87 protein-coding genes, 2 pseudogenes and 1 riboswitch (2 of these 90 only partly in view) are annotated in these 115,343 nt (G+C 63.9%); of the genes and pseudogenes, 33 read left to right on the forward strand and 56 right to left on the reverse strand.

Annotated elements, in window-relative coordinates:
* From tolA to HLH45_RS19945, 11 genes are all read right to left on the reverse strand, one after another.
* Window positions 1-347 carry the start of a cell envelope integrity protein TolA gene (gene tolA / locus HLH45_RS19895; protein WP_008578062.1) on the reverse strand. 694 nt of this gene lie to the left of the window's left edge, so only the first 347 of its 1,041 coding nucleotides appear in the window; the start codon lies at window positions 345-347; the stop codon falls past the left edge of the window.
* Entirely contained in the window at window positions 337-786 is a 450-nt protein-coding gene (gene tolR, locus HLH45_RS19900; protein ID WP_005913652.1) for a protein TolR, read from the reverse strand. Before tolR ends, tolA begins: the two co-directional genes overlap by 11 nt.
* A 157-nt stretch (window positions 787-943) precedes the next feature.
* Window positions 944-1,723: a protein TolQ gene (gene tolQ / locus HLH45_RS19905; protein ID WP_008578063.1), complete on the reverse strand. Its 780-nt coding sequence runs from the start codon at window positions 1,721-1,723 to the stop codon at window positions 944-946.
* An 11-nt stretch (window positions 1,724-1,734) separates the two neighbouring features.
* Window positions 1,735-2,193, reverse strand: coding sequence for a tol-pal system-associated acyl-CoA thioesterase (ybgC, locus tag HLH45_RS19910; protein WP_008578064.1), 459 nt, complete (start codon window positions 2,191-2,193; stop codon window positions 1,735-1,737).
* Window positions 2,194-2,245: 52 nt separating this feature from the next.
* Window positions 2,246-3,286, reverse strand: a complete 1,041-nt coding sequence (gene ruvB / locus HLH45_RS19915; RefSeq protein WP_008578065.1) for a Holliday junction branch migration DNA helicase RuvB — start codon at window positions 3,284-3,286, stop codon at window positions 2,246-2,248.
* A gap of 39 nt (window positions 3,287-3,325) precedes the next feature.
* Window positions 3,326-4,444 (reverse strand): SMI1/KNR4 family protein, encoded by a 1,119-nt coding sequence (locus tag HLH45_RS19920; RefSeq protein WP_011348274.1) that lies wholly within the window; start codon window positions 4,442-4,444, stop codon window positions 3,326-3,328.
* A gap of 2 nt (window positions 4,445-4,446) precedes the next feature.
* Entirely contained in the window at window positions 4,447-6,351 is a 1,905-nt protein-coding gene (locus tag HLH45_RS19925) for a potassium transporter Kup (RefSeq protein WP_008578069.1), read from the reverse strand.
* Between the two features lie 196 nt (window positions 6,352-6,547).
* Window positions 6,548-7,132, reverse strand: coding sequence for a Holliday junction branch migration protein RuvA (ruvA, locus tag HLH45_RS19930; RefSeq protein WP_008578070.1), 585 nt, complete (start codon window positions 7,130-7,132; stop codon window positions 6,548-6,550).
* Window positions 7,133-7,289: 157 nt separating this feature from the next.
* Window positions 7,290-7,814 carry a crossover junction endodeoxyribonuclease RuvC gene (ruvC, locus tag HLH45_RS19935; protein WP_008578071.1) on the reverse strand — a complete coding sequence of 175 codons (525 nt, stop codon included), beginning with the start codon at window positions 7,812-7,814 and terminating at the stop codon, window positions 7,290-7,292.
* A gap of 130 nt (window positions 7,815-7,944) precedes the next feature.
* Window positions 7,945-8,673 carry a YebC/PmpR family DNA-binding transcriptional regulator gene (locus tag HLH45_RS19940; RefSeq protein WP_008578072.1) on the reverse strand — a complete coding sequence of 243 codons (729 nt, stop codon included), beginning with the start codon at window positions 8,671-8,673 and terminating at the stop codon, window positions 7,945-7,947.
* 89 nt (window positions 8,674-8,762) lie between these two features.
* Window positions 8,763-9,431 carry an alpha/beta hydrolase gene (locus tag HLH45_RS19945; protein ID WP_235800874.1) on the reverse strand — a complete coding sequence of 223 codons (669 nt, stop codon included), beginning with the start codon at window positions 9,429-9,431 and terminating at the stop codon, window positions 8,763-8,765.
* Window positions 9,432-9,660: 229 nt separating this feature from the next.
* Between HLH45_RS19945 and HLH45_RS19950 the strand changes: the two genes are divergently transcribed.
* Window positions 9,661-9,927: a transposase gene (locus HLH45_RS19950; protein ID WP_033479515.1), complete on the forward strand. Its 267-nt coding sequence runs from the start codon at window positions 9,661-9,663 to the stop codon at window positions 9,925-9,927.
* A 927-nt stretch (window positions 9,928-10,854) separates the two neighbouring features.
* Here the strand turns inward: HLH45_RS19950 and HLH45_RS19955 are convergent.
* The 3 genes from HLH45_RS19955 to aspS form a co-directional block, all read right to left on the reverse strand.
* On the reverse strand, window positions 10,855-13,041 hold the full coding sequence (locus HLH45_RS19955; RefSeq protein ID WP_074053374.1) for a ricin-type beta-trefoil lectin domain protein: 2,187 nt from the start codon (window positions 13,039-13,041) through the stop codon (window positions 10,855-10,857).
* A 456-nt stretch (window positions 13,042-13,497) separates the two neighbouring features.
* A complete protein-coding gene (locus HLH45_RS19960; RefSeq protein ID WP_008578076.1) occupies window positions 13,498-14,031 on the reverse strand; it encodes a GNAT family N-acetyltransferase in 534 nt (177 codons plus the stop codon).
* A gap of 463 nt (window positions 14,032-14,494) precedes the next feature.
* The gene (gene aspS, locus HLH45_RS19965; protein WP_008578077.1) at window positions 14,495-16,261 is read right to left on the reverse strand and encodes an aspartate--tRNA ligase; all 1,767 of its coding nucleotides are present in this window, start codon (window positions 16,259-16,261) and stop codon (window positions 14,495-14,497) included.
* A gap of 157 nt (window positions 16,262-16,418) precedes the next feature.
* On the opposite strand from aspS, the gene HLH45_RS19970 reads away from it, so the two are divergent.
* Complete coding sequence (locus HLH45_RS19970; protein ID WP_008578078.1) at window positions 16,419-17,186, forward strand: DUF3011 domain-containing protein; 768 nt, start codon at window positions 16,419-16,421, stop codon at window positions 17,184-17,186.
* A gap of 469 nt (window positions 17,187-17,655) precedes the next feature.
* Here the strand turns inward: HLH45_RS19970 and HLH45_RS19975 are convergent, their stop codons facing one another.
* Complete coding sequence (locus tag HLH45_RS19975; RefSeq protein WP_008578079.1) at window positions 17,656-17,949, reverse strand: FmdB family zinc ribbon protein; 294 nt, start codon at window positions 17,947-17,949, stop codon at window positions 17,656-17,658.
* 475 nt (window positions 17,950-18,424) lie between these two features.
* On the opposite strand from HLH45_RS19975, the gene HLH45_RS19980 reads away from it, so the two are divergent.
* The 3 genes from HLH45_RS19980 (at window position 18,425) to HLH45_RS19990 (ending at window position 24,756) form a co-directional block, all read left to right on the forward strand.
* Window positions 18,425-19,663, forward strand: coding sequence for an MFS transporter (locus tag HLH45_RS19980; RefSeq protein WP_008578080.1), 1,239 nt, complete (start codon window positions 18,425-18,427; stop codon window positions 19,661-19,663).
* A gap of 414 nt (window positions 19,664-20,077) precedes the next feature.
* Window positions 20,078-22,534 carry a TonB-dependent receptor domain-containing protein gene (locus HLH45_RS19985; protein ID WP_033479508.1) on the forward strand — a complete coding sequence of 819 codons (2,457 nt, stop codon included), beginning with the start codon at window positions 20,078-20,080 and terminating at the stop codon, window positions 22,532-22,534.
* Window positions 22,535-22,608: 74 nt separating this feature from the next.
* A complete protein-coding gene (locus HLH45_RS19990; protein WP_008578082.1) occupies window positions 22,609-24,756 on the forward strand; it encodes a phosphocholine-specific phospholipase C in 2,148 nt (715 codons plus the stop codon).
* Window positions 24,757-24,972: 216 nt separating this feature from the next.
* On the opposite strand, the pseudogene HLH45_RS19995 reads toward HLH45_RS19990, so the two are convergent.
* Both HLH45_RS19995 and bla read right to left on the reverse strand, forming a co-directional pair.
* A pseudogene (locus tag HLH45_RS19995) lies at window positions 24,973-25,920 on the reverse strand (alpha/beta hydrolase).
* 113 nt (window positions 25,921-26,033) lie between these two features.
* Window positions 26,034-26,927, reverse strand: a complete 894-nt coding sequence (gene bla, locus HLH45_RS20000) for a class A beta-lactamase (protein ID WP_033479511.1) — start codon at window positions 26,925-26,927, stop codon at window positions 26,034-26,036.
* 100 nt (window positions 26,928-27,027) lie between these two features.
* On the opposite strand from bla, the gene ampR reads away from it, so the two are divergent.
* On the forward strand, window positions 27,028-27,903 hold the full coding sequence (gene ampR / locus HLH45_RS20005; RefSeq protein WP_008578086.1) for a LysR family transcriptional regulator AmpR: 876 nt from the start codon (window positions 27,028-27,030) through the stop codon (window positions 27,901-27,903).
* Between the two features lie 15 nt (window positions 27,904-27,918).
* Here the strand turns inward: ampR and HLH45_RS20010 are convergent, their stop codons facing one another.
* Window positions 27,919-28,419: a YcxB family protein gene (locus HLH45_RS20010; protein ID WP_008578087.1), complete on the reverse strand. Its 501-nt coding sequence runs from the start codon at window positions 28,417-28,419 to the stop codon at window positions 27,919-27,921.
* A gap of 192 nt (window positions 28,420-28,611) precedes the next feature.
* Window positions 28,612-30,528 carry an ABC-F family ATP-binding cassette domain-containing protein gene (locus tag HLH45_RS20015; protein ID WP_033478388.1) on the reverse strand — a complete coding sequence of 639 codons (1,917 nt, stop codon included), beginning with the start codon at window positions 30,526-30,528 and terminating at the stop codon, window positions 28,612-28,614.
* A gap of 179 nt (window positions 30,529-30,707) precedes the next feature.
* Between HLH45_RS20015 and HLH45_RS20020 the strand changes: the two genes are divergently transcribed.
* The 4 genes from HLH45_RS20020 to HLH45_RS20035 all read left to right on the forward strand — a co-directional run bounded on the left by HLH45_RS20020 (window position 30,708) and on the right by HLH45_RS20035 (window position 39,331).
* Complete coding sequence (locus HLH45_RS20020) at window positions 30,708-33,080, forward strand: TonB-dependent receptor plug domain-containing protein (RefSeq protein ID WP_008571082.1); 2,373 nt, start codon at window positions 30,708-30,710, stop codon at window positions 33,078-33,080.
* Between the two features lie 423 nt (window positions 33,081-33,503).
* Entirely contained in the window at window positions 33,504-33,929 is a 426-nt protein-coding gene (locus HLH45_RS20025) for a VOC family protein (RefSeq protein ID WP_008571081.1), read from the forward strand.
* 273 nt (window positions 33,930-34,202) lie between these two features.
* Window positions 34,203-36,590, forward strand: a complete 2,388-nt coding sequence (locus HLH45_RS20030) for a TonB-dependent receptor plug domain-containing protein (protein ID WP_008571080.1) — start codon at window positions 34,203-34,205, stop codon at window positions 36,588-36,590.
* Between the two features lie 341 nt (window positions 36,591-36,931).
* Entirely contained in the window at window positions 36,932-39,331 is a 2,400-nt protein-coding gene (locus HLH45_RS20035; protein ID WP_008571079.1) for a TonB-dependent receptor plug domain-containing protein, read from the forward strand.
* Window positions 39,332-39,530: 199 nt separating this feature from the next.
* Here HLH45_RS20035 and HLH45_RS20040 read toward each other — a convergent pair whose 3' ends face one another.
* Window positions 39,531-40,724: a cytochrome P450 gene (locus tag HLH45_RS20040; RefSeq protein WP_033478390.1), complete on the reverse strand. Its 1,194-nt coding sequence runs from the start codon at window positions 40,722-40,724 to the stop codon at window positions 39,531-39,533.
* 431 nt (window positions 40,725-41,155) lie between these two features.
* Between HLH45_RS20040 and ybaL the strand changes: the two genes are divergently transcribed.
* The gene (ybaL, locus tag HLH45_RS20045; RefSeq protein WP_008571076.1) at window positions 41,156-42,853 is read left to right on the forward strand and encodes a YbaL family putative K(+) efflux transporter; all 1,698 of its coding nucleotides are present in this window, start codon (window positions 41,156-41,158) and stop codon (window positions 42,851-42,853) included.
* Window positions 42,854-42,988: 135 nt separating this feature from the next.
* On the opposite strand, the gene HLH45_RS20050 is transcribed toward ybaL, so the two are convergent.
* The 3 genes from HLH45_RS20050 to HLH45_RS20060 are packed head-to-tail and all read right to left on the reverse strand — an operon-like array spanning window position 42,989 to window position 45,487.
* Window positions 42,989-43,558 (reverse strand): hypothetical protein, encoded by a 570-nt coding sequence (locus HLH45_RS20050; protein WP_008571075.1) that lies wholly within the window; start codon window positions 43,556-43,558, stop codon window positions 42,989-42,991.
* A 29-nt stretch (window positions 43,559-43,587) separates the two neighbouring features.
* Complete coding sequence (locus HLH45_RS20055) at window positions 43,588-44,913, reverse strand: DUF6792 domain-containing protein (RefSeq protein WP_033478387.1); 1,326 nt, start codon at window positions 44,911-44,913, stop codon at window positions 43,588-43,590.
* Entirely contained in the window at window positions 44,855-45,487 is a 633-nt protein-coding gene (locus HLH45_RS20060) for a hypothetical protein (protein ID WP_046931919.1), read from the reverse strand. The genes HLH45_RS20055 and HLH45_RS20060 overlap by 59 nt, the downstream gene beginning before the upstream one ends.
* A 343-nt stretch (window positions 45,488-45,830) precedes the next feature.
* Here HLH45_RS20060 and HLH45_RS20065 point away from each other — a divergent pair, with 343 nt between their 5' ends.
* The 8 genes from HLH45_RS20065 (at window position 45,831) to HLH45_RS20100 (ending at window position 57,496) form a co-directional block, all read left to right on the forward strand.
* The gene (locus HLH45_RS20065) at window positions 45,831-46,592 is read left to right on the forward strand and encodes an HpcH/HpaI aldolase family protein (protein WP_008571072.1); all 762 of its coding nucleotides are present in this window, start codon (window positions 45,831-45,833) and stop codon (window positions 46,590-46,592) included.
* The gene (locus tag HLH45_RS20070; protein ID WP_008571070.1) at window positions 46,593-48,734 is read left to right on the forward strand and encodes a TonB-dependent receptor family protein; all 2,142 of its coding nucleotides are present in this window, start codon (window positions 46,593-46,595) and stop codon (window positions 48,732-48,734) included.
* Window positions 48,735-48,970: 236 nt separating this feature from the next.
* On the forward strand, window positions 48,971-50,197 hold the full coding sequence (locus HLH45_RS20075) for an ATP-grasp domain-containing protein (RefSeq protein WP_008571068.1): 1,227 nt from the start codon (window positions 48,971-48,973) through the stop codon (window positions 50,195-50,197).
* Window positions 50,194-51,996: an IucA/IucC family siderophore biosynthesis protein gene (locus HLH45_RS20080; protein WP_008571067.1), complete on the forward strand. Its 1,803-nt coding sequence runs from the start codon at window positions 50,194-50,196 to the stop codon at window positions 51,994-51,996. Before HLH45_RS20075 ends, HLH45_RS20080 begins: the two co-directional genes overlap by 4 nt.
* Window positions 51,993-53,189: an MFS transporter gene (locus tag HLH45_RS20085; RefSeq protein WP_008571066.1), complete on the forward strand. Its 1,197-nt coding sequence runs from the start codon at window positions 51,993-51,995 to the stop codon at window positions 53,187-53,189. Before HLH45_RS20080 ends, HLH45_RS20085 begins: the two co-directional genes overlap by 4 nt.
* Window positions 53,167-54,936 carry an IucA/IucC family protein gene (locus HLH45_RS20090; RefSeq protein ID WP_008571065.1) on the forward strand — a complete coding sequence of 590 codons (1,770 nt, stop codon included), beginning with the start codon at window positions 53,167-53,169 and terminating at the stop codon, window positions 54,934-54,936. Before HLH45_RS20085 ends, HLH45_RS20090 begins: the two co-directional genes overlap by 23 nt.
* A complete protein-coding gene (locus tag HLH45_RS20095) occupies window positions 54,933-56,129 on the forward strand; it encodes a type III PLP-dependent enzyme (RefSeq protein ID WP_008571064.1) in 1,197 nt (398 codons plus the stop codon). Before HLH45_RS20090 ends, HLH45_RS20095 begins: the two co-directional genes overlap by 4 nt.
* 800 nt (window positions 56,130-56,929) lie before the next feature.
* Window positions 56,930-57,496, forward strand: a complete 567-nt coding sequence (locus HLH45_RS20100) for a hypothetical protein (RefSeq protein ID WP_008571062.1) — start codon at window positions 56,930-56,932, stop codon at window positions 57,494-57,496.
* 9 nt (window positions 57,497-57,505) lie between these two features.
* On the opposite strand, the gene HLH45_RS20105 is transcribed toward HLH45_RS20100, so the two are convergent.
* The 14 genes and pseudogenes from HLH45_RS20105 to HLH45_RS22025 form a co-directional block, all read right to left on the reverse strand.
* On the reverse strand, window positions 57,506-58,642 hold the full coding sequence (locus HLH45_RS20105; RefSeq protein ID WP_008571061.1) for a hypothetical protein: 1,137 nt from the start codon (window positions 58,640-58,642) through the stop codon (window positions 57,506-57,508).
* Window positions 58,643-59,071: 429 nt separating this feature from the next.
* Entirely contained in the window at window positions 59,072-59,806 is a 735-nt protein-coding gene (locus tag HLH45_RS20110; protein WP_008571060.1) for an adenosylcobinamide-GDP ribazoletransferase, read from the reverse strand.
* Window positions 59,803-60,417 carry a histidine phosphatase family protein gene (locus HLH45_RS20115; RefSeq protein ID WP_008571059.1) on the reverse strand — a complete coding sequence of 205 codons (615 nt, stop codon included), beginning with the start codon at window positions 60,415-60,417 and terminating at the stop codon, window positions 59,803-59,805. Before HLH45_RS20115 ends, HLH45_RS20110 begins: the two co-directional genes overlap by 4 nt.
* Window positions 60,414-61,460 (reverse strand): nicotinate-nucleotide--dimethylbenzimidazole phosphoribosyltransferase, encoded by a 1,047-nt coding sequence (cobT, locus tag HLH45_RS20120; RefSeq protein ID WP_014090830.1) that lies wholly within the window; start codon window positions 61,458-61,460, stop codon window positions 60,414-60,416. The genes HLH45_RS20115 and cobT overlap by 4 nt, the downstream gene beginning before the upstream one ends.
* The gene (gene cobU, locus HLH45_RS20125) at window positions 61,453-61,977 is read right to left on the reverse strand and encodes a bifunctional adenosylcobinamide kinase/adenosylcobinamide-phosphate guanylyltransferase (protein WP_008571057.1); all 525 of its coding nucleotides are present in this window, start codon (window positions 61,975-61,977) and stop codon (window positions 61,453-61,455) included. Before cobU ends, cobT begins: the two co-directional genes overlap by 8 nt.
* A complete protein-coding gene (locus HLH45_RS20130) occupies window positions 61,965-63,437 on the reverse strand; it encodes a cobyric acid synthase (protein ID WP_008571055.1) in 1,473 nt (490 codons plus the stop codon). The genes cobU and HLH45_RS20130 overlap by 13 nt, the downstream gene beginning before the upstream one ends.
* Window positions 63,434-64,417: a threonine-phosphate decarboxylase CobD gene (cobD, locus tag HLH45_RS20135; RefSeq protein ID WP_008571053.1), complete on the reverse strand. Its 984-nt coding sequence runs from the start codon at window positions 64,415-64,417 to the stop codon at window positions 63,434-63,436. Before cobD ends, HLH45_RS20130 begins: the two co-directional genes overlap by 4 nt.
* Window positions 64,418-64,510: 93 nt before the next feature.
* The gene (cbiB, locus tag HLH45_RS20140; RefSeq protein ID WP_008571052.1) at window positions 64,511-65,425 is read right to left on the reverse strand and encodes an adenosylcobinamide-phosphate synthase CbiB; all 915 of its coding nucleotides are present in this window, start codon (window positions 65,423-65,425) and stop codon (window positions 64,511-64,513) included.
* A 70-nt stretch (window positions 65,426-65,495) separates the two neighbouring features.
* Window positions 65,496-66,107: a cob(I)yrinic acid a,c-diamide adenosyltransferase gene (cobO, locus tag HLH45_RS20145; protein WP_008571051.1), complete on the reverse strand. Its 612-nt coding sequence runs from the start codon at window positions 66,105-66,107 to the stop codon at window positions 65,496-65,498.
* Window positions 66,104-66,715: a hypothetical protein gene (locus HLH45_RS20150; RefSeq protein WP_008571050.1), complete on the reverse strand. Its 612-nt coding sequence runs from the start codon at window positions 66,713-66,715 to the stop codon at window positions 66,104-66,106. Before HLH45_RS20150 ends, cobO begins: the two co-directional genes overlap by 4 nt.
* Window positions 66,715-67,308 carry a hypothetical protein gene (locus tag HLH45_RS20155; RefSeq protein WP_033478385.1) on the reverse strand — a complete coding sequence of 198 codons (594 nt, stop codon included), beginning with the start codon at window positions 67,306-67,308 and terminating at the stop codon, window positions 66,715-66,717. Before HLH45_RS20155 ends, HLH45_RS20150 begins: the two co-directional genes overlap by 1 nt.
* Before the next feature lie 279 nt (window positions 67,309-67,587).
* Window positions 67,588-69,465, reverse strand: a complete 1,878-nt coding sequence (btuB, locus tag HLH45_RS20160) for a TonB-dependent vitamin B12 receptor (protein ID WP_046931920.1) — start codon at window positions 69,463-69,465, stop codon at window positions 67,588-67,590.
* Window positions 69,466-69,579: 114 nt separating this feature from the next.
* Window positions 69,580-69,803, reverse strand: a riboswitch (cobalamin riboswitch).
* A gap of 145 nt (window positions 69,804-69,948) precedes the next feature.
* Window positions 69,949-72,534 (reverse strand): ATP-dependent chaperone ClpB, encoded by a 2,586-nt coding sequence (gene clpB, locus HLH45_RS20165; protein ID WP_008571047.1) that lies wholly within the window; start codon window positions 72,532-72,534, stop codon window positions 69,949-69,951.
* A 282-nt stretch (window positions 72,535-72,816) separates the two neighbouring features.
* Window positions 72,817-73,342, reverse strand: a pseudogene (locus tag HLH45_RS22025) (ATP-binding cassette domain-containing protein); the annotation flags it as partial.
* A 179-nt stretch (window positions 73,343-73,521) separates the two neighbouring features.
* Here HLH45_RS22025 and HLH45_RS20175 point away from each other — a divergent pair.
* Together HLH45_RS20175 and HLH45_RS20180 are read left to right on the forward strand one after the other, a co-directional pair.
* Window positions 73,522-73,848 (forward strand): GIY-YIG nuclease family protein, encoded by a 327-nt coding sequence (locus HLH45_RS20175; RefSeq protein WP_033479402.1) that lies wholly within the window; start codon window positions 73,522-73,524, stop codon window positions 73,846-73,848.
* 44 nt (window positions 73,849-73,892) lie between these two features.
* Window positions 73,893-74,600 (forward strand): glutathione S-transferase, encoded by a 708-nt coding sequence (locus HLH45_RS20180; RefSeq protein ID WP_008577808.1) that lies wholly within the window; start codon window positions 73,893-73,895, stop codon window positions 74,598-74,600.
* Between the two features lie 226 nt (window positions 74,601-74,826).
* On the opposite strand, the gene HLH45_RS20185 is transcribed toward HLH45_RS20180, so the two are convergent.
* The 5 genes from HLH45_RS20185 to HLH45_RS20205 all read right to left on the reverse strand — a co-directional run bounded on the left by HLH45_RS20185 (window position 74,827) and on the right by HLH45_RS20205 (window position 80,349).
* Window positions 74,827-75,645, reverse strand: coding sequence for a DUF3014 domain-containing protein (locus HLH45_RS20185; RefSeq protein WP_008577807.1), 819 nt, complete (start codon window positions 75,643-75,645; stop codon window positions 74,827-74,829).
* Window positions 75,646-75,939: 294 nt separating this feature from the next.
* A complete protein-coding gene (locus HLH45_RS20190; protein WP_008577806.1) occupies window positions 75,940-77,097 on the reverse strand; it encodes a lysozyme inhibitor LprI family protein in 1,158 nt (385 codons plus the stop codon).
* A gap of 8 nt (window positions 77,098-77,105) precedes the next feature.
* Window positions 77,106-78,707 (reverse strand): SulP family inorganic anion transporter, encoded by a 1,602-nt coding sequence (locus HLH45_RS20195; protein ID WP_033479398.1) that lies wholly within the window; start codon window positions 78,705-78,707, stop codon window positions 77,106-77,108.
* Between the two features lie 137 nt (window positions 78,708-78,844).
* Window positions 78,845-79,909 carry an XAC2610-related protein gene (locus HLH45_RS20200; RefSeq protein WP_033479396.1) on the reverse strand — a complete coding sequence of 355 codons (1,065 nt, stop codon included), beginning with the start codon at window positions 79,907-79,909 and terminating at the stop codon, window positions 78,845-78,847.
* Window positions 79,876-80,349: a DUF3574 domain-containing protein gene (locus tag HLH45_RS20205; RefSeq protein ID WP_011348323.1), complete on the reverse strand. Its 474-nt coding sequence runs from the start codon at window positions 80,347-80,349 to the stop codon at window positions 79,876-79,878. Before HLH45_RS20205 ends, HLH45_RS20200 begins: the two co-directional genes overlap by 34 nt.
* Window positions 80,350-80,571: 222 nt before the next feature.
* Here HLH45_RS20205 and HLH45_RS20210 point away from each other — a divergent pair, with 222 nt between their 5' ends.
* From HLH45_RS20210 to HLH45_RS20235, 6 genes are all read left to right on the forward strand, one after another.
* The gene (locus HLH45_RS20210) at window positions 80,572-83,007 is read left to right on the forward strand and encodes a TonB-dependent receptor plug domain-containing protein (protein ID WP_008577802.1); all 2,436 of its coding nucleotides are present in this window, start codon (window positions 80,572-80,574) and stop codon (window positions 83,005-83,007) included.
* A gap of 148 nt (window positions 83,008-83,155) precedes the next feature.
* Entirely contained in the window at window positions 83,156-83,914 is a 759-nt protein-coding gene (gene otsB / locus HLH45_RS20215) for a trehalose-phosphatase (protein WP_033479394.1), read from the forward strand.
* Between the two features lie 48 nt (window positions 83,915-83,962).
* Window positions 83,963-85,741, forward strand: a complete 1,779-nt coding sequence (locus tag HLH45_RS20220; protein ID WP_008577800.1) for a glycoside hydrolase family 15 protein — start codon at window positions 83,963-83,965, stop codon at window positions 85,739-85,741.
* Window positions 85,738-87,105: an alpha,alpha-trehalose-phosphate synthase (UDP-forming) gene (gene otsA / locus HLH45_RS20225; RefSeq protein ID WP_008577799.1), complete on the forward strand. Its 1,368-nt coding sequence runs from the start codon at window positions 85,738-85,740 to the stop codon at window positions 87,103-87,105. The genes HLH45_RS20220 and otsA overlap by 4 nt, the downstream gene beginning before the upstream one ends.
* 630 nt (window positions 87,106-87,735) lie before the next feature.
* A complete protein-coding gene (locus tag HLH45_RS20230) occupies window positions 87,736-90,174 on the forward strand; it encodes a glucose/quinate/shikimate family membrane-bound PQQ-dependent dehydrogenase (RefSeq protein ID WP_008577797.1) in 2,439 nt (812 codons plus the stop codon).
* A gap of 714 nt (window positions 90,175-90,888) precedes the next feature.
* A complete protein-coding gene (locus tag HLH45_RS20235; RefSeq protein ID WP_008577796.1) occupies window positions 90,889-92,757 on the forward strand; it encodes a methyl-accepting chemotaxis protein in 1,869 nt (622 codons plus the stop codon).
* A 202-nt stretch (window positions 92,758-92,959) separates the two neighbouring features.
* Here the strand turns inward: HLH45_RS20235 and HLH45_RS20240 are convergent, their stop codons facing one another.
* From HLH45_RS20240 to rluD, 4 genes are read right to left on the reverse strand one after another with little or no spacing between them, the layout of a single operon-like run.
* On the reverse strand, window positions 92,960-93,394 hold the full coding sequence (locus HLH45_RS20240; RefSeq protein WP_033479391.1) for a thiol-disulfide oxidoreductase DCC family protein: 435 nt from the start codon (window positions 93,392-93,394) through the stop codon (window positions 92,960-92,962).
* Window positions 93,381-93,905: a DUF4166 domain-containing protein gene (locus HLH45_RS20245; RefSeq protein WP_008577794.1), complete on the reverse strand. Its 525-nt coding sequence runs from the start codon at window positions 93,903-93,905 to the stop codon at window positions 93,381-93,383. The genes HLH45_RS20240 and HLH45_RS20245 overlap by 14 nt, the downstream gene beginning before the upstream one ends.
* A gap of 2 nt (window positions 93,906-93,907) precedes the next feature.
* Entirely contained in the window at window positions 93,908-94,720 is an 813-nt protein-coding gene (gene pgeF, locus HLH45_RS20250) for a peptidoglycan editing factor PgeF (protein WP_008577793.1), read from the reverse strand.
* Between the two features lies 1 nt (window position 94,721).
* A complete protein-coding gene (rluD, locus tag HLH45_RS20255; RefSeq protein ID WP_008577792.1) occupies window positions 94,722-95,717 on the reverse strand; it encodes a 23S rRNA pseudouridine(1911/1915/1917) synthase RluD in 996 nt (331 codons plus the stop codon).
* Between the two features lie 121 nt (window positions 95,718-95,838).
* Between rluD and HLH45_RS20260 the strand changes: the two genes are divergently transcribed.
* Together HLH45_RS20260 and HLH45_RS21890 are read left to right on the forward strand one after the other, a co-directional pair.
* Window positions 95,839-96,720 carry an outer membrane protein assembly factor BamD gene (locus HLH45_RS20260; RefSeq protein WP_005915798.1) on the forward strand — a complete coding sequence of 294 codons (882 nt, stop codon included), beginning with the start codon at window positions 95,839-95,841 and terminating at the stop codon, window positions 96,718-96,720.
* A 280-nt stretch (window positions 96,721-97,000) separates the two neighbouring features.
* A complete protein-coding gene (locus HLH45_RS21890; RefSeq protein WP_008577791.1) occupies window positions 97,001-97,978 on the forward strand; it encodes a hypothetical protein in 978 nt (325 codons plus the stop codon).
* 18 nt (window positions 97,979-97,996) lie between these two features.
* Here HLH45_RS21890 and HLH45_RS20270 read toward each other — a convergent pair whose 3' ends face one another.
* The 5 genes from HLH45_RS20270 to sucC all read right to left on the reverse strand — a co-directional run bounded on the left by HLH45_RS20270 (window position 97,997) and on the right by sucC (window position 102,542).
* Window positions 97,997-99,652 (reverse strand): NAD+ synthase, encoded by a 1,656-nt coding sequence (locus tag HLH45_RS20270; protein WP_008577790.1) that lies wholly within the window; start codon window positions 99,650-99,652, stop codon window positions 97,997-97,999.
* The gene (locus HLH45_RS20275) at window positions 99,652-99,954 is read right to left on the reverse strand and encodes a type II toxin-antitoxin system RelE/ParE family toxin (protein ID WP_008577789.1); all 303 of its coding nucleotides are present in this window, start codon (window positions 99,952-99,954) and stop codon (window positions 99,652-99,654) included. The genes HLH45_RS20270 and HLH45_RS20275 overlap by 1 nt, the downstream gene beginning before the upstream one ends.
* Before the next feature lie 3 nt (window positions 99,955-99,957).
* Entirely contained in the window at window positions 99,958-100,302 is a 345-nt protein-coding gene (locus HLH45_RS20280) for a YlcI/YnfO family protein (RefSeq protein WP_008577787.1), read from the reverse strand.
* 170 nt (window positions 100,303-100,472) lie between these two features.
* A complete protein-coding gene (gene sucD, locus HLH45_RS20285) occupies window positions 100,473-101,348 on the reverse strand; it encodes a succinate--CoA ligase subunit alpha (RefSeq protein WP_029820064.1) in 876 nt (291 codons plus the stop codon).
* A gap of 24 nt (window positions 101,349-101,372) precedes the next feature.
* Window positions 101,373-102,542, reverse strand: a complete 1,170-nt coding sequence (gene sucC / locus HLH45_RS20290) for an ADP-forming succinate--CoA ligase subunit beta (RefSeq protein ID WP_007965356.1) — start codon at window positions 102,540-102,542, stop codon at window positions 101,373-101,375.
* Window positions 102,543-102,773: 231 nt separating this feature from the next.
* On the opposite strand from sucC, the gene HLH45_RS20295 reads away from it, so the two are divergent.
* Together HLH45_RS20295 and HLH45_RS20300 are read left to right on the forward strand one after the other, a co-directional pair.
* Window positions 102,774-104,387 (forward strand): sensor histidine kinase, encoded by a 1,614-nt coding sequence (locus tag HLH45_RS20295; protein WP_033478933.1) that lies wholly within the window; start codon window positions 102,774-102,776, stop codon window positions 104,385-104,387.
* A 327-nt stretch (window positions 104,388-104,714) separates the two neighbouring features.
* Window positions 104,715-106,109, forward strand: a complete 1,395-nt coding sequence (locus HLH45_RS20300) for a sigma-54-dependent transcriptional regulator (protein ID WP_008575092.1) — start codon at window positions 104,715-104,717, stop codon at window positions 106,107-106,109.
* Between the two features lie 1,304 nt (window positions 106,110-107,413).
* Here HLH45_RS20300 and pilB read toward each other — a convergent pair.
* Window positions 107,414-109,150, reverse strand: a complete 1,737-nt coding sequence (gene pilB / locus HLH45_RS20305; protein ID WP_008575094.1) for a type IV-A pilus assembly ATPase PilB — start codon at window positions 109,148-109,150, stop codon at window positions 107,414-107,416.
* A 256-nt stretch (window positions 109,151-109,406) separates the two neighbouring features.
* Here pilB and HLH45_RS20310 point away from each other — a divergent pair, with 256 nt between their 5' ends.
* Window positions 109,407-110,264, forward strand: coding sequence for a glycosyltransferase family 2 protein (locus HLH45_RS20310; RefSeq protein ID WP_074053368.1), 858 nt, complete (start codon window positions 109,407-109,409; stop codon window positions 110,262-110,264).
* On the forward strand, window positions 110,257-111,423 hold the full coding sequence (locus HLH45_RS20315; protein ID WP_077708931.1) for a glycosyltransferase: 1,167 nt from the start codon (window positions 110,257-110,259) through the stop codon (window positions 111,421-111,423). Before HLH45_RS20310 ends, HLH45_RS20315 begins: the two co-directional genes overlap by 8 nt.
* Here the strand turns inward: HLH45_RS20315 and HLH45_RS20320 are convergent.
* The 4 genes in view from HLH45_RS20320 to HLH45_RS20335 are tightly spaced (at most 44 nt apart) and all read right to left on the reverse strand, a layout consistent with a single transcriptional unit that may run on beyond the window.
* On the reverse strand, window positions 111,415-112,329 hold the full coding sequence (locus tag HLH45_RS20320) for a lysylphosphatidylglycerol synthase domain-containing protein (protein ID WP_126952614.1): 915 nt from the start codon (window positions 112,327-112,329) through the stop codon (window positions 111,415-111,417). The genes HLH45_RS20315 and HLH45_RS20320 overlap by 9 nt on opposite strands.
* Window positions 112,326-113,162: a class I SAM-dependent methyltransferase gene (locus HLH45_RS20325; RefSeq protein WP_074053365.1), complete on the reverse strand. Its 837-nt coding sequence runs from the start codon at window positions 113,160-113,162 to the stop codon at window positions 112,326-112,328. The genes HLH45_RS20320 and HLH45_RS20325 overlap by 4 nt, the downstream gene beginning before the upstream one ends.
* On the reverse strand, window positions 113,146-114,978 hold the full coding sequence (locus HLH45_RS20330) for a hypothetical protein (protein ID WP_008576878.1): 1,833 nt from the start codon (window positions 114,976-114,978) through the stop codon (window positions 113,146-113,148). The genes HLH45_RS20325 and HLH45_RS20330 overlap by 17 nt, the downstream gene beginning before the upstream one ends.
* Before the next feature lie 44 nt (window positions 114,979-115,022).
* Window positions 115,023-115,343, reverse strand: partial view of a pilin gene (locus HLH45_RS20335; RefSeq protein ID WP_033479197.1) — the 3' portion only. Its footprint extends 99 nt past the window's final position; only the last 321 of its 420 coding nucleotides appear in the window; its start codon lies beyond the right edge, outside the window; it ends in the stop codon at window positions 115,023-115,025.

A 115,343-nucleotide genomic window follows, 5' to 3' on the forward strand; every position in this document is an offset into this window, starting at 1 on the left:
GCCTGCTGCGGCGTGGGCGCATCCTGCGGGCGCGGCTCGGGGATCGGCTGCGGCGGTGGCACGCTGTCTTCCGGCGCGGGTTCGGGCAACGGCGCAGGCGGGGGCGGCGTTTCGACCGGCGTGGCCTTCAGTGCCTGGCGCGCAACCCGCGCCTCGGCAGCCGACACGTCCAGCGAGGCCTCCATGCTGGGGTCGCCGGCCGCCGGCTCCACCGAGCGTTCGGGCGACCACAGCCAGCCGGCGATAAACACCAGCGCGACCAGGACGTGCACGACCAATGCCAGGACGACCGGTCGAAACCAGCCGTCATCGCGCGCCGTCTGCGTGGGGAGTGCGTCAGCGTGCATCGCTGCCTGCGGTGCCGCCGGAGTCGGAAATCAGGCCCACTTTCTCGACCTTGGCCTGCTTGAGCACGTCGATGGCATCCATGATCTTCTGGTACGGCGCGGCGCGATCGCCGGCCACCACCACACGTGCGTCCTTGTCCTGCGCCACGATGGCAGCCAGCTGTGCCTGCAGAGCAGCCACGTCCATCGCCTGCGGCTTGCCCTTGGGCAGCTGCAGCGCCAATTTGCCATCGGCAGCGACCACCACCACCACCGGGTCCTGCTTGCTTTCCAGCGCCTTGGCGCGCGAGCTGGGCAGGCTGACGTCGGTACTCAGGGTCAGCAACGGTGCGGTGACCATGAAGATGATCAGCAGCACCAGCATCACGTCGATATACGGCACGACGTTGATGTCGGATTTGAGCTTGCGCTTCTTACGACGGGAAATACCGGAGATCATCGCGAAACGTTCCTAATTAGTCCTCGGCGCCGGCTGGCAGTGCGCTTGCACGGTGCCCCGAAAAGGGACACCTGCACGTGGCACTGCGCACCGACGCGGCTGGCCCTGCCGGACACTTCCCGCGTCACGCCATGCGGGGGCATGCCGGCAGCGCGCATCACTCGTCCGCGCCGGCCTGGCGCTGCAGGATGGAGCTGAACTCGTCGGCGAAGGTCTCATAGCGCACCGACAGCCGTTCCACGCGGGTGGTGAAGCGGTTGTAGGCCCACACGGCCGGAATCGCCACGAACAGACCGATGGCGGTGGCGAACAACGCTTCGGAGATACCCGGCGCCACCGCGGCGATACCGGCCTGCTCGCCGCTGCTGACCATGTCGTGCATGGTCACCATGATGCCGAACACGGTGCCGACCAGGCCGACGTACGGCGCAGTGGAGCCGATGTTGGCCAGCAGTTCGAGGTTGCGCTCGAGCTGGTCGACTTCGCGCGTGAACGCGGTGCGCATGGCACGCTGCGCGCCTTCCAGCTGCACGCGCGCATCCAGACGGCGGCGGTCGCGTAGACGCGAGAACTCGCGGAAGCCGCTTTCGAACATCGATTCCAGACCGCCCACGGTGCGGTTGCGGTCGGTGGCCGAGGCGTACAGCTTGGCCAGGTCCGCACCGGACCAGAAACGGTTCTCGAACTCGTCGGCCTCGCGATTGGCCAGCTTGAACGCACGCGCCTTGCGGAAAATGATCACCCAGCTGATGAACGAGCCGATCAGCAGCAGCAGCACGATGATCTTGACCGGGATACTGGCGCGCAGGATCAGGTCTACATAGTTGATGCTGCTGTTGTGCGCCACGCTGGCGGTCTGCGCCGCAGCAGCGGCGACGTCCTGCGGCAGTGCTTCCACTACCGTGTCCTGCAGGGCCAGGAGCAATGCAATCGACATCCGTTCGTTCCTCAGTAATCGGATTCTGGGGTTTCTAGAGCTTTCAACACGTCATACAGCGCATCGTCCATGCCACGCGGACGGAAGTCGCTGGTACCGAGCGCGGCAATACGCACCTCGGCGGTCAGCAGCACTTCGCCTTCGCGACGGACCGATTGCGCGAACAGCAGGCTGGCCCGTCTGCATCGCAGCAATACCGCCGACACTGACAGCGCGTCGTCGAGCCGGGCCGGCTTGAGGAAATCCAGTTGCATCGCGCGGACCGCAAACACCAGGTCGTGCTCCTGGCGCATACGCTCCTGCCCGTAGCCGAGCGCACGCATCCACTCCGTGCGCGCGCGTTCCATGAAGGCCACGTAGCGCGCGTGGTAGACCACCCCGCCGGCGTCGGTATCTTCCCAGTAGACGCGTGTCGGCCAACTGAATACCGGCAGGGATTGGGGATTGGAGAATGGGGATTCGATGGTCATGGGCACGGAATTTCGGTCGTGACGACCCAGGTTGGCGACCAGCAGAGCGTCGTCAAAACAGATCTCCCGGTTCGCCGATGCCCGGGGTGCGCTCGCGCGGCACCTTCAGGCCCAGATGCAGATAGGCCTTGGGCGTGACCATGCGGCCGCGCGCCGTGCGGATCAGAAAGCCCTGCTGGATCAGATACGGCTCGATGACGTCTTCCAGCGTGCCGCGCTCCTCCGACAACGAGGCGGCCAGCGATTCCACGCCGACCGGGCCGCCATCGAAGTGTTCGACGATGGTGCGCAACATGCGACGGTCGAGCTCGTCAAAGCCTTCCGGATCCACTTTCAGCATCTGCATGGCCGCCTGCGCCACCGGCAGATCGATATGCCCGGCCGCCTTGACCTGGGCGTAGTCGCGCACGCGACGCAGCAGCCGGTTGCCGATACGCGGGGTGCCGCGCGCGCGGCGTGCGATTTCCGCCGCGCCTTCGGGCGTGCAGTCGATGCCCAGGATGGCCGCCGAGCGAATCACGATGCGGGTCAATTCCTGCGGGGAATAGAATTCCAGCCGCTGCACGATGCCGAAGCGGTCGCGCAAGGGCGCGGTGAGCAGGCCGGCACGGGTGGTGGCACCGATCAGGGTGAACGGCGGCAGGTCGATCTTGATCGAGCGCGCGGCCGGGCCGTCGCCGATCATGATGTCGATCTGGAAATCTTCCATCGCCGGATACAGCACTTCTTCCACCACCGGCGAGAGGCGATGGATTTCGTCGATGAACAACACATCGTGCGGCTGCAGGTTGGTGAGCAACGCCGCCAGATCGCCGGCCTTTTCGATCACCGGGCCAGAGGTCACGCGCAGGCTCACGCCCAGCTCGTTGGCGATGACGTGACTCAGCGTGGTCTTGCCGAGCCCGGGCGGCCCGAAGATCAGCACATGATCCATCGCCTCGCCACGCGCCTTGGCCGCCTGGATGTAGATCTCCATCTGCTCGCGCACCGGCTGCTGACCGAGATAATCGGCCAGGCGCTTGGGACGAATGCTCGCATCGGCGGCGTCGTCTTCGCGGGTGGAGCTGCTGGCGATGATGCGCTGCTCAGTCATCCGGCCATCTTCTCATGCCGCGCGCGGATGGCCCAACATCTAGACATCAAGCTCGGCCTGGCGCAGCACTGCGAAGAAGGCATCGAAGCGCGCGGCGCGCCAGGTCGGCACCAGCCCTTCCCAGTTTTCGAAATAGACGACCTCCGGCTCGCATTGCGGGCCGCGCGCGCGGTAGTCCAGGCACAGCAGGCTATCGACGTTATGGCAAGACAGCACCAGAACCTGATCCAGGCCGGCGTGCAGGCAGGCCGCAGCGCGGAAGTCACTCCGGTCTTCGAAGGCATCGGCAAAATCCAGCACGCTGCGGATCTGCGCCAGCGGCGATAGATCGCGATCAACCAGCACGCATTCCCAATCCACGTAGTGATCGGACGGAAAACGGGTACGCGGCACCCAGCACCAGCCGGTATCGCCCCCGTCCTGGACACTGTAGAGACGCTTGAACAATGCCGGCAGGCGCACGCCCAGGCGTGCTTCGGCCTCAGCGAAGGCATCGGCGTCCGCTGCGGCTCCGCCGTCGTTCCGCCCATCGGCGCCGCTCCAGAACGTGGTCAATGCCGGCGGCTGCGGCTGCCACTGCACCACATCTGCGTCGTGCTTGGCCTGCAACGCGGGGGACCAATAGTGGACATCGACCAACTGCGCCAGCAGGTCCTCCACGTTGGCGAACACCGCCAACCGGCGCTTGTCGCCTGCATCGACGTAGACCAGTGTGGGCTCGGCACCGAATGCGGAGTAGTCCAGGCACAGCGCCCGGCTCGGCGAACGGTCATCGGCCGCGATGACGATCAGATGGCGATCATCGCCACCGGCAGCAAGCCCGGCAAACGCGTCGTCGCGGTACTCCTCGCGGGCACGCACTTGCGCAAAGGAAAACAGCTCCGCACTGCCGAGCAGGCGCGCGCGCGGGAACAGCCATTCGGCCTTGAGCCAGTTGTCCGGCTCCTCCAGGGACTGACCACGCGCCATCTGCACCGCGCCGCCGTCGTAGCGTGCGTACAACTCACGCAGCCAGGCCGGCAGGCGGACACCGAGCCGCGCTTGCGCCGCCGCGATCGCGGCCTCGGTGGCCGGCACGCGCCCGAGGTTGAGTGCGTCATCCCAGAAGGTGTCCAGGCTCGGTGAGCGCCCGTAGACCATCCACTTGAGCGCGGCCACGCTCAGATCTCCACTTGCGCGCCCAACTCCACCAGGCGGTTACCGGGGATGCGGAAGAATCCGGTGGCCGGGGCGGCATTGCGATGCATCAGGGCGAACAGCTTGTCGCGCCAGATCGGCATGCCGCGATTGGCGCTGGCCACGATGGTTTCGCGGCTGGCGAAATAGGTGGTGTCCATCGGATCGAAATAGATCCCGCCCTGATCGCAGGAGCGCATCAGCGCCAGCGGCACGTCCGGGGTCTCCATGAAACCGAAGCGCACATGCACGCGGTAGAACTCGTCGCCGATCGCGTCGATCTTGAGCCGTTTCCCGGCGGCCGCGTACGGCACCTGCAGGGTTTCCACGGTCAGGAACACGTTGCGCTCGTGCAGCACCTTGTTGTGCTTGAGGTTATGCATCAGCGCGTGCGGCACCACCATCGGGTCGGCGGTCAGGAACACGGCCGTGCCGGGCACGCGCACCGGCGGCGCCAGCATCAACCCGGGCAGGAAGGTGTCCAGCTTGATACCGTCCTTGCGGATCTCGTCGTGCAGCAGCTTGCGGCCGCGGCGCCAGGTACGCATCAGGGTGAACAGGATCAGACCCAGCAACAACGGGAACCAGGCGCCGTCCAGGAACTTGATGATGTTGGCGTAGAAGAACGCGCAGTCCACGGCCAGGAACACCAGCGCGAACAACCACAGCAGCGGCGCCGGCACGCGCGGGTTGGCACGCGCGTAGATGATCATCAACACGGTGGTGATCAGCATGGTGCCGGTCACCGAAACGCCGTACGCGGTGGCCAACGAGGCCGAGTCGCCGAAACCGATCACGGCCACCGCCACCAGCGCCAGCAGGCACCAGTTCACCGCCGGCACATAGATCTGGCCGATGGTGGAGTGCGAGGTATGGCGAATGTGCATGCGCGGGATGTAGCCGAGCTGCATGGCCTGGCTGGCCACCGAATAGGCGCCGGTGATCAGCGCCTGCGAGGCGATCACCGTGGCTGCAGTGGCGAGCACGATCATGGGGTACAGCGCCCACTCGGGCACCGCCTCGTAGAACGGGTTGCTGACCGCGGCCGGGTTGCGCAGCATCAGCGCGCCCTGCCCCAGGTAGGTCAAGGTCAGCATCGGCAGGACCACGAACTGCCACGAGCGGCGGATCGCCTTGGCGCCGAAATGGCCCATGTCCGCGTACAGCGCTTCGCCACCGGTCACCGCCAGCACCACTGCGCCCAGCACGAACACCGCATGCCAGTTGTGTTGCGCGAAGAAGCGCACGCCCCACCACGGATTCAGCGCATGCAGCACTTCCGGTGCGCGGGCCATGTTGTAGACGCCGATCGCGCCCAACGCGAAGAACCAGAGCAGCGTGATCGGCCCGAATGCCTTGCCGACACGTTCGGTACCGAAGCGCTGCGCCAGGAACAGCATGCCCAGCACCACCAAGGTGATCGGCACCACGAACGGCTCCAGCCTGGGCGCAGCCACCTCCAGGCCCTCCACCGCCGACAGCACCGAAATCGCCGGGGTGATGACGCCGTCGCCAAAGAACAGCGAGGCACCGAAGATGCCGAGGATGCCGACCACGTACATCGAGCGCGAACCGCCCGGCAGGGTGCGTTGCGCCAACGCGGTCAGCGCCATGATGCCGCCCTCGCCGTCGTTGTCGGCGCGCATGATCACGGTGACGTACTTGAGCGTGACCACCAGCATCAGCGCCCAGAACACCAGCGACAGGATGCCCAGCACGGTGTCGTGGTCCGGGGTCAGCCCGTAGTGCGGCGAAAACGCTTCCTTAAGCGTATACAGCGGGCTGGTACCGATATCGCCGAAGACGACGCCGATCGCGCCGATGACCAGGGCGGTCTGGCTGTTGGCGGGCGCGTGGCTGGAGCCGGCTGATTTGGGGGTGTGGGACATGAGGTGGGCAGTTTTCGCCAGACAGCGTGAAGATGATGAGGGAGCCAGCACCTGTCGAAGGTGCCTGCACTGACGTCACAGACACCCAAGGTACGGGCTGGCCGCGGGCAAGGATGCGCAGTGTACGGGCCGCCCCTGTCGATGCCGAGTGCCGGCCGCGCCCGCTTTGCGGCCAGGCGATGGTTCGTGGCCGCGCTCAGCGCAGCGCGGCTTGCAGTGCCTTGCGGATGACCGTGGCGACCTCGTCGCCTTCTGCACCGGCGTCGCGCGCCATGCGGGCGGCCTCGGCCGGCTTGTAGCCCAGCTGTTGCAAGGCCACGGTGGCTTCGGAAACGGCGTCGGGCCCCAACTGGCCGGTGATCGGGGCGCCGCTGCTGAAATCGGCCGCGCGGTCGCGCAGTTCCACCACCATGCGCTCGGCGGTCTTCTTGCCGATGCCGGGAATGCGCGTCAGCGCGGTGATGTCGCCACTGGTGATCAGGCGGGCGAACTCGTCCACGCTGACCCCGGACAACACCGCCAGCGCAATCTTGGCGCCGATACCGGTGACCTTCTGCACATCGCGGAACAACCGCCGCTCGCCTTCGCGCAGGAAACCGTACAGCGCGACGCTGTCTTCCTTCTGCGCGTAATGGGTGAACAGGATCACGTCGCGACCGACATCGGGCAGATCGTAGAAGGTGCTCATCGGCGCCTCCAGCTCATACCCCACCCCGCCCACGTCGATCACCAGCCACGGCGGCTGCTTGTAGGCCAGGATCCCGCGCAGACGGCCGATCATTGGGCACCGCCGTTGTGGTGCCGGGATTGGGGATTCGAGATTGGGGATTGGCAAGAACCCTCGCTGCCGTCAACAACGGTCCCAGCCCGACGAAGCGGCACAGCGCGCGCGGACTCGCGGTTGCGAATCCCCAATCCCAAATCCCGAATCCCGATTATCATTTCTTGCGGCTCCAGGCCTGTTGGGTATTGACGCCCAGGCGTTGCGCGGTGGCGCGCACGTGGGCGTGAGTGATGGCGACCGCCAATGCGTCGGCGGCGTCGGGCTGCAGCTTGCCTTTCAGGTTGAGCATGATGCCGACCATGTGCTGGACCTGCACCTTGTCCGCGCCGCCCTTGCCGACCAGCGCCAGCTTGACTTCGGTGGCAGCGTACTCGTGCACCGGCAAGTCGCGCATGACCACCGCGCAGATCGCCGCGCCGCGCGCGTGGCCGAGCTTGAGGGCGGAGGCGGCGCTCTTGCCCATGAACACCCTTTCGATCGCCACCTCATCCGGCCGGTAGGCCTCGATCAGCTCGCCCAGCCCCTGCAGCAGCCGCTTGAGCCGTTGGGAGAAATCACCCTCCCCCAGCAGCATCAGCGGCGCGTGGTGCACATGCCGGCTGCGACCGCCCTCGTCGATATCGATGATGCCGATGCCGGTGCGCTGCGAACCGGGATCGATGCCCAGGATGCGGGTCATTGAGCGGCCAGCAATTGGGAGTCGGGAATCGGGAATGGGTAAAGCGGCCTACTGGCGTGCTCGACATTGCCGAGCGATGCAGGATGCTGCTGTTTCGATTCCCGATTCTCCATTCCCGATTCCCGGCGCCTCAGGCGCCAAGCGCCGCTTGATCGACGTTCGAATACACGTCCTGTACGTCGTCCAGGTCTTCGAGCATGTCCAGCAGCTTGCGGACCTGCACGGCGGTCTCGCCGTCCACGGCGATGTCGTTGTCGGCGCGGAAGGTGATTTCGGCGTGCGCCGGTTCCAGCCCGGCAGCGACCAGGGCGTCCCTGACCTGGGCGAAGGCGTCCGGGGCGGTCAGCACATCGATGGCGCCGTCTTCCGGGTACACCACCACATCGTCGGCGCCGGCTTCGATGGCGGCATCGGTGAGGGTGTCCTCATCGATGCCGGCGGCGAAGCTCAGCACGCCCAGGCGCTTGAACATGAAGGCCACCGAGCCCTCGGTGCCCATGTTGCCGCCGCATTTGCTGAAGGCATGGCGCACGTCGGCCACGGTGCGCACGCGGTTGTCGGTCAGGCAGTCCACGATCACCGCCACGCCGCCGGGCGCGTAGCCCTCGTAGCGCACTTCTTCGTATTCCACCCCTTCCAGCTCGCCGGTGGACTTCTTGATGGCGCGCTCCATCACGTCCTTGGACATGTTCGACGACAGGCCCTTGTCCATGGCCGTCCGCAGACGCGGATTATTGGACGGGTCGCCGCCGCCGGCGCGGGCCGCCACGCTGATCTCGCGGATGATCTTGGTAAACATCTTGCCGCGCTTGGCGTCGGAGGCGTTCTTGCGGCCTTCGATCGAGGGACCTCTACCCATGGGTGGTTCCAGACTGGCTTCAATGACAGGGCGCGGATTTTACCTGATTGCCCGCCCTCACCGGGGCAGCGACATCCGCCTGCGCATGTTCACCGCTGGAAGCGGCCGGTGCGCAGAAAGGCCAGCGCCTGTGCGGCGGCCTCGGGCGAGCGCAACAGGCCGCTGTGGCTTGCCTGCACCACGCAATGATCGCGCAGCCCGGGCAGGCGGGTTTCGGCCAGCCCCACGGTGCCGTCCGAGCCGCCGTCGAGCGGGGCGAGCCAGCGGCCGATCCCACGTGCCACGTTGCCGGCCACCTGACCGATCTCGGCCTGGCCGTCCCAGCGCACAAAGCCCTGTTGCAAGATCGCGGCGCTGCGGCCCAGCGCCCATAGCCCGCCACGTTGCGCCAGCCCGCGCGCGGCGGCGCTGCCGCACAACGGCGAGCCCAGGCAGACCACGCGACGCACCGGCAGGTCGGGGGCATCCTGCAATGCCTGCAGGGCCATCAGCCCACCCAGGCTATGACAGATCACCAGCTGCGCGCGGCTGGCGCGCAGGCGTTCGATCAGACGCGGCACCGCATGCGCGGGGCCGCCGAGCACGCTGGCGTAACCGAACAGCGCAGGCGCCAGCCCGTAGGCACGCATCCGCCGCGCCAATGGCAGCAGCCAGTGCGCGGTGTTCCAGATGCCGTGCACCAGCAGCACGTCCGTGTGGCCGATTTCCTCCCCCCGGAAAGCGTCGCGCTCGTCCGAGGAGCTTGCTCTCGTCTGCATTGGAGCCCCTGGTTTGGGACCTAACACTTGGAGCCTATAGCTAACTAATCACTCACTTCCTCTACAGCTACCGCGCCTCGGCACATGAGCATGGCGCTCGAACTGTACTCACAGCAGGTATATCGCCCGCATTCCAACGACAGACTGGCCGGGTTGCCGGCAGTAGGGTTAAAGCGTCCTCGTTAATTGAATCCACTTGGAACTAGAGTTCCAACCCACGAAGCTCTGCGTGAATAAGTCCACGTTCATCGAAGAACAGATGGTTCGGAGCCTCGAAGAGGTCGAGGCCGTTGCAAAGGTCGGCGAGACCTGTCGCAAACATGGATCAGCGAGCCGACCTAATTACGTCCGGAAGTCCAAACTCGCCGGCATGGAGGTGTGGCAGTTGCGCCACTTGAAGGGCGTGGAAGCCGAGCTGGCCCGGATCAAGCGCATGTATGCCAAGCTGGCCTTGGATCATCACGCGCTAAAGGACGTCGTGTCGCGAGAAGATTGAGCCAACCTCGTCGACCACAATTTGGTCTGGCCATGCAAACCGCTCACGGCCTCAGTGCCCATCAAGCTAATCGGATGTCGCAGCTGTCCCGATCTGCACGGCATTACTATTGTCTGCACCAGCGCGACGATGGCCCGTTTTGGGTATTGCAGCGGCGAGCTGGGGCAAGATCCGTGCCTGGCGGTTCTACACTGCGCTAAAACTCAACCTTCTATGTAGCGGGAAAGCGACGGCTACCTTAGCGCATCCTCGCGGCACTAGAGATTCCGCAAGTGGTGAACCATACCTGGTCAGCAGACTTCATCTCCGACGCCCCTTGGGCTGGCAGTCGCCTCCCAAGCTTCAACATCAACGATGACCTCGACAGCGGATCGATGAAGATTGAAATCGACGCCAGCCTGCCCTCGGCACGAATCATCCGTGCACTGGACGAGTTGATCGAGTTGCGTGGTGCCCCACGGGAGTGCGCCTAGACAACGGCCGGACTTCATCAGCGCAGCACTCAGGCAGTGGGCACAGCAGCACGGCGTCCCCCTGATCCACATCCAGCCTGGTAAACCCAACCAGAACATCTAGATCGAACGCTACAGCCGCACCCTCCTTATTCGAGTGCTGGACCGCTTCGTGTTCATTATGCTCGAAGAGGTTGGGCGCATGGCAGAAGAATGGCGTCACCGATATACCATCAACGGCCACATCGATCACTCGTCGGCTTGGCGCCCATCCGCTTCGCAATGACACATTCACCACCTGCCTGTACTTCTGAGTGACTCAAACAAACGAAGACGCTTCACCTAGCATCAAATTACGAAGGCTCAATAACATATCAAGCTTACGGATACTGTCCTTGCCACCTGCAGGGCAAGGACAGCTTGAACGGCTACAGAATAGAGCTGGGCTGCCATTTGGGCGTTCTCTGCCCTCGTGTCAACTCGGCTGGACTTCCCACGTCTGATTGGCGTTGCCAATACAGTCCCACATCTGTACACGCGCTCCATTGGTGGTACCTCCAGCAGAATCGTCCAGGCACCTGTTGTTCAGGTCACTACGAATTTGCCCACGAATGCGCCATGTCTGTGCTTGAGTGCCGTTACAAGTAGCCATCACGATCGAGCGGCCATTTGCACCAAAATCTCCAGCTGCTTCCAAGCAGTTGCCGCCGTAGCCGATGATCGAGCCGTTCTTTCCAAGCGACCACTTTTGGTTCTTGTTGCCTGAGCAGTCCCAGATCTGCACAGGTGTACCGCTTGTAACCCCAGATCCTGCAACATCCAGACACCTGCCAGTGGAGACCTGGATTGCTCCAGTGGTTGGATTGAAGTTCCAAATTTGATTGGAGCCCCCGAGGTTGTCCCAAGTCTGCAGACGCGCCCCGTTTCCAGTGCCTCGATTGGCGACGTCAAGAACCTTGCCTCCGCTAGCAATGATTGACGACGTTCTGAAGTTCCAGCGTTGATTAGGAGAACTACTCAGCTGATAAAGCTGGAGCCGTGCGGCATTGTTGGAATTCCTTCCTTCGATATCCAGCACCTTGTCGGTGCCATTGCTTCGAAGAGAGCGACTCTGGCTCTGCCAATGCCATTTTTGCTGCCGCAGTCCATTGCAGCCCCAGACTTGAATGGGAGCCGTATCGGCAGTCCAGCCACCTGTCACATCTAAGCACTTTCCGGACGGACCGACGATTTGGCCAGGAGAACTTGAGTCGTCGAACGGGACCACAGTGGGGCGAAATTGAACAATATTGGGGATGGTCATCACAAACGCCGTGGCATTATCGGCTTGGCCAATCACGCCACATGACTGCCCATAGCACCCTTGGATAAAGGGCGACGAATACACATTGACTTCGCGCTGGCCGTTGATACTGTAAGCCATCAAGGTATGAAAGCTGCCTACGTCGCTGCGATGTCCATAGTTAAAGCCGGTCTCCTGTCCAGTTTCCCTCTGATGATATGAGCCAAGCAAATGCCCTAGTTCGTGCCCAAGTGTGGTCGGCGGGCAGTAGTAGTTTCCGTCTACGCCTTCAGAAACGACTGCATAGGCATAGCGCGAGTCAGTTTGCCCATTTACCCACGCTACACCACAGTTATTTTGGCTAACATCATTATAACGGCGAACTAACGCAACAAGGTCAGCACCGTAGTTTTCACGTATTTGGCGTATCGGACGGAACGCATCATTGGAGGCGCGAACCCAGGTAACCTCTTCCAGCGCCTGACTGTTATCATTGTTGTTTGTATAGGCAACCTCTATGGTTCCCACCAAGCGATATCGCGCCTGCACGTTTGCATTAGCGAAGGCTTGATTAGCAATCTCAACCAAATTTGTCATAACAGTGTCAATCACCGACTCTCCGCCTCGATAGGCTTTGTAATCAGGTGTGTAACCAAGAACGATGTCAATCGTGTTGGTCGATGTTGTGCCAGCTGCTGCGTTGACTTGGGCCAGACTGGTGTAATAAGGAATCGCACCAGCCCGGTTAGTCGACGTGCCTGCAGCAGCTCGCGGAGGCATAAGTGCATCGCTACGTTTGCTCGGAGTTGCTGCCTGCAATTGGACCTGAGACGCGGCCATCACATATGGTTGGCCGTTGATTGTAGATATCCGATAAACTTTGCCTCCGCTGCTACCGAGCGATCCGAACACCGCATTTTTGCCAAAAGTCACGATCGATTCCTCACCGATCTGTGCGCCAGGCAGGCGACCTACCCATGTCCAATTGCCATTTTTCCCCTCGACGTGGCGGACATAATCCATTTTCAAGCGACTGCCGTCTGGAGCGACAACTGTCATTTGGCCTTCTATAGTCGCTCGCAATGCATAGCTTTCACTGATACGAGCAGGGTAGAGGTCGAATGGACCTTCTTTGATCGGCGGTTTTTTTTCGTATGCAACCAGGGTACCGTTGTCTGGCGCGTCAAAGTAGGCCGACAAAGCCCTAGCCGAGCCAGAACCACTGATTTGGTCAACTGCACCAGCAGGAGATCCGGAACGCGCGATACCTTGGGCTTTTTGAGGCACAAAATGAGTTACGTCAACCTTTGCGGCGCCCGCATACCAAGCACCCGTCGCTACTGCGACGCATGATGCCAGTATGATGCTCTTCTTATACATTTCAGTAAATCTCCTTGTTTACTGCGGGTGCGCAGTGATTTTGTTGCGGATGGCCTGCCAACTTTCAACTTCATAGAACGCACATAGCCACTGGCTACACAAAGGCTAAGGCCTCACGTTTGGGGTGAGTCAACCTTTCGATGGTCAGCTAGCAAATAGTCCTTGCGATCTAGTCCTGAGGACTATTGCACTGCCCACCCACTAGGGTAGCGGCCTGAAGAATGAAATCTTTAGGGTTTCTTTAACTGCAAAAAGATGGAGAATCTGAGATCTGATACGGCAGCCACACCCAAATTAATTAAGCCGGAGACAATCCATGATAGAACTAAGTGTGTAAATTGTGATATGAATCAAATTCTGTGGCTTCTTTTAAGGGTAGACAGGGAGGGGATAGATCGTATTAAATTGCGCCAACTACCCCCAAATAAATTAACAACCTGCTCTTTTTTAGTAATCTCATTCAATAAATTTTGTTAGTTGCGCAAGCCGCCGCAGGATGTATTCGCGGTCGACGATCTTGCCCACCGGAAAAGCGTATTCGCCCACCTTTTCGAAGCCATAGCGGGCGTAAAAGCGTTGCGCGCCGAAATTCTCCGACCACACGCCGATCCACAAGGTGCGTGGGCCATCGCGCTCCAACCATTGCAGCGCAGTTTCGAACAATCGGCTGCCCCAGCCGCTGTTCTGATAGTCCTTCAGCAGATACAACCGCTTCAGCTCCCCATCGCCGGGACGCACCTGATCGTGCGGCAGCCCGCAGGGGCCGGCGGCCGCATGGCCGACCAGCAGGTTGTCCATCTCCAGCAGCCAGATCGCGTAATCCGGATGCGACAGCACGGTGCGCGCGCGCTCCACGGCATAGGTCTCTTCCAGAAAACCGCGCAGGTCCTCTTCCGGATACAGATGCCCGAAGGTTTCGGTAAAGGTCTGCGCGGCCAGAAGCGACAGCGCTTCGGCATCGTCCGGCGTGGCGCGGCGAATGCGGGTCATGCGGGCCCCTCTGGCAAGTCGACGCGGCAGCTTCTCGCATGCTGCGGCGTTGCTGCAAGTGGGGAATCGGGAATCGGGAATCGGGAGTGGGGAATGGGGAATGGGAATTGCCGAGCGCCCTGCGGGTCGGGCATCAGATGCGTCTGCCCGGCTGGTGGTCTTACCACCCAGAGGCCTGGTTGCCGCGTGCGTTGGAATTGCCGCGCGTATCGGAGCGGCATGCAAAAAACGCGCTGCGTCACCTGCTAGAGCTTGGGTGCAGTTGCTGACAAGCACTCAGGGTTACGGAAAGTCGCGGTGCGCGATTGCTTGGCAGTTAGTTACGCACGCCGCGCTGCGCGTGCAGCTGTTCGATACGCGCGTTGCGTCAGCGCAGATCGGCCAGCAACGCCTTGCGCCAGCTGCCCGCTGCGCATGAACAGCACGGCCACGCAATGGGCGTGGCCGTGTGTTCGATGACGGGTCAGACCTGCTTCGGGCGCACCTGCACGTGCACTTCGGCGAGCTGGTCGGCAGCGATCGGTGACGGGGCGTCGGTCATCAGATCCTGCGCGCCGGTGGTCTTGGGGAACGGGATCACGTCGCGGATGGACTCGGTACCGGCCATCAGCGCGGCGATGCGGTCGATACCGAAGGCAATGCCGCCATGCGGCGGCGCGCCGTAGTTCAACGCGTCCAGCAGGAAGCCGAACTTGGCGCGCGCTTCTTCGGCGCCGATGCCGAGCAGTTCGAACACGGCGCTCTGCATGTCCGGGCGGTGGATACGGATCGAGCCGCCGCCGATTTCGTTGCCGTTGAGCACCATGTCGTAACCGCGCGAGACCGCGGTGCGGGCGTTGGCGCGCAGGTCGGCAATATCGTCCACCGCCGGTGCGGTGAAGGGGTGATGCAACGCGACGTAACGCTGCGCCTCCTCGTCCCATTCGAACATCGGGAAGTCGGTGACCCACAGCGGCGCCCAGCCGTCGGCGACCAGGTTGAAGTCCTTGCCGGCCTTCAGGCGCAGCGCGCCCATGAAGTCGGACACCTTGGTGTAGCCGCCGGCACCGAAAAACACGATGTCGCCATTGCCGGCGCCGACATGCTTGAGCAGCGCGGCGAAGGATTCTTCGCTGAAGAACTTGGCGATCGGCGAACTGACCTCGCCGGTCTCCGACAGCTTGATGTAGGCCAGACCCTTGGCGCCGTATTTGGCGGCGTGCGCTGCGTATTCGTCGATCTGCTTGCGCGACAGGCTGGCGCCACCGGGAATGCGCAGCGCGGCAACGCGGCCATCGGCATCGTCGGCGGCAGCGGTGAACACCGGGAATTGGCTGGCCTTGACCAGCTCGGCCACGTCGACCAGTTCCAGCGCGATACGCAGGTCCGGCTTGTCCGACCCAAAGCGGCGCATCGCCTCGGCCCAGGTCATGCGTGGGAACTGCGCCGCTAGGTCGACATCCACCACTTCCTTGAAAATGGCGCGGATCATGTCTTCGACGAAATCCTGCACGTCGCGCTCGCGCACGAAGGCGAATTCCATGTCGAGCTGGGTGAATTCCAGCTGGCGGTCGGCACGCAGCGCTTCGTCGCGGAAGCAGCGCGCGATCTGGTAGTAACGGTCGAAGCCGGCCACCATCAGGATCTGCTTGAACAGCTGCGGGCTCTGCGGCAAGGCGTAGAACTCGCCCGGATGCATGCGCGCAGGCACCAGGAAGTCGCGCGCGCCTTCCGGGGTGGCCTTGGTCAGGATCGGGGTTTCGATGTCCTGGAAATCGCGCGCATCCAGATGCCGGCGCAGCGCCTGCACCAGCTTGATGCGGGTGCGCTGCATGCGCTGCATTTCCGGCCGGCGCAGGTCCAGGTAGCGGTACTTCAGGCGGGTTTCTTCGCCCGGGTTTTCGTGCGCGTGGAACGGCAGTGGCGCGGCCTTGTTGAGGATGCTGATGCGCGTGGCGATCACTTCCACCTTGCCGCTGCGCAGCTTGTCGTTGACCGCATGACGCGCGCGCACCACACCTTCCACCTGCAACACGTCCTCGTAGCCCAGGCTGGCGGCCACCTTGAACAGCTCTGCGCTGGCGTCGTCGCCGGCCACCGGCTCCACCGTCACCTGCACGATGCCTTCGTGGTCGCGCAGGTCGATGAAGCACACCCCGCCCAGGTTGCGGGCCACGTCGGTCCAGCCGGCGAGAGTGACGGTTTGGCCGATCAAGGTCTCGTCGACCAGGCCGCAGAAGTGGGTACGCATCGAAAGCTCCGCTGAAAACCCGACGCAGGACAGCGCCGGAAAGCCGGATATTCTGGGGCCGGCGAGCGGCAGGAGCAAATGCGCGGGCGCTCATGGGCGCTTAAGTCGGTGCCCGGCTGAATAGGCGCCACGCCCCTCCTGCACCAAGGACGACACGATGCTGCGCACTGCCCTGCTGCTCTCCGGCTTCGGCCTGATCACCCTCACCGGCGCATTTGCCAGCGTCACTGCCAGCGCCCAGGAGCGTGGCTGGAATGGCCCCAGCATCACCTGTTCCAGCAACGACAACCGCCGCCGCGAGTGCGATACGCCGTTCCGCGGCCGCGCGGTGCTGGTGGAAAACATCTCCGGCACGCGCTGCATCGAAGGCCGCAACTGGGGCAGCGAGCGCGGCCGGATCTGGGTGGACAATGGCTGTCGCGGCCGTTTCGTCGACGCCCGCAGCGGTGGCGGCTGGGGCGGCGGCTATGGCCCCGGCGGCGTTGGCGGGATCGCTGGAACGGTGCGCTGCGAGAGCAACGATCAGCGCCAGAACATCTGCGATACCGGCTGGCGCCGCGCCAATTTGGTGCGCCAACTCTCCAACACGCCCTGCGTGGAAGGCCGCAACTGGCGCCAGGAACGCGGCCGGATCTGGGTGGACGACGGCTGCCGGGGCGAATTCGCGCAGGCCCGCGGTGGCGGTGGCTGGGACGGCGGCTATGGCGGCCGGGATGACCGCCCCGGCAACGGCTATGCGATCACCTGCGCCAGCGACGACCGGCGCCTGCGCACCTGCGCCTGGGATGGCCGCTATGGCCGCCCGGTGCTGACCCGCCAGCTGTCGGACACCCGCTGTGCGGAAGGTCGCACCTGGGGCTACGACGATCGTCGCGCCACGGTGTGGGTCAACGACGGCTGCCGGGCGCGTTTCGAGGCGCGTTGATGCACTGGCCGCGCAGGCTGGCTGGGTGAGATAGGCCTGCGCGCGTCGGCGAGACACCGGCGCCAGCGTTCTGGACCACGGCACGCATCCAGGCGGATGCGGCTGTAAACCTCAGTCGGGGCGATCCATAGAAGGGCGGCAAACCGCACGCGCAACGCGTGCGTCAGAGCCTTGCAGCCTCGCGGCTACCCGCCATGCTTCACCACAGTTTGCCGGGACTGCACTTGGCCCGGCTGACGTGGGTGTATCGACACCGGCCCGGCCAGCAAGATCGTCCACCGCGCATGCCGGGCGCTACCGGGAAACGCAGTCCTGGCCGCGGCGAACGGCGGTGGGATGGCACAGCCGTCCGGGTTGGCGGCAAGCACCCATGCAATCCTCCGCGACACAGCCGGCAGCACGGTGCTCGACGTGGAGTCATTGCAACGCGCAACCGCGCTGTGCGGCGCAACCTGCACGCCGCGGCCACTTATGCCGGATCGGACGCGGGCTTGGCGGCCGGCTTGCTCTCCGCGGTTGCCGCCGGTTTGGCATCGCCGCCGGCGCTGCTGCTTTCGGTGAGGTTCTTCTTTTTCTCGCCGGCCGATTTGAAGTCGGTCTCGTACCAGCCGCTGCCGGACAGGCGGAACGACGGCGCGGTGACCTGGCGCTTGATCGTGGCAGCGGCGCAGGCCGGGCAGGTTTGCGGATCGGGGTCGGCCATTTTCTGCAGGCGGTCGAATGCGTGGCCGCAGGTAGTGCACTGGAAACCGTAGATGGGCATGGCAGGGATCAGCTGAAGACGTTGCAAGGGGCGCAAATTCTAGACGCATGCGGGCTGGCAAGGGCAGCGCCGCCTGCGCGGGCAGCAGGCAGCCGGTGATGCGTCTACTTGGCCGGCGCTAGGCGACGGCGGCAATGTGCAGTGGCCGCTTCGACGCCCCGCACACGCCGATGGGCTGCGCGCACCGACGCAATGCCGCCCCACCCTGCGCGCAGGCGTGGCTGGCGGCAGCGTGGGGCGAGCGCAGCGCACAACACCTCTGCGTGCACGCCATGCGATCGACACATGCATGGGTTGCGTATCCAAGCAACGCAACGCACGAGCAATCGCAAAACACGACCTGCGGCAATCACATCCTCACGCACAATCGCCGAAAAACGCGCACGCGCCAACGGCGCCGATCGAGCCGCACCGACCAGGCTGTTACACTCGAACACGTGATCGACGCGCCTTTTCCCCCACGAGGGCCGCATCCATGTTGCGGTTGATTGCCTTATTGCTGGGCGTTGCCCTGCTACTCACCGGTAGCGGGTTGCTCGGCACGCTGCTCGCCGTGCGTGGCGATCAGGCCGGCTTCGATGCGCGGGCGTTGGGGTTGATCATGTCCGGCTACTTCGCCGGCTTCTTTCTGGGCACCTTCTTTGCACCGCCGCTGATTCGCCGCATCGGGCATATCCGCGCGTTTGCGTTTTATGCGGCGCTGGCAGCCATTGCGGTGTTGCTGCATCCGATCTGGTTGAACGCCTGGGGCTGGGGCGTGCTGCGCCTGGTGACCGGCGTGGCGTTGGTCGGCCTGTACACCGTGATCGAAAGCTGGCTCAACGCCGAGCCCGACGCGCGCCGGCGCAGCCGGGTGTTTTCGGTCTACATGGCGATCAATCTGTCGGCGCTGGCACTGGGCCAGGTCCTGCTCACCATCGGCGATGCAGGCGCACCGGCGATGTTCACGCTGACGGCGATCCTGTTCTGTGCAGCGGTGATGCCGGTGATGACCACGCGGCTGATCCCGCCCGAGGTGCCGCATGTATCGCGCCTGCGGTTGGTGACGCTGTATGCCCTGGCGCCGGTGGCCACGATTGGCGCCGGCCTTTCCGGCCTGGCGATGGGTGCGTTCTGGGGCTTGCTGCCGGTATACGCCAACCGGATCGGGCTGGATTCCGACGGCGTGGCGATGTTCATGCTCACCGCCATCGTGGGCGGTGCGGTGCTGCAGTGGCCGATCGGGCGCATCAGCGACGGGCATGACCGCCGTATCGGCCTGGTGACCGTGAGCGTGCTGGCCGCCGGCATCGCGATCGCTGCCGCGTTGCCGATGGTGCAGACACAGACCACCGTGTTGTTCGCGCTGTTCTTCGTCTATGGCGGGTTGGCGTTTTCGCTATACCCGTTCGCGGTGGCGCACATGCTCGATTACCTGCCGCGCGAAGACCTGCTTTCCGGCAGCAGCAGCTTGTTGCTGGTGCATGGCGTGGGTGCGGCGATCGGCCCTGCATTGGCCGGCGGCGCGATGCAGAAGTTCGGCCCGGCCGCGTTGCCTGTGTACTTCGCGGTGATGTTGTTGGCCCTGGCGGGCTTCACGTTGTCGCGGCTGCTGCGCTTCACCCGCCGCCGCCCCCATCCGATCGCCTTCCGCCCGATGCTGCGCACCACGCCGTCGGCACTGGAGTTGATGCCGGAAACACAGCAGACCGAAACGCCACCGCGAACCAAGTAACGCTGACCGTGCTCTCTCGCGCTGGCTTTAGGATGGTCGAACAATTCGATCAGCGGACTGCACACCTGCCACTGCGGCCGGCGCGGTTGTGCTGGATCTCGAAACTTCGCTCGCTGTCTGGTGCGGTGGCCTCGCCGATTGCGGGACCGTTGGCGGCATGGATGCCGCCATCGAGTCCCCAAGGAATCGGCTCACGGCGTGTCCAAAAGCGGTGAGGCATCGCGCTATCGACCGACTCCGCGTTTGACCCAGCCCGTTCACCAACCCACATCCCGCTTGGCCCAAGATTTCGTCAGCTCGGCTGGAAGCATCCGAACGCCGCTAACCACGCTAACCACGCTAACCAAGTCTTCGCTCTGGCTATGAGGTTGCATACATCCGGCGCGTGATCGCGACCTCGCCTGTAGCGCGGTCATGATCACGCAACGCAAGCGCGGCAGTCTTTCCAGACCCCCTACCCCGCTGTGGATTTCAATGGATTCGATGTCCTCCTTGCGCGTGCGCCGTCCTGCCACGCTGGCGTTACTGCTGGTTTCGCTCACCCTACCGGCGTATGCACAGCAGGTTCCCGACGGCGCAACGTCCGACCCGGCCGTCACCGATGAGCAAGTATCGACGCTGGATCAGGTGCAGGTGGTCGGCCAGGCAATGACCTATTCCAAGACCACCGTCAGCAAGGAAATGCTGGACCGCCAGTTCGTGCTCGGCAGCGTCAACGATGCGCTCAACGAACTGCCCGGCGTGGTGGTGACCGAAGCCGATGCCTTTGGCTCCTCGGATTGGGGCACGCAGATCAGCATGCGCGGCTTCGTCAGCAATCGCGATACGCAACAGATCGGCACCACCATCGACGGCGTACCCAATGGCGGCTCGGCGTACGGCGGTGGCTCCAAGGCCAATCGCTTTATCGACATGCCGGATCTGGAAACGGTGGAAGTGAGCCAGGGCACCGCCGACATCGCCTCGCGCTCCAACGAAGCCCTGGGCGGCACCTTGAACTACCTCACCAGCGAACCGCTGGAAACGCAGCGTGTGCGCGTGATCGGCGGCATTGGCGATAACCAGGCGCGCAAGTACTACGCGCGCTACGACACTGGCCTGATCGGCGGCACTACGCGTGCCTGGGTCAGTGGCTCGTCGGCACGCAATGACGACTGGATCGACGGCAGCGGGCACACCAGCCGCGATCACCTGGCCGGCAAATTCGTCAGCGTGCTGAATCAGTGGACGCTCAGCGGATACGCATCCTACGACGATGCCGACGAATCCGAATACACCAGCGTGACCCCGGAGCAATTCGCGCGCGACCCGGAGCACGACCTGTTGACCGGCACGCTCACCGGCATTCCGTACCTGGACCAGAACTACCGCTCCGGCTCGCGTGCCTTGCGCAAGAATACGTTCGGCTACCTGCGTGGCGCCTTGGATGGCGGCAATGGTTTCAAGACCACGCTGACCGGCTATGCGCACCGCATGCAGGGGCGCGGCGACTGGATTCCGCCGTATCTGGTGGATGTCAGCAACGATGGCGCCGGCGCACCCGAATCCGAAGCGCGTGGCGGCAATACCGTGTATGGCGGCAGCGATCTGGGCAAACTGTATTACCTCACCCCCGGGGGCGCGGCTGCCGCCATGCTGGCCGGTTGCGCCGGCAGCGACGCGGTGCCGGCCGAATCCAATCCGGCCTGCTATCCGGCCGGTTCGGTGCCGGTGCAATCGTATCGACATAGCCACTACGACAATCACCGCGCCGGCGCGATGGCCGATGTGGAATGGCGCACCGATCTCGGCGCCATCGACAACACCGTGCGTGCCGGTGCCTGGCTGGAACGCGTTGAACGCAGCGTCACCCGCGACTGGCACCGCCTGCTCAACGTCGGCACCAACATCAGCTTCGATCATCAGGCGTACTGGGTGCAGTTCAAGGACAACTACCAGACCGACGAGCAGATGTATTACGTCGAAGACGTGATGCGTTACGGTGCATTCGCATGGCGCGTGGGCGTCAAGCAGTTCTTTGTCGACCAGACCCGCGACCGCCGCATCGGCGATGCGCAGCATGTGCAATCGGATTCGCGGTCCGACCCGCTGCTGTCGGCCGGCCTGACCTGGACCACACCGGTGCAGGGCCTGGAGGCCTTTGCCGGCTACTCGCAGAACTTCGCCGCGATTGCGTCCGGCGTGCTGGGCGAAACCGACCCGGTGGCGCTGAGTCGGGTGAAACCGGAAACCGCCGACAACATCGAACTCGGCCTGCGTGTCAGCCGCTGGCCGTTGACCGGCAGCGTCACGCTGTACGACATCCGCTTCGACAACCGCATCGTGTACGTGCCGGCCAACTTCGTCACCGGTATCGACTACCTGGGCGAAACCGATGGCGTGTACGAAAACTTCGGCGGTGTGCATGCGCGCGGCGTGGAAGCAGCGCTGGGCTACGGCTGGGACAACGGCTGGCGCATCAATGGCGCCTACACCTACAACAAGGCCGATTATCTCGGCAGCGGCGATGCCGCGCGCGATACCGCCTTGGAGATCACGCCCGGTGCGCAGGTGATCGGCCAACCGCGCAATACGCTGGTGGTGTCGGCCGACTGGCGCGGCCAGGCATGGCGCTTCGGTGTGTCCGGACGCTACCTGGGCAAGCGCTACCTAGACGCATCCAACCGCGCCGCACTCGATGGCGTGACCACCTTCGATGCCAATCTGGGTGTGGAACTTTCGCAACTGACCTCGCAGCTCAAAGGCCTGCAGCTCGCGCTCAACGTCAGCAACCTCACCGACAAGCGCTATCTGGAAGGTGTGGACGGTAGCGACAGTGCCTTCATTGCCGCCCCGCGCACCGTCGGCCTGACCCTGACGCTGGACCTGTAACGGCGAACTGCCATGCTATGCGATGCCCGCACCAGGCACCGGCGCGGGCAGTCCTTCCGATGCGATGAGCCCACATGATCGATCTGCCCCGACGCCGCCTGCTGCAAGCCGGCCTCACCAGCGGCGCGGCCGCGTTGCTGCCCAGCATCGCGCGCGCCGCAGCCATCGCGCCGGACCGGCGCAGCGGCACGCTGGAGGACCTTCGGCATGTGGTGATCCTGATGCAGGAAAACCGCGCGTTCGATCATTACTTCGGCGCGCTGCCCGGCGTGCGCGGGTTCGGCGACCGTTTCCCGATCCCTGCGCCGCCCTTGCCGGGCGCACCGGCGCGCACGGTGTGGCTGCAACCCAGCGAGGACGGCCGCCAGTGGCTGACGCCGTTCGCGTTGGACACGGCCGCGCAGTTCGGCTTCATGCGTGTCAAGGGCACCCCGCATAGCTGGCCGGATGCACAACAGGCCTGGGACCATGGACGGCTCGGGCACTGGGCTGCCGCCAAGCACAATCATGCACTGGGCTATTACACGCGCGCGGACATTCCGTTTCAGTACGCGCTGGCCGACGCCTTCACCATCTGCGATGCGTACCACGCTGCGATCCAGACCGGCACCAATTCCAATCGCGTGTTCCTGTGGACCGGCGGCAACGATCCGCAGGCGCGCGCAGGCGGCCCGGTGATCGGCAATTCGCACGACAACTTTGCGGAACTGGGCGGCTTTGCCGAGCCGTATCGTTGGGGCACCTACGTGCAAGCCCTGCAGAACGCCGGTGTGTCCTGGCAGATCTATCAGGACATGGCAGACAACTTCACCGACAACCCGCTGGCCGGCTTTGCGGCATTTCGACAGGCGTACAGCGCCGCGCCCGGACATGATCCGCAATTGCGCGCGCGTGGCGTGAGCACGCGCGGTCTCGCGCAGTTGCGCCAGGACGTACTGGGCGGGCGCCTGCCTGCAGTGAGCTACATCATTGCCGACGCGGCCGGCAGCGAGCATCCGGATCCGTCCAGCCCCGCCCAGGGCGCGGCCTACACCGCACGCGTGCTGGATGCGCTCACTGCCGATCCGGCGGTGTGGAGTCGCACCGCCTTGCTGGTGATGTTCGACGAGAACGACGGCTTCTTCGACCATCTGCCGCCGCCCGCACCGCCGTCGCCGGATGCACGCGCAACGGGCGGGTTTGCCGGCGCATCGACGCTGGCCACCGACGACGACTATCACCGCCACCCGGCGCCGGGCGAGCAGAACGTGGATCTTCCCGAGCTACGCGGGCGGCCCTATGGGCTTGGCCCGCGCGTGCCGATGTATGTGGTCTCGCCATGGAGCCGCGGCGGCTGGGTGGATTCGCAGGTGTACGACCACACCTCGGTGCTGCGCCTGCTCGAACGCCGCTTCGGCGTGCCCGCGCCGGAAATCACGCCCTGGCGGCGTGCAGTGTGCGGCGATTTGACCAATGCCTTCGATTTCCGCCAGGCCGATACGCGCGCGTTCGTCGCCGCGCTGCCGGATGTCGGTGCAACCGCTACGCGCGCGGCCGCCTTGCGCGAACACGCACTGCCGCCGTTGCCGGCCACGTTGCAGCCGCCCGAACAACCGTTCGGCGTGCGCCGCTCGCGTGGGCTGCCATATCGTCCCAGCGTGGAGCTGGCCCACCTGACCGAGCGCGGCGAAGTTAAGCTCCGCATGTCCAATGCGGGCGCGGCGGCGGTGCTGCATGTCTACGACCGCTTCGATCTAGCGGCAATTCCACGCCGCTACACAGTGGGAAGCGACGCCATCGTGGACGGCACGTGGACCACCTACGACGGCCGCTACGATCTGTGGCTGCTCGGTCCCAACGGCTTCCATCGCCATTACCGCGGCGACCTCGATGCAGCGCCGCTGCTGGCCGAGATCGCGCAGGATCCGAACGATTGCACTTGCGTGCTGCTATCGCTACGTCATAGCGGCAACACTGCCGTGCAGATTGAGCTGCAGCCAGGTGCATATACCGCCGCACAGCCGCGCGAGCGCCTGAGTCTTGCACCCGACACCACCGTGCAGCGGCGCTGGAAGGCGGCAGCAACCGGCGGCTGGTACGACCTATGGGTGCGCCACGACAGCGCGGCCCAGCATCTGGCCGGGCGCATCGAAACCGGTGCAGACAGCGTCAGCGACCCGGCCATGGGTGGGCCGGCGCGATTGCAGCAGGACATGCCTGTCTCGATCGGCGCACTCGGCTAAGCGTGGCTAACAAGACCACAGCGCTCACCGCCGGATGGGCGCGGCCGATACTCGACGCGGAATCTCCCACTCTTACACCGCAGTTTTAAGCGCGCTGCCTCAGACCCTCCTGGCGACTGTTCGCTCGGTTTTTGATGGCCGTCCCAAGTCTTGCAGCGCGGTATGCGCTGCGTACACATGGGGATGCCTGATCAGCAGGCTTGCGCACAGTCACACTCAGCGCGCGCCAGTCGCATCAAGCACGCCGATCGTGTGCAACCAGGTTTCCACCAACTGCGGCCACTGCGCGATCGGCAGCCCCTTGGCGCGCAGACCGAAGGCATGGCCACCCTGGGCGTACACATGCATTTCCACCGGCACGTCCGCCTAGTTGAGCGCGACGTAGTAGGCCAGCACCTGCGAAACGCCGTCCACGTGATCGTCCTGCGCCTGCAACAGGAAGGTCGGCGGGGTATCGGCGACGACGCGAATGTCCGGACGCAGGTCCAGATGGGTGGGATCGCGGGTGGCGTCATCCTCGTCCTCGTGCGCCCACAAATGGCCCGGATACACGGCAATGGCGAAATCCGGGCGACAGCTCACGCGATCGGCGGCATCCACCGGCAGATACGTGCGCGCTGCAAAATGCGTACTGATCGCGGCCACCAGGTGACCACCGGCAGAAAAGCCGAGCACACCGATCTTGTGCGGATCCACGGCCAACTGGTCCGCCTGCGCGCGCACCATCCCCAACGCCCGTTGGGCATCCTGCAGGGCTGTTTGCACCTTCGGGTAATAGCGGCGGTCGTTGACCCAGGTCGGCCCCGAGTTCGGTACACGGTATTTCAACAGCACACAGGTGATACCGCGCGCGGTCAGCCAGTCGCAGATTTCGGTCCCTTCCAGATCCATGGCCAGGACTTGATAGCCACCGCCGGGAAACACCAGCACCGCCGCGCCGGTGTTGTGAGCCTTGGGCTTGTATACCGTCATCGTCGGGCGGCTGACATCGCTGAGCTTGGTCCATGGGTAACGCCCCTCGCCGGTGCCCACCGATTCGGGCTTCGGGTGGCGCACCGCATCAGGCACCGCGCGCGGCCAAAGCGGTATTTCGACCTGACCAGGCGCTGGCTGCCAGGCGCGCGCCGGTGCGAGCCCATGCACAAGCAGCAGCGCAACTGCCATCCACCCATGACACGACCTGATTTGCACGATTGGACCTTGAAGGGTTGAAGAAACAGAAAGCACGTCGTGAACTCATGCGCGAATGACGCGCGTGAGACACCGGAGCCTTGCACTCACGCCGCGATGCTCTCGCGCACCGCGACCGCCACCGCCTTCAACGCCGCATCGCGTGCCGCGTCGTCGACCTTGGCACCGTTCAAGTACGTGGTCAGCAACAGGGGCGCGCTTCCCTTCGGTGGCCAGAGGATGGCGATGTCGTTGCGCGTGTCGGTGCCGTTGCTGCCAGTCTTGTCGCCGATCTTCCAGCCGGCCGTGAGCCCCGCACGCAGGCAATCGTCGCCGGTGCGGTTGTCGATCATCCAGTCGGTCAGCTGCTTGCGCGAGGCTGGATGCAGCGCGTCGCCAAGCAGCAGCGTGCGCAGCGTGGCGGCCATTGCCGCAGGCGTGGTGGTGTCGCGGGGGTCGTCGTCGGCGAACCGGTTCATCTGCGGCTCGTAGCGGTCGGTGCGGGTCTGGGCATCGCCGATACCGCGCAGGAACGCAGTCACCCCGGCCGGTTCGCCGACCAGCGGGAACAGCAGATTGGCAGCCGGGTTGTCGCTATAAATCATCGTGGCCCGGCAGAGCTCGCCAACACTGAGCGAACCGCCGACATGGCGTTCGGTCACCGGGGCATGCTCCAGCATGTCGGAGGCATGGATCCTGACCTGCTGCGCCAGCGTCAACTTGCCCTGGTCCACCCGCCGCAGCACCGCGGCAGCCAATACAAATTTGAAGGTGCTGCACATCGGAAAGCGCTCGTCCTCGCGCTGCCCGAGGCGCTTGCCGGTGGCGCTGTCGAGCAGGCAGATGCCCAGCCGGCCGCCGGTGCCACGTTCGATCTGCGCCCACTGTGCCCGCAGCATGTCGTCCACGTTTACCGCGGGGGTGAGTGCCCATGCGGGTCTGGACGCTGCAAGCAGCACGCCAGCGCCGGTTGCGTGCAGGAACTGTCGCCGATTCAACATGCGGTTGCCTCCTTGAGAGAGCCCGCAGTATCGATGCGCAGGATGCAGCCGACCATCGCGATGTTTCGATCTCAGGCATGAATTGAACTAATCTCTACCCATGCCCCGCCCCCGCCTGCCGCTCAATGCCCTGCGCGCGTTCGAAGCCGCCGCGCGCCATCAGAATCTGACCCGCGCGGCCAACGAGCTATGCGTCAGCCAGGCCGCGCTGAGTCACCAGATCAAGGCGCTGGAGCAGCAGTTGGGCACCAGCCTGTTCCACCGCCTGCCGCGCGGTGTAGCGCTAACCGACGAAGGCGCCGCGCTGGCGCCGGTGCTCGGCGAGGCCTTCGACCGCATCGCCGCCACCTTGGAACGCTTTGCCGATGGCCGTTACCGCGAGGTGCTCAGCGTGGGCGTGGTCGGCACCTTCGCCACCGGCTGGCTGTTGCCACGGCTGGCGGCATTTCATGCAACGCACGCGGATATCGAACTGCGCCTGTCCACCCACAACAACCGCGTCGACCTGGCCGGAGAGGGCCTGGATCTGGCCATCCGCTTCGGCGATGGCGATTGGCAGGGCCAGGTTGCCGAAGCCGTGATGGAAGCGCCCTTCGCGCCGGTGTGCGCGCCGGCAATGGCGCGCGGCTTGCGCGTGCCGGAGGATCTGGCGCGTGTGCCGCTATTGCGCTCGTATCGCCTGGATGAGTGGCCGCAGTGGTTCCGCGCGGCGCGTGCGACGGAGGTGCCTGCGCGCGGCAGCATGTTCGATTCGTCGCTTACCCTGGCCAGCGCAGCGGCAGCCGGCGCCGGCGTGGCGTTGTTGCCGTTGCCGATGTTTCGCCAGGACCTGGATGCCGGGCGCCTGGTCTGCCCGTTCCCGATCACCATCGACGCCGGGCGCTACTGGCTGACGCGGCTACGGTCGCGGCCGCAAAGCGATGCCGGGCGCCGGTTGCGCGATTGGCTACTGGCCCAACAGCACGTCAGCAGCTGAGCAGCGCTGCCACTCTCAGAGCGCCTTGGATGTCTTTCCCACCCGCAAGGCCAACTGGCGAAACGCCTCGAACTGCGCCCTGTCGGCGAACCAGTGCGGGCAGAACAGCTCGAACAGCCGGTCGTTGTGGTACAGCAACAGCACCCGGTCGTTTTCGCGGATGCGCATGTAATCGGACCAGGGGCGACGCAGATGGCCGTCCGTCCAGGTGATTTCCAGCCCGTTCTCGTCCCATGCGTAGGTGTAGGTATGCCGCAGCGAGGCCTGCTGCGCATGCAGGCGTTTGATCCGCCGCGGCAGGCCCCACACGTGCAACGCCACCAGGCCGAGCAACCCACCGCCACCGCCGCCGATCAGCACCGGGCCGATAATCTCGCTCGCGCCGCGCAGGTGCAGCAGCCCCGCTCCGATCAACAGCAGGACTGCCAGAAACACGAGCAGGCGTTTCGCATCGTGACGCGCATGCAAGCGCTGCGCGGCCAGATGGTCTTCCAGACTGATGGTGACGCTGATCATGCGCGCGACATCCGTGTGTGGCTCAACGCGCAGCGTAACCCACGCGCTTTCATCGTGGCCAACACGACGCAGCGCGCAGGCAGCCGCTAGGTGTAGACCAGGCGCGGCAACCGCGATGTACGCCTGGTACATCCCGCAACGACCATCTGACACGCCATCGTACGGTTGCGCAGGCGTTTTTGTCAGTGACGCTTACGCACCGTCGATCAACTCCATCCATGCGGTCTCGGCTTCAGCCAGCTGCTGCGCGGTTGCTTCGCGGTCGCGTCCGAGCACCGCCATCTTTTCGCTGTCGGCGTAGTTGCCGGGATTGGCCAGCTCGCGATCCAGCGCAGCGAGCGCCGCTTCCAGCTCGCCGACGCGCTTTTCGGCACTGGCCAGCTTGTGCGGGTTGACGGCTTTTTTCGGCGGCAGCGGCTTGGTCGGCGGTGGCGGGGTCGGTGCCGCCTCGGCCATCTTCTGCTTGGTCCCCTGCGCAGCCGGGCGGCTCCGCAACCAGGCGGCGTATTCGTCCAGGTCGCCGGCGAACGGCTCGACCACGCCATCGGCCACGCGCCAGAAACTGTCGCAGACCAGGCCGATCAGATGGCGATCGTGCGAGACCATCACGATGGCGCCTTCGAAATCGCTCAACGCCTCGGCCAGCGCTTCGCGCATTTCCAGGTCCAAGTGGTTGGTCGGTTCGTCCAGCAGCAGCACGTTCGGCTGCTGCCAGGCGATCAACGCCAGCGCCAGGCGCGCGCGCTCGCCGCCGGAGAAACCATCCACCACTTCGAAGGCGCGGTCACCGGCAAAATTCCATTTCCCCAAAAAGTCGCGGAACGCCTGGTTGGAACCATCCGGCGACAACTCACGGAAATGGTCCATCGGCGATTGGCCTTCGTGCAGCGACTCCACCGTGTGCTGGGCGAAGTAGCCGATGCGCAAATCCGGATGTGCGCTGCGCTCGCCTGCCAGCGGCGCCAGTTCGCCCACCAAGGTCTTGACCAGGGTGGACTTACCCGCGCCATTGGGCCCAAGCAAACCAATCCGGTCACCCGCCTCTAGCCCGAATCCAACATCATGCAGCACGGTAATGGCATCGCTGGAACCACGCTTTTGCGATTCCCCATTCCCGATTCCCGATTCCCGCGGCACAGCGGCATAGCCGGCTTCCACGTGATTGAGCCGGATCAGCGAGAACGGCAGCCGGCTGGGCTGCGCGAACTGGATGCGGAACTCGCGCTCGGCGCGCACCGCCTCGGTGCCGGCCATCTTGGCCAGCCGCTTCATGCGGCTCTGCGCCTGGGTCGCCTTGCTGGCCTGCGCCTTGAAGCGGTCGATGAAGCTCTGCAGATGCGCGCGCTCGGCCTGTTCCTTCTCGTGCGCGATCTGCTGCTGGCGCAAATGCTCGATGCGCTGGCGTTCGAAATCGGTATAGCCGCCGACATACAGCTTGGCGGTGCCGCCATGCAGGTGCAGGGTGTGGGTGGCCACGTTGTCGAGAAATTCGCGGTCGTGCGAAATCAGCAGCAGCGTGCCCGGGTACTTGAGCAACCACTGCTCCAGCCACAGCACCGCATCCATGTCCAGGTGGTTGGTCGGCTCGTCGAGCAGCAGCAGGTCGCTGGGCATCATCAGCGCGCGCGCCAGATTCAGCCGCACCCGCCAGCCGCCGGAGAACGACGACACCGCGCGATGGTGCGTGTCGGCCGGAAACCCAAGGCCGTGCAGCAACTTGCCGGCGCGCGCTTCGGCGTCGTAGGCGCCGATCTCGGCCATCTTCTGGTGTGCATTGGCCACTGCCTCCCAGTCCTCGCGCGCGGTAGCTGCGGCTTCTTCCTGCAGTACCGCAGACACCTCGATGTCCCCGCCCAGTACGAACGACAGCGCCGGGTCGGGCAGCGAGGGAGTTTCCTGCGACACGCTGGCCGTGCGCACCTTGCCGGGCAGATCGACATCGCCCTTGTCGGCCTCCAGCTCGCCCTTCACCGCAGCGAACAGGCTGGACTTGCCGGTGCCGTTACGGCCCACCACACCGACGCGGTAGCCGGCGTGCATGGTCAGGTCGACGTTGGAGAGCAGCAGACGCTCGCCGCGTCGCATGGAGAAGTTACGCAGGGAAATCATTGATGGACAGTCCGATAGAACGAAAAGGAATGAGCAGATGAGCAGCATTCCTGCGACGCCATTCTAGCGTTAACGAATAATTAGCGCCTTCAGCGTGGCCGCCGTCTTGTTCGCCCTCCCGCGACCGCCGCCTGCCTAGCCTTGCCTGGTCCTGCCTGGACCCACGTTTCGGAGTTGTCATGAACGCCCCCCTTTCCGCGCTTGCGACCGCCGTGGTCGCTGCACTGCTTGCTTCCCCCGCCCTGGCCCAGACCGCCGCCCCGGCCAACACCCTGGATACGGTCATCGTCACCGGTACCCGCGTATCGGACCGCACCGTGGCCGAGTCGCAGTCGCCGATCGACATCATCAGCGCCGAATCGCTGCAAGCCACCGGCACCCCGGAACTGGCCACCGCACTGGCGCGCGCCCTGCCATCGCTGAACTTCCCGCGCCCTGCCCTGAGCGACGGCACCAGCGCGATCCGTCCCGCGCAGCTGCGCGGCCTGTCGCCCGACCAAGTGCTGGTGCTGGTCAATGGCAAGCGTCGCCACACCTCCTCGCTGCTCAACCTCAACGGCACCATCGGTCGTGGCGCGGCGGCGGTGGATCTGAACACCATCCCGGTCGCGGCCATCGCGCGGGTGGAAGTGCTGCGCGACGGCGCCTCGGCGCAGTACGGCTCCGACGCCATTGCCGGCGTGGTCAACATCGTGCTCAAGGGCGCAGAAAAGGGCGGCAGCCTGCAAGCCGGCTTCGGCCAGTATTCGGCTGGCGACGGCAACAACTACGAGCTCTCCGGCGACACCGGCGTGGCCTATGGCGGCGACCGCGGCTGGCTGCACGTGGCCGCCCAGCTCAACCAGCAGGACCCGACCGACCGTGCACGCGCCTACGCCGGCGCGCCCAGCGTCTCGCAGCCGGCAGTCGGCCAGAAGGCGTTCAAGATCGGCGACCCGGAGGTCAATGCGCAGGCGGTCTCGGCCAATACCGAATTCGCCTTCAGCGACAGCATCACCGGCTATGCGTTCGCCACCGCCAGTAACCGCGACATCACCTCGTTCGCGTTCTTCCGCGCGCCGGGCAGCAGCCAGAACATCCTGTCGGTGTATCCGCAGGGCTTCCTGCCGGAAATCCAGACCTACGCCAAGGACCGCTCGCTGGTGGCCGGCGTGCGCGGCTCCACTGCCAGCGGTTGGGACTGGGACGCCAGCTACAACTACGGCTACAACCGCATCGATTTCCACACCCGCAATACGCTCAATGTCAGCCTGGGGCCGACCTCGCCCACGGCGTTCTACGACGGCGCACTGGAAACTACGCAGAACATCGTCAACCTGGACGTCAAGCGCGGCTTCGATTGGGGCCTGGCCTATCCGGTGACAGTGGCCTTCGGCGCCGAATACCGCAACGAAAAGTGGAACCAGTCGCCGGGCGAAGTGGGCTCGTATTTCCAGGCCGGCACGCTGGCCGGTGGCGCGCAGGGCTTCGGTGGATTCGCGCCCAGCGTCTCGGGCCAGTACTCGCGCGACAGCTACGCGCTGTATGCGGATCTGGAAGCCGACTTCACCGACAAGTTCTCTGCCGGCCTGGCCGGGCGGTACGAGGACTTCAGCGATTTCGGCAGCCAGGCCTCGGGCAAGTTGTCGGCGCGCTACGCCTTCACCGACAGGATCGCGTTGCGCGGCACGGTGTCGTCGGGCTTCCGCGCGCCGTCGCTGGCGCAGCAGTATTTCCAGTCCACCAGCACCACCTTCCTGGCCGGCAACCCGAATCCGTTCGAGATTCGCACCTTCCCCGCCGACAGCACCGTGGCGCGCGCGCTCGGCGCCGAGCCGCTGGATGCGGAAACCTCGCTGTCCTACAGCCTGGGCCTTGTGCTGCAGCCCACCGATGCGCTCTACCTCACCGTGGATGCGTACCAGATCGATGTGGACGACCGTATCGTGCTGTCGTCCAACCTGACCGGCGCAGGCGTGCGCAGTCTGTTGGAGTCGCAGGGCATCTTCGGCATCAATGGCGGGCGTTACTTCACCAATGCGGTGGATACGCGTACGCGCGGCGTGGACGTGGTGGGCAGCTACCGCTGGCAGCTGGCCGCCAGCAGCGTGGACCTGACTGCCGGCTATAACTATTCGGAAACCGAAGTGCGCAGCGTGGCCGCCAACCCGGCCGCGTTGTCGGCCAACGGGCTGAGCCTGGAGCGCATCGACCGCACCGAGCGTGGCCGCATCGAAGCAGGCTTCCCGCGCGACAAGTTCCTGATCAACGGCAGCTGGAACTCCGAACACTGGACGCTGGCCCTGGGGGCCACGCGCTATGGCAAGTACAGCACCCGCCCAGCGGACGCGAGCAACGACCAGACCTTCGGCGCCAAGTGGGTGGTGGATGCATCGGCCAGCTACAAGATCGATCGCTGGACGCTGACCCTGGGCGCAGACAATGTGCTGGATCAATACCCGGACGAAAACAACTTCGCCAATTCCACCAGCGGACAATTCCCGTACAGCAATCTGTCGCCGTTCGGCTTCAATGGTGCGTACGTGTATGGGCGCATCAACTACCGCTGGTAAGCGCTGCGCTTGAGCAGCCGAGGTTGTCTTTGTGATCGTGAGGCGGGCGATGCGATCGGCCATCTCGCGATCAGCGCGAGACATTGCTGTGATCGGCAAATGCAACGTCGCTGCATGCATGGCGTGTCGCCATTGCATCCTTCGACATCCAGGGTCGACCACGCGCCCCGGCCAGCCTGGGGCGTGTGCGCATCTGCCTAAGGTCTTTTTGGAACGGCACACAAACTCACTGCCGGCACCAGGCGGACGCGGCCGCGCCATCGACCCTGCGTGCGCTGCGGTTGGTGTCGCCGTCGGCGCGCACCTGAGGACTGCGCGCGACGCGTTGGTCGCCACTGTGCGCCCCGTATCGCTGCGAGGTGAAGACCTGACGGCAGCTGCGGTGGTATCAACGGTGCTCCCGTCATTGCCGGAGCACGCTCCATGGAAACATCGCAGCTGTCGCGCGGACGCTTGATCGACCATCTGCACCTGGTGGTGCAGGACCTGCCGGCCAGCCGGCGCTTCTACCAGGCCGTGCTGGACGTTCTTGGGATTCCGGTCGGCGGCGAAGGCGATGGGTTCTTCTGGGCCGACGAATTGTTCGTTTCCGACCGCGACACGGTGGCACAGGGCGTGCTCACCGGCCGTCACCACCTGGCATTTCAGGCACGCGATGTGGCAATGGTGCATGCCTTCCATCAAGCGGCGCTCGCCCACGGTGGTCGCGACAATGGTGCGCCCGGCCTGCGCCCCTATCACCCGCAGTACTACGCCGCGTTCGTGCTCGATCCGGACGGCAACAACATCGAAGCGGTCTTCCATGGTGTTGCGCAACGCAGTGCTGATGCGGTGCAGATCACATTCTGATGCACAAGTTTCATAACTGGTATTGCCGTCCACTATGGTGCAAGCGAGCGCCTGCCCCAGCAGGTTTGGTGCAGGCGTCGCATCACTTTGGTGCACGATGACAACGTTGCCAGTAGCACGTCAGAGATGACAGTTGCTTGCGCAACGTAACCAAAATTTGACATGCGGTTACACGTGGTTAATGGTTGAGAACGCACCGCAGCTGCCGCGCTGGACGCGGCCCGGGAGGGGGCCCCTGCGATGCATCCGTTCCCCACTCGGAGTTGTCACCGCATGAATTGCAAGACCAGTCCACTCGCAGTCGCCGTTGTTCTTGCACTGTCGTTTTCCGCTTCAACCGCGTCTGCGCAATCGCAGGCGCCGGCCCAGAAAACACTGGACACCCTGATCGTGACCGGCACGCGTGTGGCCGATCGCACGGTCGCCGAATCGGCATCGCCGATCGACATCATCTCGCCGCAGGCACTGGAATCGACCGGCACCACCGAATTGGCGACCGCGCTCTCACGCGCGATTCCCTCGCTCAATTTTCCGCGCCCGGCCATCTCCGACGGCTCCGACGCGGTGCGCCCGGCACAGTTGCGCGGCCTGTCGCCCGATCAGGTGCTGGTGCTGGTCAACGGCAAGCGCTATCACAGCACGGCGTTGATCAATCTCAACGATACCCAGGGGCGTGGCTCTTCGCCGGCAGACCTCAACACCATCCCGATCGCCGCGGTGGAGCGCATCGAAGTGCTACGCGATGGTGCGTCTGCGCAATACGGCTCGGACGCCATCGCCGGCGTGATCAATGTCGTGCTCAAGGGCAGCGGCGAAGGCGGCAGCATCAATGGCCGCTACGGCAAGTACAGCGCTGGCGACGGCGAGCAGTACCAACTGTCCGGCGATGCCGGTTTCAGCTTCGCCGGCACCGGCAAGGTGCACCTGGCCGCACAGGCCGGGCACTCGGATCAGACCAACCGCGCGTTGCCGTTCCAGGGCCGTGTGGAGCAGCGTTATGGCGACCCCGACATCGACCAGGGCGCGCTCTCGTTCAACGGCGAATACAGCCCCACCGATTACCTCACGTTCTATTCGTTCGGCATGGTGAGCCGGCGCGAAGTGCTGTCCAACGGCTATTTCCGCTTTGCCGGTGATAATCGCAACCGCCCGGAAATCTATCCGGACGGCTTCCTGCCGCAGATCTACAACGTCAGCAAGGACGTCTCGTGGGTAGGCGGCTTGAAGACCTCCACCGAAGGTGGCTTGAACATCGATCTGAGCTACAACTACGGCCAGAACAATCTCACCTTCGATGTGCGCAACAGCTTGAACAACAGCTTGGGGCTGGCCAGCCCGACCGACTTCCACGCCGGTACGCTGGAAGTGACGCAGAACGTACTCAATGCCGATTTCACCAAGACGCTGGATTGGGGCCTGGCCTATCCGGTGACGCTGGCCTTCGGTGCCGAATGGCGCGGCGAGAAATTCAACGAATCGCCTGGCGATGCGGCTTCCTCGGCCAACGGCGGTATTCCCTCGGCCAACGGATCGTTGATTCCCGGCGCGCAGGTGTTTCCGGGCTTCAAGCCCTCCGATGCCGGTTACTACAACCGCAACAGTCATTCGTTCTACGCCGACCTGGAAACCGATTTGACCGAGAAGTTCTCGGCCGGGCTGGCCGGGCGCTACGAGAAGTACAGCGACTTCGGCGACACCGCCACCGGCAAGCTGTCGCTGCGCTATGCCTTTACCGACAAGGTGGCGGTACGTGCGACTGCATCCACCGGCTTCCGCGCGCCGTCGCTGCAGCAGCAGAACTTCCAGTCGATCGCCACCCAGTTCCTCAACGTGGCGCAGCCCAACGGCACGGTGACCGCGATTCCGTTCGAGATCGGCACCTTCCGTACCGACAACCCTGCCGCGATCGCGCTCGGTGCCGAACCGCTCAAGGCCGAAGAATCCAAGAATTACGGCCTGGGCGTGGTGTTGCAGCCGGTGGAGAATCTGTACATCACGGTGGATGCATATCGCATCGATATCGACGATCGCATCGTGCTGTCTGAAAACCTCACCTCCAATGCGGTCCGCAACTACCTGCAGGCCAATGGCTTCCCGGGCATCGGTGGCGGGCGCTACTTCACCAATGCGGTAGACACCAAGACCCAAGGCGTGGATGCGGTCGGCACCTATCGCTGGAACCTGGATGGCGGCAGCGTAGAGCTGACCTCGGGCTACAACTACAACAAGACCGAAATCAAACGCATCGCCGACAACCCGGCAGCGCTGATGGCGATCGACCCGAGTGCGGTGCGCATCGGCCGCGCCGAAATCGGCCGTATCACCGAAGGCACGCCGCGCGACAAGTTCTTCCTCGGCGGGACCTGGTCGCCGGGCAACTGGTCGTTCACCGGCACCGCCACGCGCTGGGGCGAGTTCAGTACGTTCGGCACCAACGCCGGCAGCGACCAGACCTACGCGGCCAAGTGGACGCTGGATCTGGCCGCGTCCTACAAGTTGGGCGCGTGGAATTTCACCATTGGTGGCGACAACGTGCTCAACGAATATCCTGACCGCCAGCAAGCCGGCTTGGGCACGCGCACTTACCTGCCCTACAGCAGCGCCTCGCCGTTCGGTTTCAACGGCGCGCTGGTCTATGCAAACGTGAACTACAAGTGGTAACTCCCAAATGCCGGTCGGTCACGGCCGGCATTTGAGTCGCGCGGCACTGCATGTCTGACGTGTCGCCGACGTCACCGTCCCTGGCCACCCTCGCACACATGAGGTGGCCAGGTTAGACGCTCTCCGCTGCACGTTGCACCGCTTCAGCAAGGATGCGCGCAGCAAAGTGCGCAAGGCGCCACACCGCGCATTGCCGGTTGCTGCCCTCTTCGCGCGCACTGCTCCGTCCTGCGGACGCATGCGGCGCGCAGGCATGGCCGATTACCCGTTCGCAGTTGCATTCCCCGGTATTTACGGTGCTTCGTCGCTACGTCCATCACTCCTTTCGAGCCTTGACTCCCATGCACAACTCCAACGCACTTTCGCTGGCGATTTCAGTCGCACTCACCGTCTGTTCCTTCGCTGCCAGTGCGCAGTCGCAATCGACCCAGCCGCAGAAAACCCTCGACACCCTGATCGTCACCGGTACGCGCGTCAGCGACAGGACCGTGGCCGAATCCGAATCGCCGATCGACATCATCTCCGAGGAGTCCCTGCAGGCCACCGGCGCCACCGATGTCGCCACCGCGCTCGGCAAGCTGTTGCCGTCGCTGAACTTCCCGCGCCCGGCCATCGCCGACGGCAACGACGCCGCCCGTCCCGCCACGCTGCGCGGGCTGTCGCCGGACAACGTGCTGGTGCTGGTCGACGGCAAGCGCTATCACACCTCCTCGCTGGTGAACTACAACCCCTATGTCGGTCGTGGTTCAGCGCCGGCCGATCTCAACTCGCTGCCGATGTCTGCGATCGCCCGCATCGAGGTGCTGCGCGATGGCGCGTCGGCGCAATACGGCTCCGACGCGATCGCCGGCGTGGTCAACATCGTGCTCAAGCATGGCGCCGCGGCCGGCAGCAACAGCATTTCGGTCAATGGCGGCATCATGGACAAGGGCGACGGCGCACAGAACGGCGTCGACGGCTCGGTCGGCCTGCCGTTCGGCGCCACCAGCGGCGACACCGCGCCTGGCTGGGTGCGGCTGTCGTGGAATTACCAGAATTCGATGGACACCAACCGCAGCGAGAACACCAATCGCGCCACCACGCTTGCCGGCGCCGCCAATCCCAGCGGCGTGCCCTACCAGCGCCATGGCGATCCGGATGCCAGGTTCTACCAGGGCCTGGTCGCGTTCGGTTATGACTTCACGCCCAACGTCGAGCTGTATGGCCATCTGAGCCTCAGCCGCCGCGAAGTGACCTCCAACGGCTACTACCGTGCCTACGACAACACCGACCGCAACGTGCAGGCGGTGTATCCCAACGGCTTCCTGCCGCAGATCTACAACCCGATCAACGACCGCTCGGCGGTGCTCGGCGTCAAGGGCACCACGGCCAGCGACTGGCATTGGGACGTGTCGGCCACCTATGGCAAGAACGACATGACCTTCAACATCCTCAACAGCATCAACACCAATCTGTACTGGAGCACGGGCAGCTCGCCGACGAACTTCAATTCCGGCGGTTTCGAAACCGAACAAGGCACGCTCAACGCCGACTTCAACAAGTCCTTCGATTGGGGCCTGGCCTATCCGGTCAATCTGGCCTTCGGTGTGGAACATCGCCAGGACCGCTACGAGATCGTCGCCGGCTCGCCGGCGTCGTATTTCTTCGACCCCGACACCATCAACCCGGAGACCGGAACCCCGTACCCCGGCGGTGCGCAGGTGTTCTCCGGTCTGGAGCCCTCGGTAGCGGGCAAGTTCGGCCGTCACAGCAACGCGGCCTACGCAGCGCTGGAAGCGGACCTGACCGACAAGCTGTCCGGTGGCATCGCCGGGCGTTACGAGAACTACAGCGATGCCGGTTCCACCCGCTCGGGCAAGCTGTCGGCACGCTATGCATTCACCGATACGTTCTCCATGCGTGCCACGGTTTCCAACGGCTTCCGTGCGCCCTCGCTGGCGCAGCAGAACTACGCCTCGGTGGTGACCCTGCCGCAGGACGGGCAGCTGATCCAGGTCGGCACCTATCGCACTTCCGACCCGATCGCCGTGCAGCTGGGCGCGCGTCCGCTGAGCCCGGAAAAGTCCACCAACTACGGGATCGGCAGCGTCTGGCAGCCGACCGCCAACTTCACCTCGACGCTGGACGTGTACCAGATCCGCATCTGGGACCAGATCCTGTATTCGGACCAGATCCAGCTCGCCCAGCCGATCGGCCAGGTGGGTGCGGTGCAATTCTTCGTCAACGGCGCCACCAGCCGCACGCGCGGCGTCGACTGGGTGAACAGCTATCGGGCCGATCTCGGTGCCGGCGGCAGCCTCAACCTGAGCGCCAGCGCCAATTACAACAAGACCAAGATTCTGGAGCTGTCCAATCCGAACTTCGGACGTGCCAGCCAGGGCCTGTTGACCGAATCCACGCCACGCACCAAGTACATGCTGGCAGCGGACTGGACCTTGGGCGGCTTCTCGCTCAACGGCAATGCCACCCGCTATGGCGCGATCAAGCGAATCGGCGATCCGGCCGACGGCAGCCAGGACCAGACATATTCGGCGCGCTGGATCCTCAATCTGGCGGCCAACTACACCTGGCAGGCGCTGACCTTCACCGTGGGTGCCGACAACGTCACCAACCAGTATCCGACCAAGGCACAGCTGACCACCGGCTACGATGATCGCGCCAGCGGTCTGCAGTATTCCTCGTTGTCGCCGTTCGGCTTCAACGGTCGCTACTGGTACGGCCGGGTGACCTACCGCTTCTGATCGGCCGGCTCGAGCGAACCTGCCGATCCGCGCATGTGTATACGCAAACACCGCCGGGTGATCGGCGGTGTTTGTCGTTGTGGGCATCTCGATTCGGGTGCCGCGGCCGTGCCTCATCTGCCGCGACGATCGCCAGCGCAGTGATTGCCGCTGCGATGCCGTCCCGGCAGGTCACGCCACTGCACTGCCTGGCCGCGGCTCACCAGGAGGCGAGCAGCGTATCGACACCGCGCAGGTTGGCGCGGTCGTTCCAGCTCAGCGTGTCCAGCTGCTCCAGCCGAAGCGCCGGCAGACGCGCCAGCAGGCAGGCCAGTGCCGCTTCCACTTCGATCAGGGCCAGCCGGTTGCCCAGGCAGTGGTGGATACCACCACCGAGCGACAGCGCGCGGCCCTGCTGGCGGCGGATATCCAGCACCTGCGGGTCGGTGAACTGCAGCGTGTCGTGATTGGCCGCGCCCAGCATCAGATACAGCATGGCGCCCCGGGGAACCGCCACGCCCTCGATCTCGAAATCCTGCAAGGCGGTGCGCGTGGCCATCTGCACCGAGCTGTCGTAGCGCATGCATTCGAGCACTGCATTGGGCAGCAGGCCCGGGGTTTCCTGCAGCAGGCGCAATTGCTGCGGATGCCGATGCAGCGCGACCAGCGCATTGCAGATCATGTTGGAGGTGGTTTCGTGGCCGGCAAAGAACAGCAGGATCACGTTGGAGACGATCTCCTCCTCGCTCAGGCGGCGGCCGTTGTCCTCGGCCTGGATGAAGCGCGCGATCAGATCGTCGCCGCCAGCGCTGCGACGTTGCGCGATCACGCCGTGGAAATATGTTGCCAGCTGGTCGTACGCAACGCTGGTGGCCTGCAGTTCTTCCGCCGTCATCATCGGATCGAAGACTTTCGCCAGCGCGCTGGTCGCGTGACTCAGCGCGGTGACATCGGCTGCATCGATATCCAGCATCCGGCAGATGATGGCGATCGGCAGCGGGAACGCGAACTCGGCCAGCAGATCGCAGTGCCCGTTGGCCTGGAAAGCGTCGATCAACCCGGCGGCGGTATCGCTGGCTACCTCACGCATGGACTCCATCTGCCGCGCACCGAAGGCCTGCGTCATCAGTCCGCGCAACTGCGTGTGCAGCGGCGGATTGAGCAGCAGGAACATGCGGCTCATGCCCTGGAACAGCGGCAGGTGCACCGCCGCCTCGCCGTAGCGCAGACGAATGCTTTGCAGATAGTCGCGACCGACCCGACGGTCGCTGAGCAGGCGATCGACCACGGCGTAGCGGCCGGACATCAGCCGCCCGTCCGCCACCTGCACCAGTGGGCCTTCTTCGCGCAGGCGTGCGTAGGTCGGATAGGGATCGTGGCGGAACTGGGGTGTTGCCAAATCGCTGAGATGCATGGCCTGGCTCATGTGGCATCGCCCCCGAAGTAGGGGCGATGCATGCGTACACCTGCCCAAGGACGCAGGTGCTCCACGGAATGCCCGGATTATCTGCATGCGTCGCGCCCCGGCCTTGCGCAAGCGCGAAGCGGTGTCGTCAATGTTGACTCGGCATGCCGGACTTGCGCCGTGCGTCTCAGCTCGCAGGCGCAGGCGACAGCGGTTTACGCGCCACCTGACGCATGCATCTGTCTGCACGCATGCGCTGCGTGTCGCATCGCGTTAATCATGCGCTGTGTACTATGGGCGTCCGGCCAACCGGACCTGTCTTGCGGTCCAGTTCCCCCTGCCGGACTCCAGCCATGACCACGCAATGCCCGCAGGCGATGCCCGGCGCAGTGCCGTTGGCTGGCTCGACGATCTCCCGGACACTCTCACAACGGATTGGAATGCATCACGACACCAGCCTCATCGACATCATCGCCGTCGGCCTCGCGGTCGCCTTCATCCTTGGCACGCTCGCGCAGAAGGTGAAGCTCTCGCCGTTGGTCGGCTACCTGCTGGCCGGCGTGTGCGTAGGGCCGTTTACGCCGGGATTCGTGGCCGACCAGACCATCGCCAACCAGTTGTCCGAACTGGGTGTGATGTTGCTGATGTTCGGCGTGGGGCTGCATTTTTCGCTCGACGATTTGATGGAAGTGAAGTGGATCGCGGTGCCTGGCGCATTGGCGCAGATCGTGGTGGCCACCCTGCTCGGCTGGGCGCTGGCGTGGAGCATGGGCTGGTCGCTGATTCACGGCTTGGTGTTCGGCCTGGCGCTGTCGGTGGCCAGTACGGTGGTGCTGTTGCGTGCGCTGGAAGAACGCCGTTTGCTGGACACCCAGCGCGGCCGCATCGCGGTGGGCTGGCTGATTGTCGAAGACCTGGTGATGGTGCTGGCATTGGTGTTGCTCCCGGCGCTGGCGGATGTGCTCGGTAGCGGCGCACCAGCCACGACGCACGATGCGCAATCGCCCTCGCTGCTGGCCGCGCTGGGCGTGACCTTGCTCAAGATGGTGGCGTTCGTCGCAGCGATGCTGGTGATCGGCCGGCGCGTGATTCCCTGGTCGTTGGAAAAAGTGGCGGCAACCGGCTCGCGCGAACTGTTCACCCTGGCCGTGCTCGGTATCGCGCTGGGCGTGGCATTCGTGTCGGCTACGTTGTTTGGTGTGTCGTTCGCGCTCGGCGCGTTCTTCGCCGGCATGCTGCTCAAGGAATCGGAACTCAGCCATAAGGCCGCCAACGATTCGCTGCCGTTGCGCGACGCGTTTGCGGTGTTGTTCTTCGTGTCGGTGGGCATGTTGTTCGACCCGATGATCCTGATCGCGCACCCGTGGCAGGTTCTGGCGACCTTCCTGACCATTACCGTGGGCAAGTCGCTGGCGGCATTTTTGATCGTGCGCGCGTTCGGCCACCCCACCGGCACGGCGCTCACCATTTCCACCAGCCTGGCGCAGATTGGCGAGTTTTCCTTCATCCTGGCCGGCCTGGGCGTGCAACTGGCGATCCTGCCGGAAACCGGGCGCGACCTGATCCTGGCCGGCGCGCTACTGTCGATCGTGGCCAACCCGTTCCTGTTCTCGTGGCTGGACCGCTGGCAGGCCAAGCAGGCGCAGGACGCGCCCGCCGCCGTGGAACCGGAACTGCCGCCCGGCCCGCCATTGCCGGCCGATGGGCATGCCATCGTGATCGGCTACGGCCGCGTCGGCAGTTCGCTGGCGCAATTGCTGCGCAGCCGCGGCGTGCCGGTGCTGGTGATCGACGACAACGGCGACCACGTCGCCAAGGCCCATGCGGCTGGTATTCCCGGCATCCGGGGCAGCGCAGCGGCCGACCGCGTGCTGGCCGAGGCACGCCCGGAGCATGCCAAGATCGCAATCCTGGCCATTCCGCAGCCGCTGGAAGCCGGCGAAGCACTGGCCAAGCTGCGCGCCATCAACCCCTCGCTGACACTGCTGGCGCGCGCCCACAGCGACGCCGAGGTCAAGCACCTGCTCGAACACGGCGCCGACGGCGCGGTACTGGCCGAGCGCGAACTGGCCTATTCGCTGGCCGAAATGGTGATGTCCACCCCGCCGTACCGCGCGTTGAACGTGCCGGCGTCGTGACAGTTGCTGGTTCGATGCCCCCAGTGCTCAGCGCCAAGACGACGCACATTACCCAATGGACTCACTATGGGGTAGCTACTGCCGATTGCATCGCCACGCGGCCGTCACCAAGACACACGACAGCCGCTATCAACATCAGCGTGGCTTGACCGGTCGGTACTGACGACGATCGCCGTACGCAGCGCCCTTGGTGTCCACGTTCGCGCATAAACGGTCGCCGCAAAGCATTACGTCGGCGCCGTTGTAAGCGCGCAGCAACTCGGCACGCAACCGATTGTCACGTATTTCCTGACGATATTGGGTCAACAACCACCCACCGCCGCCCAACAACAGCAGTAGACCTCCCAGGACAACCGCAGCGCCTTTCCACAGCAGCAGGCGCTGCCCGCGCTCGATGCGCTTGAGCTGATCGGACAATGATTGCGCGCCTTCCCCGATCAAACCACCGGCCTGCTGCAGCCGCTTTTCGAAACCGGCGACAGGTTGATCCAAGCCCTGCTGAATGCTCCGAATCAAGGTGTCGGGTACGCGCTGCAGCGTCTGCTCGGCCGAACGGGTGACCACGTTTGGCAACGACTGGGCGACTTGCTCCAACTGCTGGGCAAGGCGGCGTTGAAGTTGTTCCAGTTCGGCGCATCGACGCTCGAACTGTTCCATCAGCATGGCGGCTTTGCTGACCAGCGCCATCGGGTCTTGTACGTCCATCGTGCCTCCAGTCTTCCTGGTGATGACGACTACAGGCTGCGTGCGCCGATGCGCATGGTCTCTTGCTGCTGCGACTCGGCCTGTTGCCGCTGTGCCTGCATCGCCTGCCGGGCCGCCTGCTGTTCCTGCTGGTTCACCGTCTCGACGGCCTCGGCGTGCAATGCGCGGCCATGCGGCTCATTGGCAAGGCTCTGCGTCATCTGACGGAACTGATCACGGTCGCCGCTCTGTGCGGCGGCCAACATGCGATCGAGAAATGCGCTTGGGTCGTCCTTCAACGAGGGCATATTTCCGCTGTGAGTCGGCGACATCGCACGCGCATCATGCGCTCCCTGCGCCTCTCCCTTGAGCGGCACCTGCCACGCCTGCGGCACATGGCTGCGCTCGCGGTCATGCTGGAATTGCTGCATCTGCTGTTGCCAGGTCGGCGCATCCATCTCTCGACGTCCTGTTCCCGGTTCCAACGGACCGCGCAGGTGATCGACCCCATCGCGGGCCAGCCCAGGGATTCCACGCGAGTACACCGTCAAGCCGGACCGTAGCGTCTCGATGTCGCCGCGATACTTCTCGATCATCGGCGCGTACCGCCGAGCGAGCTGCTGCGTTGAAGGGTCTTCCAAGACGGAGGTATCCGCTTTGCCGGCCCCATCGACTGGCAGGAAGTTATGCATGCGATGCGATTCACCCAACCTGACAGCCGCCGAAAGCGGATCACGCGCGTCCAGCGCACTGCGGTCGTTGACGTAGTCCGCGGCCTTTAGGACAGCAATTTCCTGCGGTATGGCATAGACCTTGACTTGGCCGTAATGGCGGCTTGCGGCGCTGACTGCATCGCCGGCCATAACGTGATTGATCACATCGCTGCCGCCTTCCGGAATCCGCCGATCCAGACTGACCGCGCCGTAGGCGTCGAAGGTCTGCCCCTTAAGGCCGAAGTGATGCGCAGTGACTTGTGCCAAATTGCCACCGAGCGAGTGGCCAGCAACCGTCACATCGGGGATTGGTAGACCGGTACTGAGATGCTTTTGCTCTGCATATTTCAAGGCGCGCTGCGTAAACGTGATGGCGTCTGCTACCTGCGCATTGTGGCGAGTCGCGACCATCCCACCGTCGGCCAGTGCACCGTCCAGTAAGGGCTGGCGATCAAACTCGCTTCCTCGGTGGACAACCACTATTTCCCTGGTATCGGCTCTCTCGTAGATGACGCCTTGGTAGCCTGACGGCTTGTCCACGTATTGCAAACGTCGGACAGGTAGACCGCCGATATTTACAACAGCGCTTCGCTCTCCGGTATCTTCAGGCTTGTCGTAGCCATCGCGGGTCAGTGCGGCGTACTGCTGGCTGGTGAGACTCATGGGGCGCCCTTTCCGCCTTGAGATTTATACGAAATAAGTTACTTCGATTTGGCTCTGCGTATTTGTCAGCAGACTCTTCGCCAAAATCGACATAGTCTTCCAAATTACTCCTGGGATACCCCCCTGACCAAAAAAAAGTTGTTTTTTGCTTAAGTTCGTCAAAGTATTTTTTTTCTAGACTAGGCGAGAAAGCTGTTTCCGCCCTGCCACCTGTCGCCTTCAGGGAAACACCGAAACCTCCAAATTCCCAGTGGCAGACGCCCTTGCCGTAGTAGTCAGCATCGACCATGCCATCCATATAAATCATCGCCGTGAAAACCGTATCGTTGATCTTCTGAAAAGAAACAGGTATCGCGTGTTCTTTTGGCTTTGTCGACATCCCCAATGAAGCATCGAATGGCGCGCACTGATCACGATCCTTCATGTCGTAAAACGCTTTAGCTGACGCAGCCCCAAACGGCCCCGGCGCATTCTCAATGGTCATGGTCACCCTATAGGCCTGCTTCGGATGCTGGTTCTTCCGATAGATCGGATCGCCGTCTTCGTCGCGCGCCTGCGCGTCCCTCGATTGCATCGTGGTCTCCTTTGCTCCGCACGCGCACAGCGAAATCGTCAGAGAGATGTATAGCAGCGCGGCTGAAGTGCGGTACATAGTGGTTGGCCGATAAACGCCTTGTTTCCTCAAGGCTACGGCGTTTCCTGGGCAGCAACAACATTGGGTTCGGCGTAAGACACGTGCTGTTGAACAGTTCCAAGTGCGCAGCAACGATCCGGGTGTGGGGGATGACTGTCTACAGGCTCCAAGCTAACCCATCGGAATCACGCCGCAGTGGTTACCCAAAAAGACCGCTAGACACACTTGATAATCATTCCCATCAAGTGCAGGATGAGCGCCCGTTTCCTCGGCGGCCTCTTCCATGGCGGTTGCAGTCGGCATCCTCAATGCATTGCCAAGCGTGCAGCTCTGCGAGTTGCTGGGCCGCCTCGGCTATGGCTTCGTGGTGCTCGATCTGGAGCATGTGCTGCACGCGCCCGACACGCTGGAGCATGCCATCCGCGCCTGCGAGTTGTCGGGCTGCGAGGCCTGGGTGCGCGTGCCGGAGGTGGACGAAAAACTGATTGGCCGCGTGCTGGATGCCGGCGCGCGCGGAATCGTGATTCCGCGTACCGAGTCTGCGGCGCAGATCGGCGACGCCATCGCCGCGGCGCGCTTCCCGCCGCTGGGCCGGCGCGGCATCACCGGCGGCCGTGTCACCGGCTTTGGCAATGTCGATCTGCCCACCTACATCGCGCATGCCAATGCGAACACCCGTATCGTGCCGATGATCGAAAGCGCCGCCGGCGTGGCTGCCCTGCCGGAGATTCTTGCCATCCCAGGCGTGGCCCTGGTGATGGAAGGTGCGCTGGATCTTGCGCTGGATCTGGGTCTGGGCCCGCAGCCCACCCACCCGCAGGTGTGGGAATTGCTGCTGCAACTGCATGCGCAGTGCGTTGCTGCAAAAGTCCCGTTCTGCCCCAACCCGCGCACTGACGCGCAGCGTGCGCACTGGCTGCAGCAGCCAGAGCTGCGCTGGCTGCTGGCCGGCGAAGACCGCGCGCTGATCCAACGCGCCCTGCGCGGCCATTTGGCCAGCCTTGCCGTCCTCCAATCACCTCCCGCCTGCAGGAGCACGCCGTAGATGTCGACGTTCCGTCTCCACGCCCTGGCCATCGCTATTGCGGCGAGCACGCTGACGCTGCCGCAGCTGGCGCGCGCAAGCGATACGCCGACGACCGATGCGCTTGATGCCAGCGGTGGCGGCACGCCGATTCGTGCACTGGATGCGATCCAGGTGCAAGGCAGCCTGCTCGGTCGCTCCAAACCCGACGATGTGCAGCGTTATGCCGGCAGCCGCCAGGTGATCGACCGCGAGCAGTTGCGCAATGGCGGCAACCGTTCTCTGGACGATGCATTGCAGCGCGTGCCCGGCATCAAGATCTTCGACGAAACCGGCACCGGCGCACTGCCGCAGCTGATGCTGCGCGGTCTGTACGAAAGCCGCAGCGGTCGCGTGCAGGTGCTCGAAGACGGCATTCCATTGGCGTTGGCCCCGTATGGGCAGACCAGCCTGTCGCTGTTTCCGGTAGGACTGAGCCAGATCGACCGCATCGACATCGTGCGCGGCGGCGCGGCGGTGCAGTACGGGCCGAACAACGTGGGCGGGGTGATCAACCTGGTCAGCAAGGAGATCCCGAGCGCGTGGAGCACCACGCTGGCGCACAAGGTCACTGCCGGCGGCCAGGGCCGGTTCCTGCAGGACAGTGCGCTCAGCAGCGGCGGATATCTCACCGATAACTTCGGGATGCAGGTCGATGCCAATCGCACCTATGGCGAGTACTGGCGCGCGCATAGCGACACCGACATCAGCAATCTGCGCGTCCGTGCCGAATGGTGGCTGGACGACACCAAGCTGCTCAAGGCCAGCGTGCAGCGTTATCTGGTCGACATGGACCTGGCCGGTGCCCTCAGTCCGGACGATTACCGGCGCGACCCGCGCCAGTCCACCCGCCCGCTGGACAGCTTCAACGGCCGCACCACACGTGCGTCGCTGAGCTACGAACAGCTGCTGGGCGATTGGGGTCCGATGCAGGAGGTGCGCCTGGATTGGAGCAACTTCAGTGCACGCAGCAGTCGCAATTTCATTGTCGGCATGCGCCAGGCCTCCACCGAAACGTGGCGCTCGGACCTGCCGCCGCAACTGCGCCAGACCGCACCGCGCGATTTCCGCGTGGTCGGCAGCGAGCCACGGCTGAGCTGGAGCATGGGCGATGCCGGTGGCGTGCGTCAGCAGTGGACAGCCGGGGTGCGTGCAGTGCGCGAGGACATCGATTTTCTGGTGGGCAATCTGCGTCTGCGCGACGGGCTGTTCACCACCGTGCGCGATTGGCGGTTCGAAGACCGCGCGTTGGCCGCATACCTCAGCAACGCCATCACCCTGCCGGGCGAGCGCGTGACGATTACGCCGGGCCTGCGCTACGAACGCCTGGATTCGCGCTATTTCAATCGCGCCACCGGCGTCAGCACGCTCAACCAGACGCGCGATGTCCTGCCGGGGCTGACGTTGGGCTTCCAGGCAAACGAGCAATGGTTTTTCTACGCCGACGGGCAGCGTTCGATGCGTGCGCCGCAGGTCACCCAGATCATCTTCGGCAACAACCTGGATGCCGAACTGGCATGGAATTACGAGGCGGGCGCGCGCTATCAGCCCAACGAGCGGACACGTGTCCAGCTGGGCGGCTACCTCATCGATTTCGATCAGCAGATTCAGCTCGACAACACCACGCGCGTGTTCCGCAATCTCGGCAAGACCCGCCATCAAGGTGGCGAGCTGGAACTGCAATGGAGCCCGGAGCAACTGCGTGCGCTCACCCTCAACGCCAGTTATGCCTATCTGGATGCCAGCCAGGAATCGGGTGCATTCCGCGGCTTGCGCGTGCCTTACACCTCGCGCAACCAGATCACGCTGGGCGGCACTTACGCGCTTGGTCACACCACTGTCGCGCTTTCCGGCTATTACTTCAGCAAGGCCTTCAGCGACGCTGCCAACACCGTGCAGGAGAATGCCATCGCTTCGGTGGGTCAGTTGCCGGCCTACATGGTGTGGAACACGCAAGTGAGCCATACCTTGTTCGAACGCGATGGACAGAAGTTCAGCGCATCGTTGGCGATCAACAACCTGTTCGACCGGCAATACTGGTTCCGTGGCGTGGACACCAGCCCCTGGGGGCGTCAGGCCGCGCCTGCGCGCACCGTCACTGCCGGACTGGAGTACACGTTTTGAACCTGCATCACCTGGCAAGCGCTGCACACGACCGACGCACACAGGCGTAGGTTGCGCGCGAAGCGACGGCGGTCGTACTGACAGCCGCCAAGACAACACGGCGTGCATGAGGCACGCATCATTGCCGCAGCACGCGGCATGCGATCGACGTATCGCAGGCCACCCAACGCCGCCATGGCGCCAGGCAGCCCGTTCAGTACCGGTTTCCCCCACCGTCCTGTCGAACGAGAGCTGCCATGACTGCGACATCCGCTGCACCGTTGGTGATCCTCACCCATGTCTGCCATCCGGCCATCACCGAAGGTTTCCTGCCCGCCGCGCGCGCGCTGGGCCTGCCCGTATGGTTGCTGACCGACCACCGGCTCGATCACCTGGCCTATTTCCGCGAGCATCCCGCCCATGCACCGCAGCGGGTGATCGAATGCGATGTGTTCAATCCGCTCGGCGTCCTCGACGTACTGCACGATGCAGACATCACCCCGCGCGCGGTGTTCAGCAATAGCGACCATCTGCAGACCAGCACCGCGCTGGTGGCCGCAGCGCTTGGCCTGCCGGGCAAGGACTGGCAGGTGTGCTACGCCGCCAAGAACAAGGCTGCGATGCGCCAACGCTTGCGTGCGCGTGGACTGCCCTGCCCGTGGTTTTGCACGCTGGCGCCGGGCGCGGCGTTGCCGGCCCAGATTCCATGGCCTGTGGTGGCCAAGCCCCGCGAGGGCGTGGCGAGCCTGGATGTGCGCTGCTGCACCGATGCAGCGCAATTGCAGGCGTACCTGGACGATGGATGGCAGCGCCATCCGCAGCGCACCGTGCTGTTGGAAAGCATGCTGGAAGGTGCGCTGTTTACGCTGGAAACGCTGGGCGATGGCAAGCACCTGCAAGCCATCGGCGGCTTCAAGGTGCGATTGTCGCCGCCGCCGCATTTCGTCGAATGCGAAGCGCAGTGGGATGCCAACGCGGACACGCCGGTGATCGCGCAGGCGCTGCAACAGCTGCGCGCGTTCGGTGTCGGCTTCGGGCTGTGCCATAGCGAATTCATCCTCACCGCCGATGGCCCGGTGCTGGTGGAAATCAATTACCGCAGCATCGGCGATCGGCGCGAATTCCTGCTCGACGAGATGTTTTCCAAGCAATGGTTCAACGCGGCGCTGGCACCGCATCTGGGCCTGCCGTTGCCACAGCTCCGCAGTGCCCATGCGCATGCTTTGCTGCGCTACTACGTGGCCGAACACGACGGCGAATTGGTCGCCGCCAGCGAAGACCGCCGCCAGCGCGATGCGCACAGCGACGTGCAGTACCGGCGGATGCGCGCACCGGGCGAGCGCATCCGCCTGAGCCATTCCAACAAGGATTACCTGGGCGTGCTGAGTGCGTTGGCACGCGATGCGCAGACACTGCAACACGCAGTGGTGCAGGCCGAAGCGGGCCTGCAGTGGCGCATCGACGGCGCGGAACTGCGCGCATGAGCAGCATGGCCGACCAACGCTACATCGCCACCCGCATCATCGATGCCTGCCTGCGCGAAGACCTGCGTGGGATTGCGACCCGCGGCAGTGCGGCGGTGCCGGATGCGCAGGTGCTGGCGCAGTGGACCGACCCCAGCCCGGTGCATGGATGGTGGCGCATCGCTCACCTGCCCGGCGGCACGATGTGGCTGCCGATCCATCGTCAAGGCGTGCTGCAGGACATCGGTGCCTGCGGCGACAGCTGGATTGTGCGCAGCGACGACAGCGTGCATGTCGAACGTGGCGCGCACGCCTGGCTGCACCGCCTGAGCGCAGAACTCGACAGCGAAACGCAACAGCTGCATCGCGCCTACGCCGACGAAGCCGACTGCGCCGCCGCGCACCGCGGGCTGGCGCGGCAGGCCTACCACGCGCAGGCACCGGCGTTGCGCACTGCGCTGCATCACCGCGATGCCGCCGAGCGTGCCTACCGCTGCGACCAACTGGCCAGCTACCGCGACCATCCGTTCTATCCCACCGCGCGCGCCAAGGCCGGGCTGGATGCGGCCGAGCTGCGCCACTACGCGCCGGAATTCGCGCCGACCTTCGCGCTGCGTTGGCTGGCGGTTCCGCAGGCGTTGGCGCAATGCACCAGCGCCCCGCCGGCCGAGCTGTGGCCGGATTTCGCCAGCCTGGGCCTGCCGCCCGAGTTGGCCGCCACGCATCTGCCCTGGCCGGTGCATCCGCTGGTGTGGGAGCGCCTGGAGCAGGAGGGCTTCGCACTGCCCGAGGACGTGCTGCGAGCGCCCAACGCCTGGCTGGACGTGCGCCCGACGCTGTCGGTGCGCACGCTGGTGCCGCTGCGGCATCCACACCTGCATCTCAAATTGCCCATTCCGATGCGCACGCTGGGCGCCCTCAACCTGCGTTTGATCAAGCCGTCCACGCTGTATGACGGGCACTGGATGGAGCGCGCGTTGCGGCGCATCGATGCGCTGGATCCTGCAGTGCAAGGCCGCTGCGTGTTCGTCGACGAGTCGCACGGCGGGCATGTCGGGCAGACGCGGCATCTGGCCTATCTGGTGCGGCGTTACCCAGCGCTTGACGATGCCACGCTGGTCCCGGTGGCTGCGCTATGCGCGCCCATGCCCGATGGCCGCCCGATGGCGATCCATCTTGCCGAGCGTTTTGCGCATGGCGACGTGCTGCATTGGTGGCGCGACTACACCGAACTGCTGCTTGCCGTACATCTGCGCCTGTGGCTGCGTTATGGCATTGCACTGGAAGCCAATCAGCAAAACAGCGTGCTGGTGTATGCCGATGGCCAAGCCACGCGCCTGTTGATGAAGGACAACGACGCTGCGCGGATTGCGCTGCCCCAGTTGCGCGCGGCGCTGCCGGAGCCGGATGCAATGGGCCCGCTGCAGGATGCGCGTATTGCGGTGGACGATCCGCAGGCGTTGACGCAGATGTTCTGCACGATCGTGCTCCAGCTGGATCTGCAGGCGGTGCTGGAAGGCCTGGCCGAATGGCAACCCGCATTGCGCGCACCGTTATACGCGCAGCTGCAGGACCAGTTCGCTGCGACGCTGGCGCAACTGGACGCCGATGGCATCGATACCGGCCCTGCGCGCCGGCTGTTGGCTGCGCCACGGCTGCCGGTGAAATACCTGCTCAGCGCCGGCAGCCTGCTCAGCAAGCACGTCACCGGCGCCACCGACATCAACAAGTTCTACGGCGACAGCGCGCCCAATCCATTCGGCGATGCGTTCGCCGATACGCGACAACCGCCGCGCAGGCAAGCGGGCGTGCCGCGATGAGGCGCATCCTGGGTCCGGTGCTGGCTGCGCATTATCTGGCGGCATTCACGGCGTTGGGCATGCCGCTGTTTCTGCCGCAGGTGTTGGCCGAACTCGCACCATCGGCCGCGGTGGGCTGGAGCGGCGTGCTGTATGTCTTGCCCACGCTCTGCACTGCACTGACGGCAAGCAGCTGGGGGCGTTGGGCGGACCGCCATGGACGCAAACGTTCGCTGCTGCGCGCACAACTGGGCCTGGCGCTGGGCTTTGCGATTGCCGGCTTCGCGCCGTCGCTGACCTGGCTGGTGATCGGCCTGGTCGTGCAAGGCACCTGCGGCGGCTCGCTGGCGGCGGCCAATGCGTATCTGGCCAGCCAGCCGCAGGCCGGCCCGTTGGCGCGTGCATTGGACTGGACACAGTATTCGGCCCGCCTTGCCATGGTGAGCGCACCGGCACTGCTGGGCATGGCACTGGCGCTGGGTCCTGCGCAATCGCTGTATCGCGCACTGGCGTTGCTGCCATTGATGGCGTTTGCGTTGACGTGGCGACTGCCGGCCGATCGGCCTGCTGCGCGAGAACACACTGCCGGCAAGGCTGCCACGTCTTCCAGGCACGCAGCTCCATCGCCTGCATCGCCGCGCCCCCATGCCGCGCCGTTGTGGCCAGCTCTGCTGCTCGCACAGTTCTTGTTCTGCTTTGCGATGGTGGTGACATTCCCGTATTTCATCCCGTATGCGCTTGCGCGCGGCGCCGGCCACGATGCGCTTGCCGGTTTGCTCTACAGCCTGCCGCATCTGGTCTATCTGGTGGTGCTGCCCTGGTGGCGACGCGGCGATAGCGAGGCGTGGCTGGTGCCGGGCCTGGCGTTGTTTGCGGTGGCCTGCGTGTGGCAGGCGCTGTTGCACGATGCCGTCACATTGGCGGCAGCGCGGCTGTTGTTTGGCTTCGGCATGTTGTTCGGGCTGCGTGGGCTCAACCGCAGCCTGGCGCACATTGCCAGCGGGCATGGCGCCGGGCGCCTGTTCGGTCGCTTCGATGCCTGTGGCAAATGGGCCGGCGTGTTCGCCGGTGCCGCTGCCGGCGCATTGGCACAGGCGTCCGGCCCCGCTACCCCTTTCCTGGCTGCGGCACTGGCCGCGACCGTTGCTGCGCTCACCGTTCTGGTGCGCTTTCCTTCGAGGAGAACTGCCGATGTCGCCGCACACGATGCATGACCCCTGGTACGACAGCATGGCCGACGCGCAGGCCTGCAGCTGCTGGTTGAACTGCTATCTGCGCGAATTCGCGATTCCGCAGCGTGCGGTGCAGTTCGACTATCGCGGGCTGGATCGACCCGGCCCGCGCGTGGCCGAACAACGCTGGCTGCGCATCGATCTGGGCGAGGTCGGTACGCTGTGCGTGCGCATCGCCTATGCCGATCGCCTGGGCCGCTGCCGGTTCGCCTCTGCGCCGTTTCTCAAGAGCGCCGGCAAGCCGTGGCATAGCCTGGATGCGCAGGCGCTGGCACGCTGCCTGTTGCAGGCCCTGGGCAGCGCGCGGGACATCAACCCGGAGCTGTTGGCGCAAAGCGCCAATAGCGTGGCCGTCACCGCTGCGTTATTGCGCCAGGCCCAGGTCGCCGCCGCCACCGGCGAGGCGATGATCGACGCCGAACAATCGATGCTGTGGGGGCATGCATTGCACCCGACGCCCAAGAGCCGCGAAGGCGTGGATCTGGATCAGGTGCTGGCCTGCGCACCGGAAGCGCGCGCGTCGTTCCAGCTGTTCTGGTTCCGCATCGACCCGCGCCTGCTGCGCATCCAGGGACGCGACGTGCGCGCGACATTAAAGCAGCTCAGCGGCAGCGACGATCTCTATCCCTGCCACCCCTGGGAAGCGCAGCGGCTGCTCGACGCCCCCTTGCTGCGCAGCTTGCAGGCACGCGGCCTGATTACGCCGGTCGGCCCATTAGGCGATGCACTGCGGCCCACCTCGTCGGTCCGCACGCTGTACCACCCGGAACTTGCGTATTTCCTCAAGTGCTCGGTGCATGTGCGGCTCACCAACTGCGTGCGCAAGAACGCATGGTACGAACTGGAGAGCGCGGTTGCGCTCACCGAGCTATTGGCACCGAGCTGGCGTGCCCTGGCCACACAGGTGCCGGGCTTCGATGTGATGCTGGAGCCAGCGGCGACTTCGCTGGACGTGGCGTCGGTCGATCCCGCATTGCATGCCGCCGACCCGTTGGCGGCGCGCACCTTGTCGGAGAGCTTCGGCATTCTGTACCGGCAAAACATTCCCGCCGCGCAACGTGCACGCTGGCAACCGCAGGTGGCTGCGGCCTTGTTCACCTGCGATGCGCAGGGCAATAGCGTGTGCGCCGCGCGCCTGCGGGCGCTCGGCAGCGCGCAGATGGACCACCGAACCGCAACGCTGCTGTGGTTCCGCACCTATGCCGGGCTGCTGCTGGACGGAGTGTGGAGCGCACTGTTCCAGCACGGCATCGCGCTGGAACCGCATCTGCAAAACACCGTGATCGGCTTTGCCGACGGCTGGCCGACGCGGGTGTGGGTCCGCGACCTGGAAGGCACCAAGCTGCTCGCCCATCACTGGCCGGCCGCGCGCCTGCGCGGCGTCGGCGAACGCGCACGCCAATCGCTGTACTACACCCCAGAACAGGGCTGGAACCGGGTGGCGTATTGCGCGCTGGTCAACAATCTGGCCGAGGCGATCTTTCATCTGGGCGAAGGCGATGCCGCACTCGAAGCGCGGCTATGGCAATGCGTGGGCGAGATCGCGCTGCGCTGGCAACAACGCCATGGCGCGCAAGCGGCGCTGCAGGGTCTGGTCGACGGCGCGCCGCTGCCGGGCAAGAACAATCTGGGTACCCGTCTATGGCAGCGTGCCGACCGCCAATCCGACTACACCGCGCTGCCCAACCCCATCCCCCGCATCACGGCGCAGCGGCAGGTGGCGGCGTGAGTCTGCACATCGATACCGCCGCACTGCTTGCGGCCTTGCCGCAGGTGCGCGCGCGCTGCGAAGGCCCGATCTGCGCGTATGTCTACGATCTGGCGGCATTGGACGCACACGCGGCCTGGATGCGTGCACAGCTGCCGGCGCAGTGCGAGCTGTTCTATGCGGCCAAAGCCAATGCAGAACCGCCGATTCTGCAAACGCTGGCAGCGCACGTGGATGGCTTCGAAGCCGCATCCGGCGGCGAACTCGCCTGGCTGCATGCGCAGCAACCGCAGGCACCGTTGTTGTTCGGTGGCCCGGGCAAACTCGATACCGAACTCGCGCAGGCAGCCGCCCTGCCCGACTGCACCGTGCATGTGGAAAGCCTGAGCGAACTCGAACGCCTGGCGGCAATTGCAGCGCACGCCGGCCGCTGCGTGCCCGTGTTCCTGCGCATGAATATCGCCGTACCCGGCGCGCAGAGCACGCGCTTGATGATGGGCGGGCAACCCTCGCCGTTCGGCCTGGATCCAAGCGATCTGGATGCAGCAATCCGGCGAGTGCAGGCCAATCCATCGCTGCGCCTGGAAGGCTTCCATTTCCATCTGATGTCGCATCAACGCAGCGCCGCTGCGCAGCTGCATCTGGTGGCCGCCTACCTGCGCACCGTGCAGCAATGGCGACAGACCTATGCGCTTGGTCCACTGCGGGTAAACGCCGGTGGCGGCTTCGGTGTGGACTACCGGGCACCGGACGCGTCGTTTGACTGGGCCGGCTTCTGCGCCGGGCTACCAGCCCTGCTGGGCGAACATGGCACCGACCTGCGCCTGCGCCTGGAACCGGGGCGCTATGTCAGCGCCAGCTGCGGTTGGTACTTGATGGAAGTGCTCGATCTCAAACGCAGCCACGGCGCCTGGTTTGCGGTTGCGCGCGGTGGTACCCATCACTTCCGCACGCCGGCCGCGCAGGCGCACGATCATCCATTCCGCGTATTGCGCGGCACCCGCACCCCCGTGATCAGCGACACGCCGGTCACCCTGGTCGGCCAGTTATGCACGCCCAAGGATGTGCTGGCACGCGACCAGCATGTCGCCGCACTCGCACCCGGCGATTGCCTGGCCTTCCCGCTGGCCGGTGCCTATGCGTGGAATATTTCGCACCAGCAGTTCCTGATGCACCCGCCGCCGCAGATGGTGTTTCTAACGGAGGGGCATTGACTTACCGATTGCGGACGAACAACCCTCAGGCGTGCGTCAGCAGGCTCACAGGCAGATATGCTGTTGCCGCAATTTCCTGAGGTGACTCGAAGTAGCTGTACAGAAATTTCGTAGACGTTAGCCAAACGGATCGTTGCCCAGTGGCAATTCTCCTAGGGATGGTCTGAATGGCCCGCTAGACCTCTCAAATTCCGGCTTCTTGCATGTCAATGACGAGCAACATGTCGGGTTTGGTGCGATTTCCGCAACTTTCTAGCGGTTTTAGCTGCCCCCAGGCAGCATTACCCCGGACCGGCAGCAATTGCCAGCGCACCATCCATCAGTTGGCCTCTGGCTCCGCTCTTGCCTGCGCCCTCAGACCCCGGCCAAGGATGAGATCGCGGCATGATTGAGTTCGACCCGCATCAGCGTATAGATCTGACCAGCCCTCGGACCGGTTCTATTTCCTCGGTGATCGCCTGATCACTCCCCGAGGGTCGCGAGCTGCTCCCGGAAGATTTGGCATGGCTGTCGCTCACCGCCTGCCAAGCGCAGGAATGGCGCCGGATGCTGGAAGCTGCACGCTCGGAACCGTTGCTCAACCGCACCGCGCTTGAACTCGGCACTGACCTTCCTAGGCTTTGACACGGACAACTCATCATGGCCTGAGTCGACCTTCTTGTCAGTGTCCGTGAAAACGGGGTAGAACTCCCACTGCAATCCTGGAAGGCTAAGCTATGGCCCGTAGCCGCTTGCATGGGGTCACGACAAGAATGCACGAAACCGTATGTCAATGACCAACGAATGGAGAACGATTTCAGATGAAGAATTGGCTGATCGGCTTAGTAGTCACCATGGCATGGACTAGCCCCTGCGCTGCTCAAATCGCCCCTGAGTTACTCGGGGGCGCGGATCCGAACAAGCCGATGTTCAGCGAATCCTTCTACAAAGGGATTGAGGGCAATTGGGTGCTGGTACGCGAACCCGTCAACACCGGTTACCACTGCTCGGTTAATTTCATCACGCCAAATTCCACCTTGTCGTTTCGCGGTCCCGCCGACGCTGGGATGGCGAAAAAGGGTCATGGCACTCTTTGGTTCATCAGCGAGGCAATCCCCCCGGTGACAAAGCCCGAGATTGCTCCGATCACGTTGTCATCCACCAACCACCCTACGCAGAATGTTCAGGCCGCCCATGTGAGCATGCCTGGCCAGAGCAGTGGGGCGTTGTTGCTGACCATCGACGTGCAGAAATCGGTACAGGAAAAGCCGGACAGTAATGAGCTCGCCATCCAGCTTCAGGGGAAAGAGGTGTTCCGGTCAAAAGTTGTCCAGTTGCAGCTGGCGTATCGCCAGCTTTCGGCTTGCATGAGCGCGGCTCGAAAATAGACCATCACTTCAGCCGTTTGGCACGTTCAAGATGTCGGTGCAGGCGCGACCCATCCCACTTGTGTCGCCACTTGACTCAACGAAGATATTCACATCGGCAACCCTCAGCATCCCGGCGCTGTCCGGGATTAGCGCATAGCGGACGTTGCAACTTTTATAACCGCCGCCATTGTAAGTCGCGCCGGTCACAAGATTCTGCCACATGACGCGATTGTCAAAGGCCTGCCCATAAGAGAGCGTCCGCGCGATCCCGGCCTGACGGACAGCGGGGTTGCCGTTTGCGGCGACGACCTCTTGCTCAGTCTTACCCAGCCACACCTGGATCAGGAGCGATTCACTGCGCGATAAACGCCTTTTTCCACGGTATTCAGCGGCGGTCTGAGTAAAGTCCATATCGGCCTTCATTGCTGCCAGATTGCCCTGCACCTTCCCCTGGGCTTCGGCTACTTGTTGCTGCGCTTGTGCCAATTTTGCCTTGAGCGCTGTCGATTCTGCTGGCGTCAGCTTGCGGCCGCCATTGATCGCGGGCTTCGGCACGTCAGACCACAGCGTTTCCCAGGTAAAATCGGCAAGCGAACTCATCGACAGTCCGGCGGGGACCAGTTCCAGTCCATTCAAGCCAATGGCTGCCAGTTTCGCTCGCAATGTATCGGACTTAATTACATGATCGACCACCGCAGCTTGTTTGGCATCGCCAATGCTGGCACTGTTGCAGGCTACATTCCATGCCTGTCGCATCGTGTAGCTGGTCGTGCTTTGCCAATCGGTGGGCTGGAGATCGATGATCGCCGGATCCTGTTTCATGGTCTTTGCGCCGCTGGCCACCCGGAATTCTACGGAATCCGGCGTGTCCAATATGCCGGTTGAATCAGCCTTGCGCTTGGGTGCGCCACGGCCGCGCCGAAGCGACTTGGGGCATTTGAACTGAAGTTGATATTCCAACCATAGGGGTTGGTCGACCGCTTCATAGACCATCGTCAAATCAATCTGAATGACACGGCTTGAGTCAGGATTTGCGAGATCAGCATTGATCGGTGTGTGGTCCATAATTGCGTCACTGGCGTAGACGTTGACACGCTTTCCGGCTGCACCTTGCATATCGATCAGAAACTTGCTGGCCCCGACTTGCGTTGCGATGACCATCATGCCCGCACCGATTACGAGTTTTGTGATTTGTCGTGTCATGAGCGCTTCCTTACCCGTTTTACAAACTCGCGTTCTACCGCGCACGTATGTTACTGATATCAAGACGTTCTCAAAATTTGAGTACGCAATTTTGAAGCTTCTGCCGGAACCTGGCGCTTCCAGGTCGATTGTGCTGCAGCGACGTCGGAAATGCTAAGCCTTGTTGCGGAATGCCCTCGTTAGGCTTATAGACCAAACAAGGGACTTCTCTGAGTGCCGGGAAGCCACGAGCGACGCTGGCGTTGCACCTGCGCCGGAGAACTCAACAGATGACGCACGCTGACGGATGCCGTTGGTCGCAGCGCCCACGGCCGCTACGCAGGCGCAGACGACTCGGGGGCTGGGGCATCAGTCGTGAGGACGATTGCGTCAGCTGCAGCGCCTGCCTGTTCAAGCCGACCACAGCGCCAGCGTCACCAGCACGGCCGTTTCGGTCAGTTCCACCAATGCGCCGCAGGTATCGCCGGTCATGCCGCCAAGGCGCTGCAGGCAGGCGCGGCGCCAGAGTGCGAACACCAGTGCGGTGATACCAACGCACAACGCCGCGGTGGCCAGCCCGGCAACGATGCACACCGCGGTGCCGGCGCTCAGCGCCAGCCACAGGCCTGCACGCGGGGCGCCCGACAGCGCGCTGCCCAGCCCGCCGGCGCGCACATACGGCGTACTTAGGAACGCGGCAACCAGCGCGCTGCGCGCCAGTAGCGGCGCCAGCCATAGCGTGGTCGGCGCCTGCGCCAGCAGGCTGGCCAGTGCGGCGCATTTGAGCAGCAACACCAGCACCACTGCGGTGACTGCCATCGGGCCGCTGGCGGGGTCCTTCATGATCGCCAGCGTGCGCGCGCGCTCGCCCATGCCGCCGACCCACGCATCGGTCGTGTCGGCCAGGCCATCCAGATGCAACGCGCCGGTCAGCCATACCCAGGCGCTCAACAGCAGCGCTGCGCCCAGCAACGGCGCCACCTCGCGCAGGCACCAGGCCAACCCGCACACCACCCCACCGAGCAACACGCCCACCAGCGGGTACCAGCACAGCGAGCGCGCCTGCGCGCCTGCGCGCGTGAACACCCGGGCGGGCACCGGGATGCGGGTCAGGAACCCGATCGCCGCCAGCAACCCGTCGATCATTCGGTGTCGTGCGCCAGTGGCAATGCCGTGGATGAGACCGGCGATCTCAAGCCGCCAGCCGCGTCGGTCGGCGGCCAGGCCAGCGAATGCAGCGACGCATGCGGCACTGCCAGTTCGGTCATCCGGCCGAAGCCACTCCCGGCGACCAGGCACTGCAACGCGCGGATGGCGCCGCCGTGGGTGACCACCAGCACGCGCTGTGCCGGGTAGCTGGCGACGATGGCATCGAGCGCGGCCGACAGGCGCGCGCAGAAGTCGGTAAACGGTTCGGCCTGCGGTGGCGGATGGCGCAGCGGGTCGGCCCAGAAGCGGCCCAGCGCTTGCCCTTCGTCGCGATCGATGTCGGCCACGGGCACGCCCTGCCAGCGGCCGAAGTGATATTCGCGCAGGCGCCGGTCCAGCTGCAGCGGAATGGCACGCGCGTGGGCAAGCTCGGTGGCGAACAACGCGCAGCGCTGCAACGTGGACGCCACGACTGCGTCCCACGTGCCATCGGCAGTGGCCGCACGCAATTGCTGCCAGCCCAGTTCGGTGAGCGGGTCGTCGAGCTGGCCGCGATAGCTGCGTTGCCCGGTGTCGCCATGCCGCAACAAGGTGATTTGCGCGCTCATGCGTCCGACACCCCGGCTTCGGCAAACGTCGCCATGCCGTTATGCAAGGCGCAGGCGCTGCGCAGCAGCGGAATCGCCACCGCCGCGCCGCTGGCTTCGCCCAGACGCAGGTCCAGTTGCAGCAAGGGCTCGGCATCCATTGCGCGCAGCAGCGCTGCATGCCCACGCTCCTGCGAGCGATGCCCGAACAACAACCACTCGCGCACGCCGGGATTCAGGCGAGTGGCCACCAGTGCCGCCGCCGTGGTGATGAAGCCATCCACCAGCACCGGGATGCCGGCCTGCGCGGCGGCGATATAGGCGCCGACCAAGGCAGCGATTTCGAATCCGCCCAGCCGGCGCAGACGCTCCAGCGGGCTCGATGCATCGGCATGCAAGGCCAGCGCACGCGTGATCACGGTGGCCTTGTGCGCAATGCCTTCGGCATCCAGGCCGGTGCCTGCGCCGGCCATCGCCTGCGGAAACTGCGACAGCAAGGCGCAGCCCAGCGCCGCGGCGGCGGTGGTGTTGCCGATGCCCATCTCGCCGCCGACAAATAGCTGGGTATCGCAACTCTTGGCCTGCGCGATGCTGTCGGCGCCGGCGGCGAGCGCATCGCGCAATTGGGTGGCCGTCATCGCCGGCTGCTCGCAGATATTGGCGCTGCTAGGCGCAATCCAGGCACGCCGCACCCGCGGTAGGTCGCCGGGGTCGTTGACCACGCCCAGATTCACCACTTCCAGCCGCGCGCCCAACTCGCGCGCCAGTACCGCAATGGCGGCGCCACCGCGTGCGAAATTGCGCACCATCTCGCCGGTCACTGCCTGCGGAAAAGCCGAGACTCCTTCGGCCGCTACGCCATGGTCGGCGGCATACACCGCGATCCAGACCCGCTGCACTCCGGGCCGATCGGTGCGTTGCCAGGCGGCCAGCTGCACTGCCAGGTGTTCCAGCCGGCCCAATGCGCCGGGCGGCTTGGTCAGCTGTTCCTGCCGGGCAAGCGCGGCAGAGCGCATGCGCGCGTCCGGCACTGCGCAGGCACCAAAAATCCAATCGCTACTCACACGCGCTCTCCTTCAACACCATCGGCAATCCTGCCACCACCAACACCACACGCTCGCACTGTAGCGCCAATGCCTGATGCAGCCAGCCAGCCTCGTCCACAAACCGACGCGTGAGTTCGCCCAACGGCACGATGCCCTGCCCCACTTCGTTGCTGACCAGCAGGATCTGCCCCGGCAACTGCGGCAGCGTTGCCAGCAGCGCATCGCGCTCGCGCGCGAACATGCCTGCATCCGGGTGGCCGAGCAGATTGCTCAGCCACAGGGTCAGGCAATCCACCAGCACGCAGCGATCCGGCGCGGCATGCGCCTGCAACGTCGCCGCCAGCGCGATGGGCTCTTCCACGCACTGCCAATGCGCGGGGCGTTCGCTGCGGTGATGGGCAATGCGCCGATGCATTTCGTCATCGAAGGCTTGCGCTGTAGCCAGGTAAGTCACTGCGCGCCCGGACGCTGCCGCGATGCGCTCGGCCAGTGCGCTCTTGCCCGAACGGGCGCCGCCAAGAATCAGTTGCTGCATGCCGGTTCCCTGCTGATGAGGCGTGTCAGTGCCGCGGTATCCAGATGCGTGTGCACCGCATCGGCCAGACGCTCCAGGCTGGCTTCGCGCAGCGCCGCAAGATCCAGTGGCGCGGCCTGCGCCAGACCGGCCCACGCCAGCAATGCAGCCAGTGCCTGCGGGTGGTCGAACACCCCATGCACATAGGTGCCGAGCACCTGGCCGTCGTCGGAGATGGCGCCATCGGTACGCCCATCGTCCAGCTGCAGCAATGGCCGTGCCAATGCGGCGCCGCTGCTGAGACCGCAGTGAATTTCATAGCCGCTGACACTGGCATCGCCCAGCAGCAGGCGCCCGTGCACGCGAAGCAGTTGCTTGTGCGGCTGCAGCGTGGTTTGCAGCGACAGCCACCCAAGACCGGGGCTGCTGCCCGCTGCCCCCTCGATGCCATCCGGGTCGTGGAGATGGGTGCCCAGCATCTGCAGTCCACCGCAGATGCCAAGCAGTTTTCCGCCGTAGCGCAGGTGACGGGCAATGGCGGCGTCCCACCCGTGCGTACGCAGCCACTGCAGATCGTGCCGGGTGGATTTGCTGCCCGGCAGCAGGATCAGATCGCACGGCGGCGTCTGCCCGGGACCGATCAAGCGCACATCCACCTGCGGATGCGCCAGCAACGCGTCGACATCGGTGTGATTGCTGATGCGCGGCAGCACTGGCACCACCACGCGCAATTGCGACTGTGGTTTCTGCGGCGCGTTGCGTGGCACCGCATCTTCGGCATCCAGCTGCAGGCCGTGCAGATACGGAAGGACGCCGAGCACCGGCTTGCCCGTTTCGCGCTCCAGCCACGCCAGGCCGGGCTGCAGCAGCGCCAGATCTCCGCGAAACCGGTTGATCACAACACCGGCAACGCGTGCGCGCTCGCTGGCCGAGAGCAACGCCAGCGTGCCGACCAGATGAGCGAACACGCCGCCGCGGTCGATGTCGGCCACCAGGATCACGGCGCAGTCCACCGCTTCGGCATAGCCCATGTTGGCGATGTCGTTGTCGCGTAGATTGATCTCGGCCGGGCTGCCGGCACCTTCCACCAGCACCACATCGAAGCGCTCGACCAGGCGCACGTGCGAGGCCAACACGGCGTTGAATGCGGTCGCCTTGTAGGCGTGATAGCCCACCGCATCCAGGGTGGCGACCGGATGCCCGTGCACGATGACCTGCGCACCGGCATCGCTGTTGGGCTTGAGCAACACCGGGTTGAAATCGGTCTGCGGCTCCAGCCCGCATGCCTGTGCCTGCAATGCCTGCGCGCGGCCGATTTCGCCACCGTCCACCGTCACTGCCGAATTCAACGCCATGTTCTGCGGCTTGAATGGCGCCACCGCAATGCCCTGCCGATGCAGCCACCGGCACAGCGCGGCCACCAGCGTGCTCTTGCCCGCATCGGAGGTGCAGCCCTGCACCATCAGTACGCGCGCGCTCATGCCAGCACCTGGCGCAGTGCCACGTCCAGGCGCGCCTCGCCCGCGGCGTCGGGTGGAAGACCCAAGCGCAGACTGTTCGGTGTGTCGAACAGCCGCGTCAAAATGCCGCGTTGCGCCAGCACGACGTGCAAGGCGGCCGCGTCGTCGTGCTGGCACCACTGAAAGAACGCCGTGCCTGCGGTAGGTACGATCGCATGCGCATGCAACAGCTGCGCAAGCCGCTGCGATGCCGCGTGCAGACGCGCACGTGCCTGAACCTGCCACGGCGTATCGGCCAATGCCTGCTGCACGGCCCATCGCGCCGGCCCGCTCAGCGTCCATGGTCCCAAGCGTTCGCGCACGGCATCCAGCAATGCGCGATCTGCGCAGACAAAGCCCGCACGTGCGCCTGCCATGCCGAAGAACTTGCCCACCGACCGCAGCACCACCAGACCGGGCCGCTGGCTGAAGGCGCAGACGCTGTGTTGCGGGGTCGCATCCATGAAGGCCTCGTCGATCACCAGCCACCCGCCGCGTGCTGCAAGCCGCGCATGCAGCTGCAGCAGCGTGTCGGGATCGAAGCACTCGGCGCATGGATTATTGGGATGAATCAGCACGGCCACATCCAGCGTCTCACCCGCGTGCAGCAATTGCGCGGCGCTCATCGGCACGACCTGATGCCCGGCACGCCGCCATGCCTGTGCATGCTCGGCGTAGCCAGGCGTAAGTACGCCGACGCGGCCGGGCGCGCGCAGCAGTGGCAAGGCCTGAATCGCCGCCTGCGAGCCGGCCACCGGCAGTACCTGCGGCGCGCCGTAATATGCCGCCGCGCACTCTGCCAGGCCATCGTCGTCTTCCGGCAAGCGCTGCCACGCATGTTCCGGAATGGCGGGCACCGGCCAGGCGAACGGGCTCACGCCGGTGGACAGGTCCAGCCAGTGCGCGAGCGGAATGTTGTAAGCCTGCGCAGCGCGGCGCAGGCGCCCGCCATGTTCAAGCATTGCGCACTCCCGGTAATGGAGCGGCGCTACCTGCGCCGGCGTGAACGGTGCGCCGGTGCGTGTTGGTGAAACGCCAGGCCATCCGCGTGCCGATCATCGCATCGCCAGCGCGGTTGCCAGCGCGCCCAGCAGCAGCCAGAACGCGACCCCGGCACGCACCAGCCGCAATGCGCGTTGCACGCTGTTTGCGCTTGCTGCCGCGCCCTCGCCCAGCGCGGGGCGCGGCTGCCAATGGCCGTGGTACGGCGCAGGCCCGCCCAATCGGACATGCAGCGCGCCTGCGCCCGCCGCCATCACGGGGCCGGCATTGGGGCTCTTCCAGCCGCGTCCCTGCCGCCACGCGCAGCGCATGCCCGCACGGGTGCGACCCAGCACGGCGTAGGTCGCTGCGGTGAGCCGCGCCGGCAGCCAGTTCAACGCATCGTCGATGCGCGCCGCGGCCCAGCCGAAGTTGACGTAGCGCGGCGTGCGATAGCCCCACATGGCATCCAGCGTATTGGACAGCCGGTACAACACCGCGCCCGGTGCGCCCAGCGCGACGCCCCAGAACAGCGCGGCGAACACGGCGTCGCTGCCGTTTTCCAAGACCGACTCGGTCGCTGCGGCAGCGACTTGGGTAGCGTCCAGCGCAGCCGTATCGCGGCTGACGATACGACCCACTGCAGCGCGGGCGGCAGGCAGATCAGTGACCTGCAGCGCATCGATCACCGCTTGCGCGTGTTCGCCCAGGCTACGCAGGCCCAGCGCCAGATACAGCGTGATCGCGGCAAACGCGGCCGCCGCCCAGGGCGACACGCACCACAGCCCCCATTGCACCACTGCAGCGACGCAGGTCAACGGCAACACGCTCACGCACCACGCCAGGACGCCCGCGCTGCGTCGGTTGGAGTGCAGGCGCGCTTCGATACGTTGCGCCCAGGTGCCGAACAACACCAGCGGATGTCCGCGCCGCGGCTCGCCGAGCAGCAAATCCAGCAGCACGGCAACGGTGGCAGTCACCAGCAGCATGGCGTGCAGTCCCGGCGCATGCCAGCCAACATGCCGAGCCATGCAAGGCATTGCGCGCGCACGCCCACGGCTACAGCTCGATGCCGAGTTGCGCCTTGATGCCGGCATTGAAGGCGTGCTTGACCAGGCGCATCTCGGTCACGGTGTCGGCGAGCTCGATCAACCCGGCCGGCGCGCCGCGCCCGGTAATCACCACATGCTGGCCGGGCGGCCGCGCGGCCACGGCGGCAAGCACCTCATCCAGCGCGATGTAGTCCTTCACCAGGGCGATGTTGAGTTCGTCCAGCAGCAAGAAGTCGTAGCGCGCATCGGCCAGCATGCCGCGCGCACGCTGCCAGGCCGCCTGCGCGGCGGCGATGTCGCGTGCGCGGTCCTGGGTTTCCCAGGTGAAGCCTTCGCCCATGACGTGGTAATCGAGCAGATCCGGAAAGCGACGGAAAAACGCCTCTTCGCCGGTCGAAAACGTGCCCTTGATGAATTGCACCACGCCGCAATGCAGGCCATGCCCAAGCGAGCGCGCCAGCATGCCGAAGCCGGACGAGCTCTTGCCCTTGCCATTGCCGGTATTGACCAGCAGCACACCGCGGTCGATCACTGCACGTGCGATGCGCCGGTCGATCAATTCCTTCTTGCGCTGCGCACGTTCGCGGTAATGCGCCTCATCGTGCTCGGGGGTGGTCATGCGCGTGCTCCCATGGGTGGACGTGCACCAGCGGCGCGGTGTGCAGCCAACAGGGCGAAAGCCAGGCCGATATAGCCGGCCAGTGTTGCAAGTGCGTGTGGATAGTCCGCCGGCACGCGCGCAATGAACCCGCTGAGCGTGGCATGCGGGTAGCGACCAGACAGGAAATAGAAACCGGCCTTGGAGAGCACATAGGCGGCGCTGCCGCTGATCAGCAAGGCCAACAGCGGCCCGGTGACGCGACGCCAGGCCTGGCGCTGCAGTTGCGATGCAAACAGCAGCCCGCCCCACCACAACGCGGCGTACGCCAATGCCAACGCCCAGTACGCCGGCGACAGGCACCAGTCGCTGCTGCTGCCCGAGGCCAGGCCGATCAGATCCAGCAGCGATACGATCCCGAACAGCAGCGGCAACATCCACAGCGGGCGTAGCAGCGCACCGGCCAGAAAAAATACCGCCCATGAGGCCGTGGGCAAGGCATCCACATTTGCAAAATGCTCGCCGCGCGCACAGACCATCAAGCCGGCAAGTGCGATGCCGCACGCTCTGGCCGCTGTGCCGTGCAACGGCAACGGCAACGGTGTCGCTGCAGCGCGCCGCGCCACCATCAAGACACGTCCGATGGCGTGGACAACGGCGCTGCGGCGTGCAGATGACGCCAGCGCAGCACGCACCATGCGGCTGCCAGCACCACCGCCAGATACAGCGCTGTCGTGCGCACGAACAACGGCCCCCACTGCCAGGCGCGCTGCAGGTACTGCGCCCAGTGCGGGTCGGCATAGCGCCCGCCCCACCAGTAGAACGCGCCATTGGAGATCAAGAACGACAGCACGGCGGCCAAGGTGCCCAGACCCCAGGCGATGCTCAGCGACGCAGCGCCTGGCCGCCCACGTGCGAGAGATGCGCGCCCGGCGTACCAGAGCACGCCATAGGCCACCGGCAAGGCCGCGTAGGCCGCCGTGATGCAGAAGTCGCTGACGCCGGCCAGGCGCACTGCAGCCCAATCGATCACCACCGACAACCCCAGCAAGGCAACGAAGTCGCCGTGCCGCCGCAATGCCAGGCCGCCGAGAAAGAACACCGCCATCGAGGCATCCGGCAGGTGCAGCCAGTCACTGACATGATGGAAGCGGGTCGCGGTCATCAGCAGCATCGAAGCGATGAACACCAGGCGTTCGCACGAGCGGGATAAAGGCGGCATCGATGGTCTCCTTCAGATTTTCGATCGCCACCCGGATGGCGCAACAGACATCTGGCAAATGATCGCCCCCTGCAAACCGTAGCGATCCTTGCACCCAGCGGCAAGCGCCGACTGCGCAGCCGGTGTCGGCGGCGCGCTTGGACGGGCTAACACAATGTCGCGCGCACTTGCCAGGTGCATGAGGACAGCAGGAGCAGACGCAGTATCCGCCTGGTCCATGCGGATCCGGGCACCGCCCGCAACCATGCGGTGGCTGCGCGGTCGTGTCGTCGGCTGCTCTCAGTGCGCCGGTTGGTAGCGGAAGGTCAGCAGATAATTGCGGCCTGGGTGGGCGTACCAGCGTGCGGTTTCGTAGTGGCGGTCGAACACATTGTTGGCGGCAAATTGCACCTTCCAGTCTGCATTCGCTGCATAACTCACGCGCAGATCCAGCAAGCCGTAGCCGGCCAACCGATCGGCATTGGCCAGATCGTCGTAGCGAGCACCCGAACCGAACAGGCTTGCGCCAATGCCGAATGCACCGATGCTGCGGTCGGCATCGATACGCCCGCTCTGGCGCGCACGCCGCGGCAACCAATTGCCATGATTGACTTCACCATCGGCCTGCGGCGCAAGCCAGGTCAACGCGCTGCGCACGGTCCAGCCGGCCAGCGCGGTGTCGTAGCCGGCTTCCACGCCGCGGATGCGCGCCCGATCGATATTGTTCGGCTGCCCGAACGGGTGCGTGGCGTCCACCAACGACGCGTCGTAGGCGATGAGATCGTCAATACGGGTCTGGAACGCGCTGAGCGTCCAGGTGCCCCAATCGTAGCGACCGCGCAGACCGAGCTCGGCACTCCTGGAGGTTTCCGGCCCGAGCAGCGGGTTGCCGTAATCGGGGTAGTACAACTCGTTGAAGGTGGGTGCCTTGAACGCAGTGCCGTAGCTGGCCGTCAGGCGCAGGCGCTCGGCCAGATCCCAACCCCACAGCAGGCTGCCGGTAGTCTTGCCGCCGAACTGGCTGTTGTCGTTGCGGCGCAGGCTGGCCTGCAGCGATTGGCTGCCAAAGGTCTGCTGCCACTGCGCAAATGCGGCGCGGTCGATGCGGCTGTCGGCATCGTAATTGTCGCTGCTGGCGATGGCGTCGCGCTGCCAATCGAAGCCGACCGTGAGCAGACCGGGGCCGGTGTCGAGATCGGCCTGCAACGCACCCTGCTTGCGGCGGGTGTCGTAGGTCGACAGGTAGGCGCCTTGGTAATACGCATCGCTCAGATCGGCGCTGGCGCCCACGCTGGCAGTGAGCGTGAGCGCCTCGCTCGGCGCATAGCGCACGCGGCCGCCGATGGCCTGCTGCACGCCCTTGCCCAGATTGCCGCCGAATGCCGAACCGTCGTATTCGTTGCGGCTCTGCGCGCGCATTGCATGCACATCGGCATCCCACTGGCGATTGAAACGCCAGCCGCCCTGCGCGCTCAACGAATCGTTGCGATAGCCGTCGCGGTCCGGGTCATAGGCGCTGGAGCTGGTATCCAGATACGCGTTGATACCGTCGGTTTCGTCGTGCACGGCGTTCACCGAATACCAACCACCGGCATCGCTCAGATCGCCCGGGCTGCGCCCGGCGATGCCCGCGCCGTAGCGGCGCGCGTTGTCGCTACCGGCCGCCACGCTCAAGGTCGGCACGACACTGCCTTGCGGGCGTCGGGTAAAGATCTGGATCACACCGCCCAGCGCTTCGGAGCCATACAAGCTGGAAAACGGGCCACGCACGATTTCGATGCGTTCGATCTGCTCGATCGGCACATCCTGCAGCGCCGCACCGCCGGCGGTCGCCGAGCCGATGCGCACGCCATCGATCAGCACCACCACCTGGTCGGCCTCGGTGCCGCGCAGGAACAGCGAGGTCGCCTTGCCGGGTCCGCCATTGTTGGCCAGCGACACGCCCGCTTCGCCGCGCAACAGGTCCTGCAGCGAATTGACCTGACGACGCTCGATCTGTGCGCGGTCGATCACCGTGACCGGTGCCAGGGCCTGGTCCTGGGTCTGTGCGGTGCGCGAGGCGGTGACCACGACTTGGTCCAGATCGATGGCGGCCTCGGCCTGAGCCGCAGTGGCAGCGCACAGCGACAGCCCGACGACGAGCACGGCACGACGCGGCGAAACGGAAGAAAGGGACATCAACTGCTGCTCCTGGAACCGCGCCAACCCGCGCGTGGGCAATCGGGCGGCAAGCAGCAACGGGCCAGGCGTCCGGCGCGCAGCGTCAGACGAGCAAGGCCACGCCCACCGCGTGCCGGGTCAATCCCTCAGGCCGGTCTCCGGGCTCGCGAGTGGAAGCTGGTGCTTCCGATGCCGCGCCTTCCCATGCGGCTGCACAGTGGCATGTTGCGGCACCTGGCCTCGCCCACCGTTGCGGGGGCAGCTCCGGAATTGCGCCTGGCCCAAGGCGACGCGCGCACCGGATTCCCGTTTAAACCACCGGCCAACCGGCAGTCACCTCAGGGGCGCGCATGGTAGCAGGATTGGCGCACCGCGCCGCCGAGATCGGCGGCGACGGCCAGAGGCACGTTCCAGCTCGACGTAGGAGCGCACCTGGGCGCGATGGGCGTTCCCGGTAAAGCCATCGCCCACGTGCGCTCCTACGCCGTGCGGGCCGCGTACTCAGTCCTTGGTAAACACCAGCCGCCCGCCGTCGGCGCGCACGCGCACGCTCTCGCCGCTGAGATACTGGCCGGACAGGATCTGCTGCGCCAACGGGTTCTCCACCTGCGACTGGATCGCGCGTTTGAGCGGGCGCGCGCCGTACACCGGATCGAAGCCGACATTGCCCAGCACCTCCAGCGCCGCATCGTCCAGGTCCAGCTTGAGTCCGCGCTCGGCCAGGCGTTTTTCCAGGCCTTGCAACTGGATGCGCGCAATCGACTTGATCTGCGCCTTGTCCAGCGGATGGAACACCACGATGTCGTCCAGCCGGTTGATGAACTCCGGGCGGAAGTGCGCCTGCACCACGCCCATCACCGCGGCCTTCATCTGCGTGTACGCCTCGGCACTATCGTCGCCGGACAGCTCCTGGATCTGGTGCGAGCCCAGGTTGGAGGTCATCACGATGACGGTATTGCGGAAGTCCACGGTGCGGCCCTGGCCATCGGTCAGGCGACCATCGTCGAGTACCTGCAGCAGGATGTTGAACACATCCGGATGCGCCTTTTCCACTTCGTCCAGCAGGATCAGCGAATACGGACGACGACGCACGGCCTCGGTGAGGTAACCGCCCTCTTCATAGCCCACATAGCCAGGAGGCGCGCCGATCAGGCGTGCGACCGAATGCTTCTCCATGAACTCGCTCATGTCGATGCGGATCATCGCCTCGGTGCTGTCGAACAGGAAATCCGCCAGCGCCTTGCACAGTTCGGTCTTGCCCACGCCGGTGGGACCTAAGAACAGGAACGAGCCACTGGGGCGGTTCGGGTCGGACAGGCCGGCACGCGAGCGGCGCACCGCATCGGACACCACCTTGATCGCCTCGTTCTGACCGACCACGCGATGATGCAATTCGTCTTCCATGCGCAACAACTTGTCGCGCTCGCCTTCGAGCATCTTGTTGACCGGAATGCCGGTCCAGCGCGACACAACTTCGGCGATTTCCTCGGCGGTCACGCGGTCCTGCACCAGCTTGAAATCGTGGTGTTCCACCTCGTTGGCCAGCAGCATCTGCTTTTCCAGTTGCGGCAGCACGCCGTACTGGATCTCGCTCATCTTGGCGTAGTCCTGGCGGCGCTGTGCGGCCTCCAGTTCCAGCTTTGCGTGCTCGATCTGCTCCTTGATCTTGGTGGTGCCCTGCAGCGCGGCCTTTTCCGACTTCCACACTTCATTGAGGTCGGAAAACTCGCGTTCGAGCTTGTCGATATCGCTTTCCAGATCGGCCAGGCGCTGCCGCGAGGCCTCGTCCTTTTCCTTCTTGAGCATCTCGCGCTGGATCTTGAGCTGGATCAGGCGGCGCTCCAGGCGGTCGAGTTCTTCGGGCTTGGAGTCGATCTCCATGCGGATACGCGAGGCCGCTTCGTCCATCAGGTCGATGGCCTTGTCCGGCAGCTGGCGGTCGGTGATGTAGCGGTTGGACAGCGTGGCCGCGGCCACGATGGCCGGGTCGGTGATCTCCACGCCGTGATGCACCGCGTAGCGCTCCTTCAGGCCGCGCAGGATCGCGATGGTGTCTTCCACAGTCGGCTCGCCCACGAACACTTTCTGGAAACGGCGCTCCAGTGCGGCGTCTTTTTCGATGTACTTGCGGTATTCGTCCAGCGTGGTGGCGCCGATGCAATGCAGCTCGCCGCGTGCCAGCGCCGGCTTGAGCATGTTGCCGGCATCCATCGCGCCATCGGCCTTGCCGGCCCCGACCATGATGTGCAGCTCGTCGATGAACAGGATGATCTGGCCCTCGTTCTTCGACAGGTCGCTGAGCACGGCCTTCAGGCGCTCTTCGAATTCGCCGCGGAATTTGGCGCCGGCGATCAACGCGCCCATGTCCAGCGAGAGCACGCGCTTGCCGCGCAGGCCTTCGGGCACTTCGCCGTTGATGATGCGCTGGGCCAGGCCTTCGACAATGGCGGTCTTGCCCACGCCGGGCTCGCCGATCAGCACCGGGTTGTTCTTGGTGCGCCGTTGCAGCACCTGGATGGTGCGGCGGATTTCCTCGTCGCGGCCGATCACCGGATCGAGCTTGCCGCTCTCGGCGCGTGCGGTCAGGTCGATGGTGTATTTCTCCAGCGCCTGGCGCTGTTCTTCGGCGTTTTCAGACTGCACGGTTTCCCCGCCACGCAGCTTGTCGATGGCCGCTTCGATCTTCTTCTTGTCGCCACCGGCCGCGCGCAACGCCACGCCCAGCGGGCTGGCATCGTCGGCAGCGGCCAGCACGAACCATTCGCTGGCGATGAACGCGTCGCCATGTTGCTGGGCGAGCTTGTCGGTCTGGTTGAGCAGGCGATTGAGATCGTTGCCGATCGACAGATTGCCTTCCTGCCCGGACACCTTGGGCAGCGTGTCCAGCGCCTCGCCCAGGCGCTCGCGCAGCAGCGGTACGTTGACGCCGGCCTGCGACAGCAGCGGGCGCGTGCTGCCGCCGCTCTGGTCGAGCAGCGCGGCCAGCACGTGCACCGGCTCGATGATGTTGTGGTCGCGGCCCACAGCCAGCGACTGCGCGTCGGCCAGCGCCTGCTGGAACCGCGAGGTGAGCTTGTCCATCCGCATGGGAGATCCTCTGAACAGGTGGCCGGCACCGCCGGCGATACCGTGCAGATGCGGTTGGCGAGCGAGGTTTCAAGGTTTGCCGGTGCTGGAGATGCAAGCGGCCAGGCCGGCGCTGCCCAGGCGGCTCGGCGAAGCGGTGTAAGTGGCGGTGTAAGTGCAGGTGGCTTCCGCAGGGTGACGCACCCGCCAGCCACGCCGCGTGTCGCCCTGGGCGGTGGGTGAAACGGTGCGCAGGGGCCGGTATGGTCGCGGGAGCTGAGCCCCACACGCGCGGGGCTGGGGGATGCGTTGCAACGGCGAGGCTTCCTGTGCCGTTGCCTCGCGGGGTGCCGCATGGCGCGTCTGCGCCTTCGGGGCAGCTGGCTCCGGCACCTGTGTCGCGCCCAGCAGACGCGACAGCACCTGTGCCTGGATCGTCGCCAGCGCCGGCAGCCCGGGCGCACGCGGATGCGGCACGGGCCCGCCACATCCAGGCCGACCTTGCCGTGATCGAGCACCACGATGCGATCGGCCAGCGCGCTCACCTCGGCCACGTCTTGGGTGACCAACACCAACGCAAACCCGTGCTGCCGCCACAACCGCACGATTTGCTGCTGCATCACGATTAGTTGCTGCATCACGATACGGCTCGATGCATCCAGCGCCCCAACGGTTCGTCCAGCAGCAACAGCCGCGGCCGATGCACCAATGCACGTGCCGGCGCCACCGGCCGACGTTGGCCGCCGGACAGCGTGGACGGCCACGCGTTGCCGCGCATGCCCAGGCCCACCGCGTCCAGCGCCTGCTGCGCCTGCGCGCGACCGGCCCGGCGCCGCACGACTGGCGTGCAGGCAACAAGACCAGCTCGACCGAGCGATGCGATACGGCATGCTGTTTGCCGGCGCCCCAAGCGTCTAGTAACCAATGCTTAGGTGGTTATTCAGTCCGGTGCGTTGGCGGTAGCGAATGCACCAAGCTCTGTCATGCATGCACGCTGCACAATCGCGCATGAGTGGCGATAATGCGCCGATGGATGCTCCCAAGCCCTGGCACCTCTACCTGCTGCTATGTCGCAACGGCAGCTATTACTCCGGCATTACCAACGATCTGGAGCGGCGCTTCCAGGCCCATCTGCGTGGTACTGGTGCGCGTTACACGCGTGCCAATCCGCCCGTGCAGCTGCTCGCCAGCCACCGGTACCCGGACCGCGCCAGCGCTTCGCGCGCAGAGTGCGCGCTCAAGCGCCAGCCACGTGCGCGCAAGCTCGCCTGGCTGCAGGCACAACCGAACGGTGCGGAGTCACAACCTGCTGACGCATCGATCACGCCCGTCTAGCCGTCGTTTTTCTACCCTGCAGCGCCCGACATGCGGAGCGGCGCATGCATTATCAGCTGTACTACTGGACCGGTCTGCAAGGCCGCGGCGAATTCGTGCGACTGGCACTGGAAGACGCCGGCGCGGCCTACACCGATGTCGCACGTATCCAGGGCGACGAGGTCATGACGGCGTTTTTGCAAGGCGAGCAGGTGGGCGCGCAGCCGTTTGCACCACCATTTCTCAAAGCCGGCGACGTGGTGGTGGCACAGGTCGCGGCGATCCTGCACTTCATCGGGCCACAGCTGCAATTGGTGCCCGATTCGGAACCACAGCGGCTACAGGCGCTGCAATTGCAGCTGACCATCGCCGATCTGGTGGCCGAGGTGCACGATACGCACCACCCGATCGCAACCGGCCTGTATTACGAAGACCAACAAGCCGAAGCGGCCAAGCGTGCGCAGGACCTGCGTGAAAACCGCTTGCCCAAATTCCTGGGCTATTTCGAGCAGGTACTGCAACAGGCTGGCGGTACGCACGTGCTCGGCACGCATTCGTACGTGGATCTATCGTTGTTCCAGTTGGTGAGTGGCCTGGAGTACATGTTCCCCAGACGCATGGCGACGTTGGCCAAAAACTTGCCAGGGCTGAAGGCGCTGCAGCGGCACGTGGCGCAACGGCCGCGCGTTGCGGCCTATCTGGCGTCCGAACGACGCGTGTCCTTCAATACCAACGGCATCTTCCGCCATTACCCGGAGCTGGATGCGGCATAGGCAGCGGCAGCGAGGGCGCTGCGGCCGGTCGCAACAGGCTGGCGCCGCATGAGGGTGCGGCGCGGCACGCGGTGCTCATTGCTGCGAGCGATCACGCAACCACGCCACCTGATCCTGAGCGACGCGTGCAGCGTTACGTCGTGTACGTACGCACCCACCCAGGTGCGAAGGCCGCAGGTCGCCTGACATGCGGCGTTCGCTCTCCGGGAGTGGGAAGCCAGCGGCCTCAGCGCCCCTGCAGCAAGGCCGTGCGAATCCGCTGCAGTTGCGCCTTGACTGCAGCCGCTTGCGTCGGCCCCAGGCGCAGCAGTGCCTTCTGCCCCACCGACAGCGATTCCAGCGATGGGTCGACGAAGCGGTAGCGGCCACGGTCGTCGCGTTGCACGCCGATCGGCTGCGTCGGCTCAGGCGTGCGCAGCAAGTGGTCGATCACATCGACGACGCGGTCGTTGAAGTAACGATCCGGCGCGCCCAGATCCGCGTACGCCTGCTGAAACAGTGGATAGAAGCGCACATAGCTGCGCGCCATGGCCTGCGCATCCACGCTGGTGAATGCGGCCACGTAAGGTGCATAGCGCGCCGCATTGGCCTGATCGAGCACCGGATGATCGCCTGTGCCGGCCACCTGCAACTCGCCAGGCACCGGCTGCAGCACCAAGGCACGGCGGCTGATGCTGGGTTGGGTGAGGTTGTCGATCATCACCACCACGCGTTCGATCAGGTGCTTGCGCAACACGATCGACAACGCGTCATCGTCCTGCACCAACGCCCGCAGCGCTTGCCACGCGGCATCGTCGCTTTGCGCCAACGCAGGAATCGCAGCATCGGCAGCGTCGGCCGATGCTGCCGGCACCGGATGACGCGGCTCGCCACTGGCCGGCGTCGGCTGTGGGCTGACCGCAGCGGCCACAGCACTGGCGGTACGGCTGATGGGTGCAGGCAAGGTGCCCTGCGGATCGGGCGGGCCGCTGAACAGCCACCACGCGGCGCCAGCGATCAAGGGGACCGCCAACAACCACGGCCAGCGCGAGGATTTGCTTTGCATCGTGGAACTCCTGACATCGACAACATCCAGTGTGTGACCGTGGGATGCTGCGGTGGTTCCATCGATTTACGGTGTCGCTCGTTGAGCCGCTTGACGCTGGACGTGACGCACTACGCTCGCAACCATGGGAAACGCAGCGCCCGGCTCGCCGGCTGTCTCACCGTCGCGGGATTCTTGGCGGCATGAATGCCGCCAAGGAGCCACAGAGACGTACTTGCAGCGTGTCCTGCGATGGTGGGCGGGCAAGGGCCGTGTAGCGGACCGGCAGAAGCTTCGCTGCGCGATCCACGCCGCTTAGCCGACGAAATCCAATCGCGCGTTCACCAAAGCCGCGACAATTGCAGCGGCAACCTGTTCGGCCTGCCTGGCCGGCATGTGCTTTTCGCTTACCAGCCAGGCGGCCGTCTCTGCGCGCACCTTCGGCAACAGCGCGCGCGCAGCGTTGCGCTCGGCTGCCGGCCAGTCGCTGTCGTCGCCGGACCACGCAGCAATCGCCTGATCCGGATCGTTGCCGTAGCGCTTGCGCAACTCCGGCTGCAGGTACAGTGCCGGCGACACGGCAGCCCGGAGCGCGATGATCTGCCACTCGGCGTAGCTGGCATAGCGAATGGTGCCTGCGTCCTTGCTCAAGGCTTCGATCAGTCCTGCGAATACGTCATCCAGCTGTTTCCAGCTCGGTCGCGCGAACAGCCCACCGGGCGGCTCGCAGATCGGCGCGAAACTGTCGCGTGTCGAACCATAGAGCGGGCCGAACGCCTCATAAGCCGGCTCGCCCACTGCAGCGAAGATGAAGCAATGCACATACGGCCGCTCGGAACGATCTTCGCGCTCGATCCACATGCGCAACAAGGTCAGCACACGCTGTTGCTGTTGCATGGCGGGCGCGCCTTCCACATCGTCGAGCAAGGACGCTGCGAAATCGTCGGTCTTGCGCAACGCCTTGCGTGCGCTTTCAAAACGCGCGCTCGCCAACGCCGCATCCACGCCAGCGGCAGGCACGAAGTCATGCAGATACGCCAGCCATGCCGATGCCAGCGGCGCGTCGTAGCCCTGCAACTGGCGCGCAGCGTCCGCTGGCGTTTTCGGGATGCTGGCGATGATGCGGTCCAGCGTTTGCTGCTGGGCGTCGAGTGTCTTGCCCAGCGCATCGACCCTTGTCTTCAAGCTGCGTTGCAGGCAGGCATCTACCTTGGCGTCCTGCGCGCAGGCATTGCGCTGGCGCAACCAGGCGCGTTGCTGATCGCGCACTGCGGTGAGCGAGGCGCGCGGTGTGGTGTCCAGCACGCCGCGGTAGGCCTCATCCAGCTGATCGTCCAGCTGGCCGAGCGCCGGCACCGCGCACAGCCGCTTTTCCACCGGCGTGCCCGCCTGCTTGCAGTCGAACGACGCCGACCATGCGGCGCCAGCGCTCAGCACCAAAGCGCCAGCCACAATGCTCTGCACGACACGCATCCGATAAGTCACTGCAACGCCTCCTTGCGCGCCGGCAGCAGCGACAGCAGCAGCAGCGTCGCCGCCAGCGCCACATAGGCACCGACGAACTGCCAGCTGATCACCCGCGCCAGGCCTTGCAGCGACCACGGCAGGTAGATGCCGCCGCGCGGGTCCACCGAGTGGATCAGGCCGAACAGGGTCAGCCCGGCAGCTACCAGCAGGAACGCCGCGCCGCGTCGCAAGCGGCCGTCGATCATCGCCGCCACCGTGGCGATCCATAGCATCGCGGTGATGATGAAGCCATTGCCCAGCGCGAAGATCACTGCCAGCTCCGGCAACCCGTGGCCATCGACCTTGGTGGTCAGCGCGACCAGCTGATCCGGTGCAATCCAGCCCGGCGCCTTGATCGTCAGCAGGTACGCGACCGACGGCAGAAAGCCCAGCACCATCGCACCGGAATGCTGCCTGGGCGTGGCCTGGAATGCCTGGGTGGTGATGTCGATGGAGACATACACGATGATTGGCGCCAGCACGGCCAGCGGCAGCCACTGCACCAAGCCGCTGATCACGCCAAGCATGCCGCCGATCCCGATGAACACCCCGGTCAGCAGCGTGTAACCGGAGCGCGCGCCCATGTGCTTGTACGCGGGCTGGCCGATGTAGGGCGTGGTCTGCGCAACGCCGCCGCAGACGCCGGCCACCAGCGTGGCCAAGGCTTCCACCAGCAGGATGTCGCGGGTGCGGTAATCGTCGCCGGCCGCGCGCGCGCTCTCGCTGACGTTGATGCCGCCCACCACCATCAACAAGCCGAACGGCAACAGCAACGGCAGGTACGCCACCGTGGCCGGCAGGCCGTCGATAAAGCCCAGCGTCGGCAGCGGCAGCACGATCTGCGGCGGATTCCACGCCGGCAAGGCGAAGCCGGGGGCACCCAATCCCGCCAGGCCAAGCCCGTAATACAACGCGGTGCCGATCACGAACGCCACCAGCACGCCGGGCAATTTGGTCGGCAGGCGGCCCTTGGCGAGCAGCACATACAGCAGCAGGCCCAAGGTAACGAAGCCGGCCACCGGCGAACGGAGCGTTTCCAGCAATGGCAGCAAGCCCATCAGCACCAGCGCGATACCGGCGATGGAACCGAGCAGGGCCGCCCGCGGCAGCGCGCGCGTCACCGCTTCGCCTGCGAAGGACAGCACCAGCTTGAGCAGGCCCATCACCACCAACGCGGCCATGCCCAGTTTCCAGGTGGCGATCGCGGCGGCCTGCGGATCCAGCCCTTGCGCTTTGAAGCCGGCAAATGCCGGGCCGAGCACCAGCAGCGCCATGCCGATGCTGGTGGGCGCATCCAGGCCCAGCGGCATGGCAGTGACGTCGTCGCGCCCGGTGCGTGCGGCCAGCCGCCGCGCCATCAGGGTGTACAGCAGGTTGCCCACCAGCACGCCGAACGCGGTGCCGGGGAACATGCGCTGGAACACGACGTCGGCCGGGAACTGGAAGATGCCGACCAGGGCCATCGCGATGAAGCCAAGGATAGACAGGTTGTCGACCACCAGGCCGAAGAAACCATTGAGATCGCCAGCGACGAACCAGCGCGGCGCAGCCGCAGGACGCGAAGAGGGAGCCGACATGAGAACCAGAGAAGCGTGGGGGTCGGCCGATGGTAGCCGCTGCATTGCGGGGACGACAGCGGCGCGGTGGATCAGAGCGTGTCGTGGCCAGGGGCCGTCGGGCTGTCCGTGAGCAGGCAGCCCGGCGCCATCGCCCGCTACTGCATCGCCGCATCCACCTCGATCCAGCCCACGCTGTCGCTGCGGCCGGCGCTGCGATAACGCACCTGCAACCGCGTACCATCGGCGCTGACGTCCAGCGCATCGGCCTGATCGCCGCGCACCAGATAGCGTTTGGTGACGGTGGCCGTCGGCGTGGCGTACAGCGGCAAACGCCTCACCTGTACGTGCAGTTGCACCGGCATCGGTTCCTCGAGCGTGGTACCGATTTCGCTTGCCACCTTGACGCCGCGCGGGTCGTACATCGGCCACACCGACAGCGGCATGCCATCCTCGCTTCCCGAATCCAGCAACGCCTGGATCTGCGGCGACTCGATCCGCTGCTGCGTCCGCCAAACGTACAACCGCCCGCCAGCGTCGTAGCGGTAGACATCCGCATACCACATCGGCCCACCGCGGCAGGAACTGGTCAGGCTGCGCTGCTGTTGATCGGCAACCAGATTGAAGAATCCTTCGCACTGCACCGCCGGGCGCGTCGGTGCAGCAAGCGCATGAAAGCGGCGCTGTGCAGGATCGAACACAAAGACCCAGACCGCCTCGTTGACCTGACCCAGCATCGCCGACACCGCAAGATCCGGGCGCCCGTCGAAGTTGTAGTCGTCGCTGCGCAGCTGCACGCCGCCTTCGCCATCGTCCACATTCGCGTCGAACCACTGTTCGGCATCGCCGGGAGACAGCACCACATGCAGGCGCTGGCCGACCAAGGTGGCGGTCGCACGGGTCTGCGCATCCAGCGTCAGACGAAGGCTTGTGTCGTCTGCCGCAGCGCCGAACGCCAGTCCGCCTGCCATCGCAACCCACAGTGCGCGGGCGGCGCGGACGGGCGACAAATGCAAGAAGCCAAGGCGCATGCGCAGCTGGCTCGAACCTGTGCGCAGACACTCGCTCGCCGGCTGCGCACGCGATGCCCGCCAATGCATGAAGACGCGCGACATACGCCGATCGACGCTGGCGAGCGTGGCGGTCGGCAACTGCACGGACCTGTCGGTGCGCAAGCCGGCCAGCGGACTCAGAACGACACCTCCACCGGCTGCCGCGACCACAGCACCGACTGGTGTCCGGTGGCCTGCTTCCAGGCCAGCCGGATCGCTTCGATGTCGTTGCGCCGTTGCGGGGTGTCCTCGTGCAGGATCACCAGCACCTTGGTGCCCAGCCGGTTCGGCTCCTTTGCGCCGCGGAACAACCATTGACCGTAGGCGTCGAACACGGTCAGACCATCGGGAAAGCGCGGGGTCACTTCCTTGTCCAGAAACGCGCGCCATTGGGTTTCGTCGATGGTGCGGGTCTGCGGGCGGTCGGCCGGGCCGGATTCTTCGCCCACGCCGAAATACAACTCGCTGCGCACCCAACCCCGTGCCGCCGCCGGCCGCGCTGCATCGCCCTGCAGGCTGGCAGTGGTCGCGGTCGGCACGGTGCCGGGCGCGGTGGCGCAAGCGGTCAACGCCAGCATGGCGGCAAGCAGGCAAGACGGCAGCAACTTCATCGACTTCTCCACAACAGGTCTGGGGGGGGGCACTTGGGGCAGGCTCATGCAAGGCCGATATCAGCTCATGCCGGCGCGCACGCACTGTGCCATCTCGCGCCGCCCTGAACAACGCGATAATATCTTTCCATCCGGATGAATGTGGACGATCCGCCCCCTTGCGCCCCAGCCCGGCCGGATGCCGACCGCGCGGCGCGTTGCAGTTGCAGGAGAGAGAACAGCATGACCCGCCCCACCCTTTCGGTGATTGGCCTGGCCATCGCCGCCGTGCTCAGCGCCAACGCGCAAGCCCAGCAGGCCGATGCCGGTGCCACCACCCTGGACACCGTGATCGTCACCGGCACCCGTGCCAGCGACCGCACCGTGCTGGAATCCACCGTGCCGGTGGACGTGCTCACCGCCGAAGACATCCGCAAGGCCGGCGTGGTCAACGGCGAGCTGGGCAGCGCCCTGCAGGCGCTGCTGCCTTCCTTCAATTTCCCGCGTCAGTCCAACTCCGGCGGCGCCGACCATATCCGCGCCGCGCAGCTGCGCGGGCTCTCGCCCGACCAGGTGCTGGTGCTGGTCAACGGCAAGCGCCGCCATACCTCGGCGCTGGTCAACACCGACAGCAAGATCGGCAAGGGCACCACGCCGGTGGATTTCAATTCCATCCCGATCAACGCGATCAAGCGCATCGAAGTGCTGCGCGACGGGGCCGGCGCGCAATACGGCTCGGATGCGATTGCCGGCGTCATCAACGTGATCCTGGACGACAACCCCGAGCGCGGCGAACTGGAAGCCAGCTTCGGCGCCTACAACACCGACGTGAAGCCGATCGACCGCCGCGTCACCGACGGCCAGACCAGCTATGCCAGCGCAAAGGTGGGCACGCTGCTGGGCGACGACGGCGGCTTCTTCAAGGTTGGCGTGGAGCTGAAGAACCGCGAGGCCACCAACCGCGCCGGCTTCGACCAGATTCCCTCGTTCGAAGAACAGACCCCGGCCAATCTGGCGCTGCGGGGCCAGCGCAATTACGTGCTCGGCGATGGCGCCACCAAGGGCCTGAATGCCTGGCTCAACACCAAGGTGCCATTCAGCGCCAGCGGCGAGTTCTACGCCTTCGGCACCTACAACCAGCGCGATACCGAAGGCGCCAATTACTTCCGCTACCCGGACGGCAGCGCCAACTGGCGCGAGATCTACCCCAATGGCTACCGCCCGATCTCCGAAGGCGAGAATCGCGACCTGCAACTCGTGGCCGGTGCGCGCGGGCAATGGGGCAGCTGGGATTACGACGCCAGCGTCAACTACGGCCGCAACGACTTCACCTACCGGCTACGCAATTCGCTCAATGCATCGCTGGGACCCGGCAGCCCCACACGCTTCAAGACCGGTGATTTCGCCTTCGCGCAGACCGTGGGCAACATCGACCTGACCCGCGTGTTCGACGCCGCCGGCGCCACGCACACGTTCGGCACCGGCGCCGAGTTCCGCCGCGAGCAATACCGCACCCACGCCGGCGATCCGGCCAGCTACGCGGCCGGCCCGTTCACCGATCGTCCCACCGGCTCGCAGGCCGGCGGCGGGCTCACTCCGCAGGACGAGGCCGACCTGTCGCGCAACGTGGCCAGCGCCTACGCCAACGTCTCCAGCCAGTTCGGCGACAAGTTCTCCACCGACCTGGCTGGCCGCTACGAGCATTACCAGGATTTCGGCAGCCAGTGGACCGGCAAACTGGCCGCACGCTACGCATTCGCACCGGCCTTTGCGCTGCGTGGCGCCATCTCCAACAACGTGCGTGCGCCTTCGCTCAGCCAGATCGGCTATGAAGCCACTTCCACCGGTTACGACGCCGCCGGCCGCCTGACCCAGGGTCGCCTGCTGTCGGTCAACAACCCCATCGCGCGCGGACTGGGCGCCACCGATCTGAAGCCGGAAAAGTCGGTCAATTACAGCCTGGGCTTCACCAGCAAGCTGGGCGATCACTTCGACGTGTCGCTGGACTTTTTCCAGATCGATATCGACGACCGCATTGCGCTGTCCGAAGACATCACCGGCGATGCGCTGACCAGCTTCGTGCAGCAGAACTACGGCGTCACCGGGGTGCAGAGCGCCAGCTATTTCCTCAACGCCGCCGATACCCGCACCCGCGGCGCCGAGCTGGTCGCCAACTGGCGTCAGTACGCCTTCGGCGGCGACCTGCTGCTGACCGGCACCTACAGCTACGCCAAGACCGAGTTGGAAAACATCATCGCCACCCCGGCCCAGTTGCTCGCATTGAACCCGGAGTACGTGCTGTTCGGCGTGGAAGAAAGCAACACGCTCACCGACGCCGCACCGCGCACCCGCGCCTCGCTTGCCGCGAACTGGAGCAACGAGCACTGGAACCTGCAGACCCGCGTCAACCGCTACGGCAGCGCCACGCGCGTGTTCGATTTCGGTGGCGGCTTCGTGCCGCGCCAGACCTACGGCGCCGAGTGGCAACTGGACCTGGAAACCGAATATCACCTGGGCACGCAATGGACGCTGGCCATCGGCGGGCAGAACATCCTGGACAACTACTCGGACCGTTCCATCGACGACATCGCCTACTTCGGCAACCTGCCCTACGACGTGCTCTCGCCGATCGGCAGCAACGGCGCGTATTGGTATGGGCGGGTGCGGTACAGCTTCTGATTCGGGATTCGGGATTCGGGATTCGGGATTCGGGATTCGGGATTCGGGATTGGCAAACATCGTACTTCGTGCGAATCCCCAATCCCGACTCACGAATCTCCGCCGTTCCATAACCTGAATCTCACACCCCATTGCGCACACTAGCGCAATGGCAGACGCGCATTCCCCCCTACCGTCGCCGCCATTGCTGGACGATGCCTGTGCATTGTTTCTGGACGTGGACGGCACCCTCATCGACTTTGCCGACCGCCCCGAGGCGGTGAAGCTATTGCCCGAAGTGCGCGAGGCCATCGGCCTGCTGAGCGAGCGTCTCAACGGCGCCGTTGCGCTGGTCAGCGGCCGGCCGCTTGCCCAGCTGGACGCCCTGTTCGCGCCATTGCTGCTGCCGGCCGCCGGTCTGCACGGGCACCAACTGCGTAGCGATCGCGCGGCACGCGCGGCAATGCCGCAAGACACGTCCGAGTGGCTGCACGGCCTGCATCAACGTGCCGCGGCGCTGACGCACCAGCATCCAGGCGTGCTGGTCGAAGACAAGGGTGCCAGCGTGGCACTGCACTGGCGCGCCCGGCCGCAGGCCGGCCCCGAGGTGCTCGCCTTCGCGCAGCAGGAAATTGCACAGCTTTCCGGTTATCGCCTGCAGCCAGGCGACCACGTGGTGGAATTCGTGCCCGAAGGCAGCAACAAGGGCCTGGCGGTCGAGCAACTGATGCAGCACGGCACCTTCGCCGGCCGCACGCCGGTGTTCGTCGGCGACGACCTCACCGACGAATTCGGCTTCGACGCCGCCAACCGGCTCGGTGGCTGGAGCGTGCTGGTCGGCGATCGCGCACAGACCAGCGCGCGCTTTCGCGTCGGTGGCACCGCCGACGTACACGCGTGGTTGCAACGCAACGCACGCAGCCGCTGAGCACAGCGCACCTTCTCTCATTCACTTCAACAGGATCGTTTGCACTCCATGACCGAGCCAAACCTGGATCTGGGCGTCATCGGCAACTGCAGTTTCGGTGCATTGGTCGATCGGCAGGCACGTGTGGTGTGGAGTTGCCTGCCGGCATTCGATGGCGACCCGGCCTTTTGCACGCTGCTTTCGCCCAAGACCGAAGGCGGCGACTTTGCCGTGGAACTGGAAGATTTTGCCAGCAGCGAGCAGCACTACCTGCCCAATACCGCCGTGCTGCGCACAGTGTTGCGCGATAGCCACGGTGGCGAGCTGGAAGTCATCGACTTCGCGCCGCGCTGGCGCAACAACGGACGCTTCTATCGGCCTGTGAGCATCATCCGCCAGATCCGGCCACTGAGCGGCAACCCGCGCATCATCGTGCGCGCCCGCCCGCTGGCCGACTGGGGCGGCCGCACGCCGGACACCACCTGGGGCAGCAATCACATCCGTTGGGTGTTGCCGGAATTCACCCTGCGCCTGACCACCGATGTGCCGGTGCGCTTCGTACGCGACGGCTTGCCGTTCGTGCTCAGCCATCCGGTGAGCCTGGTGCTGGGCGTGGACGAATCGCTGACCCGCTCGCTCACCGGTTACGTGCAGGAAGCGCAGGAACGCACCGAAGAATACTGGCGCGAATGGGTGCGCTACCTGTCCATTCCGCTGGACTGGCAGGAAGCGGTGATTCGCAGCGCAATCACGCTGAAGTTGTGCCAGTACGAAGACAGCGGCGCGATCATCGCGGCGATGACCACCTCGATTCCGGAAGCGCCCAACACGCCGCGCAACTGGGACTACCGCTATTGCTGGCTGCGCGACGCCGCCTTCGTGGTGCGTGCGCTCAACCGGCTCGGCGCGACCCGCACGATGGAGCAGTTCATCGGCTACATCTTCAATATCGCCACTACCGACGGCACCATGCAGCCGCTGTACGGCATCGGCTTCGAATCGCAACTGGAAGAACACGAAGTCGATACCATGGCCGGCTACCGCGGCATGGGGCCGGTGCGGCGCGGCAACCTGGCGTGGATCCAGCAGCAGCACGATGTCTATGGCAGCGTGGTGCTGGCGTCCACACAGCTGTTCTTCGACCTGCGCCTGAAGGATCAAGGCGATGCCGACACCTTCCGCCGGCTTGAACCGCTGGGCGAGCGCGCCTATGCGTTGCATAACGTGCCCGATGCCGGCCTGTGGGAATTTCGCGGCCGTGCCGAAGTGCATACCTACACCGCGGCGATGTGCTGGGCGGCCTGCGATCGCCTGTCCAAGATCGCCGACCGGCTGGTGCTGCCCGAGCGCAGCAGCTACTGGCGCGAACGTGCCGACAGCATCCGCGAACGCGTGTTGAGCGAGGCCTGGAGCGAGGAGCGCGGCCATTTCACCGACACCCTCGGCGGCCACCGGCTCGATGCATCGCTCTTGCTGCTGGCCGATATCGGCATCGTCGCCAACGACGACAGCCGCTTCGTGCGCACGGTCGAGGCGGTCGGTCGCGTGCTCAAGCACGGCGATGCGCTATACCGCTACATCGCACCGGATGACTTCGGTGAGCCGGAAACCAGCTTCACCATCTGCACCTTCTGGTACATCGATGCACTGGCTGCGATCGGGCGCAAGGACGAGGCGCGTGAATTGTTCGAGCGCATCCTTTCGCGCCGCAATCACCTGGGCTTGCTGTCGGAAGATCTATCGTTCGAGGACGGCGAAGCCTGGGGGAATTTCCCTCAGACCTATTCGCATGTTGGCTTGATCATCGCAGCGATGCGCTTGTCGCGGAGCTGGCAGGAGGCGTCATGAGTCGTTTGGTGGTGGTATCCAACCGCGTTGCGGTGCCCGGCGAAACCCGCGCCGGTGGCCTGGCAGTTGGCCTGTTGGCGGCGCTCAAGGAACGCGGCGGCATGTGGTTCGGCTGGAGCGGCAAGACCGTGCGCGGCGACAGCGGCGGCATGCACGAGCAGACCGAAGGCGACATCACCTTCGTCACCATGGACCTCAACAAGCGCGACATCGATTCGTACTACAACGGCTTCGCCAATCGCACGCTGTGGCCCTTGCTGCACTTCCGCCTGGACCTGGTCGATTACGATCGCGCTACCCGCGAAGGCTATATGCGCGTCAACCGGCTGTTTGCCGAGAAACTCGCGCCGCTGCTGAAAGACAGCGACACGCTGTGGATCCACGATTACCACATGATTCCGCTCGGCGCGATGCTGCGCGAGCTGGGCGTGGGCTGCAAGATGGGCTTCTTCCTGCACGTGCCGATGCCTTCAGCCGATCTGGTGCAGGCCATGCCCGATCACGCGCGCCTGTTCAGTACCTTCTATGCATACGACCTGGTCGGCTTCCAGACCCAGCGCGATGCCGAACGTTTCAAGGCCTATGTGCGCCTGTTCGGCGGTGGCCGCATTCTGGAAGGCGACCTGGTGGAAGGCCCGGGTGGACGCCGCTTCACCGCCTCTTCGTTTCCGATCGGGATCGATACCGACCTGATTGCCCACCAGGCCAAGGCCTCTGCCGGCAAGCAGGCGGTGCGTGATCTGCGCGAAAGCCTGCGTGGCCGACAGTTGGCCATCGGCGTGGACCGCTTGGATTATTCCAAGGGGTTGCCGGAGCGCTTTCAGGGCTTCGAGCGTTACCTGGAGCGGTATCCGGATCAATCCGGCAGCCTGACCTATCTGCAAATTGCACCGGTCTCGCGCGGCGATGTCACCGAATACCGTCAATTGCGCAGCCAGCTCGAACAGATCGCCGGCCACATCAATGGCGGACATGCAGAGCCGGACTGGACGCCGCTGCGCTACGTCAACCAGAACTTCAGCCATGCCACGCTGACAGGCTTCTATCGCGCGGCCTCGGTGTGTCTGGTCACGCCACTGCGCGATGGCATGAACCTGGTTGCCAAGGAATTTGTGGCCGCGCAGGACCCGGCAGACCCGGGCGTGCTGGTGTTGTCGCTGTTTGCAGGTGCAGCCGATGAAATGAAGGAAGCGCTGCTGGTCAATCCGCACGATCTGGACGGCGTGGCCGACGCGATCGCCACAGCGGCAAGCATGCCGTTGGCAAGCCGCATCGAACGCTGGCACGCAATGATGGACCACCTGCGCAAGAACAACATCAACCACTGGCGCCAGCGCTATCTGCAAGCGCTCTCTGAGGTGTAGGGCAAACCTTCTTCCGCCGCGACATTGTCCTGCTTCATGAGGAAGAAAGTGGCCGAAAGGCCGATGAAGGTACGGGCGCAATTAACCTGAAGTCCGTAGTTCCCGGAGGACTTCCTACGTGATGCAGCCACATTGAGCCGCGGCGATGTCCGACCAAGCTGCCCCGACGCGCAAGGGGATGAATACCTCGGACCTCGATAGCCTGTCGCTGCACTCGACATGGCAGTCACAGGCAACGCCACGTGCGCCGCTACGCCCTGCGCTTCCATCGTGGTCGCGCTGAGCAGCAGCGCATGTCGACCCCGGCTCTGCAAGCAACGGACCGCACTTGGCAAAGCGTTCGACATCCGCATGTTTCCGCTATGCCAAACGTGCAGGTTGGAACGCTGGTTCCTATTCCGTCACGGACAAAGGGCGTGTGGAGGTCTAAAATATTCACATGATTAGCGCTGAGGACCCTGGGAGGGGCTGCGCGTTCATAGCGTTCAACGTTCGTCTCTGGATCCGGGCCGCGTGATGGCGCCTGCGATCGCTCTCCCTCCACGACTCGCCACCGCTCGCTGGTGCCCGAGTCCTTCCTGACATCTCAAAATGACTGATCAATCCTCAAAACGTGGGCTAGGCACCTGGTTGCTGGTGGCCTATGCCGTGGTGATCGCCGTGCTTGGCGCGGTGCTCGCCTATCAAGGCGGCCGCCTAGTGGCCGTCGGCGGCTCCTGGTATTACCTGATCGCGGGTATTGCCCTGTTCCTTGCGGGCGTCCTGCTCGCGCTGGGCAAGCGCGCCGGGCTGTGGCTGTTTGGCGCCACGTTGGCCGGCACCATCGCCTGGGCACTGTGGGAAGTGGGCCTGGATGGCTGGGGCTTGGTACCGCGCCTGGCCATGATGTCGGTGCTGGGGCTGGTGTTGCTGCCGTTCTGGGGTGTGGCGCGTCGTCGCATGCAGCCATTGTCCGGCCTGGGCTATGCGCTGGTGACCGGCGTGCTGCCAATCCTGGGTGCGGCGCTGATCCTGTGGCCGCTGCTGATGCCGCGCAATGTCGAGCTGGCCGATGCCTCCAAGCTGCCGGCCGACAGCGTCACGGCCTTCAGCCGCGGCACCGTGCCCAGCCCCGACGGCAACGTCGCGGCCAATCACGACGCCAGCAACTGGACCTCCTATGCGGGCTCCAATCTGTCCAACCACTACACGCCCGGCGCGCAGATCACCCCGGACAACGTGAAGAATCTCAAGGTTGCGTGGGAGTTCCACACCGGCGACCTGAAGCCCAAGGACTCCAAGCTGGGCTACGCCTTCCAGAACACCCCGCTCAAGGTCGGCGACCTGCTCTACATCTGCACCCCCACCCAGAAGGTGATCGCGGTGGAAGCAGCCAACGGCAAGGAGCGCTGGCGCTTCGATCCGCAGACCAACCCGAAGGCGATGGCGGGCGTGGCTGCCACCACCTGCCGTGGCGTGTCGTATTACCAAGCGCCCGAAGGCACCGCCGAGTGCCCGACCCGGATCTTCTGGCCGATGGTCGATGGCCGCCTTGGCGCGTTGGACGCACAGACCGGCAAGCTGTGCACCAGCTTCGGCAACAACGGCTATGTCGATCTGAATGTGGGCACCGGCAACACCAAGCCGGGTTTCGTCGGCCCGACCTCGCCGCCGGTGGTGATGCGCGGCGTGGTAATCCAGCCGACCGGCCAGGTCCGCGATGGCCAGGAAGGCGATGCGCCGTCCGGCGTGGTGCGCGGCTTCGATGCGCTCACCGGCCAGCTGCGCTGGGCCTGGGACCTGGGTAACCCGGCGATCACCGCCGAGCCGCCGGCCGGCCAGACCTACACGCGCTCAACCCCGAACGTGTGGTCGCTGATGGCCGCCGACGACGAGCTGGGCCTGGTCTATCTGCCCACCGGCAATGCGTCCGGCGATTTCTTCGGCAAGGGCCGCACCCCGCAGGACGAGGAATACACCGCCTCGCTGGTTGCGGTGGATGCCGCTACTGGCAAGGAACGCTGGCATTTCCGTACCGTCAACCACGACCTGTGGGATTACGACATCGGCCCGCAGCCGAACCTGGTCGATTGGCCGATCGCTGGCGGCGGTACGCGTGCTGCGGTGATCCAGGCCACCAAGTCCGGCCAGGTGTTCGTGCTGGACCGCGCCACCGGCGAGCCGATCATGCCGGTCAAGCAGATCCCGGTACCGCAGGGAACCGACCACGGCGACTGGACCGCTGCCACGCAACCGATCTCGCCGGGCATGCCCAACACCGTGGGCGCGCCGAGCCGCGAGTTCGAAAAAATCATCGAATCCGATGCCTGGGGCATGACCCCGTTCGACCAGTTGGTCTGCCGTATCCAGTTCAAGCAACTGCGCTACGAAGGCATGTTCACCCCGCCCACCCTGCAGGGGTCGCTGGCCTTCACCGGCAACCATGGCGGCATCAACTGGGGCGGTGTTTCGGTGGACCTGCAGCGCGGCATCATGGTGATGAACAGCAATCGCCTGCCGTACACCCTGCAGGTGTATACCCGCGAAAAAATGAATGAGCTGGGCGTGGTGTCGGTGTTCGACGGCAAGAGCAAGACGCCCGGCTACATGGCGCAGAAGGGCCTGGCCTACGGCGCCCGCAAGGAGCCGTGGATGTCGCCGCTCAACACCCCGTGCGTGGCCCCGCCGTGGGGCTACATCGCCGGCGTGGACCTGCGCACGCAGCAGGTGATCTGGCGCCGTCCGCTGGGCACCGGTTACGACCAGGGGCCGATGGGCATCCCGTCCAAGACCAAGTTCGAGATCGGCACCCCCAACAACAGCGGCTCGCTGGCCACCGCTGGCGGGGTGACCTTCATCGGCGCGACCCTGGACGACTTCATGCGCGGCTTCGACACCCGCACCGGCAAGCAGGTCTGGGAGACCCGCGTCCCCGCCGGCCCGCAGGCAGCGCCGATGAGCTACACCATCAACGGCAAGCAATACATCGTGGCCGCCGTCGGTGGACACGACCGCATGGAAACCAAGTCGGGCGACAGCGTCATTGCCTGGGCCCTGCCGGACGATGCGCAGGCCGCGCCTGCCAAGTAACGGCAGCGCTCCAAGCACCATGCGGCCAGGCGGTGCGCCGATGCGCATGAGCGCATGCAGTCTGCACTGCCTTGGCCGCTACGCATCACCCGCCTGGCTGCGCTCCGGCGCATAGGCCACCTGCCGTCGGTCCAGGGCCGACGGATGCACCAATCAAACCGGTCGTCGCGAGGCGGCCGGTTTTTTTGTGCGCGCTTGCCGCTACGGCGAAGGCACGTGGGGGCGAAGCCGGCGATGTCGGCCCAGCGTATGACGCGCGGTCAACGCGCTTGCTGTCAGACCTGAGTTTCAGACATCCGAACCCAGGCCAACCTCCCAGGATGGCGCTCCCATGCGGCAGTCAGATGCTGCGCAAGTGCGAATCCAGCGCGCAGGCCGTTGGCAACCGAATCAGCCCCAACTTCGATGGGATTTGCCCGCTCCCAATAGCAGTTCGCTGACATGCCGGGCATTCGCTCGCGCGGGCGCTTTTCACGCAGAATTTACAATTGAGTCGACGTACTCGCGTCGATCGCCACGGGCACGCATACCCTGCCGAACTGAAATCGCTTTCATATCAAGGACATCACGCCATTTCGGGACCTGGTTGTCACATTCCGACGAACGGCACCTTCACATCATCATGATTCGGACTCAGCCGCCGATACCCCCATTGCGGGCCATGGACTGCCGATGCCGCTCCCCCTTCTCAGATCATCCAGCTGGACTCAGCCTATGTCGCTTGCACACGATGCCGCCCCCGTTGCCCAACCGCCCGCCGGTCGGCACGTTGCGCGCGCCACCTGGACTGCATGGCTGCCCGCCGCTGCACATGTCGCGCTGCTGGCGTTGCTGGCCTGCTATGCCGCCACGCTGGTACCCGGCAGCTTCCTGAGCGGGCTCGGACGCGTGCTGCCCGCCCTGCTGGTGTTGGGCGCGGCGAGCGCCGGGCTCTGGTGGTGGTCGCGCCGGCGTCACGACACGCAGTTGCAACAGGCAATGCGTGCGGTGGTGGCGATCGGCGAAGGACGCACCCAGCGTCTGGACCTGCGCAACGCCTCCGGCGACCTCGCACCGTTGCTGCACGCGCTGCAGGATGCCCAGGACAAGCTCGCCATCCGCATCGATGTGATGGAGCAAGGCCTGCGCCATGGCCAGTTCGTGATCAAGGCGCTGGACGATCTGGACACCATGATCCGCATCGCCGACGACGATGGCCAGGTGCTGTTTGCCAACCGCAAACTGCTCGCCATGCTCAAGCTGATCGAGCCGGATGTGCAGAGCTTCCGTCCCAGCTTCCATGCCGAAGGCTTCGTCGGCGGCAGCATCGGCGACATCTATCCCGACAGCCAGGCCGCGATCGACCGCATGCGCGCGTTGAATGCCTCCAAGGCCGTGCGTGCGCCATTCTTCGGCCGCCAGATCGACTTCGTGTACAGCCCGATCATCGCCGCCGACGGCACCAAGCTCGGCACCATCGCGCAGTGGATGGACGTCACCGCGCAGGTCAACGCCGAGCAGGCACTGATCCAGATCATCGACGCCGCCTCGGCCGGCGATTTCAGCCGTCGCATGCAGATCGATGGCATGGACGGTGTGCTGCTGACCCTGGCGCAAGGCATCAACCGCATCTACGACTCGGTGGAAACCCATCTGGCCGCATTGGCGCGCGTGATCGGCGCGCTGGCCGAAGGCGATCTCACCCAGCGTGTGGACGGCGATGCGCACGGTATCTTCGCGCGCTTGCGCGATGACACCAACCAGACCGTCACCCGCCTCACCGAGATCATCGGCGGCATCCAGGCCGCATCGGACACCATCCGCCAGGCCGCAGTGGAAATTGCCGCCGGCAACATGGATCTTTCCGAGCGCACCGAGCAACAGGCGGCCAACCTGGAAGAAACCGCCAGCTCGATGGAAGAACTCACCTCCACCGTGAAGCAAAACGCCGAGAGCGCGCTGCAGGCCAATCGCCTGGTCGTCGGCACCGGCGACGTGGCGCAGAGCGGCGGCCAGGTGATGGACGAGGTGGTCGCCACCATGGGCCAGATCAGCACCGCCTCGCGCAAGATCGGCGAGATCATCGGTGTGATCGACGGCATCGCGTTCCAGACCAACATCCTGGCGCTCAACGCCGCAGTGGAAGCCGCGCGTGCCGGCGAACAGGGCCGCGGTTTTGCGGTGGTTGCCTCGGAAGTGCGTGCATTGGCACGGCGCTCGGCCGATGCGGCCAAGGAAATCAAGACGCTCATCGCCGACTCCACCGACAAGGTGGAACTGGGTTCGGGCCTGGTGCACCGCGCCGGCGCGACCATGCGCGAGATCGTCGGCTCGGTCAAACACGTCACCGACATCATGAGCGAGATCACCTCGGCCAGCGCCGAGCAGTCCAGCGGCATCGAGCAGGTCAACCGCACGGTCGCGCAGTTGGACGAGGTGACCCAACGCAACGCTGCGCTGGTGGAAGAAGCCACCGCCGCTGCGCGCAGCCTGGAAGAACAGGCCGTGGAACTGGCCGATGCAGTCTCGATCTTCCGCCTGCAATCCGACACCCGTCCCGGCGCTTCCCACGTCGCGCGCGCCAGCTTCCACAACGCGGCATAAGCCTGGCATGCACAGCGATTCGTAGGAGCGCACCCGGGCGCGACCGGGTTTCTGCGGAAATGCCATCCATCAACAGGTGCGCTGCTGAGGCCAGCCGAGCGATGCGCCGCGTCGCCTCGTTCCGGCGTAGGTTCGCAGTGAATTGCATCGCAATGCGATGCAGCGCGCCTCAGGCCAGCGCCCCGATGCCGGGTGCACTGCCTCAGTCCAGAAACCGCGCGTGCTGCTCGGGCGTGGGCAGCATGCAGTGATCGCTGCGGCCGAACCAGCGATAACGATTGCGTGCGATCAGCCGGTAGCCGAGATCGCGCACGCGACGCGGGATCAGGCGCAGCGCCTCGCTCAGCCGCCAGAGCCCGCCCAATCCCGCAAGCACGCGCACGATCGCGTCGCTATCGGTCCAGGCACCGGTGGTGTCCACCAGTAGAAACGACAAAGGGTCGTCCGGATCCAGACCGTGCTGCTGCAACAGTGCGCGCCCGGCTTGCCCCTGCATGGCAGCAAAGCAATAGCGCCCACGCCGATCGTGGCGCAGCAGGAATTTGACCCAGCCATTGCAGAGCAGGCACACGCCATCGAAGACGATGGTGGCCCGCGCCGCAGGTGGGGCAACAGGCGATTGATCAGCGCGGTTCAAGCCAGCCCTCATAACGAATGAACGGTCCTACCAGCGGCAACTGCACGTCCACCAGAAACGCATAACGGCCGCCGTCGGCATGCTCGCGGCAGCGCACCTGCCGGAACCAGCGGGCAGGTAACCGAATCATCCCGAACGCCCACACGCCGGTGGCCTGCCAATACAACGATTGCGCATCGGCCTGCAGCGAAAATTCAAAGCGCACCGCGCCCAGGTGTTCGCGCAAGCTGGCGCCATGACGCCATAGCCGCGAATGCATCGGCATGCCATCAAAGCGCCGATGCCAGCGCTCGCCGCGCGCGTCGGTCAGAAAATCCACTTCCACCGCCACCTCGCCACTGCGCGGCAAGCGGCTCAGCAGCGCCAGCAACGGAACCAGCGCATGCGTGCCGCGTTGAATCCTGGCCCGGCCGGCGAAGGTCTGCCGCTGCTGCACCGAATGCAGCGCGCGCACCGGCGCAGGCAGTTGCGCGAACGCGTCCTGCCCCAGCACCTGTGCGAACAGCGGCACGCTCAGGGCGCGATCCAGGCCAGCGTGGCCATGCGTCCGCTGCGGCGATCGCGGCGATGCGAGAAAAAGCGCTGCGGATCGGAAATGGTGCACAACCCGCCGCCATACACCGCAGCGGCCGGCACACCGGCCCGCTGCAGCCGCTGACGTGCCAGCGCATACAGATCCACCCGCCAGTGCCCCGGGCGCGTGGCGACAAACGCCTGTTGCGCCTGTGCATCGTGCGCAACGAAGGCGCCGAACACGTCCTCGCCGATCTCATACACCTGGGGCCCCGCGGCAGGACCCAGCCAGGCCACCAGTTGCTGCGGTGGCGTCCGCATCGCCGCCACGCTGCGCTCCAGTACGCCGTCGGCCAGCCCGCGCCAACCGGCATGCGCAGCAGCGACCTCGCTGCCATCGACGGCAGCGAACACGACCGGCAGGCAATCGGCCGTGAGGATTGCCAGTACTACGCCAGGCGCCGAGGTCACCGCAGCATCGGCAACCGGTTCGTGCGCGCCTGGCGGCTGATCCGCCGCGTGGTCGGGCGAATCGGGTGCCGTGGGCGGTGCATCCAGCCGTACCACATCCACGCCGTGCACCTGCCGCAACCACTGAGGCGAGCTCGGCAGTTGCAGTGCCGCGGCAAGCAGTGCCCGGTTGCGCTCCACCTGCTCGGGCACATCGCCTTCGGCGCTGTTGCGGTTGCCAAGGTTGAGCGTGTCGAACGGCGGCAGCGAGCCGCCCAGACCGTGACGCAGCGTGGTGAGCGCACGGATGCGCGGTGGCGCCGGCCAGTCGGCTGGCAGGGTGAAGGGCGCAGCCATGGGCATCTCAGCGGCGTGCCAGCTCGGCGGCGCGTGCGCTGTCTTCGCGCAGCACGGTCATCAGGCGCTGCAGATCGGCCGGCACCGGCGCACTGGCGCGGACCGGCTCGCCGCTGACCGGATGCAGGAATTCCAGGGTTTCGGCGTGCAGCGCCTGGCGCTTGAAGCTGCGCAGTTCGTGCACCAGCTCGTCGGTAGCGCCCTTGGGCAGCTTGAGCGCGCCGCCGTACAGCGGGTCGCCGACGATCGGCGACTTCAGGTGCGCCATGTGCACGCGAATCTGGTGGGTACGCCCGGTTTCGAGCCGGCACTCCAGCGCGGTGTGCGCACGGAAACGCTCGCGCAGGCGGTAATGGGTGACCGCATCGCGGCCGTCGTCGCGCACCGCCATCTTCAGGCGGTCGCGCGGGTGGCGATCGATCGGGGCGTTGACGGTGCCGCCGGAGACCAGCGCGCCCACCACCACGGCCAGATACTGGCGATGCACCTCGCGCGCGGACAGCTGCTCCACCAGCGCGGTCTGCGCCTGCACGGTGCGCGCCACCACCATCACGCCACTGGTGTCCTTGTCCAGGCGATGCACCACCCCGGCGCGCGGCACCGAGGCCAGCGCCGGGTCGCGGAACAGCAGCGCATTGACCAGGGTCTGGTCCGGATTGCCGGCGCCCGGATGCACCACCAGGCCGGCCGGCTTGTCGATCACCAGCACCTGCTCGTCTTCGTACAGCACGCTCAGCGGAATGTCCTGCGGCGCGGCGTGGGTCTGGGTTTCCAGCACCACCTGCAGCTGCACGCTCTCGCCGCCGCGCAAGGTATCGCGCGGGCGCGCCATTTCACCGTCCAGCAGCGCGTCGCCGGACTTGATCCATTCCGACAGCCGCGAGCGCGAAAACTCCGGGAACAGCTCGGCCAGCACTGCGTCGAAACGGCGTCCGGCGGCATTGTCGGGCACGATCGCCTGGCGGATGGACGGGTCGAGGGGTTCGGCAGATGGGTCGGACATGGACACGGGCACTCGGGCAAAAAGCGGGAATTTGGGGGTCCGGGCGGCGGGAGTCAGTCGCCGGACAGGCCACTAGGCTATCATCGCGCTCTCGTTTTCCTGATGCGTCCTGCCCAGACCCATGATCCGACGGTCCACGTTTTCCGCGCCTGCGCGCCTGATTGCCCTCATGCTGGTCATGGCGTTCGTCGTCACCGGCTGCCACCGCGGCGCCAAGGACAAGAATCCCGACGAGGGCATGCCGGTCGAGCAGCTCTACGGCAAGGGTCATAACCTGATGGAGAAAGGCAACTGGGCCGGCGCAGAAGCCAGCTACAAGCGCCTGATCGCCCAGTACCCGTATGGCCCGTACACCGAGCAGGCGATGATCGAAACCGCCTACGCCCAGTACAAGGCCGGCAAGCACGACGACGCGGTCTCCAGCGTCGACCGCTTCATCCGGACCTACCCGACCCACCGCAACATCTCGTATCTGTACTACCTGCGCGGCCTGGCCAACAGCAACCGCGACACGGTGTTCCTGCGCCGCGTGTGGTCGCTGGACCCGAGCCGCCGCGACCTGTCTTCGCCGCAGCAGGCTTACAACGATTTCAATACCGTCACCGATCGCTACCCGAACAGCCGTTACGCCGCCGACGCACGCAAGCGCATGATCGAGCTGCGCGACATCTTCGCCCAGCACGAATTGGACAACGCGCTGTACTACCTGCGCCGCGATGCCTGGGTGTCGGCCGCCGGTCGTGCCAACTACCTGCTCGAAACCTATCCGCAGAGCGCCTTCCAGTACGACGCGGTCGCGGTACTGGCCGAGGCCTACACGCACCTGGGCAACAAGACCTTGGCAGCCGACGCACGCCGCGTGCTGGAGCTCAACGACCCGCAGCATCCGTGGCTGACCGGCAACTGGCCGAAATACCCGTGGGCCATCCGCAAGCTCAACCCGTTTGCCGGCGAAAAATCCGCCGCGACCGGGCAGAGCAATTCGCAGATGAATCGCGACTGAGATATCAGGCGCAGCGCACGACGAAAAGAGGCCGAAAGGCCTCTTTTTTGTTGCCGCGACGATGACGGCAGCACGAAAGTGCCGGACCGACGACGATACGGCGGCGATTGCCGCCGCTGATGCGCCCACGCGAGCAATTGGTTCCCACGCGCAGACGCATGGCCGGAGCCGGTGCGCGCATTCTGGAACCGGCACCAGGTCACCCAATGCCCTTGGGTCTGCTGTCTATACTCATCCCGAACCAGCTCCGACTCCTTCGAGCGCCAGCCAAGGAAGCCGCATGTCTCGTGCCACCATCGCGTTGCTGCTCATGCTCTCGCTAGCGGCCCTGACCGCCAGCGCCACCGCAGCCCCCATCGTCTACGGCGTCAACGCGCACGACAGCCGTCCCGGCTATGCCATGACCCAGGCCGAGGCACGCTTCAAACTGCTGGCAGCGCGCAACCTGCGCAGCTACCGGTTCGATATCGATCCGCGCGATTACGCCACGCTGGATGCGCTCGTCCCCTTGGCGCGCAAGTACGGCATCACCCTGCGCCCGATGGTCTACCCGATGTCGCGCGAGATCGGCTACCAGCTGGCACGCCGCTATGCCGCAGACATCAAGGTCTGGGAAATCGGCAACGAACAGGATCTGGTCCGCGCCGAAGCCGATACCCGCATTGCCGCAATGACCACGATGTACCAGGGCATGCGCCAGGCTTCCGACGAACTGGGCGCAGGTTTGCGCTTCACCATCAACATCACCGCCTGCAATAGCGACGATCGCAGCGCCAACGCGCGTTGCCCGGGCGATCGCAACGGCTCGCTGTGGTTTTTGGCAAAAGCCAAGGCGGCCGGCTTCAACTTCGACCACATCAGCTTCCACTACTACGCGTTCTACCAGGATGCCGGCTATTGGACGGACCTGTATCTGGGCCAGCTGCGCACTGCCGCGCGTACCTACAACACCCCGGTGTTCTTCAACGAGCTGAACTGTGCGGAGATCTATACAGGCAGCACCACTGGCGGCACCGCAGGTGATCGGGGCTGTTACGACAGCCTGGCGCAGCTGTTGCGCAACGTGCGTGACAACTACGCCGACGTGGTGGCCGAGGTGAATGTCTACGAATTACTGGACCAGGCCACCATCCAGGGGCCTGAAGGCCACTTTGGCCTGATGTACGAACTGGCCCGACCAAAACCGCCCCTGGATCTGCTCACGCGGTTCGCCCAGCCGCCAGCCAGCGCAGCGGCAGCCACTGCGTCAGCCGAGTGACCGGATCAGCCGTCCGGATTACTGCCCGCGATACCCGTTGGTGATCGGATAGCGCCGTTCGCGACCGAATGCACGCCGCGACACCTTGGGCCCGGGCGCGGACTGATGGCGCTTCCACTCGTTGAGCCGCACCAGACGCAGCACATGCTCGACGGTATCGGCCGCGTAGCCAGCCGCAACGATGTCGTCGCGCGACTGCTCCTGGTCGACGTAGCGATACAGGATGCCGTCGAGCACATCGTACGGCGGCAGCGAATCCTGGTCGGTCTGGTTGGCGCGCAACTCGGCCGACGGCGGGCGCGAGATCACCGCCGGCGGAATCACCGGCGCGCCGCCGACGGTGTTGCGCCATTTCGCCAGGCCGAACACCTCCGTCTTGTAAAGGTCCTTGAGCGGCGCATAGCCACCGCACATGTCGCCATAGATGGTGGCGTAACCCACTGCGTATTCGCTCTTGTTACCGGTGGTCAGCACCAGCCCGCCGAACTTGTTCGACAGCGCCATCAGGATCACGCCACGGCTGCGCGACTGCAGGTTTTCTTCGGTGATGTCCGGCTGGGTGCCTTCGAACATCGGCCCCAGCGCGCCGAGCAGGCCTTCGAAAGCCGGTTCGATCGCGATGGTCTCCAGCTTCACGCCCAGCGCGCGGCATTGCTCGTCGGCCAGGTCGTTGGACAGGGTGGCGGTGTAGCGCGACGGCAGGCGCACGGCGGTCACGTTGTCGCCGCCCAGCGCATCCACCGCCATCGCCAACACCAGTGCCGAGTCGATGCCGCCGGACAAGCCAAGCCAGACCTTGCTGAAGCCGTTCTTGCGGCAATAGTCCTGCAGCCCGCGCACCACCGCACGCCAGGCCAGCGCATCCATGCTTTCGTCGCCGTCATCCACCCACACCACCGGAGTGAAGCTGCGCTCGCCGGCCGCGTAGTCCACCACCAGCCACTGGTCCACGAAGGCTGCAGCGGCGGGATGCACGGTGCCATCGCCATCGGCCACCACCGAGGCGCCATCGAACACCAGTGCATCCTGCCCGCCCACGACGTTGAGATAGGCAATCGCTGCCCCGCTCTCGCGGGTGCGTTCGGCCAGCAATGCATCGCGTTGGGCATGCTTGCCACGCTCGTACGGCGAGGCATTGGGCACCAGCACCAACTCCGCGCCCGCCCGTACCGTGTTGGCCAAGGGCTCGGCGAACCAGAGGTCTTCGCAGATCACCACCCCCACATGCACGCCCTTGACCGTGACCACGCAGTTCTCGCCATCCGGATCCACGTCGAAATAACGACGCTCGTCGAACACCGCATAGTTGGGCAATTCGCGCTTGCGGTAGGTGGCTTCGATCCGCCCGTCGCGCAACACGCTGGCGGCGTTGTAGACCACGCTGCCGGCGCTTTGCGGCCAGCCGACCACTGCCACGATGCCGCGCGTGGCCGCCGCAATCCGCGCCAGCGCCTGTTCGCAATGAGCAAGGAATCCCGGTCGTAACAGCAAGTCTTCCGGTGGATACCCGCTGATCGCCAATTCGGGAAACAGCACGATGTCGGCCTCGAACTCGTCGCGCGCCGCTGCGATGTACTCGATGATGCGATCGGTATTCTGCGTCACGCCGCCGACCGGGAAGTCGAACTGGGCCATGGCGATGCGGAGGGTGTGTGCTGTCACTGCTGACTCCATCAAAACAGGCTTTCAAGGTAACCCGCTTCGCGCTGCGAACGGATCGCCAGCACGTACACGGTGTCGTCCAACGGTGCGTAACGATAGAGCGCAAGATAGCCGCTGGCATCGCGACCGATGACCAGTTCGCGGAATCCGCCCTGCACCGCGCGCCCTATCAGTGGATTGTCCGCCAATGCATCGATAGCCTGGAAGACACCTGCGAGTTTTCGCTGCACATTGGCTGCATCGTGTTCCAGCAGATAGGCGACCAGACGGCGTGCATCGTCGGCAACGCGCGCGGCAAGCACGATCCTGGTCACCTGTCAGCGCTCGACGGCGCTGGCCACCGGTGGCGCGGGGTCGTCTCCGTCGGCAAGTTGCTGCATGTACTGGCGTACGTCCGCCCAGGACAGCGTGTTGGCGCCCTCCTGGATGGCAGCCCAGCGTTGCTGCGCCTCGGCATGAAATGCTGTGCGGCGCTCGTATGCATCGATTTTTTCCGCGATGGCGTCGACGATAAAGCCGTGCGCCGTGGTTCCGGCATCTTTCGCCGCCCTGGCGACACGCGCTTTCAGTTCGTCGGGCAGACGGATGGTGGTCGTGGACATGGCAACCTCGGGGGACCGAATGGCGGACCCAAAGTAGCACACTTGTGACACACTTTGCATGACACGCTCCTTGTGCAATTCAGGGCTATAGCATCGACATAGGCATGGAGCCGAACAGTCGGCCCAGCGTGCGTCGTGCAGTGCGCAATCCCTGCCATCTGCATCAGGTATCCCCGTAAACGCAGAAAGCCGCCCGAAGGCGGCTTTCTGCGACACCACACTGGTAAGACTTACTTCACCAGCGCCGCAATCGCCGCACCCAGATCGCCCGGCGAGCGGACGGTCTTGACGCCAGCGGCTTCCATCGCCGCGAACTTGCCTTCGGCCGTGCCCTTGCCACCGGACGCGATCGCACCGGCATGGCCCATGCGCTTGCCGGCCGGCGCGGAGGCACCGGCGATGAAGCCGACAACCGGCTTCTTGACGTGGTTCTTGATGTACTCGGCACCGGCTTCCTCGGCGTCGCCGCCGATTTCACCCACCATGATGATGCCTTCGGTCTGCGGGTCCTCGTTGAACAGCTTGAGGCAGTCGACGAAGTTCAGGCCGTTGATCGGGTCGCCACCGATGCCGATGCAGGTGCTCTGGCCCAGGCCCACTTCGGTGGTCTGCTTGACCGCTTCATAGGTCAGCGTGCCCGAACGCGACACGATGCCGATCTTGCCCGGCTTGTGGATGTGGCCCGGCATGATGCCGATCTTGCACTCGCCCGGGGTGATCACGCCGGGGCAGTTCGGCCCGATCAGCACGGTGTCCGGATGCGAACGGGTCAGCACGTTCTTGACGCGCAGCATGTCCAGCACCGGGATGCCCTCGGTGATGCAAACGATGACCTTGATGCCGGCCGCAGCCGCTTCCAGGATCGCATCGGCCGCGTACGGCGGCGGCACGTAGATCACCGACGCATCGGCGCCGGTGGCCTGGACCGCATCGGCCACGGTGTTGAACACCGGCAGATTGATGTGGGTGGTGCCGCCCTTGCCGGGCGTCACGCCGCCGACGACCTGGGTGCCGTACTCGACCATCTGAGTGGCGTGGAAGGTGCCCTGCTGGCCGGTAAAGCCCTGCACGATCACCTTGGTGTTCTTGTTAATCAAAACGGACATGGATAGTTCCTTCGGTATCGTGGATCAGGCGGCGTTCTTGACAGCTTCAACGACTTTCTTGGCGCCGTCGTTGATGTTGTCGGCCGGGATGATGGCCATGCCGCTATCGCGCAGCAGCTGCTTGCCTTCTTCCACGTTGGTGCCTTCCAGGCGCACCACGACCGGAACCTTGACGCCCACTTCCTTGACCGCGGCGATGATGCCTTCGGCGATCATGTCGCAGCGGACGATGCCGCCGAAGATGTTGACGAAGATGCCTTCGACCTTGTCCGAGGACAGGATCAGCTTGAACGCTTCGATGACGCGCTGCTTGTTCGCACCGCCACCCACGTCCAGGAAGTTCGCCGGCTCACCGCCATTGAGCTTGATCACGTCCATGGTGGCCATGGCCAGGCCTGCGCCGTTGACCATGCAACCGATGTTGCCGTCCATGGTGACGTAGTTGATGTCCAGCTCCGACGCGGTCACTTCGGTCTCGTCTTCCTGCGTCTTGTCGCGCATGGCGACCAGCTGCTTCTGACGGAACGCGGCGTTGTCGTCGCTGTCGAACTTGCCGTCCAGCGCGTACAGGTTGCCGTCGTCCAGGATCGCCAGCGGGTTGATTTCAACCAGCGCCAGGTCCTTTTCGTTGAACAGGCGATACAGGTTCACCATGATGCTGGCGAACTGGCCGGCCTGCTTGGCGTTGAGGCCGAGCTTGAAGCCGAAATCGCGGCCATGGTAGCCCTGCACGCCTTCGACGAAATCGACGTTGAGCGCGTGGATCAGCTCCGGCGTCTCGGCCGCAACCTGCTCGATCTCCACGCCGCCTTCGGAAGAGGCGATGTAGGTGATGGTCTTGGTGCCGCGGTCGACCAGGATCGACAGGTACAGCTCCTTGACGATCTCACCGGCCGTGGTGACCAGCACCAGGTTGATCGGCAGCTCGACGCCGGCGGTCTGGTAGGTGGACATCTTGGTGCCGAGCATCTTGGCGGCTGCGGCCTTCACGTCGTCGGTGGTCTTGCAGAACTTGACGCCGCCAGCCTTACCGCGGCCGCCCGCGTGGATCTGCGCCTTCACCATCCAGGGGCCATTGCCCAGGGAATTGGCGACTTCAACCGCTTCGTCCGGGGTCGCCGCGACCTTGCCGGCCGGAACGGGGATGCCGTACTCGGCAAGCAGCTGTTTTGACTGGTATTCGTGGAAATTCATGCGTCACCGTGGGAAAAGGAAACGACCGCTGCGTGCAACGCAGACCGCCGGGGCGGCACGTCATGGGACGCGAACGGGCCGCCTATTGTGGCCGACCACGCCGTGCGGCGCAAAATTGCCCGGGATTGGCCGCCCGATCGCAGCGCTTGCGCGCAGGCCGACTCTGTGCGCAAGCGCTGCGCAGGCCGCGCACCTGCCTATACTCGCGGCTCGCTCCAGCGGGGAATCGGCTTGGCATCCATCGCATCGCTCATCGCCCGGCTCCAGTCCGCGCCGCAGCGCGAGCTGTACTTTTTCTCGTTGTACCGGGTGCTGGTGGCCGGCCTGATCGCCGCGCTGGTGTTCAGCCCCTTGTCCGACGCCATTCCCGATCCGCGCTACCCGCGCCTGGCCGCCGGCGTGGCGATCGGCTACCTGTGCATGGCGATCCCGCTGCTGTTCTGGGGCCGCGGCGAACGCCGCCTCACCCCCACCGTGCTGTGCGCGGTAGTGGCCGACATCCTTGCCGCCACCCTGGCCACGCACGCCCTGCCCGGTGCCAGCGCCGGGATTGCGATGATGCTGCTGTTCAACGTGGCGGCCGCCTCGATCCTGTTGCGGCTGCGCTACGGCATGAGCATCGCGGTGCTCGCCAGCGCCGCCATCCTTCTGGAATACCTGTGGACCCTGCTCGAAGGCGGCGGCGCCACTCGTCCGGTGGCCGAGCTTGCGATGTTTGCCACCAGCTACGTCGCGGTGGCCTTCATCTGCGAACAAATCGCCGCCCGCGCCCGTCGCAACCAGATGCTGGCCGAAGAACGCGGCGCCCAGGTCGCCAATCTGTACGAGATCAACGAGCTGATCATCCGGCGCATGCGCACCGGCGTGCTGGTGGTGGATACCCACAACCACATCTCGTTGGCCAACGAAGCAGCGCTGAGCTTGCTGGGCGATGGCGACCAACGCACCCCGCCCACCGACCTGTCGCTGGTGGCGCTCACCCCGGAGCTGGCGCGCCGGCTGCAGCGCTGGCGTAGCGGCTGGCGCCAGGAAGAAGCCCCGCTGCAACTCGGCGCCGACCGCCCGGAGGTGCAGCCGCGCTTCGTGCGCCTGCTCGCCGACAGCGATCTGGTGCTGGTGTTTCTGGACGATGCCACGGTGGTGTCGCGCCGTGCCGAGTCGCTGACCCTGTCGGCCATGGGACGCTTCTCGGCCAGCCTGGCGCACGAGATCCGCAACCCGCTGGCCGCCATCAGCTACGCCTCGCAGTTGCTGGAAGAATCGCCGGACATCGGCGATGCCGACCGCCGCCTGCTGCAGATCATCCACCAGCAATGTCAGCGCACCAACGGCATCGTCGAAAGCGTGCTCGCACTGGCGCGCCGGGAACGCGCCACCCCGGACAACCTGGACCTGGCCGCATTCGTGCGCCGCTTCGTGGTTGAATATCGCCAGACCTTGTCGATGGAAACCGACATCCTGGAGGCCAGCATCCAGGGGAGCTCCGTGCATGCGTTGGTCGACCCCAAGCACCTGCATCAGATCCTCACCGCGCTGGTGCACAACGCACTCAAGTACGGCCGGGTGATGGACGAACCGGCGCGGGTCAAGCTGCACGTCGAGCGCCTCGAGCGCATGGCTGTGATCGATGTGATCGACCGCGGCCCAGGCATCCCGGAGGCCGTGGCGGCGCAACTGTTCCGCCCGTTCTACACCACCTCCGAGCACGGCACCGGCCTGGGGCTGTACATCGCCCAGGAACTCTGCCGCGCCAACCAGGCGCAACTGGACTATGTCGCGGTCCCCGGCGGCGGTGCGTGCTTCCGGATTTCGTTGCAAGGACCCAACGGATTGCTCGGCAAGTAAGTGTTCGGCTATCGGCTGAGCGGGATGTCTGATGTGACGATATCGCGCAGCGCGGCACTTGTTCGATAGCAGAACGTTGCAACTGGCGAAGACGCAAACCAACGCGGTGCCTGGCTTGCGGGTCGTGCGGGCTTACGCCAGCAAGGCTGTCGGAGGCAGACGCGTTTGGCAACGCAGCCCATCGACAGCCCCGCATCGCCGACTGGCATCGGCGCCTTGCAAACGCGCTGAATGCCGCAGTGATGCACCCGCGTAACAGGTGAATCGGCGTGCCGCGACCTGCTCGACAATTGTCGACCATCATCACGCTGGGCTATCGTGCGTCCCATGAACGAACCCAAAAGCGCCCTGGTTGTCGATGACGAGCGTGATATCCGCGAGTTGCTTGTTCTCACCCTGGGCCGCATGGGCTTGCGCATCAGCACCGCGGCGAACCTGGCCGAGGCGCGCGAGTTGCTGGCCAACAACCCCTACGATCTGTGCCTGACCGACATGCGGTTGCCGGACGGCAACGGCATCGAACTGGTCACCGAAATCGCAAAACACTACCCGCAGACGCCGGTGGCGATGATCACCGCCTTCGGCAGCATGGACCTGGCCGTGGAAGCGCTGAAAGCCGGCGCCTTCGATTTCGTCAGCAAGCCGGTCGACATCGGCGTGCTGCGCGGCCTGGTCAAGCACGCGCTGGAATTGAACAATCGCGACCGTCCCGCTCCGCCACCGCCGCCACCGGAACAGGCCAGCCGCCTGCTCGGGGACTCCAGTGCCATGGAAAGCCTGCGCGCCACCATCGGCAAGGTCGCGCGCAGCCAGGCGCCGGTCTACATCGTCGGCGAATCCGGCGTGGGCAAGGAACTGGTCGCACGCACCATCCACGAACAAGGCGCACGCGCCCCCGGCCCGTTCGTGCCGGTCAACTGCGGCGCCATTCCCGCCGAATTGATGGAAAGCGAATTCTTCGGCCACAAGAAGGGCAGCTTCACCGGCGCGCATGCCGACAAGCCCGGCCTGTTCCAGGCCGCGCACGGCGGCACCTTGTTCCTGGACGAAGTGGCCGAATTGCCGTTGCAGATGCAGGTCAAGCTGCTGCGCGCCATCCAGGAAAAGTCGGTGCGACCGGTCGGCGCATCCAGCGAATCGCTGGTGGATGTGCGCATCCTCTCGGCCACCCACAAGGACCTGAGCGACCTGGTCTCCGACGGCCGCTTTCGGCATGACCTGTACTACCGCATCAACGTAATCGAGTTGCGTGTGCCGCCGCTGCGCGAACGCGGTGGCGATCTGCCGCAGCTGGCCGCTGCCATCATCGCGCGCCTGGCGCACAGCCATGGCCGCCCCATTCCGCTGCTGACCCAGTCGGCGCTCGACGCATTGAATCACTACGGCTTCCCAGGCAACGTGCGCGAACTGGAAAACATCCTCGAACGCGCCCTGGCCCTGGCCGAAGACGACCAGATCAGCGCCACCGACCTGCGCCTGCCCGCTCACGGCGGCCACCGTCTGGCCGTCCCCAACGGAGGCGCCGCGGCCGAACAGCGCGAAGCCGTCGTGGACATCGACCCGGCCTCAGCCGCGCTGCCGTCCTACATCGAGCAACTGGAGCGCGCCGCGATCCAGAAGGCGCTGGAAGAAAACCGCTGGAACAAGACCAAGACTGCGGCGCAGCTGGGCATCACGTTTCGCGCGCTGCGTTATAAGTTGAAGAAGCTGGGGATGGACTGAGTTGCCACTCGCAATGCACCTCGCTATGAAGGAACACGTAGCCGGGAAAAGCATCGTGCGTGACGCTTGAATGCCTTGCACCCAATGCTGACCAAGAAATTCTTCCCTGCCTAGTTAGAAGTTCTCGCAGCAGCAGTAAAGCTCACAATGTCTCACTGACTGCATCAGATGATCGAGTCGCTTGTCCTGCACCTACGATACTGCTTAACTACGTTCCGCTGGAAAATCTGGAATTGGAGCTTAAATCTTGCCAGATCTAAGCTCCAACGAAAAACGCACTGACTTCAAGAGCTCACTTGAAATCATGCCCGAGATTTCTTGTTGACAGCGCCTCCCAAAAGACTCGCATGATCATCAGGGACAAACTTGGCTTACCTGCGCAGAGCAGGAAAGACCGCCACCGTTTGCCGAGTACTGCCCGCCACAGGAAAGCGATACAGTCCCAGGTCCATTTGAGGCCACTGACTGACCAGGCGTCAAACTTCCGCTGTAGCCTGGAGACTGTATGCCACAGGTCGTACCGGTAACGCTGCCCGAGGCCTGAGTGCATTGGATGATGGCTGCAGATTTGACAGGAGCCAGACCGCGGAACGAGCTGCCATTCCGCGCAGAGCCAAAGATGGTCTGCTCGGGTGAACACGTCGTGTCATCAATTCTTGCCGCACAGCTCAGACCACCACCACTTGCTGCGTAGGAACCGATGCAATTGAGAACGACATTACCTGGGGCATTTGTACCTATCGATTCACCTACCGAGAGAACCCCGTTCCACCCAGGAGCCTGAACCGAGCAGAAGGTGCCCGCCTCCCCTCCTCCAGTTGCTTGTGTGCAGGTCACAACTGATAAGTTTGACGCTATCGCGCTCCCTTGCGTCGAACCACCATTACGAGCGCTAGCCGTAATCGTTTTGACCGCAGCATCCACTGAACTACAAGACAAAATTCCACACAGAAAAACAGCAAAATGATGGGCTTTCAGCTCAATCATTGCGCAACTCCTTCGGCACTCTGCCAATCGACGAGGCTCAGATCAGCACAGCATTTGGGAATCCCCTGCCCGAAAATTATCTGGACGCAACTTGGCCGTTGTCAACGCAATGAGCGTTATCAAACGATTATTTGTGATCGATCACCCACAACTCCGACTGGACCGAAAAATGGGATGCTATGGGGCGTAATGATAAGTTTGATGTCCACGATGCCGCCGCCCAGCTGGCATTAAATCTCAATGGGCGACGTCAGCCAGGAATAAATTCTGCACACCCGGCAGGAATGTGCAGCTGCAGAGCCTTCTGATATCTTGGCTCAGTCCTTCGTCACACGATTGATCTCGGCCAGGCTGGTCACCCCGTGGGCAGCCTTCATCAAGGCTGACTGCCGCAAATCGCGGATACCGATCGCCTGCGCGGCCTCGGCAATCTGCATCGCATTGCCGCCCTCCAGCACGATCGCGCCGATCTCGTCGGTCATCGGCATGACCTGGTAGATACCGGTACGCCCCTTGTAGCCTTCGGTGCACTCGTCGCAACCGACCGCTTCATACAGCTCGATCCCGGCAGCAAGCTGCGCGGGGGTGAATCCTTCGGCCAGCAATGCGTTGTCAGGCAGCGTCGACTTGCGCTTGCAGTTGTTGCACAACCGCCGCGCCAGACGTTGCGCGATCACCAAGGTCACCGACGAGGTGATGTTGTAGGGCGCGATGCCCATGTTCATCAAGCGTGCAATGGTCTGCGGCGCATCGTTGGTGTGCAACGTCGACAACACCATGTGACCGGTCTGCGCCGCCTTGATCGCAATCTCGGCCGTCTCCAGGTCACGGATTTCGCCAACCATGATGATGTCCGGGTCCTGGCGTAGGAACGAGCGCAACGCTGCGGCAAAGGTCATGCCACGCTTGTTGTTCTGCTGCACCTGATTGACGCCAGGCAAGCGGATTTCGACCGGGTCCTCCGCGGTGGAGATATTGCGTGTCTCGTCGTTGAGAATTCCAAGCGCGGTGTACAACGACACCGTCTTGCCCGAGCCGGTCGGCCCGGTCACCAGCACCATCCCGTACGGCTTGTGGATCGCCTCCAGGAACAGCTTCTGCTGGTCCGCCTCATAGCCCAGCTTGTCGATGCCCAGCTTGGCCGCGCTGCCGTCCAGGATACGCAGCACCACCTTTTCACCGAACAGGGTCGGCAAGGTGCTGACACGGAAGTCGATCTGCTTGGTCTTGGACAGGTTGAGCTTGATGCGCCCGTCTTGCGGCACCCGCTTCTCGGCGATATCCAGCTGCGACATCACCTTCAAGCGCGCTGCGATGCGCTGGTTCAGCTTCACCGGCGCCTTGGCCACGTTCTTCAGCAGTCCGTCGATGCGCAAGCGCACCCGGTAGTCGTCTTCATAGGGCTCGAAATGGATGTCCGAGGCTCCCCGCCTGATCGCATCCACCAGCACCTTGTTGACGAACTTCACCACCGGCGTGTCGTCGCCCTTGGCATCGACCCCGGAATCCCCGCCGGCGCCCATGTCCTCGTCGCCAGCAGACACGTCTAGGTTGTCCATACCTTCGTCGTCGTCACCCAGCGCAGATCCCAGCGCAGCATTGCTGGCCTGCCACTGCTCCAAGGTGCGACGGATCTGGTCCTCATCGACCAGGATGGGCTCGACCACGAGATTCGTATGGAACTTGATGTCGTCTAGCGCGCGAGTCTGGGTCGGGTTGCTCACCCCCACGAACAGCCGGTTACCGCGCTTGAACAGCGGCAGCACCTGGTACTTCTGGAGCAACTCCTCACTGACCAGCTTGACCGCATTTTGATTAGCATCGAACACCGATACGTCCATCAACGGCATGCCGAACTCGACTGCATTTGCAGCGGCCAGCTGAGACGCCGTCACGAGTTTTTTTTCTGCGAACCACTGTGGCAAAGGAATTTTCGCCAAACTCGCGTGCTCCATCGCAGCGCGCGCCGCGACTTCGTCAAGCGCGCCGTCCTGAACCAGTCGCCGGGCGATGCCAGTGATACCAACCAAGTTTGCGGTGAGTGTTGCGGTCATTAGCTTTAGCCTTCGCTCCCCAGAATTTCAGTCACACTGTACCAATTACACAATCAGATTCTAAGTAGCAACTACGCAAACAAATTCTGCCCCGCTATGACCAAGACTCGATGGACGGGCGTCATTGTTACGAGGAACGCCGATTTCTGCGCAGCAGACGAGGCGGCCGCGGCCATACAATCACTGTCATGCACGTAGGTGTAGCAAGTCATGATTGATGCAACTAGAATAAGTCCTGTTCATCTGGGGAAAGATTTTGAACACAATTAGTATAGTGCTACCTGCCAAAAACGAAGCCGAGGGACTCAGGAAGACACTCCCAAAGCTCAGGGCTTATTATCCAGATGCCGAGATCATTGTCGTCGACGATGGCTCAATCGATACAACGGCCTCAGTCGCGAAAGAATTAGGGGCACTAGTTCTCAGCAGTCCATATTCAATGGGGAATGGAGCCGCAATTAAACGGGGGGCTAGAGCAGCCACGGGAGACATCCTGATATTCATGGATGCCGATGGTCAACATGACCCTGCCAATATACGGAACCTTCTAGATAAACTCGATGAAGGATACGACATGGTAGTCGGAGCGCGCGATAGCGCTGGACAGGCAAGTAGACATCGAGGTGTAGCGAATGCGTTCTACAATTGGCTGGCAAGCAAGATGACCGGATTCGATGTTAAAGATTTAACATCAGGATTCCGAGCAGCGCGCTCGATAAGATTTAAAGAATTTATTCACTTACTCCCAAACGGATTTAGCTACCCCACCACCAGCACGATGGCATTCTTCCGAAGCGCTTACCCCGTTGCTTATGTATCTATCCCAGTGGCGAAGCGAGTTGGAACTGCGAGCCATATACGACCAATAAAAGACGGCATCAGATTTTTATTGATCATATTCAAAATCGCCACACTTTACTCACCCTTGAAATTATTCGCACCGATATCGATAGGATTTTTCATTACCGGCCTTGCTTATTATTCATGGACATATATAACCTCCATGAGGTTTACAAATATGAGCCTTCTGCTATTTAGTGCGTCGGTGATAATATTTCTTATCGGATTAGTTTCCGAACAAATCACCTCCTTGACATACCGAAAAGATGACTAGCTTGCCCAGCCACTTTCAACGAATCTTGATTGCAGGCTATTATGCAACTGGATCAGGGTATCCCAACGGTGAAATTACGCAGGAAATATTGGGCACCATCAGCCATGTAAATGTCGTAGATTGTGGCTATTCAATGCCACCCGGCACAAAACTTTGGGAATCAATCGAAAAGCGCCCCCTGGCAAAAATGGATGTTTTGTGGAAATTGCTAACTCGCAATCTCTACAGTGCGTTAACAGTTTTACGAGTCAAAAAGCCTGGGGATATCATTTACGTGAGATATCCTGGAATATTCTTTTTACTAATAATGTCGTTAGTGCCTGTCAAATTCCGGCCTGTTCTGGTCGCAGATGCATTCATCTCACTATGGGAATCATGGTCCGTGAATCGAGCTAAAGGCTCGAGGATATTTGCAAAAATTCTCTTTTCACTTGAGAAAATTGCACTAACTACATGCACGAGAATAATCGTTGATACAACAGCCAACTCAGCCTACATCGCAAAAACTTTCTCTATCGCGAAAGAAAAAATAGAGGCCATACCTCTTGGACTAAAGCTTGTCCAAAGCAAGCAACCCACTCAGAATTATAGCACTCCCGAAGTGACGTCAGTACTCTTCGTAGGCACTTTCATTCCCCTCCACGGCATAGGCGTGATCATCGAGGCAATGAGATTACTGAAAAGCCACGGTGATTTTAATTTCAAGTTCATAGGTGACGGCGCTGAAGCCTACAAACTGGAAACTGCCATAAAAAGCGATAAAGACTTTCCTGCCATAGAATGGATTAGAACGTGGCAATCTCCAAGCCAACTGACTGAAGCGATAACTCATTCGGATATCTGCCTAGGCATCTTCAGCGGTGACGAGAAGTCGCGCAGAGTCCTGCCTTATAAGTTATATATCTACATGATGCTCGCCAGGTGCGTCATTAGTCAGAGCAACTATTCATTGCCAGCCGGCATTCAGGAACACCTGCCAATACTGAAAGTACCACCCGATGATCCAAACGCTTTGGCAAAAGCAATCCAATTCCTAAGAGATAATCCACTAGAGCGTGAAAAATATTCAATATCCGCAGAAAATTTTTATAAAAATTACCTAAGCCATGCTCCGATCAAGGAAAACTGGATGCGCATTATCTCTGAATTATCATCTTAGGTCGCTCTTGAAGTAAGCCAAACAAGCGGCGCAACCAACTACTGCATCCGAAAGCAAAGTACTAAGACGATGCATAGACACCAGCACAACAGCCGAATCATGGGGAATCACGCGATACAACAGTGAAAACAACACTAGCTCCCTAACCCCTAAACCAGCGGGCGGCCCAGGTATAACGGATCCGATCACCCATGCTAGTGAGAAAGCAGTGGACATATAGAGGACTTGAGCTAGCGGCACGCCAAAAAAACCGCCCAATATCGTGAAACCGACCCCTACAAGAAAAAAGTTAATTAGGTATAGAACTAGAATTTTAGCTAAAATCGAAATAGTCAACCCATCCAACAAAGACAGCACTTGTCTGAGCCAATAATTACGTATTGATTTGAAGCTTATTAACAATAAAAGTGCTACTGAACAGGCGCTCAATACAAGAAGGCTTTTGGCACTGAAGTCCAAAGAGCTAGGTAGCTGGAAGCCGAAAGTCAAAAGACCAAGCAGACTCAAAAAAGATGCCGCAACAATAGTCAGACTGGTTTCCAGCACCATTGAGCTGGCTATCAAGAGCATAGGTACTGATTGGGCCTTCAGCATGGCACCTCTAGCGATCAACTGCGCGATGTTCCCAGGCAAATATCTAGCGAGCTGCCCCACACTGACGATCTTGGTTTGCAATATCCAGGTACTGGACGGGGACTTATGCCGCACCAGCAAATGATAGGCAATTCCGCTTACTGGATAAATGGCAGAAAAGAAGATTGCACTTAATAAAAATCGAATAACAAAATCAGCGCTAAAAAAATCAAAGCCTAAAAACGCATCACGCTGAGCCCAAGCAAAGTACACAAGCGCGCCGAAAGCCATCAATCCAATTGCTAAAAACAATGACTTACTTAAAAACCTCACAATTTTTTTGCAACTACCAGGTAGCCCGAGCCAAGCTCGCGCTTTAGAAACAAGGATTGTATTTTATAAAATACCCTAAGCGATGCCCTCCCAAGACGGGACGAGATCAGGCCGAAGAACTTTATCGCCGGGCCACGATCCACGCCACTCCGCAGATTGTTTGAGGATCGCTCGACTTCTCCTGCCGCATTGCGGATTATTCTTTTTTTGTAAAACCCTGAGGAGAAAGCTTCCAACACGTTAGATAACGGAAATCCGTAACATTCGAAGTTGACTATGGTAAGTCCACAGTCACGAATTTTTTCTAAGAGGTCTTTTTTTTCGTATCTTCGGACGTGGCCTGCCCAATCATCAGAGGCACTCCACCTTTTCATATGCGCTGGCACTGTTAAGATTAAGAGTCCGTCGTGTGCCAAAAGGTCGATCCATTCCTGAAGTGCCTGATCGTCATTTTCAATATGCTCCAGGACTTCCGAAGCAATAATAAGCGAGAAACTTTCCTTGAGCGAGGGCAATTCGCTGGATAATTTGATTTCTTCATCGTGAAGTCTTTTGAACAGGGAGATAGCGTCAGGAGATATTTCAACACCCTCACAGTCGTAACCCCTTGCCTTCAACTCATACAAGAAAGCTCCTGAACCGCTACCTACCTCAAGAGTCCGCCCAGGTTTTATATCTACTAAATTAGCAAGCATGCGAGCTCGCCGAAGAAGATAGCGGGGCGCAGGGCTCCAGCCTGCACTTGGCCATGCCGGTCCGATTTCAGGATATATGGGACTAGAACACTTGGCCTTCGAGGAGAAGGACGCTACATCGTTAGGCTTGTTTGGCATCGCTGTTTCTCAAGACGCAAGGCGCCAATAACTTTGCCTCATTTAATCGCTCTTGCTCGACCAGAGATGAGATGAGCCGGACCCCATAACCTGAATCTTTTTTTATCCCCACAGCATAACAATATTCTCTAGCTGAGAGAGAATAATCGTGCAAAATCCTTCCTGCGTAATCAGCGTAGAGCAGATGCGCATCCAATAAGTTGGGCTGCCTCCGAGTGTACAACTCGCTCAGCTGGACAATTAACTTGTCCGAAACTTTAACGCCTTTCATTCTATCACTGATAAGTGAATAAAACGCACTGAACTCCTGAGGCCCCAAAGGGCGGGTCTCAAACTTCTTGACAATGGATCGCGTCCAATTTTCTTCTGGTTGCCGCCCACCATTGACAGCTATGAGGATTAAAGCTTGCTCTGGTAACGGGGATGAACGCGGGAGGCCCATAGCACGCTCCAACTCGGCCATGGCGAAATTATAGTTAACAGAGTCAGCCTCGCCCCCTGCTCTCTCCATATAAATGCTTGCAAGCTCGTATGAAGCCCTTGGAGACCACTTATTATCTATTGCAGACGCTGTCGCGAGTAGAACACGATCTCCCCACGTAGCGCTACGCAGCAACGTCGTAAACATCAGCATTAAAATGCAGCCAGTGATCAACGAATAGCCGATAACCATTTGCCTTTTTCTTAGGAGCGCTCGTACCAACGAGGCTGCAATCAAAACAGGACCTAGAATAGCAAGGTAATTGCGATGCTCAAAAACAAGCTCAAGTGCCAAGGGTGCACTTGTAATTGCATGCGACGCGAAGAAAAAGCCTATAGCTATGCTGACTAGTGGAGCACGCACCCGCCAATAGAAAGCTCCGACTAAAAGAGATCCAAGAGCCGCGCCACCTATAATTGTCGTCAGAGGGTCGAACAGGCCGCGCGACGGAGCGAAATCATCATGATAAAAGGTAAGATTTTCGGGCGATGGCCAAATCATCCAGCCCAGATATGACGGGAGTACGCGAAACTGCGTCAGCACCCTCTGCAGCATTGTAAAGTCACGCATATCAAATTGATAAGCGATTCGCGGCAGCAGCAATCCAAAAAACAGCAAGCTACCCACGAGGAAAACAGAAGCATATATGACCTTTAGTGACAGGCTTCGCCCATCCTTTCCCTTGAAGCCAAAAAAGACCAGCTCCATAAACAGAGTGTACAAGGGGGCCTGAATCGCATTTTCTTTTGAGAGAAGTCCCAATATCAAACTCAATGCAGCCAAGACAAGGAATCTTCCATACTCTCGGCCCTGAATCCAGCGCAGCCTGGACACCACATAAAAATTCAGCGAAATCAGCAAAAACAGGTTGCCCAACAATTCCATTCGCTGAACTACATACAGGACGGATGAGACCTGCAGAGGATGTAGGCCCCATATCAATGCAATAAGAAGAGTAGCGATGGATTGGCTTCTTTCAGATTCCTCCGGCCACGCCAAGCGAATGATGCCTCGTACTAAAAACCCCACGAGCAGGATGTTCAGGAAGTGAATCGCCAGATTTTCCAGCTTAAAGCTGAACGGACTCATTCCGTGCAGCCAGTAACCCGCGGCAAAACTCAGCGTCGCCACCGGGCGACCTATTGGTCCGCCGTATGCACGGGCGGCGGCTGCCAGACCGTCCCACGTGATGTGATCCAACTTTATGGACGTATTCTCAACCACTGCCTGGTAATCGTCAAAGATAAAACCGCCGCTCAGCCCGGGGATGTAGAGACTACAAGCGATCGTTGCCGCCAAAAAAAGCAAGAAGACAAATTTTGTATTCTTTTTCATCTCACGCCTGGCAAAGCTTCATCATGTAATTCAGCCAAATTTGGTCACGACGCCAGGCAGCCCGTAGGTATGTACCGCTGTCCTACCGTACTCAGGCAGGACCAACTGCCGGAGGAGTCTCTTTGCCAGCGTATCTCCTTACCCTGAACCTCAAGCGCGCCGTTCATTGAGCACTTAATCGATCCTGCTGAAGTTGCAGGAAGAAAAGTGACGTCGACGGTTCTGCATCGCACTGTGCTTGCCTGCAAGCCAATGCCTTCTGCAGTGAATTCGGAGGCTGCTGCCTCCTTCGCGATCAGGAGCTCGTAGCTCGTCTTCCCGACCGAAATTTCACCGAGCGCCGAAGTAACCTGGGTCCGCGCCAC

Origin of the sequence: Xanthomonas euvesicatoria (assembly GCF_013112235.1) — a bacterium.
GTDB classification, from domain to species: Bacteria; Pseudomonadota; Gammaproteobacteria; order Xanthomonadales; family Xanthomonadaceae; genus Xanthomonas; species Xanthomonas euvesicatoria.

What these genes read in the sequence shown, in the direction of transcription:
- tolR (WP_005913652.1), bottom strand. Translation starts at nt 786, where the DNA reads ATGATCTCCGGTATTTCCCGTCGTAAGAAGCGCAAGCTCAAATCCGAC.
- tolQ (WP_008578063.1), bottom strand. Translation starts at nt 1,723, where the DNA reads ATGTCGATTGCATTGCTCCTGGCCCTGCAGGACACGGTAGTGGAAGCA.
- ybgC (WP_008578064.1), bottom strand. Translation starts at nt 2,193, where the DNA reads ATGACCATCGAATCCCCATTCTCCAATCCCCAATCCCTGCCGGTATTC.
- ruvB (WP_008578065.1), bottom strand. Translation starts at nt 3,286, where the DNA reads ATGACTGAGCAGCGCATCATCGCCAGCAGCTCCACCCGCGAAGACGAC.
- HLH45_RS19925 (WP_008578069.1), bottom strand. Translation starts at nt 6,351, where the DNA reads ATGTCCCACACCCCCAAATCAGCCGGCTCCAGCCACGCGCCCGCCAAC.
- ruvA (WP_008578070.1), bottom strand. Translation starts at nt 7,132, where the DNA reads ATGATCGGCCGTCTGCGCGGGATCCTGGCCTACAAGCAGCCGCCGTGG.
- ruvC (WP_008578071.1), bottom strand. Translation starts at nt 7,814, where the DNA reads ATGACCCGCATCCTGGGCATCGATCCCGGTTCGCAGCGCACCGGCATC.
- HLH45_RS19940 (WP_008578072.1), bottom strand. Translation starts at nt 8,673, where the DNA reads ATGGGTAGAGGTCCCTCGATCGAAGGCCGCAAGAACGCCTCCGACGCC.
- HLH45_RS19945 (WP_235800874.1), bottom strand. Translation starts at nt 9,431, where the DNA reads ATGCAGACGAGAGCAAGCTCCTCGGACGAGCGCGACGCTTTCCGGGGG.
- HLH45_RS19955 (WP_074053374.1), bottom strand. Translation starts at nt 13,041, where the DNA reads ATGTATAAGAAGAGCATCATACTGGCATCATGCGTCGCAGTAGCGACG.
- HLH45_RS19960 (WP_008578076.1), bottom strand. Translation starts at nt 14,031, where the DNA reads ATGACCCGCATTCGCCGCGCCACGCCGGACGATGCCGAAGCGCTGTCG.
- aspS (WP_008578077.1), bottom strand. Translation starts at nt 16,261, where the DNA reads ATGCGTACCCACTTCTGCGGCCTGGTCGACGAGACCTTGATCGGCCAA.
- HLH45_RS19970 (WP_008578078.1), top strand. Translation starts at nt 16,419, where the DNA reads ATGCTGCGCACTGCCCTGCTGCTCTCCGGCTTCGGCCTGATCACCCTC.
- HLH45_RS19975 (WP_008578079.1), bottom strand. Translation starts at nt 17,949, where the DNA reads ATGCCCATCTACGGTTTCCAGTGCACTACCTGCGGCCACGCATTCGAC.
- HLH45_RS19980 (WP_008578080.1), top strand. Translation starts at nt 18,425, where the DNA reads ATGTTGCGGTTGATTGCCTTATTGCTGGGCGTTGCCCTGCTACTCACC.
- HLH45_RS19985 (WP_033479508.1), top strand. Translation starts at nt 20,078, where the DNA reads ATGATCACGCAACGCAAGCGCGGCAGTCTTTCCAGACCCCCTACCCCG.
- HLH45_RS19990 (WP_008578082.1), top strand. Translation starts at nt 22,609, where the DNA reads ATGATCGATCTGCCCCGACGCCGCCTGCTGCAAGCCGGCCTCACCAGC.
- bla (WP_033479511.1), bottom strand. Translation starts at nt 26,927, where the DNA reads ATGTTGAATCGGCGACAGTTCCTGCACGCAACCGGCGCTGGCGTGCTG.
- ampR (WP_008578086.1), top strand. Translation starts at nt 27,028, where the DNA reads ATGCCCCGCCCCCGCCTGCCGCTCAATGCCCTGCGCGCGTTCGAAGCC.
- HLH45_RS20010 (WP_008578087.1), bottom strand. Translation starts at nt 28,419, where the DNA reads ATGATCAGCGTCACCATCAGTCTGGAAGACCATCTGGCCGCGCAGCGC.
- HLH45_RS20015 (WP_033478388.1), bottom strand. Translation starts at nt 30,528, where the DNA reads ATGATTTCCCTGCGTAACTTCTCCATGCGACGCGGCGAGCGTCTGCTG.
- HLH45_RS20020 (WP_008571082.1), top strand. Translation starts at nt 30,708, where the DNA reads ATGAACGCCCCCCTTTCCGCGCTTGCGACCGCCGTGGTCGCTGCACTG.
- HLH45_RS20025 (WP_008571081.1), top strand. Translation starts at nt 33,504, where the DNA reads ATGGAAACATCGCAGCTGTCGCGCGGACGCTTGATCGACCATCTGCAC.
- HLH45_RS20030 (WP_008571080.1), top strand. Translation starts at nt 34,203, where the DNA reads ATGAATTGCAAGACCAGTCCACTCGCAGTCGCCGTTGTTCTTGCACTG.
- HLH45_RS20035 (WP_008571079.1), top strand. Translation starts at nt 36,932, where the DNA reads ATGCACAACTCCAACGCACTTTCGCTGGCGATTTCAGTCGCACTCACC.
- HLH45_RS20040 (WP_033478390.1), bottom strand. Translation starts at nt 40,724, where the DNA reads ATGCATCTCAGCGATTTGGCAACACCCCAGTTCCGCCACGATCCCTAT.
- ybaL (WP_008571076.1), top strand. Translation starts at nt 41,156, where the DNA reads ATGCATCACGACACCAGCCTCATCGACATCATCGCCGTCGGCCTCGCG.
- HLH45_RS20050 (WP_008571075.1), bottom strand. Translation starts at nt 43,558, where the DNA reads ATGGACGTACAAGACCCGATGGCGCTGGTCAGCAAAGCCGCCATGCTG.
- HLH45_RS20055 (WP_033478387.1), bottom strand. Translation starts at nt 44,913, where the DNA reads ATGAGTCTCACCAGCCAGCAGTACGCCGCACTGACCCGCGATGGCTAC.
- HLH45_RS20060 (WP_046931919.1), bottom strand. Translation starts at nt 45,487, where the DNA reads ATGCAATCGAGGGACGCGCAGGCGCGCGACGAAGACGGCGATCCGATC.
- HLH45_RS20065 (WP_008571072.1), top strand. Translation starts at nt 45,831, where the DNA reads ATGGCGGTTGCAGTCGGCATCCTCAATGCATTGCCAAGCGTGCAGCTC.
- HLH45_RS20070 (WP_008571070.1), top strand. Translation starts at nt 46,593, where the DNA reads ATGTCGACGTTCCGTCTCCACGCCCTGGCCATCGCTATTGCGGCGAGC.
- HLH45_RS20075 (WP_008571068.1), top strand. Translation starts at nt 48,971, where the DNA reads ATGACTGCGACATCCGCTGCACCGTTGGTGATCCTCACCCATGTCTGC.
- HLH45_RS20080 (WP_008571067.1), top strand. Translation starts at nt 50,194, where the DNA reads ATGAGCAGCATGGCCGACCAACGCTACATCGCCACCCGCATCATCGAT.
- HLH45_RS20085 (WP_008571066.1), top strand. Translation starts at nt 51,993, where the DNA reads ATGAGGCGCATCCTGGGTCCGGTGCTGGCTGCGCATTATCTGGCGGCA.
- HLH45_RS20090 (WP_008571065.1), top strand. Translation starts at nt 53,167, where the DNA reads ATGTCGCCGCACACGATGCATGACCCCTGGTACGACAGCATGGCCGAC.
- HLH45_RS20100 (WP_008571062.1), top strand. Translation starts at nt 56,930, where the DNA reads ATGAAGAATTGGCTGATCGGCTTAGTAGTCACCATGGCATGGACTAGC.
- HLH45_RS20105 (WP_008571061.1), bottom strand. Translation starts at nt 58,642, where the DNA reads ATGATGGTCATCGCAACGCAAGTCGGGGCCAGCAAGTTTCTGATCGAT.
- HLH45_RS20110 (WP_008571060.1), bottom strand. Translation starts at nt 59,806, where the DNA reads ATGATCGACGGGTTGCTGGCGGCGATCGGGTTCCTGACCCGCATCCCG.
- HLH45_RS20115 (WP_008571059.1), bottom strand. Translation starts at nt 60,417, where the DNA reads ATGAGCGCGCAAATCACCTTGTTGCGGCATGGCGACACCGGGCAACGC.
- cobU (WP_008571057.1), bottom strand. Translation starts at nt 61,977, where the DNA reads ATGCAGCAACTGATTCTTGGCGGCGCCCGTTCGGGCAAGAGCGCACTG.
- HLH45_RS20130 (WP_008571055.1), bottom strand. Translation starts at nt 63,437, where the DNA reads ATGAGCGCGCGCGTACTGATGGTGCAGGGCTGCACCTCCGATGCGGGC.
- cobD (WP_008571053.1), bottom strand. Translation starts at nt 64,417, where the DNA reads ATGCTTGAACATGGCGGGCGCCTGCGCCGCGCTGCGCAGGCTTACAAC.
- cbiB (WP_008571052.1), bottom strand. Translation starts at nt 65,425, where the DNA reads ATGCTGCTGGTGACTGCCACCGTTGCCGTGCTGCTGGATTTGCTGCTC.
- cobO (WP_008571051.1), bottom strand. Translation starts at nt 66,107, where the DNA reads ATGACCACCCCCGAGCACGATGAGGCGCATTACCGCGAACGTGCGCAG.
- HLH45_RS20150 (WP_008571050.1), bottom strand. Translation starts at nt 66,715, where the DNA reads ATGGTGGCGCGGCGCGCTGCAGCGACACCGTTGCCGTTGCCGTTGCAC.
- HLH45_RS20155 (WP_033478385.1), bottom strand. Translation starts at nt 67,308, where the DNA reads ATGCCGCCTTTATCCCGCTCGTGCGAACGCCTGGTGTTCATCGCTTCG.
- btuB (WP_046931920.1), bottom strand. Translation starts at nt 69,465, where the DNA reads ATGTCCCTTTCTTCCGTTTCGCCGCGTCGTGCCGTGCTCGTCGTCGGG.
- clpB (WP_008571047.1), bottom strand. Translation starts at nt 72,534, where the DNA reads ATGCGGATGGACAAGCTCACCTCGCGGTTCCAGCAGGCGCTGGCCGAC.
- HLH45_RS20175 (WP_033479402.1), top strand. Translation starts at nt 73,522, where the DNA reads ATGAGTGGCGATAATGCGCCGATGGATGCTCCCAAGCCCTGGCACCTC.
- HLH45_RS20180 (WP_008577808.1), top strand. Translation starts at nt 73,893, where the DNA reads ATGCATTATCAGCTGTACTACTGGACCGGTCTGCAAGGCCGCGGCGAA.
- HLH45_RS20185 (WP_008577807.1), bottom strand. Translation starts at nt 75,645, where the DNA reads ATGCAAAGCAAATCCTCGCGCTGGCCGTGGTTGTTGGCGGTCCCCTTG.
- HLH45_RS20190 (WP_008577806.1), bottom strand. Translation starts at nt 77,097, where the DNA reads ATGCGTGTCGTGCAGAGCATTGTGGCTGGCGCTTTGGTGCTGAGCGCT.
- HLH45_RS20195 (WP_033479398.1), bottom strand. Translation starts at nt 78,707, where the DNA reads ATGTCGGCTCCCTCTTCGCGTCCTGCGGCTGCGCCGCGCTGGTTCGTC.
- HLH45_RS20205 (WP_011348323.1), bottom strand. Translation starts at nt 80,349, where the DNA reads ATGAAGTTGCTGCCGTCTTGCCTGCTTGCCGCCATGCTGGCGTTGACC.
- HLH45_RS20210 (WP_008577802.1), top strand. Translation starts at nt 80,572, where the DNA reads ATGACCCGCCCCACCCTTTCGGTGATTGGCCTGGCCATCGCCGCCGTG.
- otsB (WP_033479394.1), top strand. Translation starts at nt 83,156, where the DNA reads ATGGCAGACGCGCATTCCCCCCTACCGTCGCCGCCATTGCTGGACGAT.
- HLH45_RS20220 (WP_008577800.1), top strand. Translation starts at nt 83,963, where the DNA reads ATGACCGAGCCAAACCTGGATCTGGGCGTCATCGGCAACTGCAGTTTC.
- otsA (WP_008577799.1), top strand. Translation starts at nt 85,738, where the DNA reads ATGAGTCGTTTGGTGGTGGTATCCAACCGCGTTGCGGTGCCCGGCGAA.
- HLH45_RS20235 (WP_008577796.1), top strand. Translation starts at nt 90,889, where the DNA reads ATGTCGCTTGCACACGATGCCGCCCCCGTTGCCCAACCGCCCGCCGGT.
- pgeF (WP_008577793.1), bottom strand. Translation starts at nt 94,720, where the DNA reads ATGCCCATGGCTGCGCCCTTCACCCTGCCAGCCGACTGGCCGGCGCCA.
- rluD (WP_008577792.1), bottom strand. Translation starts at nt 95,717, where the DNA reads ATGTCCGACCCATCTGCCGAACCCCTCGACCCGTCCATCCGCCAGGCG.
- HLH45_RS20260 (WP_005915798.1), top strand. Translation starts at nt 95,839, where the DNA reads ATGATCCGACGGTCCACGTTTTCCGCGCCTGCGCGCCTGATTGCCCTC.
- HLH45_RS21890 (WP_008577791.1), top strand. Translation starts at nt 97,001, where the DNA reads ATGTCTCGTGCCACCATCGCGTTGCTGCTCATGCTCTCGCTAGCGGCC.
- HLH45_RS20270 (WP_008577790.1), bottom strand. Translation starts at nt 99,652, where the DNA reads ATGGAGTCAGCAGTGACAGCACACACCCTCCGCATCGCCATGGCCCAG.
- HLH45_RS20280 (WP_008577787.1), bottom strand. Translation starts at nt 100,302, where the DNA reads ATGCAAAGTGTGTCACAAGTGTGCTACTTTGGGTCCGCCATTCGGTCC.
- sucD (WP_029820064.1), bottom strand. Translation starts at nt 101,348, where the DNA reads ATGTCCGTTTTGATTAACAAGAACACCAAGGTGATCGTGCAGGGCTTT.
- sucC (WP_007965356.1), bottom strand. Translation starts at nt 102,542, where the DNA reads ATGAATTTCCACGAATACCAGTCAAAACAGCTGCTTGCCGAGTACGGC.
- HLH45_RS20300 (WP_008575092.1), top strand. Translation starts at nt 104,715, where the DNA reads ATGAACGAACCCAAAAGCGCCCTGGTTGTCGATGACGAGCGTGATATC.
- pilB (WP_008575094.1), bottom strand. Translation starts at nt 109,150, where the DNA reads ATGACCGCAACACTCACCGCAAACTTGGTTGGTATCACTGGCATCGCC.
- HLH45_RS20315 (WP_077708931.1), top strand. Translation starts at nt 110,257, where the DNA reads ATGACTAGCTTGCCCAGCCACTTTCAACGAATCTTGATTGCAGGCTAT.
- HLH45_RS20325 (WP_074053365.1), bottom strand. Translation starts at nt 113,162, where the DNA reads ATGCCAAACAAGCCTAACGATGTAGCGTCCTTCTCCTCGAAGGCCAAG.
- HLH45_RS20330 (WP_008576878.1), bottom strand. Translation starts at nt 114,978, where the DNA reads ATGAAAAAGAATACAAAATTTGTCTTCTTGCTTTTTTTGGCGGCAACG.